Origin of the sequence: Ectobacillus funiculus (assembly GCF_004138295.1) — a bacterium.
GTDB lineage: Bacteria > Bacillota > Bacilli > Bacillales > Bacillaceae_G > Ectobacillus > Ectobacillus funiculus.
Genome location: NZ_SCFM01000002.1, coordinates 115,343 through 230,685 on the forward strand (window position 1 = coordinate 115,343; position 115,343 = coordinate 230,685).

The following is a 115,343-nucleotide window of genomic DNA, read 5'->3' on the forward strand; positions in this document are numbered from 1 at the left end:
TCGATTCAATGCGTTCTCAACTCGTTTTAACGATGCTGATCACGGCATTGCATAGAAAGAAGGTGTTGGCGATAGAGACAAGTTGTTCAATATTTACAGTATGCATGGCGTAGAGTGTAAACATGCTGAAATGGATAGCAAACATGAGAAGAAGTGCCCGAGACGGAACATTGTTGCCATTTTTAAAGGAAAGTCATGACGGCAGTACTCCGTTTTTTGCTTGATCATAGATGAGTCCTGTTACAGCACTGATAATGAGCAATACGGTACTGATGCATAAGGAAATGGTAATGGTAGAAATAAAAGCGGTGTTGCCATCGGTCCCGGGCTTCCTCCAGATGAACAACTAGAGCAGTATATTTCCAAGATTCTAGCTGAGGAAATTCCAGTGATTTTAGATGCAGGGGCGTTAAGCAAACGAACGTATGAAAAACGGACAGATCCTGTTATTCTGACGCCTCATCCAGGAGAATTCAGCCGTTTAACCGGCTTGCCGACGGCTAAGATTTAGGAAGTTAGGTAGATGCATTGACTTCCGGTAATTCCATGTTATGTAGGCTGAATAAGTATAGAATATATATAATTTTGATAGTATGTGAATATATTTGTTGTACATCCTGTTGTTTTATATCCATAAAAATAGTACCTCCAAAGTAGACCAAAGATTGATTTTACCACAATAGGTAAGAGCTCTTTCTTTTCTTTGTCTACTTTGTAGATACTATATCAACAGGCCGGGATACTCATTTCATTCGTGTTCTGTACGGAAGCAGTCAGTCCCTATTCACTAGATCGAAACGTCCTTGTACAAGCAGCATTGAAGCTATGGGATTGGACAATTGATACAAATGTTCTTCATCTAATATATTGGGAAAGAGTACGTACACTTTTATGGACATCTTTGTATTTACAGATTTTCCGAACGAGAAAGTCTACGTTGGGCGTAGCCCGTCTTTAGACGTGGGATGAAAGTGAGGTCAAATACGGAGCACCACTGATCAACCGAAAAGTTGTGGTGCTTCAAGTATTTGAACATGTTACTATCCTTGTTTGGTTTGGAATATTTCGGTACAATCTCCCTATCGGACAACTTGTCCTTTGAAAACTGAAGATATGAGGTTCTAGCAGGAAAAACGTCTGCTAGGTAAAATCTTCAACGATCTCATTTACAAATCGGTCGTGATCACGTCCGATGCAGAACGATAAGTACATCGAGAGTCTTTTAAGGCTTGTCGAGCGAAGTGCCTGGCTATACGCCATACGTCCATCTACACCAGTGCTTTGATAGAAACTCTTTCTATACAGAAAGATAAGGTGTCGTTGAGAAGTGTAGTAGTACTCTTGAACCCCACTGCTTTAGCGGTGGGAGTTGTCAGATCGTGTTTTTGATATTGTTGTTCAAAACAGATATTTGTTCCCCTCCAATGTGTTTTGAAGAAGAACCTGTACGTGTATGATACATCCATTTATAACTAATTGGAATCATACATAAGCTAATACATGTTGAACTGATTAGCCCGCCTACAACAACAATCCCGAGAGTTTGAGAGATTACCGTATCGGCCTGGGAAGAAAAAGCTAATGGTAGTACTGTCAAAATCGTTGTGAAGGCCGTCGTTAGGATAGGACGTACTCGGGACAGCGTTCCTTGTAAAATAGCTTCTTCTACTACCAGCCCGTTTGCCAAGTTTCTCTCTATTTTATCGACAAGGACAATCCCATTTGTGACGACGATTCCTGTTAACATCATGAATCCAACTAATGCTGCAAGATTCCACTCCATACCAAAGATAAACATCCCTATTACTGATCCGATAAAGGCCAATGGAATACAAATGAGAACTGACAGAGGCGCTTTCCATCCCCGAAAAACGGCACTTACGATTAAGAGAACAAGCAAAATGGAAAAGAATAAAGCAATAGCCATCTCATAAATCATTTCATATACTTGTTGAGGTGCACCCGCGAAGGAATACTTCACGCCCTCAGGTAACGGAATATTCTCAAGGGCACTGTTGACCTGTGTAGTGACTTTTCCGATATCGCTTGAAATGATGTTCGCTGTGACCACTGCATATGGATGCCCATCTTTCTCTTGAATCACCGATGGATCTGAGTTTGGTGTTAGCATTGCAAGTTGATCCAATGAAACATTTTGCCCTTTGTTATTTATAAAAGTTTCCCTACCTAGTAAAGAGAAAATGTCTTGAGAGAGATCTTTACTACTAACATTCGTACCATGCTTTTGTAAATCAGAATGGATTACAATTGGAAACGTATCCTGGTTAATTGAGATTGTACCTGTTGACCCTTCTGCAGTATATTGCTGAATTCGATTTAAAATATCCTCTACCTGAATCCCATTCTTTTCTATCGCCTTCCGATTGAGCGTGATATGATACTGCGTGATATGGTCTTCATTATCTGCCGAACCCTGTACAGCCAGTCCTGGGACCAATTTAAGCTGGTTTACGATTGTTCGAGCCATGGACTCCAGCGTCTCACTATCCGCCCCTGTAATATTGATCTTTAATTGCGAATCATCGCCTGCTATGCTTTGATTCGTAACAGTGTAGACCGCTTTACTTGATAGAGAATTTAATTGTTTCTGTAATTCAAGCATAAAGGTATTTACATCTGTACTGTGCTTAACAGTTATAGATAAATTGGCAATGTTTGGTTGTTGAATCCATCCACCTCCTGCATCAAAAACATCATCAGATTGGGGAGTAAAAGATGAACCGAGCCCTGAAGAAAAGAAGTCCACTTTAGGATTTGTTTTTATTAAATCTTCCAATCTTTTTACTTCTGCATCGACTTCTGTTAATGAAGTATTCTGAGGCATTTCAACTTGAAGCGCGATTTGGCCTGCGTTATTTGTTCTTGGTAAAAAATTAACGGGAAGAAAAGCTGCTCCCACCGAAGTAATCAAGAATAATGCAAGAAAGGCGGTAACCATTTTTTTCTTTTGTTGAAACACCCAGATGAGAATTTTATGTGCAAACGGTTCTAGCCGATCGTTGACGGCTATAGGTCTTCCTTTCCAAATCAGGTTATAAAGAACCGGCACAACAAGGATTGAAACAAATAGTGAAATGACCAGTGCAATCACGACAGACCAGGCAAATCCTGAAAAAGCTGAACTCACCATGCCGCCAATTAGTGCAATTGGGATGTAGACAGCAATAGTTGTTGCAGTAGACGCTACAATAGCAGGAATCATTTCGGAAACTGCAGCTGCTAATAGATTCATACTATTTTTTTCTTTTTCCTCATGCACTTTACGGTTCATATTATCAAGTATAACAATCGAGTCATCGACTACCCTGCCCATTGCAACAATCAGTCCAGAAACGGTAAGAATATTTAGACTTATCCCCATCGTTTTTAGTAAACCGGTGGTCGCCAATAAGCAGATTGGCAGTGAAAGAGCTATTAATAGCGTAGAACGAACTGTACGGAAAAAGAGAAATACACAAACCATCGAAAACAAGCAACCTAGCAAGCCCTCTTTTATAAGACCTTTTAAAGACGCATTGACTTGCTCACCCTGATCAAATTGAATGGAAAGTTTTATATCTTTATTTTTCAAGGCGGGAATATCCTTGATTTTGCTCCTTATTCGGTCGGATACATCCGTAATATTGGATGAAGGGGTTTTTAAAACATCTAACAGAACGCTAGGTTTCCCGTTGGTTCTTGAAATAGTCTGCAGATTCACGATTGCGTTTGAAATGTCCGCTACATCAGAGAGCGGTACGGTTTTCCCATCTCTTGTATGAATAGGAAGCTGGAGTAGATCTTGTTGATTTAATCCCCAACCTGAAACTTGGATAGGAATAGAAATCTGGTTGTCTGATACATTTCCTTCCGCTTCAGTTGCATATTTCTCCTGAAGTGACCGTTTTATGTCGTCTACTGTTAACCCTGCTTTTTTTAGGTCTTCTGTTCGAAGGGTCACAGCATATCCGGCATTTCCACCCCCGGATACTTGTACATCCTGCACTCCTGGAACTGTTTTCAACAAATCTACAACATCTTCTTGAATAGCAGTTCGAAGCGTATTTTCAGTAATATTGTTAGAAGCACTTATCAAACTAATTCTCATCATGGGTAGAGAATGCGTACTAAGACGCGTTACCAAAGGTTTTTGAACACCAACTGGCAGCGAAATCGTTTCTAATGCTTTAGATACCTGTTCCTCCGCATGCCTCATATCGTAATTCATTGGGAAATTAAGACTTATTAATGAACCGCCATTAAATGAGTTCGTCTCGACGTCTTGCAGACCGTCTACCACCCGTACGGCTTGTTGGATCGGTTTTGTAATCTTTGCTTTTACTTGCTCCGCCTGGTAATTTTCCGCACGTACTGTGACCGTTAGGGTGGAGTTATTAATCTCTGGCAGGTAGTCCCGTTGAATGTGTCGTGCAGACATTCCTCCCCATACTAGTATAAGTGCGATCAAGGTTACAATGAGAACGGCACGTTTCATCATTTCATCTATCAGTCGTTTCATATTATTTTATCCGGGCAGTGATAAACCCGAAAGCGCTCCTCTCTTACTATAGTGGATACAATCTAAACTACTCCTAAAAGTATTCAGAATCCCTAAAAGATCCCAATTGTGCACAGCGCTGATACCCGGCTTAGATAGTATCTTCCATAACAAAAGCTACCCCTTATGGGTAGCTACTTGTTACGTTACCGACTGTCATTTTGCAGCAGGGCATTAGAAAGAGCTATTAGTTATTGTCAGCAGGAGATGGTGCACTGCTTTCAGGTTGCTTCTCCACTTCATCTGGTGTAAGCACCTTCTTTTCACCTGGATACGGTTTGTCAAACCCTTTTGTAGCATACCATACTGAGTGATTTAGCATATTTGCGTTGATTTCATCTGGTGATGCGTGTTTACCAGTTAATTTATCTTTATTCTTGTTGGACCATTCTGTCCACTGTTTCGAAAGTTCCTTTGCTTCTGGTGTTACCTGAGCTGTGTTGGCAAGAGCTGCGGTATTTGCATCCGGTTGTCCGTTTAATGTGTCAAGCGGGATTTGGTTTGGTTCAAATGTATATGGTGTAAGGTCTGGATGATCCGTAAAGAGCTCACTCATAGGTTCTGCCGCTGCATCGTTTTGGTTCATGGCTGGAAGACCGAGAATCTGCTCAATACTGCGAACCATGTTGATAACAGTCCAATAGTGGCTGTTAGTACTTCCTTTTTTCACCCAAGGACTAATCACATAAGCTGGCTCGCGATGACCGTCAACGTGATCTAATCCATTTTGCGCATCATCTTCAGTTACAAAAATGACAGAGTCTTTCCAGTAGGGGCTGTGGGAGATTAAGTCAACAATTTTACCAACTGCCAAGTCATTGTCCGCTACCATAGCCTGTGGTGTTGGGGAGCCTGTAGCACTTCCGGCAGTATGGTCATCCATTACCCACATTGTGGTTAGTGCTGGCAGGTCATTATTTTTTACGTGTTGTTCAAATTGCTGCTTAAAAATTTCATATCGATATTGGTCAGGGATATTCGTATCAAACGTCGGGAATGTTTTATGTGTAATTGGTCCAAGGGATGGAATATCATATGTTGCTGAATAGTTGCCAATTGGAACATGAAGATCCCCTTGCTTTTGTCCAGACAGGATTAAGTAATCATTGTACCAATCTGTCCAAGTGCCAAATGGTGCTGAACCGGTAAAACCAGTCGTGTCTTCCCCAAAGTTTTCTACAGATACGCCATGTTTAATGGCTTGATCCCATAAATGGCCGGTAGGTGCATAGGCCATTGGGTCCCCAGCGCCGCCCGGATAGCTGCGGACATTAGCTGAATCTGTTTCTTTATCCTCGTAATCTGTATTCGTTCCTTGCATAACCCATTGGTGTCCACTTGCTGACTGAATACCTGAAACATAGAAATTATCCAATAACGGGTACGTTTCGGCTAGTTTATGGAAGTTCGGGGTCACAGCTCTAGGGAACTGCGTTAAGGCTGGTTCTCCATTCCCTTTTCCTAAGTCGCCAAGCACTTGGTCATACGTGCGGTTTTCTTTAATAATATAGAATACGTGTTTAATAGTAGATGGCTCACCAACTCGCTCTGGCATAGCAACAGGTTGTTTATTGTTACGCGGCGCCGCGTTGAGATTCTTTAAGCCAAACCAGTTATTGTCGGCATAAACCTGTTTTGTTCCCTTAACAAGATCTTCAGCCGTAGGGAATGGAATCAATGAAAGAGATCCTATTTGTGCATATGAAGAATGGCCACTTACCGTAATTCCTTGAATTGTTAGATTACGCGCTGGTCCACGGGAACCAATTCCATCCGCATTAGCCACTATGAGATTTTTATTTGCAGAATCCACCGCTATATCGACTGGAAACCAAGCAGTCGGTAAGAGACCTTGCAATTCAGGCGTTTTTTCAGGACCTTGCCAATCATATACAGCAATTGCATTATCGCGGCCAAGGCTTACCATGAGCTTATTATCTACGACCTTTACAGCGTTTGGTGCAGATCCCTTTGGTGCATCAGGATATGGTTTAATATCAATCGTTTGAACTACTGTGTTTGTCTTCGTGTCAATAACTGAAACAGTATCACTGTTTGTATTGGTTACGAATATGTACTGACCTGACTGTGTCATACGTTCAGGCTGCATACCCACATCAATGGTTTTTGTAACAGTGTTGGTTGTTAGGTCAACAATAGAAACAGTTCCTGTTGAAGTTGCCCCTGTTTTAGGATCTACTACAACTTGAGTCCCGGAAGAGTCAACAGTCGTGTCTCCAGCTTTAGCTACTCGGCCGCCTTGGTTTGTAACATATGCTGTATTTCCATCAACTAACACACCTGTTGGGGCATTTTCTACTGCAATTTTGGCAGTGAGTGTACCCGTCTGTGGATCCATAACTCCAAGACTGTTGTCACGGTTAAGGGCTACTAATAGCTGGCCTTGTGGTCCCACTGCTAGGTCAAGCGGGTTGATATTTCCGCCAACAGCTGCATTTGGAAGAGTATAAGTCTTTTGGATAGCTGGTTTTCCGTCCGCATCAATTGACATTACGACAACCTTACCTTTACCGCCCTTAGAGCCAGTTGCATAAAGTTGATTTCCGTCCTTAGAATAAGCCAATCCCCACATTGTAGTAAGGCCTAAATCGAAATCATTGAGCATTAATTTTCCTGTCGCAAGATCAACGACATTGATACCTTTACCGCCGTAATTATTACGACCAACCATGGTTACAGCTGTTTTTCCGTTTGGATGAACAGCAACAGAAATGGGGTTACCGCCAAATTCAATTTGCTTTCCAGCCGGTGTGATTAATTGGTTAACAGGTGTTTGAACTGAACCATCTGCTTGTTCACCAACTAAATTGCTTCCAAAACCACTTTCTTGTGCAGCGTAGACACCAGCGGAACCTATCAGTACAGTACTCAAGGCAATTCCACTAAGCAGTCTTTTCTTGTTTCTGACTTTCTTTTTCAAAATTTTCCCCCCTATTTGTTGGATATGATAGTAGGTTAGTCTCGATTTATTAACCTAGTATTATGTTAATGTAAATTATATTTTATTTGATTAAATTTACGTATATAGATTCAGTGTTTTGATTTTACTGGTTGGTAGAATAAAAGAATAAGAGACCAGTGGCATTATTAGCTTATATAGCCTTACCCATTCTAGCTTGTGTGCAAAAAACAAAAACATCATGTATGGGGATTACATCTGTTTATTTGGCTATGGAGGGAAAAACTCAAAAGGAAGCAGAAGGGGTTTGCGATTTTCATCGTCAAATAGGATTTACAAATAAATGACAAAATCATCAAGGAAACTTTACATATTGTTGATATCTTTGATTTGTTAATCTAATTAAAAGTAAATCACGTTATGGAGGAGTCAAGGTGAGAAGAGGATTTCGTAATTTTACATTATCTTTGGGGGCATTATCGATTATAGCAACACCTTTGTTTGGTACGTTACCCGTACATGCAGCAGAAGCGAAGGCATCTTCTGCAGAAACAAAAATGTCTTCTGTAGAAGCAAAGACAGCTTCACCAATCAAACATACCATAGTAATTTTTCAGGAGAATCGTACGTTTGATAACTACTTCGGTACCTATCCTTATGCACCCGGATTCAAGCCGCTTAATGGGACGCCTCAGGATGTTAGAAACTTTAAGTATGTCACAGGGAATGTGACTAGAGATGCTAATGGGGCTGTTTACAATCCTGATGTAAATGGAAATCCGATTTACCCTTGGCATGATGCGGGGAAAGCTGATATTCAAGAAACAGATGTAAATCACGGCTATAGTGCGATGATATCCATGGTGGATGGCGGAAAAATGGACAAGTTCTATCAGGTCAATCATGATAGCGGCAAAACAACCGATACGAATGACAAAGGCTTATTATCTATGTCATATTTTGATTACAACGATATTCCGGCCTATTGGCAATACGCTCAACATTATGCTTTAGCGGATAACTATTTCCAACCTGTCTATGGCCCTTCAACACCAGGTGCACTCTATTTAGTAGCGGCACAGTCGGGAAATGGCAGTGAACCGGCGAGCAACACAAACCCTAACTCTCAAATAACTGGTGATCCATCCCCTAAAAATGGTCCATTTGGAGGGGACAGCACGAACGGGCTTACATATAATCTCACCTATCCAAACATTGGGGATGAGTTGAGTGCTACGAACCAATCTTGGGCTTGGTATGCTGGAGGATGGGATGCAGCAAAGGCAGATCCTACTTCGGATGAAGCGAAGAAATATTCACCGCACCACAACCCATTCCAATACTTCCAAAACTATGAGGATGGGAAGTATAGTAACAACCTAAAGGACTACAACAAATTCGCACAGGACATTGCAAGCGGAAATCTTCCTGCCGTTAGCTTTATAAAGGCTGGATATGGGGACGATGAGCATCCTGGTACAGGAAATCAAAGCACACCGTCTGCTGAAGAATTTACAGTAGATACAATTAATGAAATCATGAATAGCCCGTACTGGAAAGATACAGCAATTATTGTCACATATGATGAAGGCGGCGGCTTCTATGACCATGTAGCTCCCAATTCTATTGCTCCGAATAAAGACGGGCTTCTAGGAAATGGACCGCGTATCCCTGCATTAGTGATATCTCCTTATGCTAAGGAGAATTATGTGAGTCACGTTCAATATGATCATTCATCTATTTTAAAGTTCTTAGAGTGGAACTATAAGTTGCCAGCGTTGAACAGTAAGGACGCTACTGCCAATAACATGTTGGACATGTTTGATTTTGATCACCCGAACTTCTTGCCTTACATGTATAACGACGGTGATTTGACTAACCAGTCTGCTAATGGAACTGCTGTAAAAGTGCGGCTAAACAATGCTCTACTAGGAGTGAGTCACGTTGGCGAAGCTCCGTTTGTTGACAGTAAGGGTAACGTTATGGTTCCGTTAGACGATTTTGCCCGTAGCGTGAATGGCTCTGTCACACAAATAAAGGAAAATCGCCTGCTCCTTCAAACAACAGAGAAACAAATTGAATGGAAAGTACAAGGAAATACGGCGTTTGTGGACGGAAAGCCAATTCATTTAGAAACAAATACTTGGAAGAGTCCGACAGGAATTACCTACATTCCTCTTCAGTCTGCAGTCGATATCCTTGGTTGGTCGATGGATACTCAAGGAGATACAGTAACGGTTACAAGCAAATAAAAAATATGCATGATTGAAAAGAGAGTGAACAACAAGACTAAAGAATCCTCATTGTGGGATTGTTGATAAATACCTATTCAAAACAAAAAGAATACAATGAATTGAACCCCAATTGTTAGGCAAAAAATCTAACTATTGGGGTGTTTTTTTTTATGTCAAAACATACTTGGATAGGCTTATATATGATTTTGCTGAAGTATGTTTTCAATCATCTCTGCGATCGTCTTATTTGTCGGAACCGTTAAGTAGGGATTTTGACATAATTTCTGAAATCTGGCAGAGCTCTAATGGGTCTACCATGTAGTCACGACTAATGTGAATATTTCGTCGGGCAATCTTTTCAGTGAGTATAGAGCGGGGCAAAATCATTGCTGAGATTCCAGCACTGATTGCGCAAGTAATCAAAGTTGGAAGCAACATGGCAAGTAAGCTGCTATTACTATGAATGTTATACGTTTATTTTCCTTTTATGAAACTTATAATATTATCTTAAATCTCTATTATATTATTCCCCTCTAGAGCACTTGATAGTTGTTGCAAATTAGCAAACGGACTGCTAGATACAACTCGACTCAAACTTTGTAACCCTGAACTAATTAACTCACGATCATTTGTTTCTAAGCCACGATCAATCACTTCAAATGATTTGTTTATAGCAATTTTTCGTTCGTCAAAGATACGCTCAAACACTTTTTCGTATAAATCATATTTCCTCTGAATCTCCGTTAATAAAACCTCTCTTTGCATCTGTATCCTTGCTAGCTCACGTTCAGTAATTTTATGCTCACGATATGCTTCACCTAAAACATTTACAAATTTACCATAGGATTTCTGTTTATGATTTATATGTAGATTTTCTATTAGTGAGAAACTAGTCCTATAACTTTCCTATAGAATAACAATAGTTAGTTTTTAGAAATGCGGAAATGTTTGCGATACATGGGGTGTACGAAGTGTCCTTTTAGCAGATTCTAGGTTAGTTTTTACCTATTAACCAAACAGGTGTTGACATGTTGAATGGGCAACATTGAGGTTAGATATGACTATCAAGTGGAAGTGGGTTCTTACATTGAATTGGGAAGGCGTTTCTTTTGGACTATTGTGATAGAGAAGAAAAGGAGCGAGTTGTAATGTGAAAGCTCCTTGTCCTGATTTAGACGAACTTACGGAAATTTATCATCACGAATTTATTGTGATGTGCCGCCTTTATTATTGCTAGTAGTCTTTTTGACACCTTTACTCACATAAGGTTTGGCACTCTTAGCCTTATTAGTTTTGGCCTGCCAGCGATTCCAACCCTTCTTGCCTGTTCCGCTTCCCGTTCCGCTTTTACCTTTTTCCTTAGTCATATAATCACTCCATTATAACTGTATATCTAAGTTTCTCTTGTTCATTAGTCTTTCCTATTGTATGTTACCATAAAACAATTGCAGTAACCTACACTAGATTATAATTATGTGTGAAGATTTGTCACCATGTATTTAAAATACCAATTTCATCTAAATAAGCCTTGCTAACAGAAGCGAAATATCCTCAGAAAGGAACGGGTTGCTTGAAGATAAAATTAAACCAAAAAATCATTAAAGAAATGTGCGGTACAGTCTCCTTCAAAAGGGGAGACGCTTTTTATTGCGCTAATAAAGTAACATTTGAAAATTACAGTCCTGATAATTGTGAAGCAACGGTTACAGGAACGGAAGATTTCCATGTAACCATTGAAAAGAATGAGAGCGATGGCTTTCGCACGAAATGCAGCTGCCCTGCGCTAGCTTCCTTTCAAAGAGATTGTCAGCACATTGCGGCCGTGTTACTGTCGATTTATGAGCATCAGCGTCAAGGAACAATCCCTATTGGTCCAAGCGAACGTCAGTCTGGCTCTTCAACAAATCAGGCGCTTACAGAAGATTTGCTGACTCTTTTCAATGATCAGCCTATACGATCAAGCGGCCATCAGCTTCACTTTGAAAACAGACAAGTACTTGATGCAGAGTTTACGTGTAAACCCGTCACGATGGGCAAGGGACGAAATATGTTCGGAATAGAAGTTAAGATTGGTCCGGCCAATGTGCAAAATATCCGAGATTTTCTGGAGCAAGTGAAAGAAGGTAATCCCAGCTTGCTTTCTATTTCATTCACATACGACCCAAGCCTTCATTGCTTTCAAAAAGAAACGGATGCTATTATTCAGCAGCTTATCCAAGTGGTCCATGATGAAAAAGTGTATGTTGACGCACTACCGGACAATTCCAACTATACCATCAGCAATCACATGTTATTTATTCCACCATCTTCTTGGGAACGGCTTATACCTTTACTTATAAGAGCACCGTTAGTGAAGCTAGAGTACGACGGAAATACGTTTGACAGTCTGTACTTATCGGACGAACTGCTTCCTTTACAGTTTGACTTTGCAGAAACTGAGGGTAAAGGCTATCAACTGAAGATCAAAGGGTTAAATCATCTGATTGTGCTCGATTCGTATAGGTCTGTTCTATCTGGAGGAAAATTAGTAAAGCTGAGAAGTGAGGACTGCCAACGTCTTTCAGATCTAAAACAGATGCTAGATGCGTCAGAAACGAATCAAATTCCCATTCCTCAGGAGCAAATAGATTTTTTCCTGGAAAAAGTGGTTCCAGGTTTGAAAAAACTAGGAGATGTTCAAATATCTGGAGCTATTCCTAAGAATTTGGTGAAGACACCGTTAATTGCCAAGCTATACTTGGATCGTGTGAAAGATCGTCTGCTTGCCGGACTGGAGTTTCACTATGAAAATATGGTGATTAATCCATTGGACAGCAGGGAACTCCGGGCAGTCCCCAGGCTTATAAGGGATGTGGAGAAGGAGGCTGCAATCCTTCGGCTGATGGAGGATAGCTTGTTTGCCAAGACAGATGGCGGATATTTTTTGCATAATGAAGAGTTGGAGTATGAGTTTTTGTACCATGTCGTTCCGAAGCTTCAAAAGCTTGTACAAATATATGCAACTACAGCAGTGAGAAACCGGATTGCCAAGGGGAATGCCCGTCCGCAAGTTAGGGTGAAGGTCAAAAAAGAACGGACTAATTGGCTGGAATTCAAATTTGAAATGGATGGCATTCCTGAAAAACATATACGCGAGGTTCTATTGGCTTTAGAGGAGAAACGAAAGTATTATCGTTTGCCAAACGGATCGCTACTCTCGTTGGAAACATGGGAATTTGCAGAAATTAATCGTTTTCTGAATGAAATTCCGGACCAGAATGAGGATCTGGAAAGTGGCTTGAACTTACCAATCGTCCGGGGGCTTCAGCTTCTTGATTCTGTTGATGATAGTAATACATTTAAGTTAGAGGAATCGTTTCGTCAGTTATTAGAAAACATCCGTAATCCGGGCAGTTTGGAGTTCGAAGTGCCGAAGAGTTTAGAAGTGCTATTGCGTGACTATCAAAAGCACGGCTACAAGTGGATGAAAGCACTTGCTAACTATGGCTTCGGAGGGATTCTCGCAGATGACATGGGATTGGGTAAAACGCTGCAAAGCATTACGTTTATTCTATCGGAGCTTCCTGACATCCGCAAAAAGAAGCTCCCGGTCCTTATTGTGTGCCCATCATCTTTGACGCATAACTGGCTTAGTGAAATTACGAAATTCGCTTCGGATGTACGAGCTGTTGTCATTGAAGGCAATAAAACAGGGCGGAACAAGATACAAAAGGATGTAGCGGATATGGATGTTGTCATTACCTCCTATCCATTGTTACTTAGAGACATAAAGTGGTTTGAGAAACAAGACTTTCACACGGTGTTTTTTGATGAGGCGCAGGCATTTAAAAATCCTATGACACAAACAGCACGAGCAGTGAAGAGGATAATGGCAGGTAATCGCTTCGCCCTTACTGGTACGCCAGTGGAGAATTCACTAGAGGAGCTGTGGTCAATTTTTCACGTTGTCTTTCCTGAACTATTCCTAGGGTTAAAGGAATACAGTAATCTCCCAAGGGAAACGATTGCTCGGAGGATCCGTCCATTTTTGCTTCGCAGGTTGAAAGAGGATGTACTTTTAGAGCTTCCTGATAAAATCGAGTCGATGGAATCGGTGGAGTTGCTTCCTGATCAGAAGAAGCTGTACGCTGCCTATTTAGCGAAGCTGCGAGAGGATACGTTGAAGCATCTAGACAAGGATACACTCCGAAAAAATCGTATCAAAATCTTGGCTGGTTTGACTCGGTTACGACAGGTCTGTTGTCACCCAGCCTTGTTTGTGGACGGCTATAAAGGAGGCTCCGCGAAATTCGAACAACTGATGCAGATTGTAGAGGAATCAAAGCTTTCTGGAAGAAGGGTGTTGATTTTCTCACAGTTTACGAAAATGCTTGAGCTCATAGGTAGAGAATTAGCAATTCAAGGGCTGCCTTTTTTCTACCTTGATGGACACACTCCATCAGAGGAACGCGTGGAAATCTGCAATCGATTTAATGCAGGAGAACGTGATTTATTCCTCATTTCCTTGAAAGCAGGCGGTACAGGCCTTAATCTGACGGGTGCCGATACCGTTATCCTATATGACATGTGGTGGAATCCTGCAGTCGAGGAGCAAGCAGCTGACCGTGCCCATCGCATTGGTCAGACAAATGTTGTACAGGTCATCAAGCTTGTTGCCCGTGGTACAATTGAAGAAAAAATGAATGAACTGCAAGAAAAAAAGAGGTATCTGATTAAAGAAATTATTGATTCTGAGGAGAAAGCGTCGTCTACTCTTACAGAAGAGGACATTCGGGAAATATTAATGATATGAATACTCCCGCTACTTAACACCCTTGGGGATTGTTTCGTTTCCCTAGGTGAACGGTTTGCTTCCATTCTTGGTTCAATCCAGTATGTTATTTTTAATAACTAAAAATAAAAGCCAATTTGTCCGGCATTTTAAGTATAATGAACCATAGTCAGATTTTGCATATGATATTTCTTTGTGAGAATCCTATATAAGTCGGATAATACAAAAAAGCGAGGTTAATACATGAGTGAAAGAAGTTTTGAGGATTTTAATTTAAGCGATGAAATAAGAAAAGCACTTGCTGTGTTAAAATACGAAACTCCCACAGAAGTTCAGCGTGAAGTAATACCAGTAGCAATGGAAAATCAAGATCTTGTAGTAAAATCTCAAACAGGCAGTGGTAAGACTGCATCCTTTGGTATACCTATTTGCGAAATGATTGAATGGGAGGAGAAAAAGCCACAGGCATTGATTCTTACACCAACTCGGGAGCTTGCTGCTCAAGTTCGAGAAGATATAACGAATCTTGGAAGGTTTAAACGGATTAAGGCTATGGCCGTTTATGGAAAAGAACCTTTTTCAAAACAAAAAGAAGAATTGAAACAAAGAACTCATGTAGTCGTCGGTACACCTGGACGTATGATGGACCATATCGAGAGAGGAACCCTCATTTTAGACCAAATAAAGTATCTTATTATAGATGAAGCTGATGAAATGCTTAATATGGGTTTTATCGAAGAGGTAGAAGAGATTATAAAAGAACTTCCTTCAAATAGAGTCACGATGGTATTTTCTGCTACTTTGCCTAAAGATGTTGAAAATCTCTGTCATAAATATATGAAAAATCCTATTAATATCGAGATTGCTGCTACCGGGATAACGACGGATACAATTGAACATATTTTAATCGAAGTGAAAGAAGAAGAAAAGATTTCACTGCTTAAAGACGTTACGATCGTTGAAAACCCAGAGAGCTGTATCATTTTTTGCAGAACCAAAGAACACGTCGATACAGTGTTTAGCGAATTGGAAGAATCCAATTATTCTTGTGAAAGACTCCATGGAGGATTAGAACAAGAAGAACGGTTTGCAGTTATGGATGGTTTCAAAATGGGAAATTTCCGGTATCTTGTGGCCACCGATGTAGCTGCGAGAGGAATTGATATTGATAATGTGACACTTGTCATCAACTATGATGTTCCAATGGAAAAAGAGGGCTATGTCCACCGAACAGGAAGAACCGGGCGTGCCGGCAATAAAGGAAAAGCAATTACGTTTGCGACACGTTATGAAGAAAAATTTCTTAAAGCCATTGAAAAATACATTGGCTTTGAGATACCTACTATAGAAGCTCCTAGTCATCAGGAAGTTGCTAGAGGAACAGCTGCTTTTGAAGAGAAAATCAGTGGCCGCCGAGTCGTGAAAAATAATAAAACTGCCCGAATAAACAAAGATATCATGAAACTCCATTTCAGCGGCGGAAAAAAGAAGAAGATTCGAGCTGTAGATTTTGTTGGAACTATTACAAAAATTCCCGGAGTAACAGCAGATGATATTGGAATTATAACTATCCAGGATCATTTGTCTTATGTTGATATTCTTAATGGAAAAGGATCGCTAGTCTTACAAGCCATGGAGAAAACAACAATCAAAGGAAAGAAGCTGAAAGTTAGTAAGGCGATTAAGTAATTAAATCCTCAACCAATAAGAAAATCAATAGTCTCAAAGTGTTAGTGATTTTTTTATTGGTTGAATTTTAGGATGGGGGACCTGGGGAATTCTTGAGAGACATACCATTAGGACCTGATGTCATTGGGATTCGAGCGGGGATAGGGAAAAATAGACAGTTTCAACAACAAAATTTCTATACATTTTGGATGTATGGGTTCTGTATTGATTTGGTATGTGTGCAAAAAGCTTCTCGTTATTTTGTATTGAATAACTATAGAAACCAGGTGGTCCATGTGGCAAGTGCTTACGCTGCATGGGCTTTTTCGATGGGAAAAACTTAGATTTTTAGGTTGCTTTTTACCTATTACCCGAACGGATGTTGTCATGTACAGTGGCTAATTGAAGAAACAAAAAAGCAAGGTATAGATGTTAGTCAAGTGTGGAGCCTTGAAGGTAAACGTATAGGTACGTATACAGCCTTATTAGATTATGATGGAAAAATGGTTATCTCTTTTGCAAACATGGAAATTTAAGAGGATATTACCCCAGGCATGATCGAGAAAAAATGGCAGCATATTGCATTACTTTTCTAATAAAAAGGAATATGACTCGGTGTCAATCGGTTGATTGGAAAGAATGCTGAAAACGCATCGGCCGTCACCGTTCTGAAAGGTTTCTTTCCGGACTACGCGGAGTCCGAGCAACCTTGTGAGCACGTTAACCGTTACACTGCAAAGGGCCGGTCGCTTCATTGCAACGTTTGCAAACGGACAATTCCGTTCAATCAGTAAAATTTCTTCCCCATTCTGTTCGACTTCAATAAATGAATCGTTTTCCATATAAATATCCTTTAAAGCAGCTACACGTTCATTAAGACATAATTCTCGCAGCCGAAATTCCCATTGTTGTACCCGACTTTCCGTCATGCTAGAAAGGACCTGCTTTAAAGAATCCTCTCCTAGTTGCGCTATTATTGTGTCAATCAGTTCTACAGTTAGTCTGTCGTAGCTTTTAGGAAACAGCTGCTCTCCTTCCACAGTAAGACTGTAGTTTAAAGAGGGCCGTCCGACACCGGCAGCAGGGGTTCTTTCAGGTTGCCGCTGAATATATTTATCCTGTGTAAGCTGGAGGAGGTGCTGACGAACAGCTTCTCCAGTCATCTGCAAATGTGAGGAGAGGTCCGCAACGGTTGCCGGGCCATGCTGCTTCAGATAATACAAAATATCACGTCGTGGGCCTGGGAACTGATTTGAGTTAATACTCACACCGATTACCTCCGTAAATATTGATTTTTCCAAAAATACCCTTTGTAACTACTATGCCAAAAAAAAACTAATTAAACAAGTAATTATTTGATAATTCAGAAATATAATGTATAAACCAAATTAACCAATTATAATCTTGATTAATTAAAGTTATTGTTGTATTCATTTTGAGTGAAGTGATTCCTTAAATTTGTAAATGGAGGGGATTGTAAAGATGCTGTTCTTATCTGTTATTCTGTTTGCAGTTGCTGCCCTAGGTGGTCTAGTGCTGGGGATTTTAGGGTTTCGTCAGAGGGATTTGCCTATGTGGCTATCACTTATACATGGTGTCGTTGCGGCTGGCGGTCTTATTACTTTAATTCTTGGGGTCGTTCAGGGAAATGCAGGATTACTTCCGATCCTCTCCTTGATTCTATTCCTTATTGCCGCGCTTGGCGGATTCGTACTGTTTTCTTACCATTTACGCCAGAAACCTCATCCTAAAGGTCTAATTGTAATTCATGCTTTAGCTGCAGTTATTGCATTTATCCTTTTACTTATTGGAATCTTGTAAGGGGTGGTTGTTAAATGAAACAGCGTGGAAGGTTGAGGTTTTTTGGACATCCGGTACACCCTGTCGTTACGCATTTTCCAATGGCCCTATTGCCAGTGTCGTTACTTGGTGATCTGCTTGGGGTCTGGACAGATGCTTCGTTCTGGTGGAGTTTTTCGTTTTATAATCTTGCAATAGGTCTTGTTATGTCCATACCTGCGCTAATTACTGGCATGATTGACTTTCTGGCCATTCCTCAAGAGGGGACTGCCGACCGAGTCGCAATGCGCCATATGACCGTTATTATTACTGCAATAACAATGTTTATGGGGAGCTTTTTTATCCGATTTGGTGTTGAAATTCTATCTGGTTGGCGGTTAATAAGTTCCGTTTCCCTCTCATTGTTAGGGCTTATTTTTCTTCTAATCGGAGGGTGGTTTGGCGGACAACTCGTTTACCGACACGCTATCGGCAGTGAGTCAATATTTGATAAGTCAGAATCGGAGAAATTCTAATGTGAACTGGTTTTATTAAGAAAACGAGGGGTATTCAATGGAAAATCCCTCCCTTTCAATTACTTTTTTGGATCTCCGCCATTCAAACAGAATACAAGTAAGAAAGAAGCAGCTCAAGGCTGCTTCTTTCTTATTGTAATGGCTTCGTAAAAGAATATGGGTGATTTTATTCTTGAACGGGGCAGGCTAGTACATATTTTTATTACGAATTTTAATGTGATTTTGGTTACTTGTACCTTTAAACGGAACCCGTTATGTTAAATGCATCAATCTTTTATTAATGAATTTATATTTTTTTCACAAAAAACTTGATTATTTAAAAATAATCCGTTATATTAATTGTAAATAGTACAATTAATAATTTAAAAAAGAATTTTTTAAAAAAGCAAGAATATTATGTTATAGAAAAAGAGAAGAAACGATTGTGTTCCCTTAAATTTTTAGTTATGATAACTGTAAAAGGTACAATTAACAATTAACAAGAGGGATAAAGCAAAAGTTTTGAAAATATTTATTACAGACATAATAATGACAATATTAGATATAGAAGGGAATGTAGTAAATGGGAAAGTATCAAACAGAAGAAGAAGTATTAAAAAATTACGATTCAGATTCAAGAAAGTATGTAACTCCAAAAGGGTATACAGCTGATATAGCGGTTTTTACCATTGTTCCAGATGAGGACCATGATGAAAAAGTTCTTAAAATTATGCTAATTCAACGTGCATTATTAGATGCAGAAGGTGAACCTAACATTGAGGCAGGAAAATGGGCTCTGCCTGGGGGATTCGTTCAACCAAATGAATCAGCTTTTATGACTGCCAAAAGAGAATTGGAAGAAGAGACAGGCGTAAACGGTATTCATTTACAGCAATTTGGAACTTATGATGAACCAGGAAGGGATAAAAGAGGTTGGATCATTTCTAATGCTCATTACGCTATTGTTCCTGAATTTCATTTGGAGAATCGAAAAGCAGCTGATGATGCAGCAGAAGTAGAGTTGTTTACCATGGAAGAGGCTTTTGCCTTAGAACTAGCATTTGACCACCGAAAGATTATTCAGGATGCTTTAGCTGTTATAAAACGAGATATGATGCAAACGAATGTGGCAAAGGAATTTTTACCGGAAGAATTTTCGGTGTCAGAACTACAAAAGGTCTTGTTAGCCGTTTATTATCATAAAAGCATTGCTTCGGAAAACTTCTTTAAAAAGATAAAGAATCTTCCGTTCATTAAAAAAGTAGAGAATAAAGATAAGAAAACACAAAGAAATTCTAAAAGACCGGCTAATCTGTACCGATTCGTAGATGATGAAGAGTCAGAACTAGCTTCATTATACTTTTAAACGTTTTAAATAAAATGTAAAGGTATCTAGGGATAAAAGATACCTCAACTTTTTAAAATAAATAAATGTAAAAAGTACAATTAACAATTAAACTTTATATAATAGGAGAGTGTTGAAGATGAAAACAAAGTTTGAAGAAATTGTTGATTTGCATGCAATCGGTGGTGTTAATACGAGAAAACTGAATGATTTATTAATTCTTGCTCATTCAGAGAATTTGATTCCTTCTATTGAAGATGTCGAAAAAGTGATGTTCATTGGTATCGACTTTCAAAATGATTTTATGGAACAAGGAGAATTAGCTGTTCCTAATTCCCATAAAGACATCAAGAACGTAGCAAAGTTCATTCACAACAACTTAGAGAAAATTACCACCATAGTTGTTTCTTTAGATACTCATCAACTACAGCAAATCTTTCATCCAAGTTGGTGGATTGATAAAAACGGAGAGCATCCAAAACCGTTCACCATCATAACAAAAGAAGATGTTGAGTCAGGAAAGTGGGTAGCAGTAGATAAACAAGAAGAAAGTTTACATTATATTCGTAATTTGGAGAAGTTAGGTAAAAAGCAATTATGTATTTGGACCTATCATTGTATTGAGGGTACAGATGGAGCGGCTTTGGAAGGGCAATTTTCAAATATCATTCATTTCCATTCTATCGCTCGAAAGTCTGCTATTAAAAAGATGGTAAAGGGTCAAGATCCATTAAGTGAAATGTATGGGATTATTAAGCCGGAATATTCTCAACATGAATACTGCAACGATGAATTTTTAGAATCATTAAAGTTGTACGACAAAATTATTGTTGCAGGAGAGGCTAAGTCCCACTGCGTATTAGAATCTGTTAGACAGATAGTAGAATATTACGCAAATAATCGAGATATACTGGCAAGAATTTATCTATTAGATGATTGTATGAGCCCAATACCTGGTTATGAAGAAATGACAGAAAAAGCATTCAAAGAATTAAAAGATATATACGGTGTAAATATAGTAAATTCTACGGATTTATCTTTGATTTGATTAGATAAAAGTCATTAAAACTAACATTCTATACCGGCCATGATGTTTACAGTATTAGGTTTGCATGAACACCAACTGGTATTGATATTGTATTTTAAACATTGGAGGAAATGAAAATGAATCAAAAATATATGGATGATAGCTTTGCACTACACACGGATTTATATCAAATTAACATGGCTGAAACATATTGGGAAGATAACATGCACAATAGACGTGCAGTGTTTGAATTATACTTCCGCAAACTTCCGTTTGGGAATGGGTTCGCGGTTTTTGCAGGATTAGAAAAAATTATTGAGTTTATTAAGGGGTATAGATTTACAGAAAGTGATATCGAATATTTGAGAAATGAATTAGGATACTCTGATGACTTTTTAGAGTATCTGAAAACAATACGCTTCACTGGGAAAATCAGAGCAATGAAAGAAGGAGAATTAGTTTTTGGAAATGAAGCAATCCTTCAAGTAGATGCGCCTTTGGCAGAAGGACAATTGGTAGAAACGGCGTTTCTTAATATTGTCAATTATCAAACATTAATTGCAACAAAAGCCGCGAGAATTAAGAGGGCAGCAGGAGAGCAAACCGTTATGGAATTCGGAACAAGACGTGCGCACGAGTTTGATGCAGCAATGTGGGGTACAAGAGCTGCATATATTGCAGGCTTTGATGCTACAAGTAATGTTAGGGCGGGTAAAAATTTCGGTATTCCGGTTGCTGGAACACATGCCCATTCACTGGTTCAAGCATATAGAGATGAGTACAAAGCATTTCACAAATATGCTCGTAGACATAAAGATTGCACGTTTCTAGTAGATACCTATGATACATTAAAATCTGGTGTTCCAACAGCAATTAAAGTGGCGAAAGAATTAGGAAAGGATATCAATTTTAAAGGAATTCGATTAGATAGCGGAGACTTAGCTTATTTATCTAAAGAAGCACGAAAAATGCTAGATAAAGCAGGATTTAAAGAAACGAAGATTGTGGCTTCTAATGATTTGGATGAATACACAATTAGTCATTTGAAAGCGCAAGGAGCAAAAATTGATGTGTGGGGCGTAGGAACAAAGGTAATCACGGCATTTGACCAACCTGCTCTTGGCGCTGTGTTTAAGCTTGTAAAAATTGAAGATGATAGTGGAGAGCTTATCGACACTGTGAAGATTTCTGCAAACCCCGAAAAAGTGTCTACTCCAGGTTTAAAGAAAATTTATCGCATTATCAATCTTACAAATCAACGTTCTGAAGGGGATTATATCACATTAGAGGATGAAAACCCTCAAGAAGAAGAAAAGCTGAAAATGTTTCATCCCGTTCATACGTTTATTTCAAAGTTTGTTACTAACTTCGAGGCAAGAGAGTTGCACCACGATATTTTTGTGGACGGTGAACTTGTGTATGAGTTACCGACAATTCAGGAAATGCAACAATACGTAAAAGATAATTTAAAACTTTTGTGGGATGAATATAAGCGTGATATGAATCCGGAAGAATATCCGGTTGATTTAAGCCAAAAATGCTGGGATAACAAAATGAAGCAACTCCAGGAAGTTAAAGAAAAGTTGGCAGCAAAGTTAGGTTGATAAAAATACAGAAAAGATATGGTTAATTTTATAGAAATGAGGTGCATTTTGATGACAATTTCTCAAGAAAAAATGGTGGATTATTATCGTTCATTAAATCCAAATAAGAATATTGAAGATTTGTTTAAGGAGGATGTGAGAATTGGGTTCTATGGTTCTTCCTTTGACCCAATTACTCATGCTCATCTGTGGGTGGCTGCTACGGTAGCACATCGAAAGAAGTTAGATTTTGTTATCTTACTGCCTTCAATTGGAGAGGCTCGGAGAGATAAAGTTCTTCAAACGCAAGATAAGCATCGAGAAGAAATGGTTAAATTAGCGATTGTTAATAAGAAGAAACTAATTTTAGATACCTATGAAATGAATGTCCGTCCTGAAAGACAATATACCTACTACACAATGGAACATTTTAAAAAGGTGTTTCCTAAAGCTGAGTTGTTTTTTATTATGGGTGCAGACCTTTTAGTAGACATTAAAGATGGAAAATGGACGATGGATGAAGAATTGATAAAACATAATCAATTCATCGTAATGGGAAGAAAAGGTATTAACATGACGGAAACAATAGCAGAGTCTCCTCTGCTAAGGAACTATGATGATGGTCGATTTCATTTAATGGATAAAGGGATAGTCATGGAAATAAGCTCTACTTACATTCGCGAGGAGATTGCTTCTGGAGGAGAAGCTGATTCTTTGTTACCAGATGCTTGTTATGAATACATCAAAGAACATGGATTATATAAAGAAATAAAACGTTAGGGGTTATTTGAAAGCAACTACGTAAGCAAATGAATTAAACTATAAACTATTTTAATTACAATATGGAGGTAATTTATTATGAAAACATTACAACAGCAAATTATTGAGGAACTAAAAGTACAACCGGTTATTGATGTGAAAAAAGAAATTCATAGAAGTGTGGAGGCTTTAAAAAATTATTTAAGAAAGCATCCGGCTATTAAGGTTCTTGTGTTAGGGATTTCTGGTGGACAGGATTCTACTTTAACAGCTAAAATTGCTCAGATGGCTGTAAATGAGCTTAACGAGGAGCTAGGCGAAAAGGTATATTCTTTTATCGCTGTACGACTTCCTTATGGAGTTCAGAAGGATGAAAGTGACTGCCAAGATGCAATTCAGTTTATTCAGCCTGACGAAGTAATTACTGTGAATATCAAACCCGCTGTGGATGCTAGTGTAAATTCTTTAAAAGAAGCTGGTATTGAGTTAACGAATTTCTTAAAAGGAAATGAGAAAGCAAGGGAACGAATGAAGGTGCAGTACAGCATTGCAGGTGCAAAAAACGGATTAGTATTAGGAACGGACCATTCTGCGGAAGCTTTAGTGGGATTCTTTACGAAGCACGGTGATGGAGCAGCGGACGTAGTTCCAATCTTCAGACTCAATAAGAGACAAGGAAAAATGCTGCTAAAGGAGTTGGGTTGCCCAGAACATTTATACTTGAAAACTCCAACAGCGGATTTAGAAGATGATAAGCCGCAATTACCGGACGAAGTAGCATTACAAGTCACATATGACGAAATTGATGATTACTTGGAGGGAAAAGAAGTAAAGGAGAAAAGTAAGCAGAGAATCGAAAAATTATTCTTAAATACGGAACATAAGAGAAAAGGACCAGTTACTGTTTTTGATGTACTGGGAGAATAAACTTGACAGAGGGAGATATAGTCTTCCTCTGTCTTCTTTCTACAATAAAAATAGCACACGTTTTTTCACAAATGAAAAAACGTGTGCTATGCGCTTAAATTTATTTTTTAGCACTTTGATTACCTTTGGTATTAATGAGTGTTAAATAATTCTCTTTCTTAAGTAACCGGAGATAAGGTCGATCAAGGTAACCCCCGTAAAAATAATAGTTTGGTTGTGCAAGAGAAAGTATAACAAAAAATAGTCACCTTTTTGTGAAGGTATTGTAAATGTTTTTCTAAATTTGTAATTTATTGTTATTTTTCAGGCGTAAAAGATATAATAAACACTGATCCTTAGAGGAAAAGGTGGTTGAAAAATGAACAAGCTAACTGACCAGTGTGAATTGGTCATTCTAGAAACTAGTGATATTCATGGGAATGTTTACCCAATCAATTATGGGACTAGTAAGGAAATGAACTTGGGTATAGCAAAAATTGCAACCCTCATAGACCACGAGAAAAATAATGCCGATTATACACTGCTTATCGATAATGGGGACGTGATGCAAGGGACTCCATTAACTTATCATTTTGCAAAATTGCTTCCTAAGAAAAAAAATCCAATGATCAGTATTTTAAATCTCTTACAATATGATGCGGCGGTCATTGGAAACCATGAATTTAATTATGGAATGAGTTTGCTAAGAAAATCGATAAACGAATCTAGTTTCCCATGGCTTTCTGCAAATATTATCGAAGAGGAAAAACATCAGCCTGCTTTCGGTCACATATATTTCATAAAGGAATTTTCCAATGGGCTTCGAATTGCTGTATTGGGTGTAACGACACACTACATCCTAAACTGGGAGAATCCAAGTCATATCAAAGGATTAAAGTTTGAGGATGCTTTCGAAACTACGAAAAAATGGATTAAGTACATCCAAGAAAATGAAAACTTTGATTTATTAGTGGTTTCCTATCATGGGGGTTTTGAAAGAGATCTTTCTTCAGGGGAGCCTACAGAATCATTAACTGGGGAAAATCAAGGCTATCGAATCTGTCATGAAATTGAAGGGATTGATGTATTGTTAACCGGGCATCAGCACCGGGAGATTTCTTCCAGCCTGAATGGAGTCACAGTCATTCAGCCTAGTTTTAATGGCCATGCTTTGGGAAAAGTTAAAGTTCAATTTGAACATCAAAATGGAAAGTGGCAAGTGGTAAGTAAAACGCCTGAGTTATTGAAAGTAGAAAATAAAACAACAGCCAAAAGAGAAGTCCTCCAATTAGCTGAAGAGTTTGAGAAACTAACGCAGGAATGGCTAGATCAGCCAATCGGTGAAATTACGGGAGATATGTCAATTGCAAATGTCTTTAGTGTTAGACTCGCTGACCATCCGCTAATTGAATTCATCAATAAAGTTCAAATGGATGCAACTGGAGTGGACATATCAAACACCGCTCTATTTCACAATGAATCTCCAGGTTTTGCTAAACACATAACGATGCGAGATATTGTGTCAAATTATATTTATCCTAATACATTGAAAGTCATCCGAATTTCTGGTCAGGATATCAAAGATGCATTGGAAAAATGTGCTACCTATTTTATTTTAGATGAAAATAAACAAATTAAGGTAAATCCTACATTTGTTGAGCCGAAACCTCAACATTATAACTATGACATGTGGGAAGGAATTGAATACGAATTAAACATTTCGAAACCGGTTGGGTCCCGAGTGGAAAAACTGACTCGCAATGGCAAGCCGCTCAGTCTTCTTGAACAGTATGATGTGGTGATGAATAATTACAGGGCCGGTGGTGGAGGAGACTTTGAAATGTTCAAAGACAAACCGGTCATAACAGAAATTCAGACAGATATGACAGAGCTTCTAGCTAATTATTTTATAAAAAGAAAAACTGTGGAGGCAAGCTGTAATCATAATTGGAAAGTTATCTGGTAAATCATAAGTGAGGGAAACGATGTAAAACGTTTCCCTCACTTTTTTATATATTTTTAATAAATTTGTGTAAAAATTTGTAAAAATATATAAAATACCTATGGGAGGATTGTTGTTTATTGGTACCTTAAAAAAGCAGGGCTTACCAAGATTAAAAATAAGGAGGAACAGGATTTGAAATCTAGTGAATTACCATTTTAAAAAAAGTATTAGGAGGTTCTTCAATTGAAGAAAAGGAATCAGAGAAGAGCTTTAGGTATTATTCTAGCATTTATTGTCGTAATTTCTAATTTTATGAGTTTCATTCCCAATGCTGCATCAGCGGCAAATGCTGATGGATCCCTGACTCGTCCAGTTGGAAACTCTGATACAAAGAAATATGTGGACAAAGAAGAGTGGGCATCTGTCCCAGTTGAAAAGCGTATTTTCTTCAACACGGAAGCAGACGCTATTGCAAATGGTTATACAAAGGAAGGTCAAACGCAGACTCCAAGCACAGATCTTCCAGATGGTACAGGCAAAAAAGTCTTATTCGACAACACCCATGGTCAAACAGCGGGAGCTGCTGACTGGGTAATCGATGGCGGATTCTCAGATTTTGCCGGCGCTTTAAGAGCAGATCATTTCACTGTCGACCAATTAGAAAGAACGATTCCCTTCACTTACGGTGAGCAAGCGGTAACCTTTGATAAGTTAAAGGATTATGATGTGTTCATTATTGGAGAGGCCAATATTCCATATAAAAAATCAGAACAAGAAGCAATGCTTCAATATGTACAAAATGGTGGAAGTATTTTCTTCATTGCAGATCACTATAATGCGGACCGTAACAAAAACCGTTGGGATGCGTCAGAGGTTATGAATGGTTACCGACGTGGTGCTTGGGACAACCCTGCAAAAGGAATGACAGCTGAAGAAGCAGCTTCACCTGCCATGCAAGGTGTACAAAGTTCCAACTGGTTAGCTGACAACTTTGGGATTCGTTTCCGTTACAATGCTCTTGGAGATGTGGACAATTTAACAGATGTTGTCACTTCTGACCAATCATTTGGTATTACAAAGGATGTGGCATCTGTTGCCATGCATGCCGGTTCAACACTAGCCATTGTAGATCCAACGAAAGCAAAGGGACTTGTGTACGTTCCAACAAATGTAGAGGGTTGGGGCTTCGCTGTTGACCAAGCCGTTTATAACGGGGGTGGCCGTGCAGAAGGACCATTTGCAGCGATTTCCAAAGTAGGAGCAGGAAAAGCTGCGTTTATCGGTGACTCCTCACCTGTCGAGGATTCAACACCTAAATATTTACGTGAAGAAAATGGTTCGAAGAAAACAACCTATGATGGATTTAAAGGTGAAGCAAACGATGCAACCTTCTTAGTTCAAACAGTAGAATGGTTAGCTAACCATGAAACATATACAAGTTTTAGTCAAGTTCAGGGATTACAGTTAGATCAGCCAACACAAACTCTAGCTATGGAAAACCCGGAAACTTCAACAGAACCACAAACTGAACCATGGGCGGCTCCAGCAGCTGGCTACAAATGGTATGACCCTACAACTTATGCAGCAGGTTCTTATGGTTCATCCAAAGAAGCTCCAAAACAAATTGAATACAAGCTTGTACATCAATCAACATTGCCAAACCAATCTGAATTTAAGATTCGTGTAGAGCTAAACAACCTAGATCCGAATGCTACCGTTTCCGGTTTGAAAATTGGAATGTATGTTAGTGGTGGTCAGCAAGTAGCAATGTTCCAAAATGAAGACGGTACATGGCCATCAAGCTACAACTATAGTCAACAATTTTCAGTGACAGCCGATATTTTTGGACATGCATCAAAGGAATTGACAGTAAAAATTAATCCAACGATTTCAGGCGATGCAAGTCTTCGATTAAAATTAGGTTCTGATAATGCTATAACGGAATCTGTAAAAATTGGTGCCGTTCCAGTTGAAATTTATGATGATACAGCACCAACAACAACTGTCGTAGTAGATGGTGTTTCTGGAGAAAATCACTATAACCAAAAAGATGTAAACCTTTCCTTCCAAGCAACAGACAACCCATTTGGAGTAGGGGTAGACCGAACAGAATACCGTATCCAATAGGTGAAACGAATGATTGGTTTGCGAATCACGGAATAGCTCAAAGTCTGCAGTCTAAGGTGGAAAACGCTCTAAAGGCAAAAGATAAGGACCAACAGCAGAAGCTTGAAAAAATTATACAGGAAGTAAACAAACAAAAAGGCAAGCAAATCGATGGAGATTTTGCTGAGCTATTACTTGATGATCTAGAGTATATCCAACTAAATTAAGTTTAGAGAAAATGATGAAACCCTCGGGTTTCATCATGCAGCAACTATACAAATGGAGCAGTCTATGTGGCAAGTGCTTGAGCCATATAGGCTTTTTATATGGAAGAAAGTTGGATTTTCTAGGTTGTGTTTTACTTATTACCCAAACAGGTGTTGACATGTTGACCGAGCAACATCGGAGTAAAAAGATGGCTAAGCAGAGGATTAGTAAAGGTGCCTGATGCTTAGCTTTTTCAATTGTGGGAGATTAGCATTAAGCAGCAACAAAGGTTAGTTTTCAGGCACGTTGCAGTCCTTAGTAACAGTAAGATAAGGGAGCAGGAAGTTTTGGTAAAATAAGGTTGTTGGTCATTATTAAAAAAGAGATTAAGGGTTCGGCTTGGTTTTTTATGTTTGTATTATCAGGAACAAATCCAGATTTCCCCATGAATGTTTCTTCTATCTGTCCCAAAATTTTTTAAAAATCTTAATCAACACATTCCCCCTCCTCAAAAAACGTACTCTATCTATGCTAATTCCAAGGTTATGTAAGGCCCACATAAAAAACCCCTCTGGAGTATTTACATAAATTTTGTTAGTACTCCATGTTTTGGAATTATACCAAAGAAGTTGGATACTATATTAACTGGTAATCAAAAAGGTTTATATTCAAGAACTCCATAAATAAAACGAAGGGGAATTTTGAAGTGAGAAAATGGATTCGGTATAGTAAAACTTCTATTTTGGGTTTATTGGGTGTGATGCTTTTATCTAGTTGTGACCGTAGTAAGTATATTGTACTTGATCCAAAAGGACCGGTCGCTCATGAAGAGATGCGTTTAATTATTATTTCTACCATCTTATGTGCAGTTGTTATTATTCCTGTTTTGGCAATATCTGTTTATATCGTAGTTCGTTATCGCAATAGGCCTGGAAACAATGCACCTTATGAGCCTGAATGGGATGATAGCAAAGTGCTCGAGGTGATTTGGTGGGGAATTCCTATTGTTATTGTAGCGATTCTAGGGTTTTACACAGCAAGAACAGCGATTGATGTATCAAAGCCTCCTGTAAAGGATGTTACACCTGTTGTTGTTCAAGTGACTTCATTGGATTGGAAATGGCTGTTTACGTATCCCGGCCAAAAGGTCGCCACTGTCAACTATGCGGAAATTCCCGCTGGGGTTCCCATTCAATTTGTCTTAACCGCTGATGCGCCCATGAATTCATTCTGGGTACCGCAGTTAGCAGGTCAGGAATACACCATGCCTGGCATGGCGATGGGGATGTGGCTTCAGGCCAATAAAACAGGAAATTATTATGGTTCCGGTGCTAACTTTACCGGAACAGGATTTGCACATATGAAATTTAGAGTAAGAGCGGTAAGTCAAGCTGATTTCAATAAATGGGTCGCTCGTCTCAGGAAAAACTCACCTGCTCTGACAAGGGACGGATATGAGGATTTGGTTAGACCAAATACTGTTAAAGAATTAAGCTTTTCTTCCTATCCTGAGCATTTATTTGAAGACATCGTAAATAAAAATGGTGGAACCTATTTCCATCATCAACACCATATGGGTGAGGATGTGCCAATGCAAAAAACTCATACTCATCCTTAAACAGGAGGAAACTATTTCATGAATACTTCGCATTTTTTTGTTACAGGCGATCCAATGATATATGGTGCAGACGTTTCCATTGCTTTGGCAATGGTAGCTATTATCGTCTCTCTCACCAGGCTAAAAAGATGGGGCTGGCTATGGAGAGAATGGCTTACAACAGTTGACCATAAAAAGATCGGGATTATGTATTTATTAGCTGCTTTGCTTATGCTCTTCCGCGGCGGGGTGGATGCGATACTTATGCGTATACAGCTTGCGGTTCCAAATAGTCATTTTTTAGCTTCTGACCACTATAATGAAATTTTCACCACTCATGGAACCATTATGATTTTATTTATGGCAATGCCTTTTATGTTTGCCTTGTTTAATATCGTTGTACCGTTGCAAATTGGTGCTCGTGATGTTGCCTACCCATTACTAAATGCCATTAGTTTTTGGCTGTTCTTCATTGGAGCCATGCTTTTTAATATTTCTTTCGTGATTGGCGGGTCTGCAAGTTCAGGGTGGTTATCTTACCCGCCTTTATCTGAACCAACCTTTAGCCCGGGGCCTGGTCAGAACTTCTGGATTTGGGGTGTTCAAATTTCCGGTATCGGAAGTTTGGCTACCGGAATCAATTTTGCTGTTACCATTCTAAAAATGCGTACACCATCCATGCGCTTAAAAGATATGCCTTTGTTTACATGGTCTGTTTTAGCAGCATCCATTGCCATTTTAGGGGCATTCCCTATTCTGACTGGTACATTATTCATGTTAACAGTCGATCGTTTACTTGATGGACATTTCTTCACCATGACCAATGGGGGGAATCCAATGATGTATGTCAACCTGATTTGGATGTGGGGTCATCCTGAAGTGTACATCGTTGTCTTACCTGCGTTCGGAGTATTCTCTGAAATAGTGGCAACCTTCTCTAGAAAACGAACCTTTGGATACAATTCGATGGTCTATTCCATGATTGCGATTGCCGTCGTTTCCTACTATACATGGGTTCATCATTTCTTTACAATGGGTGCCGGTATTGATGTGAATATTACATTTGCCATTTGTACAATGATTATCGCAATTCCAACTGGTGTTAAAGTTTTCAACTGGCTGTTTACGATGTATCGCGGACGTATCGAGATTTCGGAGCCATTGCTTTGGTTTTTAGCGTTTGTTCCAACCTTTGCCATTGGTGGTGCAACTGGTGTCATGCTTGCAGCAGCACCAGCAGACTATCAATACCATAATAGCTATTTCCTAATTGCCCACTTTCACCAAGTGTTAATCGGTGGTGTCGTGTTCGGCTATCTGGCGGGTATGTATTATTGGTTCCCAAAAATTTTTGGTTTTGAATTAAATTATACCCTCGGAAAATGGGGCTTTTGGTTATGGCAAATTGGTTTCTATGTTTGTTTTATGCCTCAATATGCTCTTGGGTTTATGGGTATGACACGGCGTGTTTATATTTATAATCAAACCGAGGGCTGGGATATGGGCTGGGCTCCGCTCAACTTGATTTCTTCCATTGGTGCGTTCGTAATGGGAATTGCATTCGTCATCCAAGTTTGGCAAATCCTTTACAGCATTCAACATGGTAAACGTGATGTCACAGGTGATCCTTGGGATGGTCGAACATTAGAATGGTCGATTCCTTCTCCAGCGCCGCTATACAATTTTGCCATCATCCCAGAAGTAAAAGGTCGTGACTCTTGGTGGTACAAGAAGCAAGAAATGCAACAAGAAGGATATAAACAAGAAACTCCACAATATGAACCTATTCATATGCCGAAAAATTCAGGTATCGCTTTTATCATGTCGTGCTTCTTCTTTATAGTTGGATTTGGATTTACGTTCGAATGGTATTGGATGGGCTTTGCCGGATTAATTGGTGTTGCGTTAACACTATACGCACGTTCTTTCCAATATGATACGGATTATTACATTCCAGTGGATGAAATTGAACGAACGGAAAAAGCTTTAAGGAAGCATTCCCCTGCAATTCAAAAAACATCAATGGAAGAAACATTAGGGAGGTAGTAAGTAGTGTCACAAAGTGTTTCTGCGCAAGCCTCTGGCCATGGTCATGATCATGGTCATGTAGACCAGGGGCAATTGAAAACTTTAGGGTTTTGGATTTTTCTTGTAACCGACTGTCTCTTGTTTTCTACATTTTTCGCTGCTTATGCTGTGTTACACGAACATACAGATGGCGGATTTACGGCTCATGATTTTGATGTTACTGGGTTTATCCTTGAAACCTTCATTCTTTTAATTAGTTCCTTTACGAGTGGATTAGCAGTGTTGGCCATGCACAAAGGAAAGAAAAATTCCCTGATTGGCTGGTTAATACTAACGGTTCTTTTAGGTGCTGCATTCATCGCGCTTGAAATCAATGAGTTTACAAACATGGTTCATGAAGGGGCTTCCATTTCTAGGAGTGCGTTTCTTACTTCGTTCTTCAGTCTTGTAGGACTGCACGGGGCGCACGTTTCGTTCGGTATTATGTGGATGATTGGTTTGATAATACAGCTTGCCCAAAGAGGCATTACAACAGTGACTAAAGGTAAAATCTCGATTATTAGTTTGTACTGGCACTTTTTGGACGCCGTTTGGATCTTCATCTTTACTGTTGTCTACTTAATGGGGGTGATGTAAATGGCAAATCACGAACATACTGAACATACTGAACATACTGGGGCCATGAAGTCATACATCATCGGTTTCATTTTATCAATTATTCTGACAATCATTCCACTTATTCTTGTATTGAATCATATGATGGCCAAAAAACTGCTGACGGTTAGTATCTTGATTGCTGCTATTTTGCAATTTGCCCTTCAGCTATTCTTCTTTATGCATATTCGTGAGGGAGACGGACCAAGATACAATGTAATGGCATTAATTTTAGGTTTGGTTTTCGCTGTAACAGTCATCCTTGGTTCCATATGGATTATGGCATTTAACTATGTGGTTCAATAGAATCTGGGCGTCCCAACGAGGTAAACCCACGATGGGTCATGGAAGGTAAACACGAGGGAGTGGGGGGTCTATGGCAGTTATCCCGAAAATTAATCGGGATTCGCCATCTTTATTAAGTTGCTTGACTCAAACCATTTCTTTGTATATAGAAGTGATGAAACCTAGAATCTTATTTATGCTAGGTTTTATTTCCCTAGGCGCTTGCCTTATACAAGAAGGGTGAATATACAAAGGCAGGCATTCCGATGATGCCGGTAATTATAGGCCCCCGTGAAACCCAAATTTAAAGTCTTATTTATATGATACTTTTATTTGTTTGTTCCATCGTCCTTTACATAAATGGGAATTTTAATACCATTTACCTTGCCGGTGCCATCATGTTTAACAACGTTCTCTTATGTTGCACTTGAGAATGTGGCAAGAGGAGGATCATTTAGTTTTTTGGGCAAAACGGATGTTTATTTGCTCTTTTTTCTATATATTAGGGGTGTTTTCAACTCTGGTAATTGGAATTTCGTAGACGGAAAATTAAAAAACAATACGATCACTAAAAAGGAGGACAAGATGAATTACGGACTTTTTATTATTCTTGGTTTATTTGGTGTGACTTTTATTTTATCCACTATTATTTTTAAAAAATCAATGAAAGAATGAATGGTACACATTATTTCTATTCAAACGCGAACTTTACGACAATTATTGGTGGACTTTCGACATTTTTTCGTGATGTACTACCATTTTGAGGTCAAATACAACAATTTTTCATGTTATACGAAATTTGAGGCAGCTTACGACAATTCTTCACTGCTTATCTATAAACAGGGGAATAAGCCAAACTATTAAGGGCTTTGTTGAAAAATCTGACAAAGCCCTTTTTTATGCAGGAACGGATCCATGGGAATGGTACGTTCTTATTATTCAGTCATCAATTTATAATACATATATGAGGATAACCCCACTGCTGCTGCAAACAACCCTAAATAGCTAACTGTATAATAAAGACTCTCCATTTTGCGCCCCCTTCTAAAAAACAGTTTAAGGTCTGAATCAGATTAGAAAAACAGCTCTATAGTAGCATTGAGAGAACTCATTCTTTGTACGAATAATCTCTATGTTGGATAGATCCTAGAATGGCACCGAAAATGAAGGTAAATCCTGCACCGGTAAAACATCCAAGTGCAACGTTAAAATGGAAGTTTTCATCCATTGTCCAAGGAATTCCATCCATTGTCCATGGGTGACCCGTAAAAAGTTCATACAACATGAAAAGAACTCCCACAATGACTTCCAGTATCGTTAATTTTATAGTCCATTTTGTCATATTATTTCCTCCATTGTGCTTGGGATATATGTGTGTTAAGACTTCATTATTTGGTTGATAACACTGAAACGCCCAACATAGGTGCAATTTCTTTGAGATTATTACGATTTAACACGATCAGCTCGTGGATTTGGGATTTATCCTTTTTGGAAATTGCCTCTGTTAGCTCATCGTATTTTTCATCGATACCATTGGCAAATGTTTTACTCTTTTTGGCAATGATTGAAGGCAGGATGGCATCGTGAAATTCATCGTCAAGGTTACGAGAAAGGGTCTTTGCTGCAGCATAATCCTCTTTCGCTATAAGTTTGTCCATCAATCTAAACCCATAGAACATATCTGCGAAAGGCCTGGATAGCGATCGTTTAGCGTAAGTCATTTTGTAATCCGATTGAGCATTAAGTTCATTATTGTTTAGTGTATTTCCACAACCCGCAACACTTAATGTTAGTAGTGTTCCCATAATGGTGATCAATATTTTTTTACTCATCTTTTGGCTCCTTTTTTATAAAAGTAAGGATAAAAAATCAGGAAAACTTGACATAATAGTGATAAATCCATTGCTGTTCTATTATTCCCATTCATAAACTTTATTATCATAACTAACACAAGTTCACATTACATTTTCTTTGTTGCCCAATGATCCTGTCTGTGAATTTGGATTTCTCTTTTCGGTATAGAGATGTTACATATCAGTCCTATACCCTTGAACTTTTGGGGGCAGGGTGGCAGACAAACTTTCAATCCACCTTTCCCGGTCTTCAACTAACCTTTACGATGAAGAAAAAAGATGCGATCACCTTAGCAATCCCATCTTAAATGAAAGCGTATATTGTTATGATGAAAGTTTAACCATCGAGCTTCACCCGCTGCGCGGATTTTCATCGTAAATCTCAAATTGTATCAGGCCTAAATTGTCTGCATAGGCTTTATTGAAGATACGTTTTAGCTTTTTCTGGTTGATATTTCTGAACGACTAATAGATTCAATTTTTCGTTTCTCCCACATTAGAGTAAATTAAAAACAGAACAAACCAGATCGGACCTATCGCTGCAATCCCTCTTACAAAGCCAATTAGAAAATCTAACATATATTTCCACCCTCTCATTTTTGTTAGTAGACGAAGGAAAGGAATTGTTGTTCCCATTCCCAAAATTCTAGAATTCTTCGATAAATAGACTCTTACTGTTCATCCATCTTTTGTGAAATGATAAAGAGAACTGACTGCAAAGGAAGAAATAGAAGGATGCAAAACGTTGAATCTTACGAAATGAATGGCCTGGAAAATTGGATTATTAAAGCTTATGCGTATACTAGAGGTTAAATGAATGCGTTTGCAATAGCGAAGATTAAAACAGGCAGCTTTATGCGTTTTTTAACCGAGGACATACATTAATATCGAAAACGTATCCATTAAAAAACTAAAGACAAAAAGAAACATAAATTTTTTAACGCCAGTTTCATTCGTTTTGGACTAGGGGAACTGGGGGAACTACAGATTTTTCAGGTTGCTCTTTACCTAAACAGATGTTGACATGCTGAAGGAGTAACATGAGATGAAAAACTAAGGGCATTGTAGGATTTTTAAGAAGGAAGCCCTACGAGACATCCCCATAGGGCTATTATTGACCATCAAAAAAATTATTTAGGATAAACATCGAATGCAAGGAATTGTGTCACTTGGGTTGAATTAAAGTTATTGTCTGAAATGAGGACGAGGCTGTCATGACCATTCTCAAGCTTTGCTCCCCATGTCATGCCTTCAATGTTATCTAATTTTGGTAAATTAAGTGTGTTAAGATTGAGAACAAGTTCTTTTGAGACAGGTTTAAAATCTCCTGAAAGCAGTGAATCCATCTGGCTGATGTTTGAAGCATGACGCGTATCGACCTTATAGATGCGAATGTAGTTTGAATAACTGCCATCTGCAGCTTGTACACCTGAACGCTCAAGCATTAAAAACTCATGATTGTTAATGGTGAGCATTTCAGAAACACCGTTATCAGCGCTTTTCCCTTCCCCCGGTTTAGCTGGAATAGCGGAAACAGGGTAAGCATATTGAGCAAGGATATGGCCTTGTCGATTGTATTTTGTAATACGTGAGTAACCCCCTGCATCGACTGTTGGAATATTTCCGTCCTGGAAAAGCGGAGCTTCCATGGATGTAAAATAGAACTCTCCATTTGGTGAAAACGAACTCCCTTCAAGTGCAAGATTATTCCGAAATCCATGGTTAGATCCGATAGTAAACTGTGCCGGGATTTGAAAGGATGAGAGATATTGACCGTTTTGTTGTGCCTGGTGAATAAGGGGAACGAGATCAAGATTGCGATCACCTTCACTTGTGTACCAAAGGTTGTGGGTCCTAGGATCAAAGCGTATAGATTCAAAGTCGGGTACAATACCCTTTTGGTTAGTAGCATACTGGCTGCGATTAGGGTAAGGTGTTCCATCTGGTTGTTTTAACGTAATCGCATCTATTAGATTTACAGAGTTGAAATGACTAGAGTCATAATTTAGCTGCCCGGTGTAAAAACGGGCTGGAGCTAAATCAGAACGGTCATCACTAATCATGATCCATTTTTTTGTCTGTGGATCATAATCGATACCAGAAAGCCCGCCAACAGGTGTACCATTAAAGATGGCATCATTTGCAATACGTTGTTCACCAATAAAAGATAAATGACCAACGGAATGGTGTTCCACAACTGTCTTTTGGTGTTCATACTCATTTACAGAAACCTGTGAAGGGGAAACTGTTTCTGCAGAAGCTATGCTAAGCTGGGAAATCAATAATAGATTTGCAACTGTTCCACCAGTTAAAAGTTTTGTTAACTTCATCCATCTACACCTCTTCCTTATACTTAAAATAATAACTAATCAAAACCAATGTGGACTCATCATTACCGTTGTTATATTCAATCATAGCTATTATAAAATAGCAGATAGCTAGTACAGAGGTTTTTTGGGAATATTTACTTAATATTAATAAAATTTACAAACGATAGAAGGGGACATTCGGGAAATCTTGATGATATGAATACTTCCGCCGAAATACGTGAAGAACTTCATAAAAATGTATTCTAGGTAAGAAGGGAAAAGACAGTTTGTTCGGAGATGGACCGATTCAGGTTCCGGTAAAAAGTGCCGAATAATAATTTAATACAAATCCAAAGATGGGGCATTTATGCTCCATCTTTTTTAGTACGCCCGGCATGAGTGTAGTCTCTAGGATGAAAGTCCCGAACCGTGAAGGCAGAAGTAGTGGTTAGCTTAACGCAAGGGGGTCCATGGTGACGCGGAACCTGAAGGAAGCGAGCGGCAAACTTCCGGTCTGAGGAACACGAATTTCATATGAGGCTAGTTATCATTAGATGAGTTTGCAAAACAAAACAAAGTCCTTTCTGCCAAAGGTGATAGCAGTAAATGAAGCAGATAAGAAGGCTGCGGATATGTTTAATCATTTGTTTGATGAAGAGGAGAAGCGGAAGGCTGCTCACTTTGAAGATCAGCTTCTTTTTTAAAAGCCTAAAAAGAAAAAAGTATCCAAGTGGATAGGGACATCTATAGTACATAGTTATACATTTTGTGGGGAAAAGTAATGGAAACTTTATGATAATGGAGTAAAAAGAATGAAACTCATTTCCCTTATTTTCAAAAACTTCATAAAAAGGGATTTCAAAACCAAACCTTCCAATCAGGGATCTCAATCTTTTAAAGAGGTATTCCATGCAATAGATGATAATACTTCTTTCTTTAAACAAACCTTTTCTAGCTCACATGATTTAAAAATTAAGGAATTAAATGTAGGAAATAACCGTGGAATTCTTGTTTTCTTAGATACAATGGCAGACTACGAAAAGATTCAAGAGAATATTTTAAAACCTGTTATGGAAGCGGATGGCGTACTGTTCGCAGATGTACTGAAATCTACTTTTACGAAATCAGATAACCTCATCAAAGCTCAAAATGAACTTTTAAATGGGTCGTGTATTATGTTCTTTGATGGTGTCCAAGGATTTTACATACTGGATGTTGCCATTTCAAAAGATCGGTCTATCACGGAACCTGATAATGAACAAGTGATTCAGGGATCTCATGAAGGTTTTGTTGAAAATCTTATGACAAATCTCCATTTAATTAGGAAAGCTATAAAAACTCCAAATCTAAGATTGGAGCATGTATCAGTGGGTGACCAGATTCAATCCAAAATATCCCTTGTTTATAGGAAAGACCTTGCAAATAAAGAATTAATCAAAGAATTCAAACGGAGGATTAATCATATCTCTATAGATTATATACCCAGTTTTGGATTTCTTCAGGAATTGATTGAAGATTCAACATGGTCACCCTTTCCGCAAATTTTATATACAGAGAGAGTAGATCGTGTTGTAAGTCATTTGAATGAAGGAAGAGTGGCAGTTTTCCTCGAGGGGAAGTCTTCTTGTTTACTTATACCAGTCACGTTTTTTGCGTTCTTCCATTCGCCTGATGATTATAATTCACGCTGGATGATTGGATCGTTTATTCGTTCCTTAAGATTCTTGAGCATCCTTATTGCAATTAATTTACCTGCTGTTTACATTGCCGTAATTGGTTTTCATTTCGAAGTACTGCCTGATGATTTAGTTCTCCCCGTAATAAGTTCAATTAGAAATATACCATTCCCACCTTTAATTGAAGCACTTGTTATGGAATTGACAATTGAGCTGATTCGAGAAGCGGGGGTACGGCTTCCATCAAGAATAGGACAAACCATTAGTATTGTTGGAGGGCTTGTTATTGGTGATGCGGTTGTCCGTGCAGGTCTAATTTCGAATACAATGATTGTTGTTGTTGCCATAACAGCAGTTGCAGCATACAGCATTCCTACAACTGCAATGAGCGATGCTGTTCGATTTTTACGTTTTCCTCTTATGGTTCTTGCTTCAACATTTGGATTTGTAGGGATTGTCTTTGGAACTATAATTATTTTAGCTCATTTATGCAGACTAGAATCATTTGGCACCCCGTACTTTGCACCTTGGGCTCCGTTTCGATTAAAGGACATGAAAGATACTTTTATCCGTTTACCTATCTGGAAATTCAATACACGTCCACTCGATTCAAAACCGAACACACTGGATAGACAATCTTTGGCAAGAGGGTGGAAGTTTAATGGAAAAAAGCAAAAATAAAATCACGAACAAACAGCTTGTCTTTATGATTATCCAAGCCCAAATAGGTGTAGGGATACTATCTTTGCCACAAAATGTGGCATTAGTTGCCAAACAGGACGGCTGGATTTCCACTTTAATAGCAGGGGTTATCACACAGGTGATTATCTGGGCCATGTGGGGACTTTGCAGAAGATTTCCTTCCTTATCTCTGTACCAAATACTCCCGAATATACTAGGGGGAGCCGTCGGGAAGTTATTCACTCTCAGTTATGTACTATATTTTACGGTGACAGGGAGCTTAGTTTTAGCAAGATATAGTGATATCTTAGATAAATGGGTTTTACCGCGGACTCCTAATTGGATTACTATGCTTTTAATACTATTAGCCTGCATTTACATGGTTAAGGAGGGTTTAACGAGCATAGCAAGATTCTATGTACTTGTATCTCCAATCCTGATTATACTCATAGTGTTGATTTCGTATAGCATGAAAGATGCGAACTTCTTATATATCTTTCCAATAGGTGGTAATAGCATTCAAACGATATTTAAAGGTTCAAAAGAAGTAGCCTTCTCCATGTTAGGTTTTGAGCTTTTTCTATTTATCCATCCATTTGTGCAATCTTCCGGGAAGGATAAGCTTAAAGCCATTACAACAGCAAATATTTTTGTCACATTCTATTATACCTTTATGGTGTTTGCCAGCCTTGTCTACTTTGAAACCACTACTGATATCGCACTGACTCCAGAGCCATTATTATATATGATTAAAGCATATTCGTTTCAGGTTCTGGAAAGGACGGACTTATTTTTCTTACCACTATGGCTCATAGTCGTTGCTACTTCCATTGCGAACTGGCTATTATTATCTGCAATGGGTTTGGCCAGCCTTGTTAGAAAAAAACACTATGCCCCGTTTCTGCCAGTTGTAGCAGGAATCAATCTAGTTTTGGTTCTTTTTCTTGATCGGGAAAGGGACTTTGAAAAATTTGATCAATTTCTTGGGCCAACTCACTATATTTTTATTGTCATAATACCTGTACTTTTATTAATACTTTCACTTGTTTTGTCGAGAAAAGAAGAGGTGAATAAGGCATGAATGGTAAACTGCCTATCTTTTTCCTTCTTTGTTTATTACTTGCTGGATGTTGGGACCAGCACTTGCTGAAAAATGCGGTATTGGTACAGGCTCTAAGTTATGATTTATCAGATGATGATGAATTTTTATTAGGGATCTCCATCCCTATTATCGACGAGCCCTCTGGGGGACCGCAAGCCTTGGTAAAAAGTGAAACATTTTCTGCAAGAGGTCATACACCAAGAGATAGCCGGCGAAAAATCGCCCAAGAAATATCTGGAGTATTAGATACATCCAAGAATAAATTAGTCCTGTTTGGTGAACGGATGGCTGCTACCGATATTTATCCTTCATTAGATGTTATTTGGAGAGATCCGAGAAATTCATTAGGGGCCACACTAGGGGTTGTAGAGGGAGAAGCACTTGATTTGCTTAATATAAAGCCGAAGCATGAGACAAACGTAAGCGAATATATACAAGACGCTCTAACTAGCGCAGAAGAAAACTCGATTATTCCAAATGAAACGCTCCAGACACTTGCTTCAGAGATGCTGGATCCGGGAGAAGATATTGTCCTGCCATATCTTAAAATGAACAATAAGAAAAGTGCGGTAGTGATTGGACTTGCCCTAATGAATGAAAGAAAATATTCGGGAAATCTAGCACCGGAAGATTCAACCCTCCTGCTCTTATTGAAAAACAAAAAAGGAAAATACGCACGATTTACAAAACAAGTGAGTAGAGAAAAGCAGAACAAATTAAATAATTACATTGCTTTTAATGTCCAACGCATGAAAAGAAAACTAAGGGTTCAAGTGAAAAATGGAAAGGTTTCTGCTAAGCTAAATTTAGAATTAAAGGTAAACGTGGAAGAATATCCAAAAGGAGATATCCCAAAGCAAATAGAACGACTAAACAAGGTATTATCAAAAGAGCTCACAAAAGACGCGAAACGGGTTATAACAAAACTACAGCAGGGAAATTGTGATACATTTGGAATAGGGAGGAGATTGATGGCGTTTTCCCCAAAAACTTGGAAAATGCAAGCTAAAAAGGATTATTTTAAAAACATAAAATTTGATACTAATGTGAATGTTGAAATCATCTCACACGGTATTGTCAAGTAACGAGGGGACTAACCCTCGCCCCCACGTACCGTTCGGTAGGCGGCGGTTCTATATGATAGACATGAGAGTTTCATAAGGAGCGTACAGACTTTTCAGCCCTCGACAATTCCAGTAGGAGTTATCGAGGGTTTTGTGTAGAATTGGGCTGCATGCAATCCTTCAATATTTCTTACTGGAGTTTCCCTATTGGGTACTACCTGCTAAACCTAGATCATAGACTTCCTTGGAAATTTTATCAATCTCCTCATTAGATTAGAACCAGCAACCTCCATCCTGTCAAGGTAAAGGGACGAACAGGATTATAAGAGTTGCAGTTGATTTAGTTGGTATGAAGGCTCTTTTTATCAGTTTTCATACGATTTTGTTGTTAAAGTTGAGATATTTGATGCAGTTTTACTATCCAACGGTATTTCACTACCAAGTTCGCCACTAACCTTATTTTTGTAAGTGTCTTCTCAAACTGTATTTAAGCTAAATCTAGCCATTAATGTTATTTTGAAGATACTTATAGTTAACATAATAATTTTATAGTTATCTAAAAACAAGCAATATGTTAATAAAAATATAAGGAAGAGGGAGGACAAAAGTGCTAAGTATTCTTAAACGGAGAGGATAAAGGAGTTACTATTTGAAAGTACACAGGAACCCAATTTATAGTGATAATATTTAACATATTAGAAAAAAATAGTAACTAGAAAGGAGGGATTGCGAATGTCTGTGAAAAAGTGGTTAACAGGATTAGTCGTTTTGCTTGCGATGATTGTGGTTGTGACAACTTCAGGCTCACTCGGCGTATTTGCCGAGTCCAATGTTGTAACACAGCCTATGGAGACGGCGAAAACGATCGAGGTCGAGTTGAACGATGACTACTTTAGCCCAAAAGTCATCACTATTCCCAATGGAGCAACGACAACGTTGATATTGAAAAACAAAGGTAAGAAAAAACACACCTTCACCGTGGAAAAGCTCGGAATTGACGCCGAAATCCAGCCAGGAACAGAAAAAAACATTACCACGAAACCGGAAAAGCCCGGTACATATGAACTGACATGTCGGTACCATTTCCAGGAAGGAATGGTTGGAAAGGTAATAGTCAAATAAAAAGCAGGGCCAAGGGGGCCTTGCTTTTTTAACACTGTAGGAGAGTATAAATTTCTAGCTAGAAGTGATTCGACATAATCAGAAATTTTAGGAACACAGTGTAAGTGCAACTACGTCTCTGTTTCCGCCCAAGAGCAGGGCTTGCCAGTCGGTGAGTTTTCTTTAATAGGCACAGTAACTTGCTTATTTAAACCCTAACATCATTATAAGGCTAGTTATCATTGGATGAGTTTACATCACAAAACAAGTCCTTACTGCCAAAGGTGATGCAAAGTATATGAAGCGGATAGATAGAGGGAAAGACTACGCTCTTATAAGACACATAGTCCCCCTCCTAGAAAAAGCATTTATTTCTAAGCACTCAAAGAGAGCGCTCCTTATTCCAATCCAGCTAAAATAGCCACTACAATCAATTTTGTATTACAATGTCAATTAAAACGATCTCCCCTGAACATTCCAGAGCCTCTTTCAGGATGCTTTCAAATTCTGCTATATGTTTCGCTCGTCTTCCTTTGATTCCAAAACTGGTTGCCAATTGGACGAAGTCTGGGTTTTGGAACGTTACTCCGTAGCTGGCTCCAAATTTTTTGTCCATCATTTGTTCTTCAATTTTTAACATACCGTCATTGAGCACTAGAATAATGAACGAGAGTCCTAAGCGTTTGGCGGTTTCGATTTCGGAAATATTCATCAACGCCCCGCCATCTCCGGTGATGCAAATGACTTGGGCATCTGGGCAAGCTAATTTTGCACCAATGGAGCCTGGTAAAGCGATTCCCATTGAAGCTAGACCATTTGATATAATGAGTCCATTTGGCTGTTTTGGCTGATAGGTGCGGGCGATGGATACTTTATGAGCTCCTACATCAGAAAGGACAATCGTTTTTTCGAAAGAGAGTGCTTCAATACTATGTAGAACATGTTCAATTGCAAGTGGCAGGTCAGCTGTCTCTTTTTGTTTTTCCTTGATGTGATAGGATTGTTTGATTTGTTCTCGAAGATTTCCAGCTGGAACCCATGGTTTAGCTGGGATATCAAGTGTATGAAGGGATCGAAGGGTCTGCTTTACATCCCCAACTAACTCAATTTCAACGGGATAATATTCATCCACCTCGGCTGGCAATGTGTCAATATGTAGAACTGGTATTCTTTTTTTATTCCACTCCTTTGGCAGCTTCTCCACAAAGTCAAAGCCAATGACAATCAATAAATCAGCCTCCTGTATGCTGGATACTGCTTTATCCGCTTCATTGAATCCAAATGTAAAGAAGTTAAGAGGGTGATCTTTTGGCAATACACCTTTTGCCATATAGCTATGGATAACAGGTGATTGGAGCCGTTCTATAAAGGTTTTTAGCTCATCCGTAGCTCCTTGCCTTAATACTCCGTTACCAATTATTACAAAAGGTCTCTGATGTTGATCAATAAGCGCACGGGCACTTTCTAGGGCTTCCTGGATAGGGATATTTACCGGTAGAGGAGTGATCGGCAAAGGCTTACTGGTAATCATTTGTGTAGCCAAATTCTCCGGCAATACGATTGCGACGGGACCCGGCTTCTCCATGCTTGCTGTTTTAAAGGATTTTCGAATGATTTCAGGGATTGTTTGTGCGTCTTTTACTTGAATGGACCATTTTGTAACGGGCTCAAATATTTTTACAAGATCGACGAATTGGTGCGAGTCTTTATGCTGTCTTTCGAAGGGGGCCTGCCCCATTAATGCTACAACAGGGGAGTGGTCTAGATTTGAACTTGCAATACCAGTTAGTAAATTGGTAGCTCCGGGCCCTAGCGTTGCTAGACATACTCCCGGCTTACCTGATAGTCGCCCGTATACATCTGCCATAAAAGCAGCTCCTTGCTCATGTCTAACATTTACAAACTGAATTTGCTTTGAGTGGGATAAGGAATGAACTAAATCAAGCGTTTCTGTACCAACTATTCCAAAAATATATTCAACTCCCTCCGCTTCTAAACATTGAACGAATACATCTGTTGCTTTCATATTGTCCTCCTTTAAGGCGATGTTTGTTAAAGCATTACATGAATAAGATAGAGCGTCATAACTTTCTCTTCCTAAGTAGTTTGAGCCAATTCACTTATAATCAGTAAGGAAGGGGAAATATTTTTCTAGATGCTGTGACATGTATTTTGTGTTGGTGTAAAGCTGGTAGCCATGCTGAGCTGAGCCAAGTATTAAGAACTTTATCAAAACAAATGCAGATGTGGCGAAACATCTCATTGGTGGGAAAATAGGAATTATTGATAGAACTAGAGGGGGATGTCAATATCGATGAGGGCGCTATTGTCAATGTAAATGGAGCAGGGGCTTGTGCATACAGAGATGAGAAAGGATACTTACATCTCGTCGAATCCAGTTGTACTCACATGGGATTGTCCTCGTCATGATTCGGGGGTTTCGGTAGATGGTGATGTAAGGGAGGGGCCGGCGGAAAACCCTCTGAAGAGAGAGAATAGAGCTAGAATAACCTTTAGTGTCTAAGAGGATTGACCATCACTCGGTTAACGATTAATCAATTATTTATAAACAGTTAATCCAAAAAGACACTGAGGAAGCTCAGTGTCTTTTCATGGAGCAATTTCAAAAACAGTACCTTTGTTAAAATCAGTCACTTTCATAGAGCCATAAACCCCTAAATACAATCTGGTTTGGTCCAGATTCGTTCCTAGATTAACATAATAAGCAGATTGAGACCCAAAATCATAATCGGTTTCAACCACACTAAAATCATTTAGTTTACAATCTGTTCTTACCCTTGTATAAGCTAAAACCCCTCTAACTGGGGTTTCAGATTCTTCCTTCCGGGCAAGATCGGTAAACACAACGCTTCCCGTTAAAGCAGGGATTTCTTTCCCCATATATGGCTGGACTCCCGTAAGTGCCGTTCCCCCAAACTTATCGGGTCGGGGATCATTATGGAAATAACTAGTTAAAGGCTGAATCCGCTTCACTGAAGTTTTAATTGCTTCATTATAATAAGCAATTGTTTTCTCAGCCAAAGTCTGATTTGCAGAGCAGTCCCTTATAATCGAAGTAGGAAAAGCACCTTCCCACCCCCGCCAACCAAAGTTAATAAATCCTTCTTGGTCAGGTTCAAATCTCATTAAAGAAGCCTGAATAAGCTGAGTAACCGGTATTGGTTTATAATGAACGAATGAAAAAATTGACTCTACCAAATCCTGTCCGACATTTCCCACATATTTAATATACTGATTATAATACCTTTGAAATGAAATTCCGGGTATATTGCGAACCCCTTTGGCAATTACCGTAAGGGTTTCCTGAATAGGTGCGGGAAGTTCATTGAAACGTGTGACTACGGGTGGATTATAGCTAGATGTATTCCTATCTACATCAACCTCAATTATTTTACCGGCTATTTCCATGTCATCCTGGCTTAAATTAAATGGATCATAGCCTGATCCGCCATCTCCGGTTGTTAAAATAAGTTTTCCTGTTTCAGGTGAAAAGTTTAAGCTATTGACACCATTATGATTAGAAAAAGGTCTTCTTAAGTTAAGTAATGTCCGCCGTTTTAGAGGTTGGCCATTCGATTGTAAAATCCATTCTTCAACTGTATCAATATGATCATATTGAGTTTCTCTATTTATCCACCTTCGATTTAAAGTTTTGGGATCACACGGGTTAGGGTTAGAAGATTCAGGAAGAGCGCCTGGACCCCGTGTTCCAGCTACTGAATAATGAAGATAAAACAGACCGTTATAATAAAATTTAGGATGAAACGCTAGCCCTAGCAATCCTCGCTCATCATAACCACCACCAGAACCACCTAGTTTTATGATTTGCGGGCGAATATCTAAAAAAGTCCTAATATCCCCATTTCCTATATAAAAGATCTCTCCTACCTGGGTTGCAATAAATAATCTTTCAATTGAGTCCCCTGGAAGTATAGTTGTTTTCAAAACAGTGGGTAAATTTATCCTATTTACAATAGGGCGTAAACTAACCTTAACTTTTATCAACTAACTTTACACTCCCTCTATTGTTTTCTTTTATTTTTTAAGAAAGTATAAATTTCTAGCTAAAAGACAATTCGACGTAGTGGGAAATTTTAGGGATAAAGTATAAGTAGGGCTACGCCTCTGTCTCTGTCTTCGCCCAAAGGCAGGGCTCGCCAGTCGACGAGTTTCCTTTATAAGAATATGATTAGAGCGGTTCTATTAGTACCAAATGAGGGCTGCGGAATCTAACAAGGCATTGCAGTAGGGGACATGTAAGTGGGTAGCAAGCTTGCATTTTTGCAATTCATAGCCATCAGCAGTAAGATAAAAATAAAAATGAGAATGAAAGAGGTGTCTACATGAAAACAGAACAAGATTATTTTGAAGAAGGAAAGTCAATTCAGGCTTATATGAATGAGATGAGCTCATTAAAAGAAGAAAGTCTTGCTGTTTATGAGCAATTTCAACTGCCCACAGATGGGCTTGTTGAAAAACTAGAACAACATCGTCTTCATTTCTTAACTATTACAGAAGACTGGTGTGGAGATGCGATGATGATTAATCCTATTATTCGCAAATTGGCTGAAGCTGCAAATATTGAGATGCGTGTTGCATTACGAGATGCAGATACAGATTTGATTGATCGTCATTTAACCAATGGTGGACGCGCAATCCCGATTATTTTGTTATTCAATAATCAAGGACATCTGCTAGGAAAATGGGGACCCCGTGCACCTGAGGTTCAGCAAATAGTTGATGAACTTCGTGCAACACTACCACCAAAAGAGGATCCTTCTTTTCCAGAAAAACAAAAAGAAATATTTGGCTCTTTAAGGAAAAGATATGTAGAAGATCCAACTCTTTGGTCATATGTTTACGATAGTTTTAGAGAGACCGTGTTGTCTATTCTCAAGTAAACTAAAGAAGATTTTCCTTCAGAAATAATCAATATACAAATAAAAAGCACCGTTTCGTATGAATAGGAACGGTGCTTTGCAACAAGATAACTTTTTATGATTGTATAACATTTTCACAGGTCATTGAATGCTCTGCTTCCAGAGGTTTAAAAATATAACAGCTCTCCTAACGTTTGGTTATTGAATTTTCTTAACTCGTTCTTCAACCAGCGAAGTAAATGGTTGCTTCAGCTGCCTTATATAATTTTCAAACACATCGATGTCAAACGGACCGTCCACTTTGTCTGTTCCTTCACGTAAAACAGTGAAATCGTCACCGCCGTTAGCTAGGTAGCTGTTTACCGTAACAGTATATTTTGCTTTAGGATCAATAGGGGTCCCGTCAGTGCGGAAGATATCAATGACTTTGTTTCCACGATCTCTAGTTCCGTCCCAGGTGTATTTCAAGCCGGAAATTTGCAGCATACGAACTCTTCCTTGCTGCTGCCATTGTTGATTTAAGAGGCGTCGGATTTGATCGCCGGTCAAAGTCAATTGCACGAGATTTTCTTTAAATGGTTGAATAGTGAACAACTCTCCCCAGGTGACTTCCCCAGCTGTGATGTCTGCTCGAATTCCACTAGGGTTCATAAAAGCGAAGTCAGAATTCATGGCTGTTCGTTGAGAATCGGCAATCAGATTTCCTAAAGCGGATTCACCGTTTTTATTCCGAGTGCCGGTAATGTCGGTTACAGCCGTTCCAACGACTTTATTAACGGTAGGAGTGACTTGGGCTTCGTACTTTTTCATCATTTCCTTGATTTCCTCATCCGGTTTAATGGCGTCCTGATAGACGGTCACAATTTCAGCTTTTTTGGTTACGATATCTTTAGTTGCCGGATCAATCTCCAGGTCGACGTCGGAGAAAGCTGTTGCGTAAGAATACGCTTGAACAAGCAGCTTTCCGTCTACTTCTGTGTTAAGATATGTGTGGGTATGACCAGTGAAGATCACGTCTACTTCATCATCTATCTTTTTAGCCATATCAATGATTTCCCCGGTAGCGGCACCATTCGGGGTAGACTGACTGCCGCCATTGTGCGCAAGTACGACAATAGCTTTAACGCCTTGTTTTTTGAGTTCTGTAACCGTTTGGTTAATGGCCTGCACTTCATCTGTGAATTTCACTCCTGCTAATTCACTGGGAGGCACGATCTTGGGTGTATCGCTTAGTACAACGCCGATAAATCCAATCGGTATGCCATTAATTTTTTTAATTTCAAAGGGAGGAAGGATCGGCTTACCCGTGTTTTCGTCAATGACGTTCGCGCATATATATGGGAATTGAGCCCCTTCAAAGTATCCTGTTTTCGGGTTGGTCCCGCCGTGGATGAGCCGCATCATTTCGCCTACTCCCCGATCGAATTCGTGATTCCCTAATGTTCCTACATCAAAGCCCATTTTGTTCAACACTTCAATCGTCGGTTCCTCTTGCAGCAGCGAAGATACAGGTGCGCTTCCGCCAACCATGTCACCTGCATGGACCAAAAGGGTATTTTTGTTTTCCTTTTTCCTTTGCTGCAAATAGGCAGCGAGATATTCCACTTTGCCTACATACCTTCCGTTAAATTTGCGGGTCATTTCCAATTGTCCATGCAAATCGTTAATGCCGAGTAATTGTACTTGAATGAAACGGTTCTTATCATTCTCGGTGTATTTGGGTGCGCCTATCGTTTTAGAATTCCCGAAGGCCAAAATAAAACCCGCAGCTAATGTGGTCGTAAGAACAAAAGCAGGGACTGCTTTTTTCAATGCGTTCCAATTCGAAGTTCCTCTCACTCAGTTCTCTCCTCCTAATCTTCTACTAGGCTACTACTTTAGCATAAGGAGGAATTGTTAAAAATGGTTAATTTTACCATTAATATTCAGTTAAATATATAATTGATTAGTGATCAATTTCAGGTGAAAACACGCATCACAAACCAATACGTTCCCGCAAGCCCTACAAGGATGGAAGCGATCTGTACAGTTTTTGGCCACCAATGAAAATTTTCCACTTTTCGCAACATAGGGTAGATGCAAACCACAATAAGCAATTGCCCCAATTCAACTCCAAGGTTGAATGTAAGCAGTGCAGTGAGTTCATGATTCTTAGGCAACCCAATTTCCTGCAGAACTCCGGCAAAACCAAATCCATGAACCAATCCAAAGGCAAGCGTTAAAGCCCACCGGTGCTGATGCTCCTTCGAGAAAAGATTTTCCAACGCCACGTAACAGATGGTAAGAGCAATCGTTGCTTCAACAAAACGGGAAGGCGGGGACACTACGTCAAAGGCTGCTAGCATGAGTGTGATGCTGTGCGCAAAAGTAAAGGAGGTGACGACGGTCACCATACTTCGAAAATTCATTTTTACTAATAAGAGAGCAAGCAAAAACAAGATATGGTCGTACCCGGTTAAGATATGTTTGAGTCCAAGCTGAATAAACTGCCGAGCTGTGTCAAAAAATCCTGGGGCTTGCCCAAATGTCCCTGTCCACAAATTTTTATCTTTAGAAAATATATACTCAAATGATTTTCCATCTAACGATTGGAAAGTGGCTACATTCGTATGCTTGTTTTCGGACCGTTCAAAAAACAAATTATAAAGGATTGACACTGTTCCAATCTTTGCAGAATCCTTAAATAATAAATCTATCTGAATCATTGCTAGTTGGGGGACCGATTGAGCTACATGGGTCATGGGCAAAATGCGACCGTTATTTTTCACTATCAAGCCTTTTTCAATGTAGGGACGGATTACCTTACCGTAGGCGTTTTTCAATTCGTCTTGATCGACTATCTCATCATGATTGGTATCCACGCCGGGGAATTCGGTGATGGATAACGAATCGATAAGGAGGCTGATTTTTACACTATCTCCGTCCGATACGATTTTGGCAAAGCCGTAGCTTCCGGCATGTGCGAATGCTCTATAGCTATTGGAGGATAAACAGAAAAATCCCAGAAAGATGATAATCGAGATAAGCAGTAAATATATTCTTTTCAATGTGAGTCCTCCTAAGACTTACTCAATAAATGAAAAGATTAACATGTTAGTAATATGAGAAAGAGTGAACTTAGAAGAAGAGAATAATCATTTATAGGAAAAATAGGTTCTCATAGTTCGGAATTGAGTTGTTCGACAAGATCAATCTTGCTCGGGGCCTTCATTTTGCTAATTACGGCACAAGTCTTCGGCAAGCTATTTTGAGCAGCACGGAAAAAACATATGAGATTAATAGTTAATTTATTCCTATGTAGTTTGATCAAGAGCAAAACGGAATTACGAATAAAAAAGGGGAAGGGCTTATCTAAGTTTCCTTAAGCCCTTCCCTTCATGAATCTCTTGAATACCTTCCTCACAAACTCCATATGAACGCCAGGAACAAGTTTCACATACAATTTGAATATCAGAGGGGGTGACAAACTTTTGGATACACGACTCAATGTCTTTCCAACTTAAAATTTTTCCGATTTTAAGCCCCATTTTCTCTAAAATAAGGGCATCCCTTTCATAAATATTGTCGTCTTGGCAGTGGTATTTACCTGAGTTGGGGTATTTTTCACACAATTGATCGGGTCCCTTTACAAGCTGAATTAACGTTGTAGGGTTATCTCTCAGGGTTTGATGCAAATATGTCATATTTTCCACATATTCTTCGGAATAGCCCATTCCCCGATAGCCTATAAGGCAAAAAAGATGATGACCGCGCAGCTTATACATATGTCTCCCCCAGTTTACACGTTCAATTACATTTAAGAGTTAACTAAAGAATATTATTAGTTAACACGTATGATTCCTTCTAACATATCACATTTGTATAAAAAACTTAAATACCATAGCCATTGTTCCTTGTGTAACGAATAGGAGCACGATAATGGAATAGATTAAAAAAGGAGATTTATGTATAATGAACGAGTTAAACAATCGTATTTTACTGCGAACTGCATAATGTCTTAGACTAGCTTAATCGACGGTAAATATATAGCTACAATATTCAAAATGAATACAGGAAACATAATAGTGAATAAAGATTTCAAAATGGACAAATTTAGTAAAAGGAGAAGGGATATATGCAATACATAGTTACAGCTTATGACGGCACTGATGAAAAGGCAATTGACAGAAGATTAATGGCAAGGGAAGAACATTTAAAATCCGTCGAAAGAAGATTTAAAGAAGGACAGCATTTGTATGGTGCAGCGATCCTTAATGATGAAGGAAAAATGATAGGATCAATGATGATCGTAGATTATCCATCAAGAGAAGATTTGGATAATTGGCTGAAGGTTGAACCTTATGTTGTGGGGAATGTGTGGCAGAAAATAGAAATACAGCCTTGCAGAGTAGCATCCACATTTATGGAACTTTATGATTGAAGAGGTTCACTAAGGCTAAGCTTCCTGATGATGAAGAGAGGAAGAAATAGTTGTTTTGTATGGAGCTGATAACCGATTAGGATCACTATTTCTTTTTTGCGTGCAAATTTAGAAAACGGCAAATCTCTAATATGTAGAGCATATGGCGGCGCCTGAAGCCATCAAAACTCCGAGAGCAGATTTAGTACGATTTCTTGATGGGTGCGATTTGGATAACCGGCTGGACTTAGAGACAAAAATAGGAGTAAGGAAATGGCTAAGCATAGGGTCTAGTAAAGGGGACTTACGCTTAGTTTTTTCATTTTTAGGAGGGGGAATTTTCCTCCAATTATCTCTCTGATACAATAGAATCATATAAGCAGAAAGAGAGGTGCGATGGTGACCCTTTATTTAAAGCGCAGCTGGCATTGGATAGATTATAGTCTTGTATTTTTTCGGTTGTGCTGGTACATAATAAATCTTTTTATTATTATTTCCACGGCTCCTTTCAAGCCAAATGAACAATATTGGATGGTTATCCTGTTTACTGCTTCCTACATTATTCCGCAACTCTTTCATCTTCCGAATAGGATATCGTCCTCTGGCTTTATTTTGTCAGAGCTCATTTTAACCGGGAGTTTATTTGTTTGGGCTACCAATTATTCAGCTTATGTAATTGATTTTATGTGGATCCCGATTTTATCGATTGCTTTTCTCTCTGCAACGCGAACACAATGGTGGGCAGCGGCAGGAATTTCAATATTGCCATTATGTATTTTTGTAATTGGCAAACCAGCCGCAGAGTTGTTCCTTCAATATATAGTGGCACTTATTTTATTTGGAACAATGGGATTAGCGTTTCGTTTTCTTTTACAAAAAAATGAAGAGCAAAAGGCTTTAGTGAAGGAATTGCATATCAAAAACCAACAGCTTAGGAGGAAAATAATTCATTTAAGTCTCTACCTATACTAGACTCGATAGAAATACAGTACATTTTAAATATAGGAGGTGTAAACATGGGGGAAAGCGTACAAGGCTGCAAGCTTGGATTGGCATTATCGGGAGGAGGCTTTCGGGCTGCGTTGTATCATATCGGGGTCCTTGCGCAGCTTGCCGACCGCGGTCTGTTAAAGAATATCGAGGTAATCTCTACAGTTTCGGGTGGATCCATTATTGGTGCTATGTATTATTTACATGTGAAACAGCAGCTAGAAACAAAGGTAAATGAAGAAATAACAGAAGAAGACTATGTCAATATTGTAAGACAGATAGAAGTGCGATTTAGGAAAGTGATCCAAAGTAACTTATTTGCCCGTACGTTTCAGACATTTTCTGACAACATCCGTATGCTAAGTCCAGACTACTCACGTAGTGACCGGATCGGTGAGCTGTATGACGAATATCTGTATAGACCTCTAATTCAAAGGGATAGTCTGCAGAATAAAGGGATGGTCAAAATGCATGAATTGCTCATCACTCCTAAATCTAAACGTGAGCTTCCTATACCTTTTCAACCGGATCAACATAATAACCTTTTGCAAAATGCAAAGGTGCCTGTACTTCTGCTGAACACGACGGTACTGAATACGGGGAGCAATTGGCGTTTTGAGGCAGTACGTATGGGCGATACGCGGCCAAGCGACTATGATCAGCGGCTGCGTGAATTGGATATTGACAAAAATTCACGGCTAATGCGAGCGGATAGTTATTCTAAAATCCCTGTTGACCGCTTGCGTGAATTTGAACTTGGCTATGCTGTAGCGGCTTCGTCTGCAGTACCGGGTGTGTTCGTGCCGGTGGCGATGAGCGGCATGTATGAGGATATGCGTATACAATTAGTGGATGGAGGTGTCTATGACAATCAAGGCGTACAGGGATTGCTGGACGCCGGGTGTACACATATGATCGTTAGTGATGCATCAGGACAAATGGATGATGAATTAGAGCCAAGCCCTCACGCGGCACAAGCTTTTAGCAGATCATTTTCCATTTTAGGAAAACGATTGCGGGAAGAGCAAATGTATCGAGTGATAGAAAAGCATGAGGAATCAAGATTGGTATATATACATTTAAGAAAAGGTCTTGCTGTCGAAGAGAAGCCCTTTGTTAATTTTAAGGAAAGTGTTGAATCTAGAAAACAAGAAGAAATGGATGGTTGCGAAAATATCGGTGAAAAGGATTTTGGCATACATCCACTGGTTCAATTGAAGCTCTCCAATTTACGTACACATTTAGATAGCTTTTCGGATGTAGAGGCATTTTCTTTAATGAACGCTGGTTACAATATGATGCAAGCAGAAATTGAACCGATGTTAGCTTATTTTAATGCGAAAGAGTCACCTATTTCTAATCAAAAATGGAGCTTTCAAAATGAAACTTTGCTCAGCCAACTGGAAAAACCAAGTGATGCGTTCTTACGTATACTGAGTGTTGGCGAGAGAAAAATTGGCAAAACACTTCTTTTGAGTAAAGAGGCGTCCATTATGACCGGAATGGCAGCAATAGCTTTGTTGGTCTGGATATATTGGAGACTTGCAGCTTTACATATATCCATATTTACAATATCCTTACAGGAGCATATAGATAATATTTTACAAAGTAGTTTTTTGGGATTAGATATAAAAAAGGTACTTAATAATCTTATCCCTAATGAAAGGCTTGAGTTAGGCATTTCAAAAATTCCTAAAGAAGTGCCAGTCTCCGCCGCGGGGTTATTTGTTGGAATCATCTTGCTCCTGATTTTGATAGCAGTGGATTTCTATTATGGAAACAAAGTCATCAAGGGAGTTGCTCGTCTTCTGCAAATACATACTGAAAGGTTTAAGACAATCGTTCTTGCACTTACCAGTATCATAATTCGTCTGTATCTTTGGATTTGTACTCCGTTATTCAATCGGTACGGCACCTTGGGTAACCTTCATGAATTAATTGAGAAAGAAGAGAAGAAAGCAAAAAAGCAGAGCAGTAAAGGATATCCCATTTCTAAATAAGCTGTGGTTTTTGACTAAGGAATGATTGGATGAAAAGGACAATTCTTATCTTCTATACAATATGCTAGGGAGGAACGGGAGAGGAACCTTTTGGGTTGACCGCAAAAGTTAGACAGGAATATCAGAATGCTTTCTAGGCATGAGTCCGGTTCAATAGCGGAAGCATGCTTTTTAATTTGTTTCATTTTATAAAGATATTAAAATGAAATTATTATGAAAATTTTAATTTTAGATTTTTGTAGTTTTTTGTGTGATTGTGTAGGTCGGCTTATAGAGTAAGAGTACAGCCTGTAACAAACCGGGTTTATCAAAAACAGAAGGGGGCATTTTTATGAAAGCGGTTACGGAGATGTGGATAGGAGAACGTTATTGGTGTTTATGGTGACGTGAAAACTCACGATAGAATCGACTAGAAGTCTACTATTATATCATAATTAAATGAAATTTTAATTTTAGACTTTTTGTAGTTTTTTGTGGGATTATGTAGGTTTACTTGTAGAGTGATAACATAACTTGTAACATATTCTAACAAACAGATAAAACAGGGGTAAAAAAATAGAGGGGGAGTTTTCATGAAAAGGTTTGGTTTAGCCACACAAATTTTTATTGCACTTGTACTTGGGATTGGTGTAGGTGTCGCTTTTCATGGTAATGAAGGAGCGGTTGCCGTTATAGCACCGATTGGCGATGTTTTTATTCATCTCATTAAGATGATCGTTATCCCAATTGTTATTTCTGCATTAATCGTGTCAATAGCTGGTGTTGGTGACATTAAAAAGTTAGGGAAATTAGGCGGTAAGAGTATCCTTTATTTTGAAGTGGTTACAACAGTTGCGATTGCAATCGGATTATTGGCGGCAAACCTATTCCAACCAGGCACGGGTTTGAATATGAACAAACTTCAGGAAAGTGATATTTCCAAGTATGAAGAAACAATGAAGGCAACGGAAAATCCAAATGTAGCGGATATTATTGTTCATCTTGTTCCGAAGAATATATTTGAATCTATTGCTCAAGGTGACTTGCTTCCAGTTATTTTCTTTTCTGTTTTTTTTGGCTTAGGGATTGCAGCGGTAGGGGAAAAAGGAAAGCCAGTGCTGGCATTTTTTGAAGGTGTATTAGAGGCAATGTTTTGGGTAACAAATGTCGTTATGAAATTTGCTCCATTTGGAGTATTTGCGCTCATTGGCGTGAACGTTGCTAAGTTTGGCGCAGCTTCGTTAATTCCTCTAGGGAAATTAGTATTGGCTGTTTATGTAACAATGATTATTTTTGTGGTTGTTGTTCTTGGGGTAATTGCGAAACTGTCTGGGACAAGCGTTTTTCTTCTGATGAAGGTATTAAAAGATGAGTTGATCCTAGCATTTACAACAGCCAGCTCTGAAGCTGTTTTACCAAGAATTATGGATAAGATGGAGAAGTTTGGGTGTCCAAAATCCATTACCTCTTTTGTGATTCCAGTAGGATATACATTTAACCTAGATGGTTCATCGATTTATCAAGCTCTCGCTTCTCTTTTTGTTGCACAAATGTATGGCATTGACCTATCCATTATGCAGCAAATTACACTATTATTGGTACTAATGCTTACTTCAAAAGGAATGGCCGGTGTTCCAGGTGCGTCGTTTGTAGTTATTCTTACAACGCTTGGCGCTATGGGGCTTCCTCTAGAAGGAGTTGCTTTCATTGCCGGTATTGACCGTATTTTGGATATGATTCGAACAGCGGTAAATGTGATCGGGAATTCATTGGCGGCAATTGTGATGTCAAAATGGGAAGGTGAATTTGACAAGGAGAAAGCAAAGCATTATATAGCTTCATTTAAAGAGTCAGATGTAGCATAAGTGTATTGAGTATAGATTGCTGGTGCGGTGCTTTTTGACAGGGAGTAATGTCAAGGAAGCCTTTTGAAAATGAGAAAAGCCGTATAGATATCTGGATAGATACGAATGCTATGAGTAGAAGTTGTTTTTCCGCTTTCAACATTGTATACTTTTTAAGCCTAGCTTAGTTTACTTATTTGTATGGCTGCTACGCGTCTGCAGCCAGGGTGTTGGTGTCTTTATCTTATAAATAGATGGACAAAGCGGTTCTTGGAGAGACAGAAAGCTGCTCATGCAAATTGAAAACGAATCTGATAGGGGGAAGTATATACCTTTGTCAGATTCGTTGTTTAGGTTTATATGCTACAAATGTGGGAAGTGAAATACTTGCGAATCAACCAATTTTTTAAAAATGATGTATATATTTTATTATTTGCTATAGTTGCCGTTCCGTTGGCAGGAGAGTTGAAGTTTTACCCTTTTCATGATGCGTTTCGTGTTAGTCTAGGTACACCTATTTTTTTCTTTTCTTTGCTCCTATTGCGGAACTTTTCATCGGTTATAACCGGCGTTTGTACAGCAGTATCTACTTTTTTCTTTCGGGTTGGGTTAGACTGGCTGACACAAGATCATTTCGATTTTGTAGTTTCTAGCCAAATGCGCTATCCTGCTGCCCTTTATTATGTAATGTATGCGCTTTTCTTTTATATATTAAAAACGAATCAGTTCCATCAGCGTCCTTGGATTATCGGGGTACTGGGAATTACCATTGAAATCATAGCCAGTTTAACTGAACTCTTGTTTCGGCATATGGCTGTGGGAGATTTTTTTACGCTGTCAAGGCTACTCCAAATTTTTGTAATCGCTATTTTTCGCAGCTTTTTCGTGCTTTCCTTTTTTAGTATGATGAAGTTATATGAAGGGCAATTAAGGGAGTGGCAAATTCGTCAAAAAAATCAGCAATTATTAATGCTTTTATCTAATTTATATGAAGAAGCTGTTCATTTAAAAAAAGTATTGCAAAACGCTGAAAGTATTATGAAAATATCGTACGATTTATATCGAGACTTGAATCAAGTAAGACATTATCCAGGACTTCCTTTAGAGGAATTCAGCAAAAGGGCCTTGCGGATTGCTGGAGAAGTACATGAAATAAAAAAGGATAACCAAAGGATTTTTGCAGGGCTTTCCAAGGTGATTGTAGATGAGAAATTTGTGGATTATATGAATATATATGAGCTTGTTCCGCTTATTATCCGAACAAATGAAACATATGCCAGTTCATTAGGTAAGAAAATTGAATTTCGATATCGGATAGAGGGCGGGCATCAAGATTACCATGTGTATCTTGTTTTATCGTTAATAAATAATGTAGTGGTTAATGCGGTAGAAGCCATTAAGGATAAAGGAACAATAACCATTTGTGTAACAAAGGAAGGTCAATTTGTAGGCTTTCAAGTGGAGGATGACGGTCCCGGTGTTCCTGAAAAACAAAGAAGTTTAATCTTCAAGCCTGGATTTACTTCCAAATACGATGAAACAGGTATAGCATCAACAGGTATTGGTCTTTCGTATGTAAAAGAACTTACAGAGGAGCTGGGGGGCGTGGTCACGCTGCAAGATAGTTTGAAGCATTCCGGAGCTTCCTTCATAATAAAAATCCCAGCGTATAGCCTAGTTGAAAGAAGGTGATTCTATGCATTTTTACCTAATAGATGATGATGAAGTACATCGTTCCATGTTGGCGCAAATAATCGAAGATGAGAATCTGGGTGATGTTGTAGGAGAAGCTGAAGATGGCTCAGTATTGGACGAAAATTTAATAGTTTTAAAGTATGTGGATATTCTCTTTATTGATTTGTTAATGCCGAATCGTGATGGAATTGAAACAATTCGCTCACTGCGCGGGAAATTTGCGGGTAAAATTATTATGATTTCACAAGTGGAATCAAAAGAATTGATTGGAGAAGCCTATTCACTTGGTGTAGAGTATTATATTACAAAGCCAATCAACCGAGTTGAAGTGCTAACGATTATCCGGAATGTCATTGAGCGAATCCACTTAGAAAAATCTATCTTTGATATTCAAAAAACATTAACAAACGTACTGAACCTTCAGCAGCCGAAGCAGGAAATAACACAAGCTTGGAAGCAAAGCAGTATTACAACAGCTGGGGAATTTCTTTTATCTGAATTAGGAATTGTTGGTGAAAGTGGAAGTAAGGATTTGCTGGATATTTTGCAATATCTAAATCAATATGAACAACATCATCCATTTGAACAGCAATTTCCACCTCTTAAAGAGATTTTCGTTCAAATCACCTTAAAAAAAATGGGGGCATCTGCATCGCAAGTTGATATTAATCGGGAGGTAAAGGCTTCTGAACAACGTGTACGAAGAGCCATTTATCAATCGTTAAATCATTTAGCGTCACTTGGTTTAGCAGATTTTTTGAATGCCAAGTTCGAAAACTATGCCTCTAAGTTCTTTGATTTTACAATTGTGCGCCAGAAGATGACAGAGTTACAGAAGAACTCCAAAGCCTCTTCTAGTACACGGGTCAATACGAAGAAATTTATTCAAATTCTCTATTTTGAATCGAAACGCCTCGTTTCCGAGGAATAACGGATACACCCATATTCATTAGAAAATAAAGCCGCTAAGAACGTATTCTTAGTGGCCTTTTTACATTGTAGGAAAGGATAAATTTCTAGCTAGGAGACCATTCGATGTAGTGAGAAATTTTAGGGATAAGGTATAAGGGCAGCTACGCCTCTGTCTTCGCCTGACAGTTCGCCAATCGGTGAGTTTTCTTTATTTTATCTGATAGAGGGCTCCACTAACGGAAGTATTATATTTTGGATCAAAATACTTTTGTTAGATTTTGTAGGGTTCTGTGGTTCTGCGTATTTCAATCCGTATATTACGAGTAGGCGACTATTTCTGAAAAAATACAATAACTGATATAAACTTGGAGGGAAGTAAATTATGACTAACAAACAACTTATTCGGACTTTGATGATCGAAACGCCTTCTATCCCTGGCAGTCTTGGGAAAGTAGCAACGATAATCGGTTTGGCCGGAGGAGATATAGGAGAAATTGAAACGATAAAGGTCGGTCCTAATTACACGATCCGTAATATTACTATTCAAGTTGATCACGAGGGGCAAATAGAGGAACTGGAGAACTCTCTTTTCCGATTAGGAGGAGGTATTCGGCTTCACACCATCTCAGATGAGGTCCTTCATGCACATGAAGGAGGAAAAATTCAAATGAAAAGCAAAGTAGCCCTTCAATCTCTGGCTGATTTAAGACGAGTGTATACTCCAGGTGTGGCAAATGTTTGCCGAATCATTGAACAAGAGCCGGATAAGGCAAAAATTTATACGAGTATCGGCAACTCCGTAGCCATTGTTACAGACGGGACTGCAATTCTTGGTCTTGGGGACATCGGTCCTGTTGCTGGAATGCCAGTTATGGAAGGGAAAGCTGTTCTTTTCGATCAATTAGCAGGTATTAATGGAATTCCTATTCTTCTAGACACGAAAGATCCAGAGGAAATTATACGTACGGTGAAGCATATTTCCCTTGGCTTTAGCGGTATTCTACTTGAAGATATTGGTTCTCCGCATTGTTTTGAAATTGAAGAGCGACTTAAGAAGGAGCTGCAGATTCCAGTCATGCATGATGATCAACATGGAACTGCGGTTGTTACCTTGGCTGCAGCAATTTCAGCATGTAAAAGTGCCGGGATTGACTTAAAAAAGGCGAAGGTAGGACAGATTGGCCTTGGCGCAGCAGGATTGGCAATCTCACGAATGCTTATGGCCTATGGAGTGACTAATGTATTTGGGATAGACAAGTGTCAGGATGCGAAGGCACGGTTAGAGAACTATGGTGGCCGTTCGTTCGATAGTATTGAAGCGTTAATGGGCAACTGTGATATTATTATTGCGACTACAGGTGTACCTGGACTTATTAAGCAGCAGTGGGTACGTCCGGGGCAAGTGATTCTAGCTTTATCTAATCCAAAACCAGAGATTGAGCCAGAATTAGCTTTACAAGCGGGGGCTGCTTATGCAGCGGATGGCCGCTCGGTAAACAATGTTCTTGGCTTTCCAGGCATCTTTCGCGGTGTGTTAAATGCACAAGCAAGAGACATTACCCATTCTATGCTAGTTGCTGCAGCTGAAGCCATTGCAGCATGTACAAAACCAGGAGACTTGGTTCCGCATCCATTAGATTTACATGTTCATAAAATGGTAACGGAGGCTGTGGAAAGAGTAGCTTCTCTGCATGAGGAGATAGTTGTAACTAAGTAAGAGGGTAGAGGATAAACACTGCTGCTTCCGCAGTCTTTGGAAGACAGAGTGGGCTGCAAAAGACTTTTTGTATGATAAGGCCTGATCTTTTCATTAAAAACAGCAAGGGGAACAATCTTCTTGCTGTTCTTTTGCTTCCGCAATCGATCAGCAATGAACGATAGAATGTTTTTCATACGTGAGAGACAGAAATGCTGGTTTTAGTTTCGAAAACAAAAACCAATAGTTTGTATAAATCATAAGAGGATGTACAAAATATATATAAGATTAGATAACAGGAGGTAGCTCTTAATGAACAAACCATACCTTTGCCCGAATTGTAAAACAAATCGCTCAAGATTTAATATCATTGAGCAATTAGCAAAGCCAGTAAAAATGGATCCTCAATCAGGAGAAATTACAAACGAATACACCAATGATTCGTTAGAACCTTTCCATTTAGCGTATAGAGGTCCACAATATAAAGTTCAATGCGGTTCTTGCGGCTTAATAGAAGACGAAATAGCTTTTATAAAGCGAGCTGAACACAATCCTGGCTTTTAAAATGCTTTATACTCGTGATCTTCAGTTTTTGATTGTAGAGCCGATCAGCCTATATGATAAATATCCTCTCATACTTTGTATACGAATGCCTCTTATGAATACCGAAATAGTCCTTTTCAAATCTGCTTGCTGCGCATAGAATACACATGTATCTCCGTAGATCTATGCGCTCCTGAGTTTCTTAGCTTACAAAATTCTTTAGATAGCAGATAATCCATATAAAACGGAATCAAGTAATGATAAGAATGGCTCAGACATGTATAACTGATAGCTAAGATGCATTAGTGTTGTTAGTTTCAATTACAATACATAAATATTGTATCGGAAACAACCAACCATCATTCTATGGAGTTTGGGCCATAAAAATGCTATATGAGTCGGATTATGAATTGCTTACTGTTGTATAGATCGTGGCTTTATTTTTTCAAGGGGATTTTGATAGTAGTTTGTAACTCCACGAAAAAAAATACTAAGTATAGATAAACGATTTCAATCATACATAGAGCATTCTTCTTGAAGGCATTCATTAAAAGTTTCATGTTGGTTTGCTCCTTTCTTCGTGTGTGATTTATAAGGCTATCATACTACTAATTTTCTGAGATGTATCATTGTTTGTCAGGATTTCTCACAAGTTTCTTCCAATTTCTTATTTTACAAAGAATGGATCCTACTGTTAGGGTATTTCTATATGACATGTATATGACAGTTTTATATGTAAACTGTTTTGAACTGGGTTGATATAATCTGTTTCCTTTGATAAACTAATCTTTTAGGAAATAGATTGAAACCTTCGGAGGCATCAGGAGCTAAGCATAGTTACGAAAATTTAGTACATAAAAATATGAAGGTTAAAAAATAATATGATTAAAAAGCAGGATAAACAGGGGGAAGTTATTATTATGGAGCATCGTAGTAAAATTTTAGACTGTACCATTCGTGATGGAGGCTTAGTGAACAATTGGGACTTTAGCGTCGAATTTGTACAGGACTTGTACAATGGCTTAAGTGAAGCTGGTGTTGAATATATGGAGATTGGCTACAAAAATTCTGCCAGGCTTCTTAAGGCAACTGAGCCGAATCCATGGAGATTTCTTGACGATAACTTCCTGAAAGAAATTATTCCTGAGAAAAAGTTCACGAAGCTATCTGCCCTAGTTGATATTGGGCGTGTAGATTCAAACGATATTCTCCCACGCGAGCAAAGTGTGTTAGATATGATTCGAGTGGCGTGTTATATTCGTGAAGTGGATAAAGGCTTAGAGCTTGTACAAATGTTTCATGATTTAGGGTATGAGACTTCACTTAATATTATGGCTTTATCTAGCGTGCCTGAGCATCAACTGATTGAAGCGTTTGAACTAGTGAAAAAGAGTCCTGTAGATGTTGTATATATCGTTGACTCTTTTGGAAGTTTAGATCCTGCAGATATTGAGCATCAAGTGAAAAAATTCCAAGCGATGATTCCCAATAAACAGCTTGGAGTCCATACGCATAACAACATGCAGTTAGCATTTGCCAATACAATAACTGCAATCCGAAATGGGGTTACTTTCCTAGATTCGTCTGTTTATGGCATGGGACGTGCGGCGGGTAACTGTAATACAGAACTTCTCGTTAGCTACATACAAAAACCTAGCTATGAGGTGAAACCAGTTCTTGGCGTAATTGAAAAGCATATGCTAGACATGCGTCAAAAGTGGGAGTGGGGCTATATCATCCCTTACATGATTTCAGGTGTACTAAATGAACATCCACGTGTTGCGATGGCTTACCGTAACAGCGAAGATCGCGACAAATTTGTAGATTTTTATGAAAAGGTAACATCACCCGAGGTTGCTGTAACTTCAGCATCAAAATAAGCTGAATTGCTGTAAGGAGCTCTTTAGGTAACGGGAGCAGGGACTTATGGGGAGTGGCAAAAGAAGCAGCTGTTTCCAAAAGATCGTTTGTATGAACGGCTTTTGGGACAGCTTTTTTGCGCCAAGATAAGAAAGTATAAGTTTTCGGGGGTGATGTCTAGCTCCCAAGGCCCAAAATGAAAGACTCCCGCATGAATCTGCAGGAGTCCTACTTATGCAGATTTATTTAGCTAGCAGGCGAATTCGCTGTGCTTACCGAAACCGCAAGTAGTGCCGATAATAATTAATAGGATGAACAACACTACGATAAGCGCAAAGAAGCTACTATAACCGTGGCAGCCATACCCGTCATATCCACCATATCCGCAGCCATCAACGAAATGACCGTACCCATAAACGGGCATGCTGTAACCATGATGAACATGGGGAATGTTTTCCATATAGGGAACGTTGCTGCCGTACGGAGCGTTATTTTCGTAAGTATGTGTATCTGGGTCTCTATACATAATAATACCGCCTCACTTTTGTTTTTGTAAGAAAGAGTACTCTGGACGAATACCATATATCATACGCCTACAAAGGAAATATGAGCGCGTCTATTCCTTCTTTGGGCAAAAAGTCTTTAGACAATTTTTTATGTCGAAAGCTGCGCTTGGAGTTTAGATGAGGTCGAATTGCAAGTAGTTTATTAGCTTAGAACAGGTTGTCATGTACAGCTAACGCCAAAAGACCCAATCCTGAATGCCATGGACTAGGTCTCTATCATATGTATTGAGAGTGTTTTTAGATATAGGCTGCTAGTTCCTGTTTACTAGATGGAAGTTGCTCGATAGATAGGATAAGTCTCTCCATCCGTATAAGTGATAGCGCCTGTCTGTTTCATGCCGAAGCGCTGTGCCACTCGCATGCCTTGCTCAGAAATGAAAATTCCTCCAATTTCCATAATGTGAATTCCTTTTTTCTTTAAACCTTGTAAATAGCAGGGAATGTCACTTAGGAGGTTTTTAGCTAATTGCGCGCGTAGAGGATCTTTGATGTCAACCATGACGGTTGTCCAATATAAAAATACACTTCGTGGTTTCTTGTAATCCAAAACATAATCAGCTATCTCTTTCTCATCCATTTCCCCGTGAAGAACTTTTTCATAAATTTCTTTTTCCAATGGTAAAAAAGCATAGTGTCCTTTTATAACTCCATGAACATCAAGTACTCGGATAGTGTCTTCGTTTTGAGTAAGAACTTCTTTTGCGAATTCCTCTGACACATGCCATTGTCTAGGATATAAGCGATGCTCCAATTGCAATACATCTTTCAAATCTGCTATAGTGCCTTTTCTAACTTGCATAATTCCTCCTGCCAACAAAGTGCTTAGTTTACGGTCAGATAGGCGAATCAGTGTAGCGTGAATCACCAACATCCGCCCCATCATTTTATCACTAAATAATATTTCTATGCTAACTAGCAACAAGTGATAAGTTTACCTAGGGATATTGACATTAGAACCTCAAGAGAGAATAAATCTTAGCAGCGAAGCCATTTATTCATTTCCAACCCGGGTCAGTCCCTTTAGAGAAAGCGTAGCTAAGTGGTGGAGGATTGCGATTTTTTTGTCTTCTAGATCTTACTGAAGCGATGATAAGCAGGGAAGTAGGAGCAATTACCTGCAAAGGCAAATGCAAATGCAGATACACTGTAACAACCCTTATGCTACCCCCTTCTTAATAGGTTCAGTATAATTACTTGCTATAAAAACTTGGTATATAAAAGAAACGAAAGATAGCTAATTAATGCTTTATAAAACATATCTATATGATTGATTTTGAAAGTTTTTGATTGTTTTTGAAAGAAAATATTGTTTTTTGTGGCCTTTCACGATAAAATTACCTCTAATCGGAATTGTTTTCATTGCGGCGAAAGTATAGGGTTTTGTTCCTGCAAACAGGCAATGTTGAAGAGGAGATGCTCGAAATACGTAGGTTTTATAAAGAAAAGTCAGAAAAGCGCATTGAGAGTGATCGGGCGTTTGTAGAGTGGATTACTAACGGAAGCTTATAGAGATTTTTTAATGCCACAACTAAAAATCGTCCAAAAACAGTCAAGAGATATTGTTCAATAGGTAACAAAATGAATAGCAAAAAGAAGTGCATATGTTTTGGTACCACAAGCACAACATCTAAAATCTTTTCTTTTACTATAGCAAGATTCTTAGGATTCAAGCATGGTGAGGATAAGTGGAAACTATATTAAAAATTAAAGTAAAGGTTGTGAAATGATGATTTATACTTGCACATTAAATCCGTCTATTGATTACATTGTACACGTAAATAATTTCCAGCTTGGCGATCTAAACCGAATCTCATTTGAAGACAAGTATCCAGGCGGGAAGGGTATTAATGTTTCTCGTGTGTTAAAGCGTGCGGGAGTTGAAAGTGAGGCACTTGGGTTCGTTGGCGGATTTACTGGTACATATGTAGAGGATTTTCTGAAAACAGAAGGGATTGCGACAAATTTCATCCGTGTAAATAACGATTCTCGTATCAATATTAAGCTGAAAACTGAATCAGAGACAGAACTTAACGGTCAAGGTCCTGAGATCACAGAAAAGCAACTCAATGAGCTTGTTTCACAAGTTGAAGGCTTGCAGGATGGGGATGTTCTTGTCTTGGCTGGAAGTATTCCAAGTTCATTACCAAGCGATTTGTATGCAACATTTTTGAAGCTAGTAAAAGAGAAAGGAGTCAAGGTAGTTGTTGATATGAGCGGAAAAGCTCTTCTTGATGTTGTAAAACAAGGACCGTTTTTCATTAAACCAAACCATCATGAATTAGGTGAGATGTTTGATGTGACAATCGAGACACCAGAAGAGGCAATTCCTTATGGTCAAAAACTTCTTGATCTTGGCGCTGAGTATGTAGCTATTTCAATGGCAGGCAAGGGTGCACTTCTTATTACGAAAGATGGCGTCTATCAAGCTTCTGTACCAAAAGGAACTGTAAAAAATTCAGTAGGCGCGGGTGATTCGCTTGTTGCTGGATTTCTTAGTGCGTATGTACAGGGACGTGATGTAGTGGAAGCATTTCGGGTAGGAGTTGCTTCTGGGAGTGCAACGGCATTCTCACTTGAGCTATGTACACAGGAGGAAGTAGAACGCCTTATACCGGAAGTGGAAATTAAAAAAGTAGGATAGGAGGACATTGACGTGAAGATTACTGAACTATTAAAGAAGGATACGATTATTCTAGATTTGCAAAGCTCGTCAAAAGCAGATGTAATTGATGAGCTTGTGACAAAGTTAAATGAAGCAGGGCGCTTAGAAAGCCGCGAAGGTTTTAAAGAAGCAATTTTAAAGCGTGAATCACAAAGTACAACAGGAATTGGTGAAGGGATTGCAATTCCACATGCGAAAACAAGTGCTGTTAAAACGCCGGCTATTGCATTTGGTCGCTCTATCAGCGGAATTGACTATGAATCTCTTGATGGCCAACCAGCTCATTTATTTTTTATGATTGCGGCAAGTGAAGGTGCGAATAATGCCCATCTTGAAACACTTTCGCGTTTATCAATGCTCTTAATGGATACAGATTTCCGTAAGATGCTTCTTGCAGCCGAGAACATCGATGATATCGTCAAGATCATCGATGAAAAAGAAAGCGAGGGCGAGGAAGCAGAGGAGGAAGTAATTGACGAGGGCAACAGTGAATTTGTCCTTGCTGTTACAGCTTGTCCGACTGGAATTGCCCATACGTATATGGCAGCGGATAGCTTAAAAGCAAAAGCGAAAGAAATGAATGTAAATTTGAAAGTTGAAACCAATGGTTCAAGCGGTGTGAAAAACAAGCTGACAGCCGATGATATTGAGAGAGCAACAGCTATTATTGTTGCAGCCGATAAGCAAGTAGAAATGGCGCGTTTTAAAGGAAAGCATGTAATTCAAGTGCCAGTTGCGCAAGGTATTCGCCGTCCGCAGGAGCTAATTGAACAAGCCTTGCGGCAGGATGCACCTATTTACCAAGGTGAGTCGAATGCGCAAACGGACCAATCAGCAGAGGGTGGTACAAAGGAAAGACGTGGCTTTTATAAGCATTTAATGAGCGGTGTCTCTAATATGCTACCATTTGTGGTAGGGGGCGGAATTTTAATCGCCATCTCCTTTCTCTTTGGCATCCATGCATCCGATCCGAACGATCCTTCTTATAACCCGATTGCGGCAGCATTCATGAAAATTGGCAGCACGAATGCATTTGCATTAATGATTCCGGTATTAGCAGGATTTATCGCGATGAGTATTGCGGATCGCCCTGGTTTTGTTGCCGGTATGGTTGGCGGTCTTATGGCTTCAACAGGAGGCGCAGGATTCCTAGGAGGATTGATTGCCGGTTTCCTTGGCGGTTATATTGTGCTTGGCCTGAAGAGAATTTTCCATGGTCTTCCGCAATCATTAGATGGCATTAAACCTGTGCTCTTATATCCGTTATTTGGTGTACTGCTTACAGGCCTTATTATGATGTATATCGTGATTGAACCGATGAAATTTATTAATGACGCATTAACAACTTGGCTGGCTAGCTTAGGAACAGGAAATATGCTGCTTCTTGGGATCGTTCTTGGCGGTATGATGTCAATTGATATGGGTGGTCCGATTAATAAAGCGGCTCTTACATTCGGTATTGCTATGATTGATGCGGGGAACTACGCTCCTCATGCAGCTATTATGGCCGGTGGTATGGTGCCGCCGCTTGGAATGGCCCTTGCTACTACATTCTTCCGAAGCAAATTTACAAAGGATGAACGTGAATCTGGTAAAACATGCTATATTATGGGGGCATCGTTTATTACAGAAGGTGCGATTCCGTTTGCGGCAGCTGATCCAGCTCGTGTGATTCCAGCATGTGTAATTGGTTCCGCAACAGCGGGAGCATTGTCAATGGCCTTTAAAATCGCATTACCTGCGCCTCATGGAGGTCTGTTCTTACTTCCGGTTGTTATCGGGAACCCATTGCTTTATTTGGTAGCAATCTTATCTGGTGCTATCGTTACAGCCCTTATCGTTGGATTGCTAAAACCGAAAAAACAAGTTGAAAACAATCAACAGTATCCGCAAGCAAAGTCTGCTTAAGGAAATATGTTGAGTCATTGTTAAAGTATTTGGTTTAAACGGTTAATTGAACACACTGTTGAAGGACGTTTGCTAGTGATAGTGAACGTCCTTTTTTACACTTTAAGAAAGTATAAATTTCTAGCTGGAAGACAATTCGACGTAGCGAGAAATTTTAGGAATACAGTATAAGTGCAACCCCGCCTCTGTCTTCCCCCAAGAGCGGGGCTCGCCAGTCGGCGAGTTTTCTTTATCAGAAAAAGGTGTAGATTAGTATCCAAAACTATGTTGATTCAAAAAAGCATATGCCATAGCAACTAAATGCTAATGGTATTGTAAAAATGATGTAAACTAACAAGCATGTTATTTATGCATAAGTAATGTATATATTAAAACACCGTTCCAAAGATTGGAACGGTGTTTTAATATGCTTTGGATAATAAAAATACATTTTATTCTATATGCAGTTTTTTTGAAGGTCTATATGGAATATGTAACGGATTTGATAAAAACGTCCCAATCTCGTATTTCTTTTCCATAATAAACGTAGAAATTAGGAGGGGAATGCTCACTCCGGCAACGGTATAGATTATATTCCCATAGTCCATAAATTGAAGAAGGATTTTGTTAACCCCGATGTGCATATACATAATAGTTAAACCTCTATGGTTAATAAAGGAAAGGACTGACAGAACTTTTGCAGAGGTAATCAGTTGGAATATTCCACAATATGAAATTATCATAATAAAAGGAATCAACAAATCAAGGGCGTAATAGTCATAGTTTAGATACTTCATACTTAAATGATAGTCTAATAAACCAAGTTCTTGCAGCGCAATACACCCAACTGTTAGCAGAATACAAATGCCGGTAAGCAAAGCAGGAATTCGCTTTAGGTACGTTTTCGTATAGTACCCTATACTGTAATAACAGAGGGCTAATAGTGACACATCTAGATTCCAAGGCACATACATGTGGAGGGAAGGCTCTGAGCCACTCAATGTATTCACATGCCATCCCTCAATATGAGAAATGACATAGAGAAAGAAAATACATAATAAATGGGTTTTTGTTTTTTTGAAGACGAGGAACATGAGTTGAAATAAAACTTGTGTGAAAAAGAGACAAGTAATAAACCAAAACACACCATAGTACCCTGTAATAAATCTTCCGCCAAACAGTAACCCCCCTATGTCCTTCATATACCACTGCCAAGAAAGGTTGCCATGCAGGATTTCCCCTAGGTAGCGAGCCGCTGTGAATAGTCCTAAATAGATTGCATACGGGACAAGGAGACTGTACGCCCGTTTTTTTACATAAGATCCTAGTTGTGACCATTGCTCTATGGGTTTTGACACATAGCCGCTAAATAGAAAGAAAGCAGGCATATGAAACCAATAAATATACGTTATTAAATCATTATGATTATAAGCATGACCTGCAACCACTAGAATCATCCCAAATCCTTTTGCCGCATCAAGCCACACTTCGCGCTTTGCGCTTATCATGTTTTCACCCCTTGTTACCATGTTGGTATTTATTTTATAAGGAAATCAACAGGATACCCCAGTGTTATAAGCTTTTAAACATTTAGTAAGGAGAAAGACACATTTTTAAATATGTGTTAATTCTTTTTTCATATAAAAGCCATTAATTGTATCTCTTGCGTGCTTTCAATTTTCTCATACGAGTATGAAAATATAGAGAAAATATTTAATGAATAACCTAAATATGTAAAACGGATAATAGAGTATATAAAAATGGTGGATAGGAGTATTCAAACGGTATGAAATTTCTGCGAGGTAAAAATAAATATCCAGAGGCAGAGCAAAGAAATGAATCGATATCTGATGCAGAAGCTTGTCCGCTTGAGGCTAATTTGGAAACGATGCTTTATAAAATGAAACAGGAACTTGGTGATAGTCCGGATCTTGTTACTCGGTCATTTGAGATTGGGAGTACTCCAAGCATTCCCGTTAGAGTTGTTTATATAAGCGGCTTAGCGGATGAGCAAGCTATTAATGAATATATTATACGAGCGTTAATGGTAGATACGGCAGAAAGCAAATTAGAAATAGATTGTAACCATGTCTTCGACCTTATCTTAAATAATGCTTTAACAATTGGCGATGTAGCCGTCTTAACAGACTGGAACGAACTTATTTTTTCCATTTTATCAGGCGATACAATCATTTTGATAGAAGGCCATGCTAAAGCTATAGCAAGCAGCACAAAAGGCGGTCAGTGGAGAGCGATTACAGAATCTACTACACAAGTCAATATTCGAGGACCTAAGGACAGCTTTAATGAATCCATCGCAACCAATATCGCTCTTGTTCGCAGACATCTTAAAAGTCCAAACCTGCGATTAGAAACAATGAGAATTGGAAATGTTTCGCAGACTAATGTAGCAATTATGTATCTAAAAGGGATTGTTAGTGATGAGCTTCTGCAAGATGTTCGACAGAGGCTGACAGATATTAAGATTGATGCTGTTCTTGAATCAGGATATCTTGAAGAGTTTATTCAAGATAAAACCTTTACTCCTTTTCCAACTATATACAATACAGAACGACCCGATGTAGTTTCAGGTAACTTATTGGAAGGAAGAATAGCTGTATTAGTAGACGGTACTCCGTTTACTCTCATTGTACCAACTATTTTTTCTCAGTTCTTTCAAGCATCAGAAGATTATTATCAGCGATACGATATCGTCGTATTAATGAGACTAATCAGATATACAAGCTTTTTTATCTTATTGCTCGGACCATCTTTTTATATTGCGGTTACGACCTATCATCCAGAAATGCTTCCAACTGCTCTTCTTATTAATATTATGGCGCAACGGGAAGGCGTTCCTTTTCCTGCTTTTATTGAGGCTGTGATCATGGAAGCTACCTTTGAAGTATTGCGTGAAGCTGGTATTCGTATGCCTCGGGCGGTCGGACAGGCTGTTTCGATTGTAGGAGCGATTGTACTAGGACAAGCCGCTGTGGAGGCAGGGGTTGTCACAGGGTTAATGGTAATCGTCGTAGCTATAACAGGGATTGCGAGTTTCGCCATACCGGCATACAACTTGACTATTGCCGCGAGAATGATTCGTTTTCCTTTAATGATTATATCAGCCCTACTTGGTTTTTATGGAATGACGTTAGCGCTGATTTTATTAGTTGCTCATATGAATAGTTTACGTTCTTTCGGTATTCCCTATCTGGCTCCCTTCACACCTTTTTCTTTGAAAGGTCAAAAGGATACCGTTATTCGTGCTCCTTTCAAGTCTTATGTAACACAATCCCGTGTGATTGATCAAACAAATGCAGAGAATACACAAACTGATGATGAACTCAAATCATCGGCTAGTGAATCGAGGAAATAAAGCAAAGGGGAATGCAGATGAAACGTACGGTTTTCAGTCTGTTCTGCTTATTATGTGTATGTACAGTATTCCTTACAGGCTGCTGGGACCAGCGGGAGTTAAATAAAATAGCTCTTGTAATGGCCCTAGGGTTAGATAAAGCAAAAGGAAAAGAGGAATATCGCGTCTCGTATCAAGTTGTGAATCCAACAGAAATTTCGGGGAAAACAGGGACGGGAAGAACAACACCTGTTACAGTTTACAGCAATTCCGGTTCTACGATATTCGAAGCACTCCGCAATGCGGCAGAGGTAACACCTCGACAGTTAATGATTTCGCATATAAACATTATTGTAATCGGGGAAGAGTTAGCAAAAGAAGGTGTACACGGTATGTTAGATTTTTTTGAAAGAGATGATGAAGGCCGTTTAACGTCAAATTTGCTTATAGCCAAAAATACTGAGGCGGAAGAAGTCCTTAAAACACTTACACCTATAGAAAGAGTCCCAGCAATTGCAATAGAAGGAAAGCTCGAAACAATGGTCAAAAAATTGTCTAAAGGCTACAGTGTTGAAATGGATGAGGTGATACGGGGAGCATTAAGAAAAGGGGGCGGGCCTGTTATTAGTGGAGTTGAACTAATTGGAAATACTAAATCAGGATCAAAGGCATCAGGTATAAAAATAACGACACCAGCCGCAGTCATAAGAATTAGTGGTCTAGCTATGTTTAAACAAGGCAAGCTAGTTGGATGGTTGAATGGTGAAACAGCACGAGGCACTGCAGTGATTAATAATAAGTTGAGAGGTTCTGCTGTCACTATTGGCTGTAAACAGAAGAAAAGGGGACTTAGTATTGAAGTTCGGCGTTCAAAAACTAAAATTAGGACCAGTGTTCGAAATCATATTCCTACTATTCATCTATTTATCAAGCAAGAGGGCAGTATCGGACAAATATTTTGTGCCATTGACCTAAAAAAATCTAAAGAAATTAGAAAGCTAGAAAAAAAATGGGCGCAAGAAATGAAAAAAGAAGTACAGGAAGCAATAGCGCAAGCACAAAAAAAACAAACGGATGTTTTTGGCTTTGGAGAAGCATTGGAACGAACAAATAAACGCGAATGGATAAAAATGGAAAATGACTGGGGTAACCTATTTGCAAAATCCAAAGTGGAAGTTCATGTTGAAACGAGAATTAGACGCCCTGGGATGAGATCTATCCCATATCTTTTCAGTGAAACGAAATAGATAAAAGCGAAATGGAGATATGCAACCTATGGAAAAAGCAAAAATTAGTGCCGGGGAGTTTTTTTCTCTCATTGTTTTGTTTAACTTCGGTACGGCTCTTGTCGTTAGTTTAGGACTGCAGGCTAAGAAAGATGCTTGGCTGGCCATTCTTTTTGGAACAGCAGGCGGGTTCATTTTTTTTTGGATATACCGTTCTCTTTTTCGGATATATCCACAGCAACCACTTATCAGCTATATTCAAACTATTTTGGGGAAATATATAGGCTGGCCATTAAGTTTACTGTATATCCTTTTTTTTATCTATGGTGCAGCTAGAGATGTGAGAGATGGAGGGGAAATTCTTACAAGCGCCATATTGGACCAAACACCATTGCTAATTATTAACCTCTCGATAATTGTCACAATCGCATATGTTCTTAATAAGGGAATTGAAGTATTAGTAAGAACAGCTCAAATTTATTTGGTAATGGTCATAGGTTTAGGGCTTATAAGCAACCTTCTCCTCATGTATGCTGGGGTTATTCAGATTAATAACCTGTTACCGATCCTTCGTGATGGATGGAAGCCTGTTTTGACAACATTTTATAGTCAAACATTATCCTTCCCTTTTGGAGAAATGGTTTGCTTTACAATGCTATTTCCATTGTTACAGAACCACAAACAAGGGGTGAAAATGGGATTTTGGGCAGTAGTTTTTAGCGGTTTTGCATTAAGTTATACAATCGCACTTGATATAGCGGTACTCGGCTTTGATATAGCAGGTCGCGCATCATTTCCGTTGTTAACAATGATTAGTAAAATAAATATCGGGGAATTTATACAACATCTAGATTTAATTGTTATTTTAACGTTAATTATTTGCAATTTTTTCAAAATCGCAGTTTTTTATTATGCGGCTGTTATGGGGACAACCGTTTTACTTAACCTTCAAGATTATCGGAAAATGGTAGCCCCCATTGGAATTATCATTCTCTATTCCTCTAATATGATCGCATTTGATTTTTCAGGACATCTAGAGGAGGGGAATTTCTCACTCAAAACCATATTTCCTCTTTTTGGAGAAATAATCCCCGCAATGCTTCTGCTTATAGCTGTGATTCGAAAAAAGTTTAGTCAACGATTACGAAATCCTTAACGAAATTTCTTTTTCACAAATACAATCAGAGGCTTTAAAAACAATAATGAAATTATAATTAAAGAAGTGGATAATTCAATATTGTCCATCAACCAAAATGGGTTATTTAGGTTCTGCAAACCTTGGGATATTGAATAACCTAACAATAAATCCATAGCAACAGCAAACCCTATGCTCAGTACGAGAAGAAAAATAAATATGAAGAATGATTTCATAAAAATGAAACCTCCTGTTTGTGACAAGCTTTCTTAGTTAGTATAGCTTATTGAGAAAGTTTTCATTATTTTGGTCGGCAGGAACGCTATGTAAAAACTGCTAGGTGTTTATCTCATTTCCTTTGCGATCTCAATAAAGGCTTTGACCAAAGGCGACTGATTGTTCCGGCGCCAGGAGACACCCATGGAAGCACTGGGCAATTGATTATTAATATCCAAGTATACAACATGCTGGGTATGTAAATTCATGGCAGATTGGGGAACGACCGCAATTCCCAAACCGGCAGCAACTAAACCGATTACAGTTTGGAACTCAAGTGCCTCCTGCTGGATCATAGGATTACATAGCGCTAGAATTTCATTATAGAGACCCGCCCATGTTTTTCGGGATAACATGACGAATGGATAAAGATTCAGATCGGAAAGAACGATATTGTCTTTTTCCGTTAATGGATGCTGTTTTGGGACTGCCAACATACAGGGAGAAATGGATACGATTTCGGTACATAATGCATCGCTATGCACCGGCGGCCGTAAAACGCCTATATCGATTTCTTCTTCTCGTAATGCTTGGATTTGTGCGGGTGTGGCCATTTCAAAAAGATGTACTTGGACATCTGGGTATAAACTGCGAAATTCTCGCAGAACAGCAGGGAGAATATCGTAGGTAGCTGATCCGACAAAACCAACCTTCAGTGTTCCGATTTCGCCGTGATGAGTACGCTGTGCATTTTCGATAGCACGATGAAGCTGATCGAATATTTTGCAAACCTCATCAAAAAACACCCTTCCTGCATCTGTTAATTCGACATGACGATTATTTCGATAAAAAAGCGGAATACCTAAGTCTTTTTCTAAGTTTTGAATTTGTAAACTCAAGGGCGGCTGGGTAATTCGTAGACGCTCTGCCGCGCGGCTGAAATTTAATTCTTCAGCTACAGCAAGAAAATATTGCAGTTGTCGAAGTTCCATATTATCACCTGTCATTCAGTTATATGTAAAATATATCATAGTGATTTAAATTATATATTTCACAACTACCCTCCAGCAAGTTAAGATAATATCATCAAGGTGATAGGAGGGTTATACATGTCTAACAATGTTCAATCAGGAAAGCTATTCGTTGGAACTGTAAATGAAAACTGGACTGGGGATGCTCGTTTCTATGAATATACTACTGCAGCGGACCCGATTGGAAGCGGTATCATAAGTCCGATTCCAGCTAAAGAATTTGGAGCAGAATTATATAATTCGGGGGAAACTCGCATTGTAACATTAGATCTTTCCAACGAACTGAGAACAGATTATCCGGCAACAAGTCCATCGCTTCTTGCCCAGTTTATTCGGATTAACGCGGACGATTCGATTCATACACAACCAAATGCAACGAGTGAATTATATTACATTATCTCCGGCAAGGGCAGCACAGAGGTAAATGGCGAAACGATTAACTGGAAGAAGGGAGATTTCTTAACCCTTCCATCTGGATCGGTTAGCCGTCATACCGCGATGGAGGATACAACAATCTACTATATTCTAGATACGCCGCTTCTTAACTATTTAGGAGTTCAAGCGACAGAAGCGCGCTTTCAGCCGACCCTTTTTACAGCTGAACAAGCAAAGGCGAAATTAGATGAGGTAGCTAATGCGCCGGATGCCTATTTGAAGAATCGCATCTCTATCCTATTAAACAACCAAAAGTTCGATCAAACGTTAACGATTACGCATGTATTATGGGCGATGTTTGGTATCGTTCCTGTAGGGTCTAACCAGGCTCCTCATAGCCATAAATCGGTAGCTCTTGACTTTGTTGCTTACGCGGCACCTGGTACGTATACGTTAGTTGGAGATAAAGTAGATCCGGTCACGCAGCAAATTATTGATCCGATTCGCATTGATTGGGTAACAGGAAAAGCTTTCGTTACACCTCCGGGATTGTGGCATTCTCATCATAATGAATCCGGGGAGCCGGCATTTATTATTCCAATTCAGGATGCAGGTCTGCAAACATATCTTCGTACATTGGATATTCAATTTACACATTACGATCAAGAATAAAGATAGCGAGCCCAAAAGGAGAAAACGATTTTCTTTTGGACAGTCAAAATCGGAAAATGGATCATGCAAGGAACCAGCATACAGGCAAAGGTTTCTGTGATGGTCCATTTTATATTTTTAATTAAGAAAGGAAAAAGGCGAATGAGAGTGGCTAAGTTTTGCGAGCGAAATATTCAATTCACTGAGGCTGATAAAGCCATAGACATTCTTCGGCAGCATTATAAAGATGATGTTGCTATTAGTGTTGTCGATTGCTTCAGACGCTGTTTGAAATGCAGGGTGCAGCCGTTTTGCCGGATTCAGCTTACAACCATTGAAGCAAATGATGCGGAAACCCTGGTGAAACAAATACTTCAAACTGTTTGAAGGGAAGACTGCTATAACTCAGTGTAACATATAGAGGATTTGTTCCACTTTAAGATGTATCAATTTCTAGCTGGAAGACAATTCGACGTAGTGAGAAATTTTAGGAACAACGTATAAGTGTAACTATGCCTTGTCTTCACCCAAGAGCAGAGCTCGCCAATCAGCGGGTTTTTTTCTTTATGTCTTCAAATTTTGTATGACTTTGAGCCATTTCCAAATGAGATATGAGGTATATTCTTGGAAGAACAACTATTAGGGGGGATTTACTTGTTGTTATCTATTTCTCTTGCAAAAAAAATTATTGATGAAGTGCACAAGCTATTTGATGAAGAGCTTATCATGATTGGGATAGATGGAATTATTATGGCTAGTACAGATGCCGAGCGGATTGGTACGTATCATGAGGGAGCTGCAATCAGTATAAAAGAAAAACGAAGAGTAGTTATTACAAAAGAGGACGAACAGCATCTACAGGGAGTGAAGGCTGGAATAAACGTGCCGGTTTTTTTCTTGAATAATGTAATTGGCGTTATCGGAATTACTGGGGAACCAGAGCGTGTTTTGCCGTATGTAGAATTACTGCGGAAAATGACTGAGCTCCTTGTTCAAGAAAGTTATTATTCTGAACAAATGCAGTGGCAGTCAAGAATGCTAGAAGCATTTGTTTTTGATTGGTTGCAGGCAAGGGATTGGTCCCCTGCGTTTGTAGAGCGGGCTAAAATTCTTAACATTGATTTACATGCGAAGCGACAGCTTATATTGGTTCAAGTGACAGAGCAGCAGGGTTTTTTCTTTAAGGACATTTGGCAATTAAAGCATGTGTGGAATGACCCCGCTGATCAAGATGTTTTAATTCATTGGGGCAATGACCGTCTTCTTATTATCCGTTATGTTCATCAAAAACGGGAAGGGGAGACGATAGCGCAAAAAGTGAAGCAATTCAAAGCTTTTATTGAAGAAAAATGGCAAACACCAGTTGCTGTCGGGATTGGACAAGTTGTTGAAAGCAATGAGCTAACAAAGGGTTATGAACAAGCAGAACGGGCTTTATCTGTTGCATTGAAACAAAATAGCATCGTTTTCGAAGAGAATCTTCGTCTAGATATATGTTTGGAAGAGATTAGTCTTCCTACTCGTAAAGAATTTACAAAACGGATTCTCCAAACCGTTTTAACAGATGAGGAACTGCTTGAAACGTTTTATACTTTTTTTGAACAAAACATGTCACTAAAATTAACTGCGTCGTTGCTCCATATTCATATTAATACGCTGCATTACCGCATAAAGAAGCTAGAGGAATTGACAGGGTTGAATTTAAAACATTTTTCTGATGTCGTAAGCCTGTATTTAGCTCTCCGTTTTTTGGATTATAATCCAAAAAATAGTGATAAAAAAGCTTGAATTTTGGATGTTTATACATAGAAAGGGCTTTCTTAATCCTTTATGATGAGATACATAGAGAAACGAAGAGGGATAAATACATGTCCAAGTTTGTCTCTCTTTATATACCCTATGAGTAAAGGTGTGAACATACATGATTACAGCTCATGTGAAAACAAAATTAATCGAAATTGTTGGCAGGGAAAACTATGATGATTCAGAGGCTGGTCGGCTTGTATATTCCTACGATGCTACCCCTCAATTTCAGTCGCTTCCCGATGGGGTGATTTCTCCTGATAATGTAAAACAAGTTTCTGACATTGTAAAAGTTTGCAATGAGCATAACATCCCAATCATCCCACGTGGTTCTGGTACAAATCTTTGTGCCGGTACTTGCCCGACTGAAGGTGGACTTGTTTTGCTGTTTCGACATATGAATCGCATTTTGGAAATTGACGAGGAAAATTTGACGGTTACGGTTCAGCCAGGTGTGATTACACTTGACATGATTAACGAGGTCGAAGCAAAAGGCTTGTTCTATCCGCCAGATCCAAGCTCCATGAAAATTTCAACGATTGGTGGGAATATTAACGAAAATTCTGGCGGTCTGCGTGGCTTAAAATATGGTGTTACCCGCGATTATGTGATTGCGCTTGAAATTGTCCTAGCTAACGGTGACATCATCCGTACAGGCGGTAAGTTAGCAAAAGATGTAGCCGGTTATGATTTAACCCGGTTATTCGTTGGCTCTGAAGGGACTTTGGGAATCATCACAGAAGCAACACTAAAATTGATCCCTATGCCTGAAACAAAGAAAACCATGCTCGCATTATATCAGGATATTGATGCAGCAGCTCGTTCCGTTTCAAACATTATTGCGAATAAGATTATTCCGACAACGCTTGAATTTTTAGATCAACCAACGCTTCAGGTTGTAGAGGATTTTGCCCAAATCGGGCTTCCGACAAATGTACAGGCTGTTCTTTTAATTGAACAAGATGGTCCTGAGCAGGTGGTCGAGCGTGATATGCAACGGATTGCAGAGCTTTGCATGTTGGAACAGGCTGTATCTGTTGAAGTTGCACAGTCTGAAGAACATGCAATGGCTCTTCGCACAGCACGCCGCGCGGCTTTGTCAGCGCTTGCACGCTTGAAGCCGACAACAATTTTGGAAGATGCAACCGTTCCCCGTTCTGAAATTGCGAAGATGGTACGCTCGATAAACGAGATTGCCGCAAAATACGATGTGAATATTTGCACATTCGGTCATGCTGGTGATGGAAATCTTCATCCAACATGTCCAACAGATTCACGTAACCATGATGAAATTGAACGTGTAGAAAAAGCATTTGCTGAAATATTTGAAAAAGCCGTTGAGCTTGGCGGTACGATTACAGGTGAACATGGCGTTGGCGTGATGAAGGCCCCTTATCTTGAGCTAAAGCTCGGCGAACAGGGAATCGCAGCAATGAGATCGATAAAAGCTGCGTTTGATCCGAATAACATTATGAATCCTGGTAAAGTATTTGCTAAGGAATCTCGGAAAAGGGTGGTAGTAACCAGATGACAACTTTGAAAGAGCGTGACATCATTCAGCAACAATTTAAGGAACGGATGGACGAAGACGAACTTCTTAATTGTATGCGCTGCGGATTCTGCTTGCCGTCTTGCCCGACGTATATCGAGTCAGGCTTCAAAGAGTCTCACTCCCCCCGCGGTCGTATCGCTCTTATGAAGGCAGTCGTAGATGGCATCATTGAACCGAGTGAAGATGTAGAACGTACGTTGGAACTTTGCCTTGGCTGCCGTGCTTGTGAGCCTGTTTGTCCATCGGGCGTAAAATATGGACATTTATTAGAAGAAGCACGCGATATTATCAATCAAAGTAAAAAGCATTCATTGCCTGTACGTGCAGTACGCAAAGCAGTGTTTCAAGAGCTTTTTCCTTATCAAAACCGTATGCGTACTGTAACAGGCCTTCTTGGCGTATATCAACGATCAGGCTTGCAAGCTATTGTCCGGAAGACGGGGTTATTACAGCTTCTTCCTGGTAACTTGGCTACGATGGAAAAAGTACTTCCAAAGGTGCCGACGATGAAGGAACTGACCAATCGTCCTACTCATTTGGAGGCGAAGGGGGTATTGAAAAAACGAGTTGCTTTTTTCTCAGGCTGTTTAATGGATACGATGTTCCTAGAGACAAACAATGCGACAATGAAGCTATTGCAAATGGCGGGCTGTGAAGTTGTTATTCCTCCAAACCAAGCATGCTGCGGGGCTTTGCACGGTCATAGTGGCGAAAAGGATGGTGCGAAGGAATTAGCCAAACGAAATATTAAAGCGTTTGAGGAATTACATATAGACTACATCATTACAAATGCGGGCGGTTGCGGAGCCTTTTTAATTGACTACGATCACCTGCTAAAAGATGATCCTGAATGGAAAGGCCGTGCAAAAGCGTTTGTGGATAAGTTGAAAGATATTTCGACGGTGCTTGTGGAGCTTAAATTCTATCAATCTCTGCTGCGCTTGCCAGCACAAGTACTCACATATCAAGATTCTTGTCATTTACGCAACGTAATGGGGGTATCCGGTGATCCGCGTTCTCTTCTGAAAGCAATTGAAGGGGCAGAATTCCGTGAAACGAAAGATTCAGATCGTTGCTGCGGCTCAGCAGGTATTTATAACATTGTAGAATCAGAAATGTCGATGCAAATTCTAGACCACAAGATGGAGAATGTAAAAGCGAGTCATGCTACTACGATTGTTACTGCGAATCCAGGCTGTTTATTGCAAATGAAGCTCGGTATTGAGCGTGAAGGTTTATCGGATAAGCTGCGTGCGGTACATATTGTAGATTTGCTCTTAGAAGCTGCGGAGTATGCCCAAAGGATATAATCCATGCTGCTGCTTCATTTATTCAAATTATATTGAAAGCGGTTTCTTTTCGCTCGAGGATTAGTATGCATTGTTTAGTAGTTTAAACGTAAAAAAGGGGTGTTGTGTATGACATGGCAACAAAATTTTACACCTATTGGGGATAGCTTAGTACTATCTTCCCTAGTAGCTCTAATTCCTATTTTATACTTCTTCTGGGCATTGGCAATTAAACGTATGAAGGGATATGTAGCTGGAGTTACAACATTGCTTGTTGTGTTGGCTGTTGCAATCTTTGCATATAAGATGCCGGCGGGCATCGCTATTATGTCAGCAAGCCAGGGTGCTGTTTATGGACTTTTGCCAATCGGCTGGATTATTATCACTTCTGTATTTCTTTATAAACTAACAGTAAAAACAGGACAATTTGATATCATTCGTAACTCTGTATTATCTATTACAGAAGACCGCCGCTTACAAGCCCTTTTAGTAGCTTTTTCATTTGGCGCGTTTCTTGAAGGGGCAGCGGGCTTCGGTGCACCGGTTGCGATTTCAGCAGCATTGCTAGTAGGTCTTGGGTTTAACCCTTTATACGCAGCAGGTCTATGCTTATTAGCTAATACAGCTCCCGTAGCCTTTGGCGCAATCGGTATCCCAATTACAGCGATGGAAGGCCCGACAGGCATTCCAGCAATGGAAATTTCAAAAATGGTTGGCCGTCAATTGCCATTCATCTCTGTATTTATTCCGTTATATCTAGTCGTTATTATGACTGGATTTAAGAAAGCAATGGAAGTAATGCCCGCTATTTTGGTTTCAGGTGTATCATTTGCACTCGTACAATATTTAAGCTCCAATTTTTTAGGGGCTGAACTTCCAGATATTCTATCTGCGTTAGTATCCTTATTTGCTTTAGCAATTTTCTTGAAATTCTGGAAACCAAAGACGATTTTTCGTTTTAAAGCGGAAGCTGAAGTTGCTGCTACAACGGCCCATGTTCACACAACACATACAGCAGGTGAAGTATTTAAAGCTTGGTCTCCATTTTTAATCTTAACAGCATTTATTTCCCTATGGGGCATTCCGCAGGTGAAAGCAGCTTTAACAGGTCATTACGAAGGAACAACCAGTATTTTGAAAGCGGTTAACGCAATTGGAAGCAGTTTAACATTCATGCCTACCGTTCCTGGTTTACATAATCTAATTTTAAATGGAACGGGCGATCCAATCGCCGCTGTTTACAAGCTAGAAGTATTGGGAGCTGCAGGTACTGCTATTCTTTTAGCAGCGGTTGTAACAAAGTTTATCGTGAAAATCTCTTGGAAGGAGTGGGCAGCAGCGTTTGGGGAAACATGCAGCGAGCTAAAATTACCAATCTTAACAATCATGGCAGTGGTAGGTTTTGCCTATGTAACAAACTCCTCAGGGATGAGTACAACACTAGGAATGCTGTTAGCGAAGACTGGTGCATTATTCCCGTTCTTCTCTCCTGTATTAGGTTGGTTAGGTGTATTCATTACAGGTTCTGATACATCAGCAAACTTATTATTTGGAAATCTGCAAAAAATCACAGCGATGTCAGTGGGCATGGATCCGCTTCTTGCCCTTGCAGCGAACTCTTCAGGTGGTGTAACAGGGAAAATGATTTCACCTCAATCAATCGCTGTTGCTTGTGCGGCTGTAGGATTAGCTGGTAAAGAATCTGACTTATTCCGTTTTACAATTAAACATAGTCTGTTTCTTATACTAATTGTTTGTATTCTGACATTCTTGCAATCTAATGTATTGTCGTGGATGATTCCGTAAACTTTATTTACATAGAGGAGAAAATATTTTGCCCCTGTTCATCCAGGATATATCGTTTAGTTGGGTTGGCGATAGATGCCACGTTCTAACTGATGAGTTGCCTTGGCAGCTCATCAGAATGATGGTAAGTGTGAATATATGAAAAGGTACCGTTTCCTCAACGGTACCCTTTCATATATGTTTTATAAATAAGTACAAAGAAATTCGGTAAGAAAACGTCGACTTTACTATTTTACTTCTTCCCAATAATACTGAATAGCCTCTTTTCGAATTACTTCCGGGCAATCAACTTCATCGCCCCAATTATCATAATTATTTGCTCCATTTATATGTTGGATGTCAACACTATAATATTTATCTTGATATTTGAAAATGATGACCAACATTTCAGAATATCCTGCATCATCATTTCCAAGTTCTTGAACAAATTCTAGACCATAACTTTCATGGTTTCTGCGTTCGGCAACAGAGTCCAGTATTACATTTTTGGGAAACTTCATCTTTCTCGCTCCTTTATTTTTATAAGCGTATTTTACTACTTAAAAGAGGAAAAATAAACAGATTTCATGTAGAATAAATTGCCAAATTAATAAAAGTTTTAGAGATGTTGTCTAGCCACATGATTTACATGATTCTGTGTATAAATTCTTTTCTCAATCGCGTTATTTTCACGATTTGCTGAATATGCAAGAATCTATATCCGATATGGAATCTAGTTGGTACAATGTGGATGTGCCAGATAAGGAAGTAGAGCTGGGAGAGATTCATAGGGAGGAAAGCTAGATGAGTAAGCCGAAGCTGGTTGTGGTTGGTAGTTTAAATATGGATATTGTAGTTGAAACGGAGCGTTATCCACTAGTGGGTGAAACGCTAATGGGCGATAAGGTGAGTTTTATTCCCGGTGGTAAGGGGGCCAATCAGGCAACTGCCGGAGCACGTTTGGGAGCGGAGACAGCAATAATCGGAGCAGTCGGCGACGATCTATTTGGCGGACAATTGCTTAACAGTCTGCAGGAGAACGGGGTGGATGTGTCAGGTGTGAAACAGGTCGCTGGTATGTCGACCGGCATTGCTTCCATTTATGTCTCTGAAGGCGATAATAGCATAGTCGTTGTACCAGGGGCGAATTACAGGGTGGAGCCAGCTGATATTGACCGTCATGAAGATAAGCTAAGACAGGCGGATGTTGTACTGCTGCAGTTGGAAATTCCCGTTGAGACGGTTCTTTACGTTGCCCGGAAAGCCAAGTCGCTTGGTAAAACGGTTGTGCTCAATCCAGCACCTGCGCAGCCGTTGCCAAGGGAATTGTTTGAGTACATTGATTATTTGACACCCAACCGAACAGAGCTTTCTCGCTATACCCGTATGGACACCGATGACCAATCACTGGAAAAGGCTATGCAATGTATGCGAGAAACGGGTGCTGCCCATGTGATCACAACGTTAGGTGCAGAAGGCTCTGCGTATTTAACGGAGGAGGGGACGATGCAGCTAAAGCGAGGGTACAAGGTACCAACCGTGGATACGACGGGGGCTGGAGATTGTTATAATGCCGGACTAGCGTGTGCAATTGCAGATGGAAGAAGTTTGGATGAAGCGATTGAGTTTGCCTCGCTTGCTTCCGCCCTTGCCGTTACGAAATTTGGAGCGCAGGCGGGGATGCCAACGGAAGCGGAAGTGATAAGGTTTAAGGAAGAACAAAACAGTTAACAGATTCATCTGTATTTGTTTTGATGTTTACGAAAGAAAAAATACAGTATTTCAAGAAAGAGGGATTGACTGAATGAAAGCGCAAATAATTCGTTCCTTTGGGACACCATCCGTATTTCAGCTAGAAGAAATTGCAAAGCCGGAGATAGTACCTGGCTATGTATTAATCCAGGTCAAGGCAACGAGCGTAAATCCAATTGATCTGAAAATTCGCAGCGGCGCTGTTTCAGGAATTGCTCCAGCTTTCCCGGCTATATTGCACGGAGATGTGGCAGGAATTGTTGAAGAGGTGGGCGAGGGGGTTACTGGATTTAAACCCGGCGATGAAGTGTTTGGTTGTGCAGGAGGCTTTAAAGGAACGGGGGGCGCCCTTGCAGAATATATGCTTGCAGATGCCAGGCTGATTGCTCATAAACCAAAAAATATAACGATGGAAGAGGCTGCTGCTTTGCCGCTTGTTGCAATCACAGCCTGGGAAGCATTATTTGATCGAGGACAAATCAAGACTGGACAAAATGTTCTCATTCACGCGGCTACTGGCGGTGTAGGACATGTAGCCATCCAGCTTGCTAAATGGGTAGGCGCCAACGTTTTTACAACAGCTTCCTCGCAGGAAAAGCTGGAAATCGCTAAGCGTTTAGGAGCTGATGTGGGGATCAATTACCGCGAAGAATCTGTTCAAGATTACGTTCGAACATATACAAATGGAAAAGGATTTGAAGTTGTGTTTGATACGGTGGGCGGTGAAAATCTGGATCGCTCATTTGAGGCTGCCGCAATGAACGGAACGGTACTTGCTGTTGCTGCGCGTTCAACTCATGATTTGTCTCCTTTACACGCAAAAGGACTTTCTTTACATGTTATCTTTATGTTGTTAAGGATCATAAACGAAGAGCATCGCAAACATCACGGAGAGATTTTAAAAAAACTCGCTCAGATCGTAGAAGAAGGAGCTCTTCGTCCGCTTATTGACCCTAATCGATTTACATTTGACGATGTTGGCAAAGCTCATCAGTTTTTGGAGTCTCAGCAGGCGATAGGAAAAATAGTATTACAAAATGCTTGGTGATTGTACATATCTTTCGCTAGGTTAATGGAGATTTTTCGGGTGAAATTTGGGGTTGCTTCGGCGGCCCCTTTTTCTACTGTAAATATAAATTTTTAGCTAGAAGTGATTCGACGTAGTTAGAAATTTTAGGGGGAAAATAAATCAAATCAGATGACATTTTACTAGGTTAAGCGTATCGTTGAAGGAGAGGTACAGGTTGTTATGGATGGAGGGAAGCTATGGAGTTTTTTAAGAAATATAAAAAAAAGTATGGGAAAATGTTTAGCCTTGCCCTCGTCTTTTTAACATTTGAGGCGCTTTGTGATTTGATGCAGCCAACGATTATGGCGAGAATTATTGATGTAGGTGTAGCAAATCGGGATTTGGGATATGTGCTTAGGCAAGGAGGGCTCATGCTGTTAATTACGCTGTTTGGGGCATTGTCAGCTTCGACACGCAATGTGATTTCAAGCAGCGTCTCCCAAAACTTCGGAACGGAGCTGCGCTCGGATTTGTTTCGGCGTATTCAAGGCTTGTCATTTACAAATGTTAACCGCTTTGATCGAGCCTCGCTTGTTACGAGGCTGACCAATGATGTGACACAGGTGCAAGTATTTGTAAATGGACTGATGCGTATTTTTGTAAAGGCGCCATTGTTATGCATCGGCGGCCTCATTATGGCAACGCGGCTCAATCCCTCCCTAGCGATTGTCCTTGTTGTTGTTGTGCCAATAGTTGCTTTGTTAATTGCACTGAACTTAAAGCTGGGTTTTTCCTTTTTTACGAGGGTGCAGCATGCGCTTGACCGTGTAAATCGAGCCATGCGTGAATATTTGTCCGGTGTGCGCGTTGTGAAAGCGTTTCATCGTTTTGATTATGAAGTGAATAAATTTGAAGAGGTTAATGAAGAGCTGCAGGCAGCCTCTGTTTCTGCGGGACGGCTTATGGCCGGATTTAGTCCGGGCGTCATGCTGGTTGTGAATGTCGGTATTGTTGCTGTACTCTGGTTTGGCGGTATGCAGGTAAGCAGAGGCGAAACACAAGCAGGAGAAGTCCTCGCCTTTACGAACTATATGACGCAGATTGCTTTCTCGCTTATGCTGATTTCTCTTGTGTTCAATATGTTTGTACGAGCAAAGGCATCTATCTCGCGTATTAGCGAAGTATTTACACAGGATGATGCCATGAAGTGGAGTGAGGGGACGCTTTCTCCTTCTGCAAGGGGAAGGATTGATTTTGAGCATGTATTTTTTGCTTATGAAGGAACTGCAACGGTGCTGCATGATATTACGTTTACATGCATGCCTGGCGAAATGGTTGGGATTATCGGTTCGACAGGGTCGGGCAAAAGCAGTCTTGTCGGAATGATTCCCCGTTTTTATGATGCGGATGCCGGTGCTGTGAGGGTCAGCGGTGTAGATGTACGGGAATTAAACCCACAGAAGTTACGGGAGACCATTGCGATTGTGCCGCAAAAAACGATGCTATTTACCGGAACAGTGCTCGAAAACATTCGCTGGGGCAAAGAGAATGCAACGATGGAGGAGATAGAGCGTGCTGCAAAGGCGGCACAGGCGCATGACTTTATTACAGCTTCACCTGAAGGCTATGAAACATGGATTGGCCAGGGCGGTGTTAATTTTTCCGGTGGACAAAAGCAGCGCCTTTCGATTGCCCGTGCTCTCGTAAAAGAGCCGGATATTTTAATTTTAGATGACAGTACAAGCGCACTTGATGCGGCAACAGAGATGTATATGAGGGAATCTCTTAGGAAATATGCGAATGACTTAACATGCTTGATCATTACGCAGCGTATTTCCTCTGTTATGGATGCTGATAAAATCATTGTCCTAGATGAAGGCAGGATAGCTGGCATTGGCACACATGATGAGTTGCTGGCATCGTCCGTTGTATATCAGGAAATCTTCCGTTCGCAGACGGGAAAGGAGGAAGAGCAGTATGGCACAGCGAGATGAGCAAGGAAAGCTTCCACCTGTTATGATGGGTCGTCCGGGTCATCATGGAAGAAGACCAGTTGTAAAGCCGAAAAGCTTTTCCAAAGCAATAAAGCGGCTTTGGTCATATTTTGGCCGTGAGCGCAGGCTGCTGCTTGTTATTTTCCTATTTATTCTTGTTGATTCGGCGGTTATGCTGTCGGTGCCATTTTTACTCGGAAAATCGATTGATGCGATGAGCATGGGTACGGTAAATTTCCGGCTATTGGAGATTACTGTGCTAGTGCTTTTTGCGTCCTATGCTGTAGACGGCGTCCTAACATTTCTGCAGGGCTGGCTCATGGCTGGCGTCTCGCAGCGTATTGTGAAGCAGCTGCGCAGGAGTTTATTTGAAAAGCTGCAAAGGCTCCCTATTTCCTTTTTCGACGCAAGGACGCATGGCGATCTCATGAGCCGTTTGACGAATGATATTGATAATGTCAGCAGTACGATTTCGCAATCAACGACTCAGCTCATGTCAGGTGCGATTGTAATTAGTGGTGCGTTTGTCATGATGCTGATACTAAGCCCGATTTTGACAGTTGCTAGTCTGATAACGATACCGCTCGTGCTTTTACTGACACGGACGATTGCGAAAAAAACAAGTGTATTATTTAAAAAGCAGCAAATGGAGCTTGGTAAGTTAAACGGCCATGTGGAAGAAACCATTTCTGGTCTTGAGGTGGTAAAAGCCTTTAATCATGAGGAAAAGGCTATTAAGGAATTTGAAGCTGTAAATGAACGACTACGGCAGGTTGGGACGAAGGCGCAGATTTGGTCTGGATTTTTAATGCCGATTATGAACGTCATTAATAATCTTGGCTTTGCTGTTATTGCAATTGTCGGTGGCGTGTTGGCAGTGAAAAGCATGATTACGGTCGGTGTCATCGCAAGCTTTATCAGCTATTCACGACAATTCGTTCGCCCGCTAAATGACTTGGCAAATATTTTTAATCTGCTGCAATCCGGAATGGCTGGGGCGGAGCGTGTTTTTGAGGTGCTAGATGAGCATGAGGAAACAGATGATTCTCCACAATCCCTCTCGCTAGACCAGACCAAGGGTCACGTTGTGTTTGAAAATGTTAGCTTCGGCTACCGATCAGATGTACAGATTGTCAAACAGCTCAGCTTTGAAGCGCAGCCGGGCAGCAGCATTGCGTTTGTCGGCCCGACCGGTGCAGGCAAAACGACAATTGTGAACTTGTTGACACGCTTTTACGATGTGACGGATGGCCGTGTTCTGATTGACGGCAGGGATATACGCGATTATACGAGAGACAGTTTACGCCAATGCTTTGGTATTGTACTGCAGGATACGTATTTATTTTCCGGGACGATTCGGGATAATATTAAATATGGAAAGCCAGCTGCAACGGATGAAGAAGTAGCATCCGCAGCAGCTTTAGCCAATGCGGATAGCTTTATTAAGAAGCTCCCGCACGGTTATGACACGGTACTTACTGAAAACGGAGGGAACCTGAGCCAAGGCCAACGTCAGCTTCTCGCGATTGCCCGTGTGATTCTTGCGAAGCCATCACTTCTTATTCTAGATGAAGCGACGAGCAGCATTGATACGCGAACGGAACTGCAGATTCAGGACGCACTGTTGCATGTAATGAAGGGCAGAACAAGCTTCATCATTGCACATAGACTGAACACTATTCGCCATGCTGACATGATTATAGTTATTGATAAAGGTGAAATTGTGGAGATAGGCAGCCATAACGAGCTGATGAAGAAGAGGGGAACATATTATCAAATGTTCTCGAGGCAATTTCAGAATGAAAGGAAAGCAAATGTATAAAACTCATAGGTAATGTGATATTCACTATATAAAGCCCGACTCAAGCTGGTCGGGCTTTACTAATTGACTAAGCTTAGTTTGTTAACCTAGAAGCTCGGAAGAAGATACGAAAATCCCCCACCTTCGATCAACGGAAGTCCCCTTGCGGGAAAGAAGCGTTAGCGAGTAGGTGGGGGATAGTTCAATTATAGAATATTTGTGATTTAGGCAGAGGGAGAATCGATTGAGCAATTGGCAATCTCCTCGCTTGTTAACGCAATATGTTTTTCTCCCCAACAGCACATGGCATCTAGGATCGGACGAAGGCTCCAACCATACTCAGTTAAGGAGTATACGACCTTCGGCGGTACCTGGTCATATATCGTTCGGTTCACAACACCGTCTGCCTCCAGCTCCCGCAACTGCTGAGTTAGCATTTTTTGCGTGATAACAGGCATAAGCTTTTTGAGTTCACTTGTTCTTTTTTCGCCTTTAATCAAATGACACATGATGACGACCTTCCACTTTCCACCGATGACATCCAGTGTAGCCTCTACGGGAATGTTATAAGCCATTTCCGTCCCTCCCTTTCATACGTCCGCTTCTTGTACGTTTCAAGTTGTATCACGAACACAATCATAACATACACGAGCAGATCGCAAAAGCTTGAAAATGATGATAGGAACTTTAAAGTGCCTACGGTACTTTAAAGTACGTACTTCTCATGGGGGCTTATATATTTCATAATAACGTCCATAGGAACAGCTAAGAAAAGATTTGCAAGGCGCGCCAGTCATGCTGTCCATACATTATAAAGCCTAAGAGTATAAGGAGGATGTTTCTATGAGTTCTATTGCTACAAATATTCAAGAAAGAAAAGGGGGAACGCCGGCGTTAATGGCGCTTGCCATTAGCGCATTTGGAATTGGTACAACTGAATTCGTTCCTGTGGGCTTACTTTCTTCATTAGCTAACGATTTAAATATTTCAATCACTTTAGCAGGCTTATTAATTTCCGGTTATGCAATGGGTGTTGCTGTTGGAGCGCCAATTCTTACCGCTGCGACCAATAAAATGAGCAGGAAATCATTATTAATGATGCTAATGCTTATCTTTATTGTTGGTAATTCAGTTGCTGCATTATCGGCGAATTTTGCGTTATTGTTAGTGGCAAGATTTATCACTGCATTCTCTCATGGGGTATTTTTCTCGATTGGATCAACAATTGCAGCAGATGTAGTTCCTGAAAACAAGCGAGCCAGCGCGATCGCATTTATGTTTACGGGATTAACAGTCGCAACAGTAACGGGTGTTCCGCTAGGTACATTTGTTGGTCAAACATTTGGATGGAGAGCAACGTTTTGGGGTGTTGCGTTTCTAGGCATCATTGCTATTATCGCAAGTGCTATACTAATTCCTGCAACTCTTAAGCAGGCACCGCCATCTAAATTTAGCGATAACTTTAAAGTCTTAACAAACGGTCCATTGCTTCTGGCATTTGCTATTACAGCATTAGGGTATGGGGGCACGTTTGTAGCATTCACTTATCTTGCACCAATGTTAGAGACTATTACCGGTTTTGAACCAAGTGCAGTAAGTATCATCCTGCTCGTATATGGCATTGCCGTCGCATTAGGGAATACGATGGGGGGGAAGTTGGCTAATAAAGCGCCTTTAAAAGCTTTATTATGGATGTTTTTTATTCAAGCCGTGGTACTTGTTGTTTTAACATTTACAGCACCATTTAAAGTGCTAGGAATTGTTACAATCTTCTTTTTAGGTTTACTGTCATTTATGAACGTGCCGGGATTACAAATTTATGTCGTTCAATTAGCTGAAAAATATGTGCCTTCAGCAGTGAATGTTGCATCAGCCTTGAATATTGCTGCATTTAATGTGGGAATTGCAATTGGAGCCTTTATTGGGGGACTAATCGTCGATTCAATTGGAATTATTCATACCCCTTGGATTGGCGGTGTAATGGTAATGGGAGCTGTTCTTCTTACGCTTTGGAGCTTTATTTTGGAAAAGAGAGGAAGAATATAAATAAGCTAAGAAAAGAACAAAACCACAAGCTTTTCTGATATTCATTGTATTGCAGTCCACTAAGTATCGTTGAGCTGCCTCAGTTTATCAAAAAACGCACTTCCTTTTGGTTATGGAGTGCGTTTTTTTATTTTAAGAAAGCATAAATTTCTAGCTGGATGCCAATGCGGCGTAGCGAGACCTTTTAGGAATACAGTATCAGGGCAGCTACGCCTTTGTCTTCGCCTAAGGGCGGGGGCTTGCCAATTGGCGGATTTTATGTGTTAGAAATTTACAATGTATGCATAACTTTGACCTATTGAAGAACTTTAATATTATCAGAGACAACCTGTTATATGCTCCTAAGCTCTCTTTCGGCAAAAAGTTATAAAAAGATTGGAGACCAATATGAAGAAGAATCTTTTTCACAGGGGGGAGTTTGATAAAGGTAAATTGTATAAATATTTCTCTCTTAATGTTCTAGTAATTCTGCTTTTGATAGTTAGTTCAATCTTTAACATGAAAGGACGCGTAGTGATTTACGTTTTGTTGGTCATTCTGATATTGCTTTTAATCCTTTGTATATACCTGTTAATTGAATTTGTTATTTTAATTCCTAACACTACAGCACGCTTAACGAATATCTGCATTGGATCGGGCTTGCTGTTGAGCTTGATTTTAACCACCTATGCCAATTTATATCTCCAAATTTATCAACTAAGGGGGGACAAAGCTTTTGCATTTACAGGAAAACGTCTTTCTGGAGACGACTTCCTTTATTACAGCATTACGACTTTTACTACGACAGGCTTTGGAGATATTACTTCGATCGGTTTAATTTCTAATGCTCTAGCAGCATCAGAAATGTTAATGGGTATGATAAGTAATACAATATTGATGGCTATTTTGACGTCAAAGCTCCTTAAAGATCTAAAGAATTAATGCAATGCACGCTGACTTCTCATAGTTCATCCAAGGAAACGCTCTTACGCAAACAGTTGTATGAACGGAAGAGGGATATTTTAGGACTCAATGGATTCTTTTTGTTTTTATACAGTATCAACACCAATGTTTTAATGGGCTTTGTATAAAGGCAAAAGAAGCAGCCCAGTGAGCGGCTTCTTTATAACACTGTAAGAAGGTATAACTTTTCGGGACGATGTCTAGCTTCCAAGACCCGCCTTTTATGGAGAGGGCTGTTTTTCTACTTAATACTTGTATCGGAAAACCAACTAAAAAACGTCTCATTTTACGAAACCATATGTCCAGTGATGCTGTCCCTCCGATTGCTTTTTGTAGAAAAGCAGACTTTACGAAGCTGCAAAAATGAGCGATGGCCAAATGGAATGGGAGAAGGACATTGTTTTGTTATACAATTTGTTTGATTTTAGAAACCATGCATAGTAGGATTCGAATAAAAAATTGTCATGCTGTATTCACAGATTTCATTGCTTAGATTTTGATAAACCTGGCTGACATCTGTGGAGAATGAAGTAGCATCCCCTTTCTGTAACGTATGTGTTTCACTGCCAATTTCAATAGTCAAGCATCCGGAATAAACTGTTAAAGATTTTATCGCCCCTATTTCAGCGGGTTCAGAGATGTGTCTGCATCCCGGCAATAACCGTATGCGGTAGATTTCAACCGGCAGACCGGGAACAGCAAATGTATTATAGGCTTCAAAAAGCCCATTATGTTCCTGAAGTGTTGCTTGCTCCTCTACGCGAAGAAGTTTGATAGAGGGATTTCTGACAAAAAATGAAGCGAATGGGATTTGTAATCCTGCTGCGATTTTCCATAGAACCGCTACAGTCGGATTAGAAGTACCTCGTTCAATTTGTCCTAGCATTGGTTTACTCACACTAGTGAGTTCGGAAAGAGCATCTAAGGATAATTGACGTTGCTGCCTGTAGTACCGTAAACGTTGACCAATTTCAACTGATAAAATATTTTTCTCCATCATAACTCTCCTTGTTTCCGATAAATCTTATGGTGAAAAAGTTTGATAATTAAGAATTTGTATGCTATACAATATATTAAGAATATTATAACATACAAACATGAGGGGTAGATGGGTTTATATTTTCCCTTGTTCTGCTTGTTTTTTATTGAAATCCTCGTTACGATGTATAGATTAATATTCCATGCTTTTATTTTTAAGTGGAAGTAGCTGCTTCATGCTTTATATTACAAACTTAAGAGAGAAGGATGTTCAGATGAATTATTCATTTGCGGAACGAACAAAAAATTTTAAATCGTCAGCTGTAAGAGATATATTAAGCGTAATCCAACAGGGAAATGTTATTTCGTTTGCAGGAGGACTTCCTTCAGAGGAACATTTTCCTTTAGAGGCAGTGCAATCAGCATATGACAAGGTATTTGCGTCTGGAAAGTCATCATTACAATATGGTTTAACAGAAGGATATAAGCCGCTGCGAGAAGCAATCCAAACCAAAATGGAACAGAAAGGCATCCGTTCGACTCCAGACCGTATTCTTTTGACGACCGGATCGCAACAAACAATTGATCTATTTTCAAGGGTTATGCTTTCGTCAGGAGATGTGGTATTAACTGAAGATCCTACTTATTTGTCAGCTTTACAGGTATTTCGCTCATATGGAGCGTCTGTTGTAGCTGTAAGCGGGGATGAGTATGGAATGGATCCTGAAGAATTAGAAGAAAAGCTGAAAACATTACAGCCGAAGTTTGTTTATATTATTCCGACATTCTCTAACCCGAACGGAAAGGTTTGGAGCGTGGAACGCCGTCAAATCCTGCTAAATCTTTGCTATAAGTACAATGTACTTGTTTTGGAAGATGATCCATATGGGGATATTCAGTTTCATGAAGGAGAAGAATATCCGCCAGTAGCGTCTTTTGACCAATCTCACAGCCATGTACTGTATACAAGCACATTTTCTAAGTCTGTTGTTCCAGCTTTAAGAACAGGATGGGTTACGGGGCCTGCTGAGGTTCTTCAGATGATGACGCAAGCAAAGCAGATGGCGGATTTGCATTCCAGTTCTATCGATCAACAAGCACTTTATTATTTAATGCGCGATTTTGATTTGAATCAGCATATTCAAGTGTTGAGAAAAGAGTATTATAAACGAATGAGCATTATGAGAGATTATTTACATAAGCTAGAGCCCGGATTGTTCACTTGGAAAGAGCCAAAAGGCGGGATGTTTATTTGGGTAGAAGGGGCAAAGGATTTAAATACAACGCTATTATTAAATAAAGCAGTCGAAAATGGTGTTGCTTTTGTTCCTGGTGCGCCTTTCTATGTTGACAAACCAGAGCTCAATACATTCCGGTTAAACTTCAGTCATTCTACGCCTGAAAATATTGAGCTAGGAATGGATCGATTAATCTCAGTTTTATTAAATCCTGTAACGGTTTGAACATCCGTTTTTTCATAATGAATAAAAGACAGCGGGCTATTGAATAAGCTCGCTGTCTTTTTGACATTTTGTGCACCCAGCTAAGCTGTGGTCTGCTAGTTGGTGAAAATCCAGCCTAAGTAAAGCCTAAAAAGTAAGAACACATCACTTCTTGTAGTGTCTAGCTCCTCCGGTTTGCTCTTTTTCGCAAAATTATCTTCCTGTGTATAAAGAAACAAATTTAGCACTCGTTTGATTTTAGCACCTCTATCGTCTAAGTCCCGGCTTCTGTAGAGAAGCGTTCTATGAGTTTCCGGTTTGGATGCCGTTGAACGATTCTTTATTGTGCAATCGGCTGCTGTGTTCTTTAGTATCCTTCTCAAACACACATCAATTTGGTTATATATCATAAAAAAATAAATGAAATTATTCAATTTAAATTAAAAAAATATTTACATTTATAGCGATTTGTATGTATATTTTTCCTTGTGTTGTAAAAAATATTCCATTTTAAAGGGTGTTAATGTTGAAGTATAATTCCTCTGTGCTGCTAGAAAAAATAGAAGAAAAACGCGTTTATATGATAGAAACTGCTTTGAAATATGGATTTACAGCAGTAGAGACTGTACGAGTTAGTCAAGAGCTAGATGCACTCATAGACGTGTACCAGATGCTATTACATACAAAGGAAAAGAAAGAGAAATACTGTTTACATCAATGAATATAAAAATAAGTGTCATTACGCAGAGTATATAGCTTACGGGCTAGCTTTATAAACTTCTCTAAGCTTTTTAACCGATCTTTAGAATTAGCAATACTTTTTGATTCGTTTACGAATGTAGTGGGTATGTACAAAAGAACAACCAGCTTATGTTTCTCGCTATTGGTGTGAAAGAATTTAATTTTGGATAAATAAAGAGGGTTGATTGATTAGAATGTGGCACGATTGGGAAGTTGCACAGAAAATTGCATTACGTATGGTTTTGATTTACCTCGTCATCAGCAGTTCATGGGTCGTGTTATCTGATTGGTTATTTAAAGATTATCTACATATAGTATGGCTAGATACTATAAAAGGTTGGCTTTTTATATGTGTAAGCGGTTTGTTATATTACAAATTAATTCGGAAAGTAATAAAAGATACTACAGAAAATGAAGTGAAATATCGATTGATTGTCGAAAACGTATTCGATTTAATAGTTGTACTAGATACAATGGGGAAAGTAACTTATGTTACGCCCTCGTGTGAGCAAATTATTGGCTATTTGCCTCACGAATGCGAAGGAGAGTCAAGTTTTGAATTTATTGCGAAGGACGATATTTCTAAAGCCCAAGAAAAATTACATACGGTCCTAAACGCCAAAAAATCAGAACAGGCTGAAATTCATTTGAAGCATAAAGAGGGTCATGTGGTTTTGGTTGATGGAAAAGGTGTACCGGTTATTGGAGGAGATGGAGAGGTTGAACAAGTCGTAGTCCTTGCTCGTGATATTACGGAACGGAAACAAACTGAAAGACAGTTAATTGAAAGTGAGGAACGTTATCGGAAACTTGTAGAATTTTCTCCTGAGGCAATATTGATTCATATTGATGGAGAAATTTTTTATGTGAATCAGGCAGGGATAAAGTTAGCAGGAGCACATCATCTTGATGAAGTAATTAGCAGCAATATTTTTGAATTTATTATCTCAGATGAATTTGAGCATACCAAAGGTCGTATGAGAAAAGTCGAAGAAGAAGGGGAAATTGGGATAGAAGAAAGAACGATCGTTCGCCCTGATGGCACGCGCATCTTTGTTGAAGTTTTGTCATTTCAAACCACGTATCAAGGAGAAAAGGCAGTACAGTCCATTATAAGGGATATTACAGAACGTAAAAAATCAGAGGAGAAAATACATTACTTAGCATACTATGATGCCTTAACTGGCTTACCCAATCGCAATTTTCTAGGTGAGTATCTTAGAGAAGCGTTGGTGTGCAGCCAAGGCAGCAAACATATCTTAACTGTGATGTTTTTAGATTTAGACCGATTTAAACTAATCAATGACACGTTTGGGCACAGCTTTGGTGATATCTTATTGCAGCAGGTATCTGTTAGGTTGAGGGAATGCTTGCGTGAAGATGATATGGTTTCTCGTTACGGTGGTGATGAGTATATTATTGTGCTGAAGCAACAAGATATTCAAGAAATATACGGATTGGCAGATCAAATCATTGATACGGTAGCTGCTCCTTTTATGATTTACGGCCGCGAGCTATTTATTTCACCTAGCATTGGAATTAGCGTGTACCCAACAGATGGGGATGATGTAGAAGCTTTAATCAAAAATGCAGATGCTGCGATGTATCTTGCTAAAGAGAGTGGCAGAAATAATTATCAATTTTATACATCATCTTTACATGTGATGAACAACTGGAAATTTGAGTTAGAAAAAGGCATTAGGAATGCGCTGCAAAATAATGAATTTACACTGCATTATCAACCTCAAGTTGACTTGAAAACAAATACAATTATCGGTTTAGAAGCTTTAATTCGCTGGAAGCATCCCGAATATGGATTCATTTCTCCAGCGGAATTTATTCCCTTAGCAGAAGAGATAGGATTGATTGGTTCTATTGGTAGATGGGTTCTTGAAACAGCCTGTAAACAAAGGAAACAGTGGCAGGAAAATGGCTTACCTCCAGTGGATGTGTCCATTAATGTTTCAGCTGTGCAGTTTCGGGATAAACATTTTGTAGCAACTGTACAGCAAGTGTTGCAAGATACAAAGTTTGAACCATGCTGCCTAGAACTAGAAATTACTGAAGGCGCTATGCAATATGTAAAGGAAGCCACGAGCATTATGGGGGCTTTAAAAGAACTTGGTGTTCGTCTTTCCATCGACGATTTTGGTACAGGTTATTCTTCATTAAGTTACTTAAGACATTTCCCTATCGATAAATTAAAAATTGATAAGTCCTTTGTTGATGAAATTAACCATCATTCTAGTGGTGAAATTATTGTAAAAACAATAATTGCCTTAGGAAATAGCTTAGGTTTTGAGGTAATTGCTGAAGGGATAGAAAATGAGGAGCAAGTCTCTTTTTTAGTACAAAACAATTGTCGTTTAGGACAAGGTTATTTCTTCTACAAGCCTTTGCCTGCAGAGGAAATAGAGGGGTTAATTCATTTACACTGTAAGTATTAATATGTGGTTCTTTTACGATTTGGAACTAGTACATCTTTTGTTCAGAAATAGAAGACAGGGAGCAGGGGTAGCATCTAATCTCCCTGTTTCATTGTTTTTATTACACTGTAGGAAAATATAAACTTCCAGCTAGAAGCTCCTTCGACGTAGTCGGAAATTTTAGGAATACAGTGTAAGTGCAACTACGCTTCTGTCTGCGCCTAACGGCTCGCCAATCAGCGAGTTTTCTTTAAAAACCGTCTTCGACAGGAGAAAATGGAACACCTAATCTGTTTTCTACGGCACGCAGACGTTGATTTAAACGGTTTAAACGACGGCTATGACGTTCGACTGTTTCTTGAAGCTGATTCACTTCTCTATTTAGGCGGTTTACTGTTCGGGTCAATTCGTTGTTTCGCTGCTCCAATTCAGTTACTCGACGCTCCAAAGCACGCAGCTGCTGTGGCGGCTGTCTGTGATCAAATTGCTGTGTATAATCAAATTGCTGTGTATAATCAAATTGCTGCTGTGTATACGGCTGGTGGTAGGGTTGCACAAATGGATAAAAGTTAACATATGAATTCATGGTGTTTCACTCTCCTACATAGGGTATTTACCATACAGATTATGTAGGAGAAGAACAAGGCGACACAATTAAAAATAAAGAGGCACCGGGCATCTGAGGGGTTACAGAATGCTCATGCATGCTATGGTTTCCTGAATGATAAAAATTCAACTATGTTAATTGGTCGGATTTTTGCTTAATTCATATCAATTATCACTTGAGCTCACTTATGTTTACATTAAATACCGTTAAAAAGAAAATAATAACAATAATGGATAAGCCCCATGCTACTAATGGCCGTTTATGATGAATAGGCAACATCGTGAACAAAATGATGTCAAACAAAGCTGACCACCACATGTTCCAGCCATTAAAGTGATTTATAAGTCCGAAAACATGAAGGCCTAGAAGTTCACCGAAAATATATATTATTGTCCATAATAAAATATAGGGAAGCTGCTTGACTTTCTCTTTTGGAAAATGGGATAAGTATGTAAGGGCAGTAGCAGGATATATCGTTATCATAATCCAGATATTAATTAAGGTATGATTGGGAAAGAGGCGGTCTTTATTATAGCTCCATGTTGGATTGTTATACGTTAACACGTTATACAATAAATCTCCAATGATAAAAAAGAGGATAGTTGGATAATATTTTTTCCAATTTTTCCAATCTCCAAATCTCCAGCCAATGAATAAAAATGTCGCTCCAGCAATAATATGCATCATATGAAAAGCTCCCCCTAAACCTTTATATACATTGTTATCTAAATGCATTTTCTTTTCTGAAAATTATAACAGAAGGAAAACGGTTTCAATAAATTTACTGAATTGTAAAATATTTCAGGGTGCTTTATAATGATTTTCTGTGTAAAAAACCTCTTCATATAGTTGATGAGGTTTTTTTATTAGGTTTTATTGCTTTAAATAATTATGCTTTTGTTATAATTAGGTAATATATAATAAAATTACAAATGGCTTAGCCTATAAGGTTGACTATGGTTGAACAGTGCGACCTGCGCACTTAAGCCTAAAGGAATATCTATAAAAATGAATTAAATGAAGCTGCTTGTTTAGAGTGTATACCGTTTCTTTTTGAGAGTTCCTTTGCAAATTTCCCATGTTAAAGTTGGTTCGTTCTTTCTGTAGAAAATAGTTTTTGTCAAATCCCTACCGTCTATATAGGGCTCTATACAAATTAAGAAAAGTTATTTTTGAGATAGTGAATCTAGAGATAAAGTGGAGGGGTGTTAAAATGATTGAAGCAAAAATATTAACTTCGGGTAATAGGGAATTGATAAATTTTATTACGAGAGAATATTCCGCTGAGAAAATGAAGAGTAAGGAAGGACTATTGTTAAAAATTGAACGGTTAGAGGAGATGGATGAGCAGACTTTAAAGTTATGTATAAACAGAATAAGAAGCTTGGAGGAATTTTATGATCCTGTCAAATCCTTATCTGCCGTTATAGGAGTATTTACAGCGTTTTTTATAGTCTTAGGAGTGTTTTTTGAGGAGATTGGGCTCCCTTGGTATCTAGATCGTATATTAGCTTTGGGTTCGCTTGCATTGGCATTCATCGTGTCGGCAAGGGATGTTATTGAAATGAGATTGAAAAAAAGTAATGCTGTGTATTTTAAAGGTTTATTGGAGTATGTGTTAGAGAGGAAAAAGGAAAACAAATAAATCTGAAGCATCCCTCATGAGGGGATAAAAACAGTTTGAATACATCTAACCAAATCTACTCATTTTACCTTTTGGTGAGTAGATTTTTTGCTGGTTGAAAATTTGATGAATTTATCATAAAACCGATACAGGAACAATAGTTCGATTTTGAAGAGATGGGAAATGAGTTTCACGTATAACAAGAAGGTTCCCATGTTGTTTACAAATGAAAGATTTGGGCAAGTACTTTTCGACAACTTGTCTCCAAAATAGCAGGTTGTACATAAAATATTGCGTATATGATTTTAAAGGAGATGTTTTCTTGAACGAAAGAAATTATGATAGTAACCATCATTCATTTGCTCCCTTTATCAGCCCCAACCCGATTACCTCATTTAATCCGATTCAACGTTATCCAAAAATTGATGAAACAGCCTTCATAAGTCCGTTTTCTAGTGTGATAGGCGATGTGAGAATTACGGATAATGTATATGTAGCTCCCAATGTGAGCATTCGTGCGGATGAAGGAACCCCGTTTTACATCGGCTCAAACACAAATCTGCAAGACGGGGTTATTTTACATGGTTTATTGAACAAATTCGTTTCTGTTGGTGGTAAGAGTTATTCAATCTATATCGGGAACGAAGTAAGTATTGCTCATGGCGCTCTCATTCATGGTCCTTGTTATATAGGAAAGAATACCTTTGTCGGTTTTAAGTCAATTGTATACAATGCAATTATTGAAGAAGGGACATTTATTGCATATAATGCAGTAGTAACAAATGGCGTACGTATTCCGGCAAATAGATTCGTGCCGCCAGGGGCCCACATAGACACGCAGGAAAAAGCAAACTCGCTTCCTCGAGTGTCAGGAGATGAAGAAGAATTTGCCCGGGAAGTACAACGTGTAAATCAAGAATTTCCTGCTGCTTATAACAACTTATTATTTGGCTCACATTGCTGTTCTTGCGGAATGCCCTATAGTCATTGAAAATTAGGAGTTTTTTGAGAGGAAGAAGCTGTATAAAGAGAATGTACAGCTTCTTTAATATATTACTTACGAATTTCTTTTTTAGCTTGCTGGCTCAACAAACACCACAATTAATTAGTCAAACCAATGTTTTCTTGGGAAATTCAATCGGTTCATTCACTGCCCTTGCGTTAGCAAGTGCCCCTAAGGAGATACTCCAGTTTTTTAAGGATAAAATCTTACCGGCATACAGCATTTCCAGGCCAGGTGGACCTGTTTTTAATCAACAATTCCCATACTCTGGCTTTATCGAAGCGGTACGAACATTTTTTCCATTGAATCTTCGTCTTAAAAACTTAAAAAAACGAATTGTTGTTCCTTCATTTCAATTATTCTCACCGAAGCTGAATCGTTGGAATCCTGTGCTATTCCACAACTTTCCTGACTCTCCCTATTTAGATGAGAAAGCGAGTGATGTCATACTACGGAGCAGTGCTGCTCCCGCGACGCAACGGGCCTATCAAAACTACGTGGATGGGTTTGTAATAACAACTAATCCTAGTACAGCTAGTATTACGTTTGCAGTGGATAAAGCCAAACAGCTGTTGGATCAAATTGCGGTCTTATCCATTGGGACAGGTGAAGCCCCCATTCAGTTAAGAAGGGATACAAGAGGATGGGGGATGGTGAGTGCAAATAACATACGTCCCGAAAATTTAGAGAACCTTCCTCCAAATTGGGGAGTCCTTTTCGACCGATCACCCAATGAACCCTTACTACCATTTCTTCAGCTTGTCAGTAATGGAACCAGTTACTATGAATCCATGGTCAGTTCTCATCTTCTAGGAGATCGTTTTTTTTTGCTTGAATCCACGGATCCCTAACTTCTCCAAAACGGATCCTTCCGTGTTTCCCGCTCTCATTAAAATTGCTAACAAAACCAATTTACAACCTACAGTTAAATTTATAGAGAAAAACTGGAACTAATTTTAGGAATACAATATGGGTAACTACGCCTCAGTCTTCGCCCAAAAGCAAGGCTCGCCAATTGGCGAGTTTTCTTTATTATGCAGTAAATGCTTTATTTGAATAGTTGGTCAATCTGTTCTCGGGTATAACCTAGTATTTCCTCTTGATAAATTATGGTTAATATTTTTAGCTCCTGAGGATAAGGAGATGTTTAAAGTCCCAAATCCCAGATTATTTACAGCTATACATATTCCAGAGAAATTTTTTGTCTTTAAAATATAAAAAATACGTCTCTATAATACAAATACACTTATTCTATACTGTCCTATAATTATAACCATAAATGACAAGTTCATTGTTGGATTTTAGCTTTAATGACAACGGTTACATTGTGGAAAAATAATGAATTTTAGCCTGGAAGGGGTACTGCCGATGAAGATTGTGAATCAATTGAGTATTCAATTATAAGTCTGCAAAAGGTGAACAATGTCTGCATGATATAAATGCGTCCATTATATATTGTCCTATAATTACAATTTTAAATGACAAATTTTAATTAACATTGTTGGGAAATTTAATATCGGATATATAGATACCAGATAATCTAGGAAGGATGGGTGTTTTGTGATGGAAAGAAACGTTGTTGTCCAACTTCAACATGGTCTTCAGGCTCGACATGCTAATCAATTTGTACAAAAATCATCTGCCTTTAACAGTGAGATCAGCATTATTAAAAATGGGAGGATGGCAGCTGGGAAAGGGATTATTGGGGTGATGGCTTTAGTTATTAGGAAGGGAGAGGAAATTACTTTGCTTGCAAATGGAAGCGATGAAGAGGCCGCTATTATAGCCCTAGAGAGTTTTCTTTCTGATAGGGAGCTGAATGCATTAGATTTACATTAGTAATATAATCCGGTTATTTTTAGTTTAATCAATAATGCATTTGTGAAAGGACTTATAGGAAAAGGAAGATAGAGCCCTATACATTATTATATTGTTCAATAGCCTGATAATGGTACTCAACCAGAGTCAGAGTTAGGTGATTTATTTTAGATGGAATCGCTTTCTTTATAAAAGAAAATAATCCTTCTAGGTCTAGGTGAATGTATGTTATAGAAGCTTTAATTCTGCATCTATCTAGAAGAAATGATATTAAAAATAAAGTGTAAAATGTTTTTTAACAGCCATTATTACAAATTACCGCTTGAAATATGTCCTTAAAAGACAAAAAACATGTCCTGAAAATTTAAATACTATCGCTGCAGATTTTTATACAATCATTTATGTAAGGGCGATCAATTATCAAATATTAAGAAGGTGATTTTGTTTACAATTAATAACTAATGCGGGTTTGGACGAGAGGCTTCAAAGATAAGTGTTAGTTTAAAAATATATCCTTAGAATGTACATTTGAAAATTCAAAGGAGTCCTTATACTGTAAAATCAATGTTTCAATAGTATAAAACCAGCTATCATATTGTCATTCATTTAAAAGGGGATGCATAATTGTTTTTACCCTGGAAGGAAAGCGATTACATGAAGGTAGTCTTCCCTTGTTGAATTGCATCATAAGGAAAAACCAGCGAAGTGTTACGTGTTCTCAAGAACTTAGAGAAATTCACATAGGTATTACTGAAGTTCCTGAATTGAAAAAAGCAACCTTCCGTACACATAAATATCAAATCAGTCATAAGCGGGAAATAAACCTGTTTCATGAAAGTAAGACAATTGGATTTTTAGAGTCAGCATCTAAAATCATTAAAATTTTATATTAGGTTAAATAGTTTTTGGAGGGGTTTTTATGAAACTATCATATGTAACAGATAGCTTAGGTCATTTGCCATTTGAAGAGATGCTGGATTTTGTAGCGGAATTAGGGATTGATACGATTGAAATGACTACTGGAGGCTGGTCTCCAGCGCCGCATTTGAGACTAGATGAACTATTAGAGAGTGAGCAAAAAAGAAGTGAGTTCTTAAATAGTTTAGAAAAACGCAACATCAAACTATGTGCTTTAAATTGCTCAGGAAATCCTTTAGATCCAGGTGAACTTGGCAGAGAGCATCGGGAAGTTCCAGAGAAAACAATGGAATTGGCTCAATTGCTAGGAGTAAAAAAGGTCATTATGATGAGCGGGCTGCCAGCAGGAAGTCCTGAGGATAAAGTTCCTAACTGGATTACGTATACTGTTAGCTGGCCTCCGACTTTAAAAGACATTTTGGATTATCAATGGAATGAGGTAGCGATCCCGTATTGGAAGGGATTAGTGAAGAAGGCTGAAGAATGTGGCGTTGAAAAAATTGCCCTTGAAAACTTCAGCTCCCAATTGGTATATAATCCAGAAACTCTATTTAAATTACGCAATGCAGTTGGACCAATCGTAGGCTTAAATCTAGATCCAAGCCATCTTTTATGGATGGGAGCTGATCCAATCTTATCAGCGAGAGAACTAGGAGCAGCGATTCACCATGTTCATGGTAAAGATGTTCGTCTTGAAAGACACTTATCTGGTGTGAATGGTGTACTTGAAACAAAAGAAGTTACCGATGTAGCGAACAGAGCGTGGAATTATGTAGCGGTAGGCTGCGGACAAGATTTGCAATGGTGGAAAGAGTTCTTCTCTGTAGTGAAAATGATGGGCTATGACGGAGAGGTGTCTTTAGAAATGGAAGACTTAACAATGTCAGTAGAAGCTGGCGTAAGAACATCTATTGATGCTTTAAAACAAACACTTAGCTTTTAAATTAAAGGAAATGAGCTACTTGAAACACGATAGTAAGTCTTATTTTTTAAAAACTATACAAATTCCAAATGAACAGAATTGAGGAGAGAGGGGTTTTATTATGTTAAACGGTGAAAAGAAAATTGCAAGACCACTACGCTGGGGTATGGTTGGCGGAGGCAGACTTGGACAGGTTGGTTATAAACACCGAATCGGGGCACTTCGAGACAATACAGCTTTCCAATTGGTAGCTGGGGCATTTGATATTGATGCTGCTCGAGGAAAAGCCTTTGGTGTGAACCTTGGTGTTGCTGAAGATCGCTGCTATCCAGATTATAAAACGATGTTTGCAGAGAAAGCAAAGCGTGAAGATGGTCTTGAGGTTGTATCCATTGCGACTCCGAACGGTACGCATTACGAAATTTGTAAGGCTGCATTAAACGCTGGTTTACATGTTATTTGTGAAAAACCATTGTTTTTTACAAGTGAAGAGGTGCTAGAAATTAAAGCACTAGCTGAGGAAAAAGGCAAAATCCTAGGTGTAACATATGGATTCTCTGGTAACCAGCTGCTGCTGCAAATGCGTACAATGGTTGAAAAGGGAGAAATCGGTGATGTGCGATTAGTTGAATTACAGTATACGCATGGCTTTAATGCCACTGATGCTGGAGACAAATTTAATGATGCACAAAAATGGCGCGTGGATCCTAAAATTGCGGGACCAAGCTATGTGTTAGGTGATCTATCTACACACACGTACTATATGTCAGAGCTAATTTTGCCGCATATGAAAATCAAAAAGTTATTATGTGATCGTCAAAGCTTTATCAGCAGCCGTGCGCCGCTAGAGGACAATGCTTACGTTTTAATGCACTATGATAATGGCGCTGTAGGAAGACTTTGGACATCTTCTGTCGATGCAGGCTGCATGGATGGACATCGCATTCGCATCGTTGGTTCAAAAGCAAGCTTAGAGTGGTGGGACAGCAAGCCAAATGAATTACGATATGAAGTGCAAGGGCAGCCGATTCAAACGTTGATTCGCTCCATGCCTTACTTAGATGAAAGCTGTAACGAATATGAGCGTTTAGGCGCATTACATCAAGAAGGGCTTTCAGAGTCATGGTCAAATATCTATTTGAAATTTGCAATTGCGATTGATGCGAAAATGCGTGGGGATCAAGAAACATTAGATAACCTTGTTTACCCAGATATTAATGCGGGACTAGAAGGCGTTCGCTGGATTGAAAATTGTGTACGCTCTGCAGATCAGGGAGCAGTTTGGGTGGATTTTGAGAATAGCAAAGAAACTTTGTTAGTGTGAAAAAATTCTTGAATTGAGTTAGTATCAAAAATTTAGTTAGCATCAAAATGGATTGAAAAGGTACTCTTTTACAAAGAATAGTTTAAACTACACTTTAAGCTAGACTCTAAAAGGATCAAGAGGACCAATTATAAAACGAATGCTCTTTCAGAAACCTGTCAAATGGCTTTTGCTCTATATGGGTAAAAGCCATCTCCTTAATTATTTCTGAATATACAACTATTTTTGGTTTGAAAGGAAAAATCACAGGAGCATTGCATGTCCTCTAAAAATCCATGTAGCTTATTAGGAGGCTTCATTTAAAAGGGAAAACAATGTAAATGCTTTAAAGGTCATGCTACTAACTAATAAGGAGGAAATTTAATATGGGGAATGCTAGAGTTTCTGATCATTACCCAGTTCAACCAGAACCTGCTGGGAAAAAGGATCCGAAAAAGTTCTTGAAATTAGTTACTATTGTATCAACTTTTGGCGGGTTATTATTCGGGTATGATACAGGAGTTATTAATGGTGCACTTCCATTTATGGCCAGACCTGACCAATTAAATTTAAACCCCTTCACGGAAGGCTTAGTAGCAAGTTCTTTAGTATTAGGTGCTGCTTTTGGTTCCATATTTGGCGGGCGCTTATCGGATAGTCAAGGACGCAGGAAGGTTATTTTGTATCTTGCAATCTTGTTTTTCTTTTCTGCAGCAGGCTGCGTGATAGCACCAAATATGACTGTAATGGTTATGTTCCGTTTTCTATTGGGACTTGCTGTCGGTGGTGCTTCTGTAGTGGTTCCATCCTATCTTGCTGAAATGTCTCCTGCAGACAGGCGTGGTGTTTTGGTTACGCAAAACGAATTGATGATTGTTACTGGACAGTTTCTTGCTTACGTATGTAATGCAGTGCTTGGAAATGTTTTTGGTGAGGCAGGACATGTATGGCGTTACATGTTAGTCATTGCAACATTGCCAGCTGTGGCGCTTTGGATTGGCGTACTGATTCTGCCTGAAAGTCCTCGATGGTTAGCATCAAAAGGAAAACTGGCTGAAGCATTGAAGATCCTTCAAAAAATTCGCAGTGAAAGTATTGCTGAGCAGGAACTAAAAGAAATTAAAGAACATATTTCAGAGGATCAAAATATAGAAAAAATCAGTTTCAAAGATCTAGGAACACCTTGGATTCGCCGTATTGTGATTCTTGGAATTACGATTGGATCTATATCACAATTAGTCGGTATCAATTCGATTATGTACTATGGAACACAAATTCTTGAAAATTCCGGTTTTGGAACAAAAACAGCCTTAATTGCAAACGTAGCAAATGGATTAATTGCCGTTGTTGCCGTTATTGTTGGTATATCTCTACTGCATAAAGTGAATAGACGACCAATGCTACTTACAGGGTTAATAGGTGTAACCGTGGCGCTTATCACTATTGGCATTTCCGCTTCAGTACTTGAGGGATCCCCAATGCTGCCATATGTAGTATTAGCCATGACAGTAATCTATTTAGCCTTTTTCCAAGGAGCGATTGGTCCTATGGTATGGCTCATACTTGCTGAAATCTTCCCTGTTCGTTTACGTGGGATCGGTATGGGAATGGCCGTTTTGTTCTTATGGCTCTGCAACTTTTTAGTAGGATTATTCTTCCCAGTTCTTTTAGACGGAATCGGACTTTCAGCAACATTCTTCTTATTTGCTATATTCGGTATTGCGGGAATCATCTATGTAGTGAAAGCTTTACCAGAAACTAGAGGCCTATCATTAGAACAAATAGAGGCTAACTTTAGAAAGTAAGATAGCAGGACTGGCTGGAGTTGGCTAGGGAAAGTCCATACAAACGCATTTATAAGCGTGTGTATGGACTTTTAATTTGAATTAGATGAAGAGTATGCCTTCATTAAAAGCAAAGGATTTAAAAATGAGAAAGTTGTATTGTCTGTTAATCAGAATTGAAGAGATGATAACCCACAGGGGGATGTATTAACGATTACTGAACAAATATATGTGTTCAACCCAAGAAAAAGCTAAAACGATCAATGAAAAGATGGATCGAATATCCCTAATACACCTATCTAGATTGGTTAGGGGAAAGGGGGACCTAATACATGAAACCTACAATTTATAATGTTGCAGAAAAGGCAGGGGTTTCCATATCTACTGTGTCAAAGGTTATGAATAATCAGCCGGTTAGAAAGGAAACAAAACAAAAGGTTTTAGAAGCAGCCAAGGAACTGAACTATAAGCCGAGTATCCTTGCATCGGCATTAACAGGTAAGCGGACATCTACAATAGGTTTTTTAGCACCAGATATATCTAATCCTTCAATTGCAGAAATGGCACGAGCAGTAGAGGACTTTGCACTTGAGCACGGCTTTAACCTTGTTATTTGTAGTACTGATTTTAAATCAGAGAAAGAAGACAGTTACGTATCATTATTAAGGCAGAAACGTGTGGATGGACTTATCTTGGCAGGGGGTTTCAGAAATAGAGGGATCATTTCTGAGTTAATAAAAGAAGCGGTTCCAGTCATACTCCTTTCTGAATATTATCCAGCATCCAGCGTGTCCTATTAATGCTGTAACTGTTAATAACTTCATAGGAGGGTATGAGATAGCTACCCATTTAATTTCCCTTGGTCATACAAGAATCGCAGTGATTGCGGAAGAGAACTCGAGCAGTCAGGAGCATATTCGTGGATACAGGAAGGTATTACAGGATCATAATATAAGGGCCCGTGAGGACTTAATTGTTATAAGTGATTCAAGTGCAGAACATGCGCGGTGTTTAGCAGGAGGTTTGTTAGGTTCTTTACATCCGCCTACTGCCATTATTACTTGTAATGACGTATTAGCGATAGGCACTCTTCTGGGAGCGCGAGAAAAAAATATGAAAATTCCTGAGAATCTCTCTATTACGGGGTTCGGCAACACTTTGTTATCTAAGAACAGTAACCCTCCTTTAACAACAGTTGAAATCCCGATTCAGAGTATGTGTTCACTAGCTGTAGATTTGCTTGTAGAAGAAATAGAGAAAAGAAGCAAAGGGAAGCAAGCGGTTTTAATGTTACCTAAGTTAATCATTCAAAAGTCAACTGGAGTATGTTTAGTGAATGATCTGAATAAAGAAGATGTATCATAAAACGATTAGTATGTTGTAAAACTGCGAAACTTTAATAGCAAGGAGACAAATGATGAGAGGGAAGTGGTACATTCTATTAATTGGTGCGCTGTTTTTAGTCATTGTAATAGGCTACATAGTCAAGTTCCATGGGGCAGGTGATAAACCTAAAGTAGTCGTTGTTTTACAAGACCAAGATCCACAGTATTGGAATATTGTAAAAGCAGGAGCGGAAAAGGGATTTCGAGATTTTGATATAGATGGTAAAGTTATTGTACCGAGTAACGAATTAAAAAAAGATGTATTAGAGCGTACATTAAAAGGGATACTTAACGAGCATCCGGATGTATTAGTTGTTTCTCCCGATGGATCACCTGCTGTTAGGTCTATTTTAGAGAAATTTATTGAAAATATTAAAGGTGATAAAGGGAGAAGATGTTAAAAGAACTATTGATACAGGCGTAGATATTATTAGCAAAGATAATGCGAAGCTGAAATTAGACTTTCTGAGAGAATTGTTGAACTAAAATGTTATTATCAGAAGTTGTTAATAAAATAATTTATTATATATTATGGAAACGAAGTGTGTTGGATGAGAAAGAAGACAAACGCACCACATGTCCATCAAATTAAAGAAGGAAGATGCCTCCAGAACGAGAAATTGTATGTAAGTTGCTAATTTTTTCGTTTTGAAGGGTATTTTTTTACTATCAGCAGATAACATCATATCTTTTAGTTTAACACAATGGATCAATAACCCAGATAAAGATTTGTTCTCCGGTAATGGTTGCAAGAGTTGAACAATAAACCTCAAAGGACTTGATACTCTCCAAGTTCTTTTTGGTGTAGAAAAAAACCATCAGTGTTCCGACTATTAAACTAAAGCTGAACTATTGGTTCGTAACACGTTAAAAATCATTTAGAGTGAGTGAAGATGGACTCTATAGAAATAGGACGATACAAACCTTCTTCCTTTCAACTATTAAAATTGAAAAAATATCAAGTATTCCTATTTTATTATGTGAACAGTATAATCGAAAATGGGAGATGAGATAAATGAATAAAAAAGACCTTGCTAATATCCGAAAGCAATTTAAATTAGACAATCATCTTATGAAAATTCGAGAAATCCTAAATGTTTATGTAAAGAAAGAATCCGGTGAGATTTACCATCAAGTCAGTCAACCGTTTCAAATGCTAGAACAGGAAGCACAAGAATTATTTTTAGCAAACTTTAAAAAAGTTTTGACAGGTCATCTTGATGCCAAACTTTTTGAATTGAAATTTCAACGCGATGTGGAAGACAGCACACAAACTATTCTCTTCGAAGGATTACGAGCAGAATCAACAGAAGATTGGAAAGAAAATATGCTGAAAATCGTCGGGAAAATGTTTGCGCATACTGTTTATGAATTTGATACAGTGGTGACGTTTATCCGCGGGGAGTATCAAAAGGCGACTAGGAAACGGGATTCAGAATCTGAAGAAGGAGGGGATGATGAGGTTTATTCCAGCGAGTTTGTCCTTTGCAGTCTCAATAAAACCGATCAGCCGAAAAAAGCGTTGCTGTTTGATTATATTGAGAAAGAATTCAAATCGAATAACGCAGTTGATCCCATTATTAATTTGACTTCTCCGTTAACTGGTTTTCTGTTTCCTGCTTTTAATGATAATTCGGCAGATGTGAATCATATTATCTATTGTGGGGGGAAAGTGAATCAACCAGAGGGTTCATTTATAGCAGAAGTTCTCAACTGTGAAGATATTATTACCGCCGTGGAAGAGAAGGACAGCTTCGAACAAATTTTAAAAATAGTAATGGGAGACGAAGTGGATTCTAAGGTCATTTCTAATGTCTATGAGGAAATCGATAAGATGGTACAGGAGAATGAAGAAAATGAAGAAAGTGAATCTCCTATGTTGGATTATCGGGACATCGAACGCATCTTAGAGGTAAGCGGCGTCGAAAATGTGGATACCGCCAAAGTGGAACAAGCCTTCAAAAGTGTGGTAGATGACGAAAAGCGTGAAATCAAAGCAAGCAGTTTAATACCTAAATCGATTAAGATTGAGACGAAGGTGGCAGATGTATCCGTCAGCCCGAAGGACCTGAAAAATGTCCAATATATTACTTACAATGGAAAACGGTGCCTATTAATAGAGATTGATGAAGATGTGGTCGTCGAAGGATTTCGACTGGAAACGAAGACGCTGTAGTGGATTTTGGGGGACAGTTTTCTTGATCCCCTACAATATATTAATGAATTTTAGTTGGTTCTCTACAAGTGGTAGGTGCCAACTATTTTTGTTTTAGGACTGGTTCAGTACAATTCTGATCTTTTGATACAGATGGACTTCGATAGAATGGAACAAGTTTTTGTTAATTTAATAAACAATGCCATTCAAGCTATGGATAAAAATGGTGATATTACGATTCGATTGTTAAAAGTTGAGAATAAAGCGGTTGTTGAGGTTAGTGATATGGGTGTAGGTATAGAAGAGGCAGAGCTGAAAAAAATCTTTAGTCCATTCTATACGACGAAATCTGATGGAACGCTTTTTTCATTAAAATCGAATTGACAGCATAGCAGGAAAATGGGATTTATTAGCATGGCAGTCAGTTCCTTTACAAGCATATTGTAACCGCATTTTGTACATCTATACATTTCCTTCCTTATGTACCGCTTCATCAAAAATGTGTACCGCTTCATCAAAAATGGGAAGCATGGGCAAACTTCATACATAAACATCTTTTTCGTAGCAGCAGTATGAGGGAGGAATTTAGTATGTCCTGTACACCTGGTAGCAATCAGGAGCAGAGTGGGAAGGATTTAAAGTGGTGGCAGTTGTCACTTATTGGGGTAGGCTGTACGATTGGGACCGGTTTTTTCCTAGGTTCGAGCGTAGGGATTAAAATTGGTGGTCCATCCATTATTATTGCATTTATTTTAGCTGGTCTCGGTACGTATATCGTATTTGAGGCGCTTGCAAAAATGACTGTTCAAGATCCGCAAAAAGGTTCTTTCCGGACATATGCAAGAAAAGCCTTTGGTCATTGGGCTGGCTTTAGCAATGGTTGGGTATATTGGTCTTCCGAGCTGTTGATTATGGGGAGTCAGCTCACAGCCCTTGGCATTTTTTCACGGTATTGGTTTCCGAAGATACCTCTTTGGATGTTTGCGGCTGGGTATGGTGTGTTAGGGCTGCTTGTGATTTTTATTGGCATGAAGGCATTTGAGCGCTTGGAGAATATTTTTGCAGTATTGAAGGTAATTGCGATACTTTGCTTTATCGTCATTGCAGTATTAGCTATTTTCGGTATTATTCATGGAGGAGAAGAGTATAAACCAAATGTTCCAAATAATATGACGGAGCTTTTTCCACTCGGGATGAAAGGGCTGTGGTCTTCCTTTATTTATGCGTTCTATGCTTTTGGCGGCATTGAAGTGATGGGTTTAATGTCCATGCAGCTAAAGGAGCAAAAGGATGCGCCGAAGTCTGGGAAAGTAATGCTTCTAATTTTGACGGTTATTTATGTGATATCAATGGGATTGGCATTAACAATGGTGCCGTGGAAGGAATTTAATACAAAAGAAAGCCCATTTGTTATCGCACTGCATGATTACCATTTGCCGTATATTCCGTTTATTTTCAACTCGGTTTTAATTGCGGCCGGTTTTTCAACGATGGTTGCATCGCTTTTTGCGGTGACTAATGTGATGATGAACCTCGCAGAGGACGGGGATGCACCTGCTGTATTTGCGAAGAAGGGGAAGCGCGGGATTTCTTTTCCATCATTGGCACTCACAGCTGGAGGGCTTGTTGCCTCCATTGTTGTTGCACTGTTATTGCCGAAAGAGATTTATGAATATTTGACAACAGCAGCAGGTTTAATGCTTTTGTATACATGGTTTTTGATTCTCCTTTCCTGCAGGCGGTTAGTGGATCAGAGTGGATTGGATAAGGTGAAAAATTTGATTGGCTTGCTGCTCATTTTAATTGCGATTAGCGGTACGCTTTGGAAACCAGAGACGAGACCAGGTTTTTTTGTGAGCCTTTTATTTGTTGTGATCATTGCGTTAGCTACTTTAAAAATGCGTTCGATTTGGAAGAAAAAAGGGGAGAAAGCTTCTCCCGAGTCAAAGCGTATGTAATTTTTTTATTGGAAAAGCAGTGTATATGCTTGAAATCCAAAGTATACTCCAAAGCCGATGAGGGAAAGACCTGATACAATCGAGATAAAGGAAAGAAGAGCAGTTGTTAAAAATCTTCGAAAGCTGCTGGCGATGGCGGCCATCGTTAAATCCCATAGTAAGATACCAATGATCATGGCGCAGCTGTACAGCATAAGTTCATTGGTGCTATAGGAGGCAGCGGTTTTAGCAAGGATAGAGCCGTATATACCGAGCCAAAAGAGAATGGTTAACGGGTTAGACACTGACATAAAAAAGCCGGATATAAATGACTTAAAAACAGATTCATCAGCTTTTTTTTGGCTTTTTGTAAGTTTGCCTGCATTGAGAACACTTTCTATACCCGTATAGGTTAGAACAAAGCAACCGAATAGCCATAGGAACGTTTTCATAAAGGATGTATTTAAAAAATGAGCGACTCCTAGATAAACTAGCATCATATATAAAACATCTGCCAGCAAGGCTCCTACACCAAGAAGCCAGGCATGCAAAAAGCCGCTTTTAATTCCTTTATCTAATTGTGCTGCATTAATGGGACCGATTGGTGCCGACAGCGATAATCCTAAGAGGACATAACTAATTAATACACTCATATACGCAACACCCCCTATGTTCTCATTCGTTCTTGCTTATTTCTATGCTCGTACACATTGTATTCAGCAAGATGCATTTGTACAACCTATAAAAGCATTTTTTGTTCTATGCTGCTATACAATCGATAGCTCATAAAAAAAGAAAGCCGCTATTTGGAGGCTTTCTTTTTTACACTTTAAGAAAATATAAATTTCCAGCTAGAAGCAAACTCGGCGTAGTAGGGAATTTTAGAAAAAAAGTGTAAGTGCAACTACGCCTCTGTCTTTGCCCGAAAGCAGGACTTGCCAATCGACGGGTTTTCTTTACACTGTAGGAAAGTATAAATTTCCAGCGAGAAGTAAATTCGACGTAGTCGGAAGTTTTAGGAATACAGTGTAAGTGCAACTACGCCTCTGTCTTCGCCCAAGGGCAAGGCTCGCCAGTCGGCGAGTTTTCTTTATAATCATGAATAAGATTTTCGATGAAGTGCTCTACTTTCACTGGTTCTTGCAGATCTACCTTGTTTTCATAGGAACGATAAGAGAACAGACTTTGACTAAGCGAGCGGATTTCTATTGCTAAAATTCGTTCTCCATTTACTGCTTTCTTCTCCGCTTGAGATGTAACCTTCGTTTCCATGTAGAGGACCATATTTTTTTCTACATTCAGGCGATAGGTGCGATATGTAATATATAGGAGAGTTTGTTCTGACATAACGGAATTAGGATGTGTCTGGATCATCTCAGCCATATCAGCTACTTTGACTGTATGCATTTTTAATATGTCTTCTAACTTTTCCTTGATTGTTTGTGTCGTTTGTCCGACTGTAGCTCTCAGTTTTGTGTAGAACGAGTGCATGGTGCGTTCCATATAACTCCCCCCCTGCTGTAAGCTTAAGCTCCTCGTTAGTATGCTACGGGAAAGAGAGGAATATCTCAGCGATGACTTTTTGTTCCGGAAACTATATATAGAAATAAAAGGATTCATATAAATGCAGCGTTTAATTTTTCTTTGTTTAGGAAAATTAATAAAGAACCGTTATATTAAGAAGAAGGGTGAGATAATTATGAGCAAAAACAGAGCAAGCGATAGCAATGA

General features: G+C 39.2%; 93 protein-coding genes and 3 pseudogenes (2 of these 96 running past the window's edge). 70 read left to right on the top strand and 26 right to left on the bottom strand.

The genetic code is table 11. From position 1 onward, the window contains the following. Together EP737_RS25900 and EP737_RS00780 are read left to right on the top strand one after the other, a co-directional pair. A protein-coding gene (locus tag EP737_RS25900) for a hypothetical protein (RefSeq protein ID WP_205650843.1) crosses the window boundary here: on the top strand, positions 1–113 show its 3' end. It extends 127 nt beyond the left edge of the window; 113 of the gene's 240 nt are visible here — the last part of the coding sequence; the start codon falls outside the window, past its left edge; its stop codon occupies positions 111–113. A 197-nt stretch (positions 114–310) separates the two neighbouring features. Beyond that, positions 311–508, top strand: a pseudogene (locus EP737_RS00780) (NAD(P)H-hydrate dehydratase); the annotation flags it as partial. A gap of 864 nt (positions 509–1,372) precedes the next feature. On the opposite strand, the gene EP737_RS00785 reads toward EP737_RS00780, so the two are convergent. Next, positions 1,373–4,519 (bottom strand): efflux RND transporter permease subunit, encoded by a 3,147-nt coding sequence (locus EP737_RS00785; protein WP_129726025.1) that lies wholly within the window; start codon positions 4,517–4,519, stop codon positions 1,373–1,375. A 226-nt stretch (positions 4,520–4,745) separates the two neighbouring features. Then, positions 4,746–7,499, bottom strand: coding sequence for a bifunctional YncE family protein/alkaline phosphatase family protein (locus EP737_RS00790; RefSeq protein ID WP_129726026.1), 2,754 nt, complete (start codon positions 7,497–7,499; stop codon positions 4,746–4,748). Positions 7,500–7,657: 158 nt separating this feature from the next. Here EP737_RS00790 and EP737_RS25905 point away from each other — a divergent pair, with 158 nt between their 5' ends. Both EP737_RS25905 and EP737_RS00795 read left to right on the top strand, forming a co-directional pair. After that, positions 7,658–7,825, top strand: coding sequence for a hypothetical protein (locus tag EP737_RS25905; protein ID WP_205650844.1), 168 nt, complete (start codon positions 7,658–7,660; stop codon positions 7,823–7,825). Positions 7,826–7,912: 87 nt separating this feature from the next. Next, complete coding sequence (locus EP737_RS00795) at positions 7,913–9,730, top strand: alkaline phosphatase family protein (RefSeq protein WP_129726027.1); 1,818 nt, start codon at positions 7,913–7,915, stop codon at positions 9,728–9,730. 489 nt (positions 9,731–10,219) lie between these two features. On the opposite strand, the gene EP737_RS00800 is transcribed toward EP737_RS00795, so the two are convergent. Beyond that, positions 10,220–10,477, bottom strand: a complete 258-nt coding sequence (locus EP737_RS00800; protein ID WP_129726028.1) for a hypothetical protein — start codon at positions 10,475–10,477, stop codon at positions 10,220–10,222. A 440-nt stretch (positions 10,478–10,917) separates the two neighbouring features. Beyond that, the gene (locus tag EP737_RS00805; RefSeq protein WP_129726029.1) at positions 10,918–11,079 is read right to left on the bottom strand and encodes a DUF3934 family protein; all 162 of its coding nucleotides are present in this window, start codon (positions 11,077–11,079) and stop codon (positions 10,918–10,920) included. A 203-nt stretch (positions 11,080–11,282) separates the two neighbouring features. Here EP737_RS00805 and EP737_RS00810 point away from each other — a divergent pair, with 203 nt between their 5' ends. Next, positions 11,283–14,504, top strand: coding sequence for a DEAD/DEAH box helicase (locus EP737_RS00810; protein WP_129726030.1), 3,222 nt, complete (start codon positions 11,283–11,285; stop codon positions 14,502–14,504). 222 nt (positions 14,505–14,726) lie between these two features. Continuing rightward, positions 14,727–16,172, top strand: a complete 1,446-nt coding sequence (locus EP737_RS00815; protein WP_129726031.1) for a DEAD/DEAH box helicase — start codon at positions 14,727–14,729, stop codon at positions 16,170–16,172. A 563-nt stretch (positions 16,173–16,735) separates the two neighbouring features. On the opposite strand, the gene EP737_RS00820 is transcribed toward EP737_RS00815, so the two are convergent. Next, a complete protein-coding gene (locus EP737_RS00820) occupies positions 16,736–17,419 on the bottom strand; it encodes a helix-turn-helix transcriptional regulator (RefSeq protein ID WP_165350637.1) in 684 nt (227 codons plus the stop codon). A 214-nt stretch (positions 17,420–17,633) separates the two neighbouring features. On the opposite strand from EP737_RS00820, the gene EP737_RS00825 reads away from it, so the two are divergent. The 15 genes from EP737_RS00825 to EP737_RS25915 all read left to right on the top strand — a co-directional run bounded on the left by EP737_RS00825 (position 17,634) and on the right by EP737_RS25915 (position 33,562). Further along, positions 17,634–17,972 (top strand): hypothetical protein, encoded by a 339-nt coding sequence (locus EP737_RS00825; RefSeq protein WP_129726033.1) that lies wholly within the window; start codon positions 17,634–17,636, stop codon positions 17,970–17,972. Positions 17,973–18,004: 32 nt separating this feature from the next. Continuing rightward, a complete protein-coding gene (locus tag EP737_RS00830; RefSeq protein ID WP_165350638.1) occupies positions 18,005–18,466 on the top strand; it encodes a DUF2231 domain-containing protein in 462 nt (153 codons plus the stop codon). Between the two features lie 562 nt (positions 18,467–19,028). Next, positions 19,029–19,811: an NUDIX hydrolase gene (locus EP737_RS00835; RefSeq protein WP_129726035.1), complete on the top strand. Its 783-nt coding sequence runs from the start codon at positions 19,029–19,031 to the stop codon at positions 19,809–19,811. A 118-nt stretch (positions 19,812–19,929) separates the two neighbouring features. Beyond that, the gene (locus tag EP737_RS00840; RefSeq protein WP_129726036.1) at positions 19,930–20,838 is read left to right on the top strand and encodes a cysteine hydrolase family protein; all 909 of its coding nucleotides are present in this window, start codon (positions 19,930–19,932) and stop codon (positions 20,836–20,838) included. A 116-nt stretch (positions 20,839–20,954) separates the two neighbouring features. Beyond that, complete coding sequence (locus EP737_RS00845) at positions 20,955–22,421, top strand: nicotinate phosphoribosyltransferase (protein ID WP_129726037.1); 1,467 nt, start codon at positions 20,955–20,957, stop codon at positions 22,419–22,421. A 51-nt stretch (positions 22,422–22,472) separates the two neighbouring features. Beyond that, on the top strand, positions 22,473–23,180 hold the full coding sequence (gene nadD, locus EP737_RS00850) for a nicotinate (nicotinamide) nucleotide adenylyltransferase (RefSeq protein WP_129726038.1): 708 nt from the start codon (positions 22,473–22,475) through the stop codon (positions 23,178–23,180). 78 nt (positions 23,181–23,258) lie between these two features. Continuing rightward, positions 23,259–24,086 (top strand): ammonia-dependent NAD(+) synthetase, encoded by an 828-nt coding sequence (nadE, locus tag EP737_RS00855; RefSeq protein WP_129726039.1) that lies wholly within the window; start codon positions 23,259–23,261, stop codon positions 24,084–24,086. A gap of 358 nt (positions 24,087–24,444) precedes the next feature. Then, the gene (locus EP737_RS00860; RefSeq protein WP_129726040.1) at positions 24,445–26,031 is read left to right on the top strand and encodes a bifunctional metallophosphatase/5'-nucleotidase; all 1,587 of its coding nucleotides are present in this window, start codon (positions 24,445–24,447) and stop codon (positions 26,029–26,031) included. A 378-nt stretch (positions 26,032–26,409) separates the two neighbouring features. After that, positions 26,410–28,137 carry a DNA-binding protein gene (locus EP737_RS25910; protein ID WP_425455824.1) on the top strand — a complete coding sequence of 576 codons (1,728 nt, stop codon included), beginning with the start codon at positions 26,410–26,412 and terminating at the stop codon, positions 28,135–28,137. A gap of 56 nt (positions 28,138–28,193) precedes the next feature. Beyond that, positions 28,194–28,343 (top strand): hypothetical protein, encoded by a 150-nt coding sequence (locus tag EP737_RS25285; protein WP_165350639.1) that lies wholly within the window; start codon positions 28,194–28,196, stop codon positions 28,341–28,343. Between the two features lie 686 nt (positions 28,344–29,029). Continuing rightward, positions 29,030–29,941: a ubiquinol oxidase subunit II gene (locus EP737_RS00870; protein WP_246040133.1), complete on the top strand. Its 912-nt coding sequence runs from the start codon at positions 29,030–29,032 to the stop codon at positions 29,939–29,941. Between the two features lie 18 nt (positions 29,942–29,959). Next, positions 29,960–31,966: a cbb3-type cytochrome c oxidase subunit I gene (locus EP737_RS00875; protein ID WP_129726041.1), complete on the top strand. Its 2,007-nt coding sequence runs from the start codon at positions 29,960–29,962 to the stop codon at positions 31,964–31,966. 6 nt (positions 31,967–31,972) lie between these two features. Next, positions 31,973–32,584 (top strand): cytochrome (ubi)quinol oxidase subunit III, encoded by a 612-nt coding sequence (locus tag EP737_RS00880; RefSeq protein ID WP_129726042.1) that lies wholly within the window; start codon positions 31,973–31,975, stop codon positions 32,582–32,584. After that, positions 32,585–32,908: a cytochrome C oxidase subunit IV family protein gene (locus tag EP737_RS00885; protein ID WP_129726043.1), complete on the top strand. Its 324-nt coding sequence runs from the start codon at positions 32,585–32,587 to the stop codon at positions 32,906–32,908. 339 nt (positions 32,909–33,247) lie between these two features. Further along, entirely contained in the window at positions 33,248–33,562 is a 315-nt protein-coding gene (locus tag EP737_RS25915) for a hypothetical protein (protein WP_205650846.1), read from the top strand. 433 nt (positions 33,563–33,995) lie between these two features. On the opposite strand, the gene EP737_RS00890 is transcribed toward EP737_RS25915, so the two are convergent. The 3 genes from EP737_RS00890 to EP737_RS00900 form a co-directional block, all read right to left on the bottom strand. Next, positions 33,996–34,229, bottom strand: coding sequence for a hypothetical protein (locus EP737_RS00890; protein ID WP_129726044.1), 234 nt, complete (start codon positions 34,227–34,229; stop codon positions 33,996–33,998). A gap of 46 nt (positions 34,230–34,275) precedes the next feature. Next, positions 34,276–34,719 (bottom strand): hypothetical protein, encoded by a 444-nt coding sequence (locus EP737_RS00895; protein WP_129726045.1) that lies wholly within the window; start codon positions 34,717–34,719, stop codon positions 34,276–34,278. Between the two features lie 1,151 nt (positions 34,720–35,870). After that, positions 35,871–37,070, bottom strand: coding sequence for an esterase-like activity of phytase family protein (locus tag EP737_RS00900; protein WP_129726046.1), 1,200 nt, complete (start codon positions 37,068–37,070; stop codon positions 35,871–35,873). 533 nt (positions 37,071–37,603) lie between these two features. On the opposite strand from EP737_RS00900, the gene EP737_RS25290 reads away from it, so the two are divergent. From EP737_RS25290 to EP737_RS00915, 4 genes are all read left to right on the top strand, one after another. Further along, positions 37,604–37,753, top strand: a complete 150-nt coding sequence (locus EP737_RS25290) for a hypothetical protein (RefSeq protein ID WP_165350640.1) — start codon at positions 37,604–37,606, stop codon at positions 37,751–37,753. A gap of 108 nt (positions 37,754–37,861) precedes the next feature. Then, positions 37,862–39,406 (top strand): spore germination protein, encoded by a 1,545-nt coding sequence (locus tag EP737_RS00905; protein ID WP_129726047.1) that lies wholly within the window; start codon positions 37,862–37,864, stop codon positions 39,404–39,406. Beyond that, the gene (locus EP737_RS00910; RefSeq protein ID WP_129726048.1) at positions 39,387–40,487 is read left to right on the top strand and encodes a GerAB/ArcD/ProY family transporter; all 1,101 of its coding nucleotides are present in this window, start codon (positions 39,387–39,389) and stop codon (positions 40,485–40,487) included. Before EP737_RS00905 ends, EP737_RS00910 begins: the two co-directional genes overlap by 20 nt. Next, a complete protein-coding gene (locus EP737_RS00915) occupies positions 40,484–41,593 on the top strand; it encodes a Ger(x)C family spore germination protein (RefSeq protein ID WP_129726049.1) in 1,110 nt (369 codons plus the stop codon). Before EP737_RS00910 ends, EP737_RS00915 begins: the two co-directional genes overlap by 4 nt. 48 nt (positions 41,594–41,641) lie before the next feature. On the opposite strand, the pseudogene EP737_RS26135 reads toward EP737_RS00915, so the two are convergent. Beyond that, positions 41,642–41,776, bottom strand: a pseudogene (locus EP737_RS26135) (group II intron reverse transcriptase/maturase); the annotation flags it as partial. Between the two features lie 528 nt (positions 41,777–42,304). Here EP737_RS26135 and EP737_RS00925 point away from each other — a divergent pair. Beyond that, entirely contained in the window at positions 42,305–42,694 is a 390-nt protein-coding gene (locus EP737_RS00925) for a cupredoxin domain-containing protein (RefSeq protein WP_129726050.1), read from the top strand. Between the two features lie 409 nt (positions 42,695–43,103). Here the strand turns inward: EP737_RS00925 and EP737_RS00930 are convergent, their stop codons facing one another. Beyond that, a complete protein-coding gene (locus EP737_RS00930) occupies positions 43,104–44,699 on the bottom strand; it encodes an acetolactate synthase large subunit (RefSeq protein ID WP_129726051.1) in 1,596 nt (531 codons plus the stop codon). A gap of 584 nt (positions 44,700–45,283) precedes the next feature. Further along, a complete protein-coding gene (locus tag EP737_RS00935) occupies positions 45,284–46,699 on the bottom strand; it encodes a PQQ-dependent sugar dehydrogenase (RefSeq protein WP_129726052.1) in 1,416 nt (471 codons plus the stop codon). Between the two features lie 338 nt (positions 46,700–47,037). Between EP737_RS00935 and EP737_RS00940 the strand changes: the two genes are divergently transcribed. Continuing rightward, the gene (locus tag EP737_RS00940) at positions 47,038–47,595 is read left to right on the top strand and encodes a thioredoxin family protein (protein WP_129726053.1); all 558 of its coding nucleotides are present in this window, start codon (positions 47,038–47,040) and stop codon (positions 47,593–47,595) included. Between the two features lie 177 nt (positions 47,596–47,772). Here EP737_RS00940 and EP737_RS00945 read toward each other — a convergent pair whose 3' ends face one another. From EP737_RS00945 to EP737_RS00955, 3 genes are all read right to left on the bottom strand, one after another. Next, positions 47,773–49,413, bottom strand: coding sequence for a bifunctional metallophosphatase/5'-nucleotidase (locus tag EP737_RS00945; protein WP_129726054.1), 1,641 nt, complete (start codon positions 49,411–49,413; stop codon positions 47,773–47,775). Between the two features lie 119 nt (positions 49,414–49,532). Then, a complete protein-coding gene (locus tag EP737_RS00950; protein WP_129726055.1) occupies positions 49,533–50,621 on the bottom strand; it encodes a HupE/UreJ family protein in 1,089 nt (362 codons plus the stop codon). Between the two features lie 300 nt (positions 50,622–50,921). After that, positions 50,922–51,338, bottom strand: a complete 417-nt coding sequence (locus EP737_RS00955; RefSeq protein WP_129726056.1) for a DUF1284 domain-containing protein — start codon at positions 51,336–51,338, stop codon at positions 50,922–50,924. 350 nt (positions 51,339–51,688) lie between these two features. Between EP737_RS00955 and EP737_RS00960 the strand changes: the two genes are divergently transcribed. From EP737_RS00960 to EP737_RS01000, 9 genes are all read left to right on the top strand, one after another. Next, positions 51,689–51,994, top strand: coding sequence for a YciI family protein (locus tag EP737_RS00960; RefSeq protein WP_129726057.1), 306 nt, complete (start codon positions 51,689–51,691; stop codon positions 51,992–51,994). A 510-nt stretch (positions 51,995–52,504) separates the two neighbouring features. Beyond that, complete coding sequence (locus EP737_RS00965) at positions 52,505–52,945, top strand: hypothetical protein (RefSeq protein WP_205650847.1); 441 nt, start codon at positions 52,505–52,507, stop codon at positions 52,943–52,945. A 44-nt stretch (positions 52,946–52,989) separates the two neighbouring features. Beyond that, positions 52,990–54,963, top strand: a complete 1,974-nt coding sequence (locus tag EP737_RS00970; RefSeq protein WP_129726059.1) for a patatin-like phospholipase family protein — start codon at positions 52,990–52,992, stop codon at positions 54,961–54,963. Positions 54,964–55,535: 572 nt separating this feature from the next. Further along, positions 55,536–56,807, top strand: coding sequence for a cation:dicarboxylate symporter family transporter (locus tag EP737_RS00975; protein ID WP_129726060.1), 1,272 nt, complete (start codon positions 55,536–55,538; stop codon positions 56,805–56,807). A gap of 366 nt (positions 56,808–57,173) precedes the next feature. Further along, entirely contained in the window at positions 57,174–58,478 is a 1,305-nt protein-coding gene (locus EP737_RS00980) for an ATP-binding protein (RefSeq protein WP_129726061.1), read from the top strand. Between the two features lie 4 nt (positions 58,479–58,482). Next, positions 58,483–59,412, top strand: a complete 930-nt coding sequence (locus tag EP737_RS00985; protein ID WP_129726062.1) for a response regulator — start codon at positions 58,483–58,485, stop codon at positions 59,410–59,412. A gap of 363 nt (positions 59,413–59,775) precedes the next feature. After that, positions 59,776–61,110 (top strand): NAD-dependent malic enzyme, encoded by a 1,335-nt coding sequence (locus tag EP737_RS00990; RefSeq protein WP_129726063.1) that lies wholly within the window; start codon positions 59,776–59,778, stop codon positions 61,108–61,110. Between the two features lie 291 nt (positions 61,111–61,401). Beyond that, positions 61,402–61,653, top strand: a complete 252-nt coding sequence (locus EP737_RS00995; RefSeq protein WP_129726064.1) for a DNA alkylation repair protein — start codon at positions 61,402–61,404, stop codon at positions 61,651–61,653. Positions 61,654–62,552: 899 nt separating this feature from the next. Beyond that, entirely contained in the window at positions 62,553–63,512 is a 960-nt protein-coding gene (locus tag EP737_RS01000; RefSeq protein WP_129726065.1) for an aldolase catalytic domain-containing protein, read from the top strand. Between the two features lie 230 nt (positions 63,513–63,742). Here EP737_RS01000 and EP737_RS01005 read toward each other — a convergent pair whose 3' ends face one another. Next, complete coding sequence (locus EP737_RS01005) at positions 63,743–63,916, bottom strand: YjcZ family sporulation protein (RefSeq protein WP_246040138.1); 174 nt, start codon at positions 63,914–63,916, stop codon at positions 63,743–63,745. A gap of 407 nt (positions 63,917–64,323) precedes the next feature. Beyond that, complete coding sequence (locus EP737_RS01010) at positions 64,324–64,923, bottom strand: hypothetical protein (RefSeq protein ID WP_129726066.1); 600 nt, start codon at positions 64,921–64,923, stop codon at positions 64,324–64,326. Positions 64,924–65,784: 861 nt separating this feature from the next. Here EP737_RS01010 and pfkB point away from each other — a divergent pair. Then, positions 65,785–66,699 (top strand): 1-phosphofructokinase, encoded by a 915-nt coding sequence (pfkB, locus tag EP737_RS01015; protein WP_129726158.1) that lies wholly within the window; start codon positions 65,785–65,787, stop codon positions 66,697–66,699. 12 nt (positions 66,700–66,711) lie between these two features. Then, positions 66,712–68,628, top strand: coding sequence for a PTS fructose transporter subunit IIABC (locus EP737_RS01020; protein ID WP_129726067.1), 1,917 nt, complete (start codon positions 66,712–66,714; stop codon positions 68,626–68,628). 431 nt (positions 68,629–69,059) lie between these two features. Here EP737_RS01020 and EP737_RS01025 read toward each other — a convergent pair whose 3' ends face one another. Continuing rightward, on the bottom strand, positions 69,060–70,115 hold the full coding sequence (locus EP737_RS01025; RefSeq protein ID WP_129726068.1) for an acyltransferase family protein: 1,056 nt from the start codon (positions 70,113–70,115) through the stop codon (positions 69,060–69,062). Positions 70,116–70,393: 278 nt separating this feature from the next. Here EP737_RS01025 and EP737_RS01030 point away from each other — a divergent pair, with 278 nt between their 5' ends. The 3 genes from EP737_RS01030 to EP737_RS01040 are packed head-to-tail and all read left to right on the top strand — an operon-like array spanning position 70,394 to position 74,344. Continuing rightward, positions 70,394–71,983 carry a spore germination protein gene (locus tag EP737_RS01030; RefSeq protein ID WP_129726069.1) on the top strand — a complete coding sequence of 530 codons (1,590 nt, stop codon included), beginning with the start codon at positions 70,394–70,396 and terminating at the stop codon, positions 71,981–71,983. A gap of 17 nt (positions 71,984–72,000) precedes the next feature. Next, positions 72,001–73,209: a Ger(x)C family spore germination protein gene (locus EP737_RS01035; protein ID WP_165350641.1), complete on the top strand. Its 1,209-nt coding sequence runs from the start codon at positions 72,001–72,003 to the stop codon at positions 73,207–73,209. Between the two features lie 28 nt (positions 73,210–73,237). Further along, complete coding sequence (locus EP737_RS01040; protein WP_165350642.1) at positions 73,238–74,344, top strand: GerAB/ArcD/ProY family transporter; 1,107 nt, start codon at positions 73,238–73,240, stop codon at positions 74,342–74,344. Here EP737_RS01040 and EP737_RS27005 read toward each other — a convergent pair. Further along, positions 74,341–74,559, bottom strand: a complete 219-nt coding sequence (locus tag EP737_RS27005; RefSeq protein ID WP_484068186.1) for a YczF family membrane protein — start codon at positions 74,557–74,559, stop codon at positions 74,341–74,343. The two genes, EP737_RS01040 and EP737_RS27005, sit on opposite strands and share 4 nt — an antisense overlap. Before the next feature lie 108 nt (positions 74,560–74,667). Further along, positions 74,668–75,531: a LysR family transcriptional regulator gene (locus tag EP737_RS01045; protein WP_129726072.1), complete on the bottom strand. Its 864-nt coding sequence runs from the start codon at positions 75,529–75,531 to the stop codon at positions 74,668–74,670. A 117-nt stretch (positions 75,532–75,648) separates the two neighbouring features. On the opposite strand from EP737_RS01045, the gene EP737_RS01050 reads away from it, so the two are divergent. The 6 genes from EP737_RS01050 (at position 75,649) to EP737_RS01075 (ending at position 83,046) form a co-directional block, all read left to right on the top strand. Continuing rightward, a complete protein-coding gene (locus EP737_RS01050) occupies positions 75,649–76,617 on the top strand; it encodes a cupin domain-containing protein (protein WP_129726073.1) in 969 nt (322 codons plus the stop codon). Positions 76,618–76,758: 141 nt separating this feature from the next. Then, positions 76,759–76,983: a DUF1450 domain-containing protein gene (locus EP737_RS01055; RefSeq protein WP_165350643.1), complete on the top strand. Its 225-nt coding sequence runs from the start codon at positions 76,759–76,761 to the stop codon at positions 76,981–76,983. A gap of 270 nt (positions 76,984–77,253) precedes the next feature. Next, positions 77,254–78,384, top strand: coding sequence for a CdaR family transcriptional regulator (locus EP737_RS01060; protein WP_129726159.1), 1,131 nt, complete (start codon positions 77,254–77,256; stop codon positions 78,382–78,384). Between the two features lie 133 nt (positions 78,385–78,517). Beyond that, positions 78,518–79,930 carry a glycolate oxidase subunit GlcD gene (gene glcD / locus EP737_RS01065; protein WP_129726075.1) on the top strand — a complete coding sequence of 471 codons (1,413 nt, stop codon included), beginning with the start codon at positions 78,518–78,520 and terminating at the stop codon, positions 79,928–79,930. Continuing rightward, positions 79,927–81,261 (top strand): (Fe-S)-binding protein, encoded by a 1,335-nt coding sequence (locus EP737_RS01070; protein ID WP_129726076.1) that lies wholly within the window; start codon positions 79,927–79,929, stop codon positions 81,259–81,261. Before glcD ends, EP737_RS01070 begins: the two co-directional genes overlap by 4 nt. A 108-nt stretch (positions 81,262–81,369) precedes the next feature. After that, positions 81,370–83,046: an L-lactate permease gene (locus tag EP737_RS01075; RefSeq protein WP_129726077.1), complete on the top strand. Its 1,677-nt coding sequence runs from the start codon at positions 81,370–81,372 to the stop codon at positions 83,044–83,046. A 227-nt stretch (positions 83,047–83,273) separates the two neighbouring features. On the opposite strand, the gene EP737_RS01080 is transcribed toward EP737_RS01075, so the two are convergent. Continuing rightward, complete coding sequence (locus EP737_RS01080; RefSeq protein WP_129726078.1) at positions 83,274–83,546, bottom strand: hypothetical protein; 273 nt, start codon at positions 83,544–83,546, stop codon at positions 83,274–83,276. A gap of 283 nt (positions 83,547–83,829) precedes the next feature. Between EP737_RS01080 and rbsK the strand changes: the two genes are divergently transcribed. The 4 genes from rbsK (at position 83,830) to EP737_RS01100 (ending at position 89,602) form a co-directional block, all read left to right on the top strand. Continuing rightward, positions 83,830–84,756 (top strand): ribokinase, encoded by a 927-nt coding sequence (gene rbsK / locus EP737_RS01085; RefSeq protein WP_129726079.1) that lies wholly within the window; start codon positions 83,830–83,832, stop codon positions 84,754–84,756. Between the two features lie 73 nt (positions 84,757–84,829). Further along, positions 84,830–85,825, top strand: coding sequence for a zinc-dependent alcohol dehydrogenase family protein (locus EP737_RS01090; protein WP_129726080.1), 996 nt, complete (start codon positions 84,830–84,832; stop codon positions 85,823–85,825). 218 nt (positions 85,826–86,043) lie between these two features. Beyond that, positions 86,044–87,780: an ABC transporter ATP-binding protein gene (locus EP737_RS01095; RefSeq protein ID WP_129726081.1), complete on the top strand. Its 1,737-nt coding sequence runs from the start codon at positions 86,044–86,046 to the stop codon at positions 87,778–87,780. Continuing rightward, positions 87,764–89,602, top strand: a complete 1,839-nt coding sequence (locus tag EP737_RS01100; protein ID WP_129726082.1) for an ABC transporter ATP-binding protein — start codon at positions 87,764–87,766, stop codon at positions 89,600–89,602. The genes EP737_RS01095 and EP737_RS01100 overlap by 17 nt, the downstream gene beginning before the upstream one ends. Positions 89,603–89,805: 203 nt before the next feature. Here EP737_RS01100 and EP737_RS01105 read toward each other — a convergent pair whose 3' ends face one another. Next, complete coding sequence (locus tag EP737_RS01105) at positions 89,806–90,156, bottom strand: winged helix-turn-helix transcriptional regulator (RefSeq protein WP_129726083.1); 351 nt, start codon at positions 90,154–90,156, stop codon at positions 89,806–89,808. Positions 90,157–90,424: 268 nt separating this feature from the next. On the opposite strand from EP737_RS01105, the gene EP737_RS01110 reads away from it, so the two are divergent. Together EP737_RS01110 and EP737_RS01115 are read left to right on the top strand one after the other, a co-directional pair. Then, positions 90,425–91,627 carry an MFS transporter gene (locus EP737_RS01110; RefSeq protein ID WP_129726084.1) on the top strand — a complete coding sequence of 401 codons (1,203 nt, stop codon included), beginning with the start codon at positions 90,425–90,427 and terminating at the stop codon, positions 91,625–91,627. A gap of 498 nt (positions 91,628–92,125) precedes the next feature. Then, the gene (locus EP737_RS01115; protein WP_205650848.1) at positions 92,126–92,548 is read left to right on the top strand and encodes an ion channel; all 423 of its coding nucleotides are present in this window, start codon (positions 92,126–92,128) and stop codon (positions 92,546–92,548) included. Positions 92,549–92,993: 445 nt separating this feature from the next. Here the strand turns inward: EP737_RS01115 and EP737_RS01120 are convergent, their stop codons facing one another. Beyond that, positions 92,994–93,566 carry a helix-turn-helix domain-containing protein gene (locus EP737_RS01120; protein ID WP_129726086.1) on the bottom strand — a complete coding sequence of 191 codons (573 nt, stop codon included), beginning with the start codon at positions 93,564–93,566 and terminating at the stop codon, positions 92,994–92,996. A 256-nt stretch (positions 93,567–93,822) separates the two neighbouring features. On the opposite strand from EP737_RS01120, the gene EP737_RS01125 reads away from it, so the two are divergent. From EP737_RS01125 to EP737_RS01135, 3 genes are all read left to right on the top strand, one after another. Next, complete coding sequence (locus EP737_RS01125) at positions 93,823–95,010, top strand: aminotransferase-like domain-containing protein (protein ID WP_129726087.1); 1,188 nt, start codon at positions 93,823–93,825, stop codon at positions 95,008–95,010. Between the two features lie 502 nt (positions 95,011–95,512). Beyond that, positions 95,513–95,710, top strand: a complete 198-nt coding sequence (locus EP737_RS01130) for a Spo0E family sporulation regulatory protein-aspartic acid phosphatase (RefSeq protein ID WP_129726088.1) — start codon at positions 95,513–95,515, stop codon at positions 95,708–95,710. A 214-nt stretch (positions 95,711–95,924) separates the two neighbouring features. Beyond that, the gene (locus EP737_RS01135) at positions 95,925–98,177 is read left to right on the top strand and encodes an EAL domain-containing protein (protein ID WP_246040139.1); all 2,253 of its coding nucleotides are present in this window, start codon (positions 95,925–95,927) and stop codon (positions 98,175–98,177) included. 229 nt (positions 98,178–98,406) lie between these two features. Here EP737_RS01135 and EP737_RS01140 read toward each other — a convergent pair whose 3' ends face one another. Both EP737_RS01140 and EP737_RS01145 read right to left on the bottom strand, forming a co-directional pair. Beyond that, positions 98,407–98,742 carry a SlyX family protein gene (locus EP737_RS01140; protein WP_165350644.1) on the bottom strand — a complete coding sequence of 112 codons (336 nt, stop codon included), beginning with the start codon at positions 98,740–98,742 and terminating at the stop codon, positions 98,407–98,409. A gap of 192 nt (positions 98,743–98,934) precedes the next feature. Then, positions 98,935–99,450: a CBO0543 family protein gene (locus EP737_RS01145; protein WP_129726090.1), complete on the bottom strand. Its 516-nt coding sequence runs from the start codon at positions 99,448–99,450 to the stop codon at positions 98,935–98,937. Between the two features lie 526 nt (positions 99,451–99,976). On the opposite strand from EP737_RS01145, the gene EP737_RS01150 reads away from it, so the two are divergent. The 13 genes and pseudogenes from EP737_RS01150 (at position 99,977) to EP737_RS01205 (ending at position 113,633) form a co-directional block, all read left to right on the top strand. Then, positions 99,977–100,408, top strand: coding sequence for a hypothetical protein (locus EP737_RS01150; protein WP_129726091.1), 432 nt, complete (start codon positions 99,977–99,979; stop codon positions 100,406–100,408). A gap of 301 nt (positions 100,409–100,709) precedes the next feature. After that, positions 100,710–101,378, top strand: coding sequence for an LbetaH domain-containing protein (locus tag EP737_RS01155; protein WP_129726092.1), 669 nt, complete (start codon positions 100,710–100,712; stop codon positions 101,376–101,378). Positions 101,379–101,467: 89 nt separating this feature from the next. After that, positions 101,468–102,344, top strand: a pseudogene (locus EP737_RS01160) (patatin-like phospholipase family protein); the annotation flags it as partial. 609 nt (positions 102,345–102,953) lie between these two features. Then, a complete protein-coding gene (locus EP737_RS01165) occupies positions 102,954–103,229 on the top strand; it encodes an HPr family phosphocarrier protein (RefSeq protein ID WP_246040140.1) in 276 nt (91 codons plus the stop codon). An 898-nt stretch (positions 103,230–104,127) separates the two neighbouring features. Further along, entirely contained in the window at positions 104,128–105,069 is a 942-nt protein-coding gene (locus EP737_RS01170; RefSeq protein WP_129726094.1) for a sugar phosphate isomerase/epimerase family protein, read from the top strand. 97 nt (positions 105,070–105,166) lie between these two features. Then, the gene (locus EP737_RS01175) at positions 105,167–106,372 is read left to right on the top strand and encodes a Gfo/Idh/MocA family protein (protein ID WP_129726095.1); all 1,206 of its coding nucleotides are present in this window, start codon (positions 105,167–105,169) and stop codon (positions 106,370–106,372) included. 365 nt (positions 106,373–106,737) lie between these two features. Further along, positions 106,738–108,156, top strand: a complete 1,419-nt coding sequence (locus EP737_RS01180) for a sugar porter family MFS transporter (RefSeq protein ID WP_129726096.1) — start codon at positions 106,738–106,740, stop codon at positions 108,154–108,156. 311 nt (positions 108,157–108,467) lie between these two features. Beyond that, positions 108,468–108,935: a LacI family DNA-binding transcriptional regulator gene (locus EP737_RS26465; RefSeq protein ID WP_281278864.1), complete on the top strand. Its 468-nt coding sequence runs from the start codon at positions 108,468–108,470 to the stop codon at positions 108,933–108,935. A gap of 52 nt (positions 108,936–108,987) precedes the next feature. Continuing rightward, positions 108,988–109,500: a LacI family DNA-binding transcriptional regulator gene (locus tag EP737_RS26470; protein ID WP_281278865.1), complete on the top strand. Its 513-nt coding sequence runs from the start codon at positions 108,988–108,990 to the stop codon at positions 109,498–109,500. A gap of 52 nt (positions 109,501–109,552) precedes the next feature. Then, complete coding sequence (locus EP737_RS01190) at positions 109,553–109,921, top strand: type 1 periplasmic-binding domain-containing protein (protein ID WP_129726097.1); 369 nt, start codon at positions 109,553–109,555, stop codon at positions 109,919–109,921. A gap of 614 nt (positions 109,922–110,535) precedes the next feature. Then, positions 110,536–111,696 (top strand): DUF4317 domain-containing protein, encoded by a 1,161-nt coding sequence (locus EP737_RS01195; RefSeq protein ID WP_129726098.1) that lies wholly within the window; start codon positions 110,536–110,538, stop codon positions 111,694–111,696. A gap of 147 nt (positions 111,697–111,843) precedes the next feature. Beyond that, a complete protein-coding gene (locus EP737_RS01200) occupies positions 111,844–112,059 on the top strand; it encodes an ATP-binding protein (protein ID WP_165350645.1) in 216 nt (71 codons plus the stop codon). A 206-nt stretch (positions 112,060–112,265) separates the two neighbouring features. After that, positions 112,266–113,633 carry an amino acid permease gene (locus EP737_RS01205; RefSeq protein ID WP_129726100.1) on the top strand — a complete coding sequence of 456 codons (1,368 nt, stop codon included), beginning with the start codon at positions 112,266–112,268 and terminating at the stop codon, positions 113,631–113,633. A gap of 5 nt (positions 113,634–113,638) precedes the next feature. Here the strand turns inward: EP737_RS01205 and EP737_RS01210 are convergent, their stop codons facing one another. Both EP737_RS01210 and EP737_RS01215 read right to left on the bottom strand, forming a co-directional pair. Further along, on the bottom strand, positions 113,639–114,265 hold the full coding sequence (locus tag EP737_RS01210; protein WP_129726101.1) for a LysE family transporter: 627 nt from the start codon (positions 114,263–114,265) through the stop codon (positions 113,639–113,641). Positions 114,266–114,650: 385 nt separating this feature from the next. Then, the gene (locus tag EP737_RS01215; RefSeq protein WP_129726102.1) at positions 114,651–115,115 is read right to left on the bottom strand and encodes a hypothetical protein; all 465 of its coding nucleotides are present in this window, start codon (positions 115,113–115,115) and stop codon (positions 114,651–114,653) included. Between the two features lie 196 nt (positions 115,116–115,311). Between EP737_RS01215 and EP737_RS25295 the strand changes: the two genes are divergently transcribed. Then, on the top strand, positions 115,312–115,343 hold the 5' portion of the coding sequence (locus EP737_RS25295; protein WP_165350646.1) for a hypothetical protein. 106 nt of this gene lie beyond the right edge of the window; 32 of the gene's 138 nt are visible here — the first part of the coding sequence; it begins with the start codon at positions 115,312–115,314; the stop codon falls past the right edge of the window.

What these genes read in the sequence shown, in the direction of transcription:
- pfkB (WP_129726158.1), top strand. Translation starts at nt 65,785, where the DNA reads ATGATTTATACTTGCACATTAAATCCGTCTATTGATTACATTGTACAC.
- EP737_RS00975 (WP_129726060.1), top strand. Translation starts at nt 55,536, where the DNA reads ATGAAAAGGTTTGGTTTAGCCACACAAATTTTTATTGCACTTGTACTT.
- EP737_RS01170 (WP_129726094.1), top strand. Translation starts at nt 104,128, where the DNA reads ATGAAACTATCATATGTAACAGATAGCTTAGGTCATTTGCCATTTGAA.
- EP737_RS01210 (WP_129726101.1), bottom strand. Translation starts at nt 114,265, where the DNA reads ATGAGTGTATTAATTAGTTATGTCCTCTTAGGATTATCGCTGTCGGCA.
- EP737_RS01075 (WP_129726077.1), top strand. Translation starts at nt 81,370, where the DNA reads ATGACATGGCAACAAAATTTTACACCTATTGGGGATAGCTTAGTACTA.
- EP737_RS00845 (WP_129726037.1), top strand. Translation starts at nt 20,955, where the DNA reads ATGAATCAAAAATATATGGATGATAGCTTTGCACTACACACGGATTTA.
- EP737_RS01145 (WP_129726090.1), bottom strand. Translation starts at nt 99,450, where the DNA reads ATGATGCATATTATTGCTGGAGCGACATTTTTATTCATTGGCTGGAGA.
- EP737_RS00840 (WP_129726036.1), top strand. Translation starts at nt 19,930, where the DNA reads ATGAAAACAAAGTTTGAAGAAATTGTTGATTTGCATGCAATCGGTGGT.
- EP737_RS00930 (WP_129726051.1), bottom strand. Translation starts at nt 44,699, where the DNA reads ATGAAAGCAACAGATGTATTCGTTCAATGTTTAGAAGCGGAGGGAGTT.
- rbsK (WP_129726079.1), top strand. Translation starts at nt 83,830, where the DNA reads ATGAGTAAGCCGAAGCTGGTTGTGGTTGGTAGTTTAAATATGGATATT.
- glcD (WP_129726075.1), top strand. Translation starts at nt 78,518, where the DNA reads ATGATTACAGCTCATGTGAAAACAAAATTAATCGAAATTGTTGGCAGG.
- EP737_RS00905 (WP_129726047.1), top strand. Translation starts at nt 37,862, where the DNA reads ATGAAACTCATTTCCCTTATTTTCAAAAACTTCATAAAAAGGGATTTC.
- EP737_RS01180 (WP_129726096.1), top strand. Translation starts at nt 106,738, where the DNA reads ATGGGGAATGCTAGAGTTTCTGATCATTACCCAGTTCAACCAGAACCT.
- EP737_RS01190 (WP_129726097.1), top strand. Translation starts at nt 109,553, where the DNA reads ATGAGAGGGAAGTGGTACATTCTATTAATTGGTGCGCTGTTTTTAGTC.
- EP737_RS01055 (WP_165350643.1), top strand. Translation starts at nt 76,759, where the DNA reads ATGAGAGTGGCTAAGTTTTGCGAGCGAAATATTCAATTCACTGAGGCT.
- EP737_RS00900 (WP_129726046.1), bottom strand. Translation starts at nt 37,070, where the DNA reads ATGAAGTTAACAAAACTTTTAACTGGTGGAACAGTTGCAAATCTATTA.
- EP737_RS01035 (WP_165350641.1), top strand. Translation starts at nt 72,001, where the DNA reads ATGAAACGTACGGTTTTCAGTCTGTTCTGCTTATTATGTGTATGTACA.
- EP737_RS00955 (WP_129726056.1), bottom strand. Translation starts at nt 51,338, where the DNA reads ATGTATAAGCTGCGCGGTCATCATCTTTTTTGCCTTATAGGCTATCGG.
- EP737_RS01215 (WP_129726102.1), bottom strand. Translation starts at nt 115,115, where the DNA reads ATGGAACGCACCATGCACTCGTTCTACACAAAACTGAGAGCTACAGTC.
- EP737_RS00940 (WP_129726053.1), top strand. Translation starts at nt 47,038, where the DNA reads ATGAAAACAGAACAAGATTATTTTGAAGAAGGAAAGTCAATTCAGGCT.
- EP737_RS25915 (WP_205650846.1), top strand. Translation starts at nt 33,248, where the DNA reads ATGGGAATTTTAATACCATTTACCTTGCCGGTGCCATCATGTTTAACA.
- EP737_RS00985 (WP_129726062.1), top strand. Translation starts at nt 58,483, where the DNA reads ATGCATTTTTACCTAATAGATGATGATGAAGTACATCGTTCCATGTTG.
- nadD (WP_129726038.1), top strand. Translation starts at nt 22,473, where the DNA reads ATGACAATTTCTCAAGAAAAAATGGTGGATTATTATCGTTCATTAAAT.
- EP737_RS01140 (WP_165350644.1), bottom strand. Translation starts at nt 98,742, where the DNA reads ATGAATTCATATGTTAACTTTTATCCATTTGTGCAACCCTACCACCAG.
- EP737_RS01105 (WP_129726083.1), bottom strand. Translation starts at nt 90,156, where the DNA reads ATGGCTTATAACATTCCCGTAGAGGCTACACTGGATGTCATCGGTGGA.
- EP737_RS00895 (WP_129726045.1), bottom strand. Translation starts at nt 34,719, where the DNA reads ATGAGTAAAAAAATATTGATCACCATTATGGGAACACTACTAACATTA.
- EP737_RS00835 (WP_129726035.1), top strand. Translation starts at nt 19,029, where the DNA reads ATGGGAAAGTATCAAACAGAAGAAGAAGTATTAAAAAATTACGATTCA.
- EP737_RS00995 (WP_129726064.1), top strand. Translation starts at nt 61,402, where the DNA reads ATGAACAAACCATACCTTTGCCCGAATTGTAAAACAAATCGCTCAAGA.
- EP737_RS01040 (WP_165350642.1), top strand. Translation starts at nt 73,238, where the DNA reads ATGGAAAAAGCAAAAATTAGTGCCGGGGAGTTTTTTTCTCTCATTGTT.
- EP737_RS01080 (WP_129726078.1), bottom strand. Translation starts at nt 83,546, where the DNA reads ATGAAGTTTCCCAAAAATGTAATACTGGACTCTGTTGCCGAACGCAGA.
- EP737_RS01095 (WP_129726081.1), top strand. Translation starts at nt 86,044, where the DNA reads ATGGAGTTTTTTAAGAAATATAAAAAAAAGTATGGGAAAATGTTTAGC.
- EP737_RS01195 (WP_129726098.1), top strand. Translation starts at nt 110,536, where the DNA reads ATGAATAAAAAAGACCTTGCTAATATCCGAAAGCAATTTAAATTAGAC.
- EP737_RS01150 (WP_129726091.1), top strand. Translation starts at nt 99,977, where the DNA reads ATGATTGAAGCAAAAATATTAACTTCGGGTAATAGGGAATTGATAAAT.
- EP737_RS00990 (WP_129726063.1), top strand. Translation starts at nt 59,776, where the DNA reads ATGACTAACAAACAACTTATTCGGACTTTGATGATCGAAACGCCTTCT.
- EP737_RS00825 (WP_129726033.1), top strand. Translation starts at nt 17,634, where the DNA reads ATGCTGTTCTTATCTGTTATTCTGTTTGCAGTTGCTGCCCTAGGTGGT.
- EP737_RS01025 (WP_129726068.1), bottom strand. Translation starts at nt 70,115, where the DNA reads ATGATAAGCGCAAAGCGCGAAGTGTGGCTTGATGCGGCAAAAGGATTT.
- EP737_RS00875 (WP_129726041.1), top strand. Translation starts at nt 29,960, where the DNA reads ATGAATACTTCGCATTTTTTTGTTACAGGCGATCCAATGATATATGGT.
- EP737_RS01165 (WP_246040140.1), top strand. Translation starts at nt 102,954, where the DNA reads ATGGAAAGAAACGTTGTTGTCCAACTTCAACATGGTCTTCAGGCTCGA.
- EP737_RS27005 (WP_484068186.1), bottom strand. Translation starts at nt 74,559, where the DNA reads ATGAAATCATTCTTCATATTTATTTTTCTTCTCGTACTGAGCATAGGG.
- EP737_RS00960 (WP_129726057.1), top strand. Translation starts at nt 51,689, where the DNA reads ATGCAATACATAGTTACAGCTTATGACGGCACTGATGAAAAGGCAATT.
- EP737_RS01090 (WP_129726080.1), top strand. Translation starts at nt 84,830, where the DNA reads ATGAAAGCGCAAATAATTCGTTCCTTTGGGACACCATCCGTATTTCAG.
- EP737_RS01200 (WP_165350645.1), top strand. Translation starts at nt 111,844, where the DNA reads ATGGAACAAGTTTTTGTTAATTTAATAAACAATGCCATTCAAGCTATG.
- EP737_RS00785 (WP_129726025.1), bottom strand. Translation starts at nt 4,519, where the DNA reads ATGAAACGACTGATAGATGAAATGATGAAACGTGCCGTTCTCATTGTA.
- EP737_RS00965 (WP_205650847.1), top strand. Translation starts at nt 52,505, where the DNA reads ATGGTTATCCTGTTTACTGCTTCCTACATTATTCCGCAACTCTTTCAT.
- EP737_RS01070 (WP_129726076.1), top strand. Translation starts at nt 79,927, where the DNA reads ATGACAACTTTGAAAGAGCGTGACATCATTCAGCAACAATTTAAGGAA.
- EP737_RS00805 (WP_129726029.1), bottom strand. Translation starts at nt 11,079, where the DNA reads ATGACTAAGGAAAAAGGTAAAAGCGGAACGGGAAGCGGAACAGGCAAG.
- EP737_RS01005 (WP_246040138.1), bottom strand. Translation starts at nt 63,916, where the DNA reads ATGCCCGTTTATGGGTACGGTCATTTCGTTGATGGCTGCGGATATGGT.
- nadE (WP_129726039.1), top strand. Translation starts at nt 23,259, where the DNA reads ATGAAAACATTACAACAGCAAATTATTGAGGAACTAAAAGTACAACCG.
- EP737_RS01100 (WP_129726082.1), top strand. Translation starts at nt 87,764, where the DNA reads ATGGCACAGCGAGATGAGCAAGGAAAGCTTCCACCTGTTATGATGGGT.
- EP737_RS26465 (WP_281278864.1), top strand. Translation starts at nt 108,468, where the DNA reads ATGAAACCTACAATTTATAATGTTGCAGAAAAGGCAGGGGTTTCCATA.
- EP737_RS25290 (WP_165350640.1), top strand. Translation starts at nt 37,604, where the DNA reads ATGAGTTTGCAAAACAAAACAAAGTCCTTTCTGCCAAAGGTGATAGCA.
- EP737_RS00860 (WP_129726040.1), top strand. Translation starts at nt 24,445, where the DNA reads ATGAACAAGCTAACTGACCAGTGTGAATTGGTCATTCTAGAAACTAGT.
- EP737_RS01130 (WP_129726088.1), top strand. Translation starts at nt 95,513, where the DNA reads ATGTTGAAGTATAATTCCTCTGTGCTGCTAGAAAAAATAGAAGAAAAA.
- EP737_RS00885 (WP_129726043.1), top strand. Translation starts at nt 32,585, where the DNA reads ATGGCAAATCACGAACATACTGAACATACTGAACATACTGGGGCCATG.
- EP737_RS01115 (WP_205650848.1), top strand. Translation starts at nt 92,126, where the DNA reads ATGAAAGGACGCGTAGTGATTTACGTTTTGTTGGTCATTCTGATATTG.
- EP737_RS00925 (WP_129726050.1), top strand. Translation starts at nt 42,305, where the DNA reads ATGTCTGTGAAAAAGTGGTTAACAGGATTAGTCGTTTTGCTTGCGATG.
- EP737_RS01120 (WP_129726086.1), bottom strand. Translation starts at nt 93,566, where the DNA reads ATGGAGAAAAATATTTTATCAGTTGAAATTGGTCAACGTTTACGGTAC.
- EP737_RS00890 (WP_129726044.1), bottom strand. Translation starts at nt 34,229, where the DNA reads ATGACAAAATGGACTATAAAATTAACGATACTGGAAGTCATTGTGGGA.
- EP737_RS00915 (WP_129726049.1), top strand. Translation starts at nt 40,484, where the DNA reads ATGAATGGTAAACTGCCTATCTTTTTCCTTCTTTGTTTATTACTTGCT.
- EP737_RS01135 (WP_246040139.1), top strand. Translation starts at nt 95,925, where the DNA reads ATGTGGCACGATTGGGAAGTTGCACAGAAAATTGCATTACGTATGGTT.
- EP737_RS01050 (WP_129726073.1), top strand. Translation starts at nt 75,649, where the DNA reads ATGTCTAACAATGTTCAATCAGGAAAGCTATTCGTTGGAACTGTAAAT.
- EP737_RS01110 (WP_129726084.1), top strand. Translation starts at nt 90,425, where the DNA reads ATGAGTTCTATTGCTACAAATATTCAAGAAAGAAAAGGGGGAACGCCG.
- EP737_RS01125 (WP_129726087.1), top strand. Translation starts at nt 93,823, where the DNA reads ATGAATTATTCATTTGCGGAACGAACAAAAAATTTTAAATCGTCAGCT.
- EP737_RS01205 (WP_129726100.1), top strand. Translation starts at nt 112,266, where the DNA reads ATGTCCTGTACACCTGGTAGCAATCAGGAGCAGAGTGGGAAGGATTTA.
- EP737_RS01000 (WP_129726065.1), top strand. Translation starts at nt 62,553, where the DNA reads ATGGAGCATCGTAGTAAAATTTTAGACTGTACCATTCGTGATGGAGGC.
- EP737_RS01045 (WP_129726072.1), bottom strand. Translation starts at nt 75,531, where the DNA reads ATGGAACTTCGACAACTGCAATATTTTCTTGCTGTAGCTGAAGAATTA.
- EP737_RS00970 (WP_129726059.1), top strand. Translation starts at nt 52,990, where the DNA reads ATGGGGGAAAGCGTACAAGGCTGCAAGCTTGGATTGGCATTATCGGGA.
- EP737_RS00910 (WP_129726048.1), top strand. Translation starts at nt 39,387, where the DNA reads ATGGAAAAAAGCAAAAATAAAATCACGAACAAACAGCTTGTCTTTATG.
- EP737_RS00800 (WP_129726028.1), bottom strand. Translation starts at nt 10,477, where the DNA reads ATGCAAAGAGAGGTTTTATTAACGGAGATTCAGAGGAAATATGATTTA.
- EP737_RS01030 (WP_129726069.1), top strand. Translation starts at nt 70,394, where the DNA reads ATGAAATTTCTGCGAGGTAAAAATAAATATCCAGAGGCAGAGCAAAGA.
- EP737_RS00815 (WP_129726031.1), top strand. Translation starts at nt 14,727, where the DNA reads ATGAGTGAAAGAAGTTTTGAGGATTTTAATTTAAGCGATGAAATAAGA.